Annotated in this window: 100 protein-coding genes, 3 tRNA genes and 2 pseudogenes (1 of these 105 cut by a window edge); 46 read left to right on the top strand and 59 right to left on the bottom strand. The window is 71.8% G+C overall.

Going from position 1 to position 112405, the window contains the following annotated elements:
* On the top strand, positions 1 to 1401 hold the 3' portion of the coding sequence (locus BCL76_RS29455) for an AMP-binding protein (protein WP_109782411.1). It extends 306 nt beyond the left edge of the window; the window shows 1401 of its 1707 coding nt (coding positions 307-1707); its start codon lies beyond the left edge, outside the window; it ends in the stop codon at positions 1399 to 1401.
* A 34-nt stretch (positions 1402 to 1435) separates the two neighbouring features.
* Here BCL76_RS29455 and BCL76_RS29450 read toward each other — a convergent pair whose 3' ends face one another.
* A complete protein-coding gene (locus BCL76_RS29450; protein ID WP_109782410.1) occupies positions 1436 to 2302 on the bottom strand; it encodes an AraC family transcriptional regulator in 867 nt (288 codons plus the stop codon).
* Positions 2303 to 2499: 197 nt separating this feature from the next.
* Between BCL76_RS29450 and BCL76_RS29445 the strand changes: the two genes are divergently transcribed.
* The 3 genes from BCL76_RS29445 (at position 2500) to BCL76_RS29435 (ending at position 4561) form a co-directional block, all read left to right on the top strand.
* Entirely contained in the window at positions 2500 to 3804 is a 1305-nt protein-coding gene (locus BCL76_RS29445; RefSeq protein ID WP_181382783.1) for a sensor histidine kinase, read from the top strand.
* Entirely contained in the window at positions 3768 to 4442 is a 675-nt protein-coding gene (locus BCL76_RS29440; RefSeq protein ID WP_109782409.1) for a response regulator, read from the top strand. Before BCL76_RS29445 ends, BCL76_RS29440 begins: the two co-directional genes overlap by 37 nt.
* 45 nt (positions 4443 to 4487) lie before the next feature.
* Positions 4488 to 4561: transfer RNA gene (locus BCL76_RS29435), tRNA-Lys, on the top strand.
* Positions 4562 to 4662: 101 nt separating this feature from the next.
* On the opposite strand, the gene BCL76_RS29430 is transcribed toward BCL76_RS29435, so the two are convergent.
* Entirely contained in the window at positions 4663 to 5421 is a 759-nt protein-coding gene (locus BCL76_RS29430; protein WP_030012142.1) for an IclR family transcriptional regulator, read from the bottom strand.
* A gap of 250 nt (positions 5422 to 5671) precedes the next feature.
* Between BCL76_RS29430 and BCL76_RS29425 the strand changes: the two genes are divergently transcribed.
* Both BCL76_RS29425 and BCL76_RS29420 read left to right on the top strand, forming a co-directional pair.
* Positions 5672 to 6814 (top strand): LLM class flavin-dependent oxidoreductase, encoded by a 1143-nt coding sequence (locus tag BCL76_RS29425; RefSeq protein WP_109782408.1) that lies wholly within the window; start codon positions 5672 to 5674, stop codon positions 6812 to 6814.
* Positions 6815 to 7069: 255 nt separating this feature from the next.
* On the top strand, positions 7070 to 8767 hold the full coding sequence (locus tag BCL76_RS29420; protein WP_109782407.1) for a glycosyl hydrolase family 18 protein: 1698 nt from the start codon (positions 7070 to 7072) through the stop codon (positions 8765 to 8767).
* 72 nt (positions 8768 to 8839) lie between these two features.
* On the opposite strand, the gene BCL76_RS29415 is transcribed toward BCL76_RS29420, so the two are convergent.
* On the bottom strand, positions 8840 to 9292 hold the full coding sequence (locus BCL76_RS29415; protein WP_109782406.1) for a MarR family winged helix-turn-helix transcriptional regulator: 453 nt from the start codon (positions 9290 to 9292) through the stop codon (positions 8840 to 8842).
* A 73-nt stretch (positions 9293 to 9365) separates the two neighbouring features.
* On the opposite strand from BCL76_RS29415, the gene BCL76_RS29410 reads away from it, so the two are divergent.
* The 4 genes from BCL76_RS29410 (at position 9366) to BCL76_RS29395 (ending at position 11697) form a co-directional block, all read left to right on the top strand.
* Positions 9366 to 9785, top strand: a complete 420-nt coding sequence (locus tag BCL76_RS29410) for a DUF1398 domain-containing protein (RefSeq protein WP_109782405.1) — start codon at positions 9366 to 9368, stop codon at positions 9783 to 9785.
* Positions 9786 to 9876: 91 nt separating this feature from the next.
* Positions 9877 to 10725, top strand: coding sequence for a helix-turn-helix domain-containing protein (locus BCL76_RS29405; protein ID WP_109782404.1), 849 nt, complete (start codon positions 9877 to 9879; stop codon positions 10723 to 10725).
* On the top strand, positions 10685 to 10921 hold the full coding sequence (locus BCL76_RS29400; RefSeq protein WP_109782403.1) for a DUF397 domain-containing protein: 237 nt from the start codon (positions 10685 to 10687) through the stop codon (positions 10919 to 10921). Before BCL76_RS29405 ends, BCL76_RS29400 begins: the two co-directional genes overlap by 41 nt.
* A gap of 5 nt (positions 10922 to 10926) precedes the next feature.
* The gene (locus tag BCL76_RS29395) at positions 10927 to 11697 is read left to right on the top strand and encodes an alpha/beta fold hydrolase (RefSeq protein WP_109782402.1); all 771 of its coding nucleotides are present in this window, start codon (positions 10927 to 10929) and stop codon (positions 11695 to 11697) included.
* Positions 11698 to 11722: 25 nt separating this feature from the next.
* Here the strand turns inward: BCL76_RS29395 and BCL76_RS29390 are convergent, their stop codons facing one another.
* The gene (locus BCL76_RS29390) at positions 11723 to 12709 is read right to left on the bottom strand and encodes a helix-turn-helix domain-containing protein (RefSeq protein ID WP_109782401.1); all 987 of its coding nucleotides are present in this window, start codon (positions 12707 to 12709) and stop codon (positions 11723 to 11725) included.
* A 266-nt stretch (positions 12710 to 12975) separates the two neighbouring features.
* Here BCL76_RS29390 and BCL76_RS38625 point away from each other — a divergent pair, with 266 nt between their 5' ends.
* From BCL76_RS38625 to BCL76_RS29370, 4 genes are all read left to right on the top strand, one after another.
* On the top strand, positions 12976 to 13158 hold the full coding sequence (locus BCL76_RS38625; RefSeq protein ID WP_146228441.1) for a hypothetical protein: 183 nt from the start codon (positions 12976 to 12978) through the stop codon (positions 13156 to 13158).
* Between the two features lie 5 nt (positions 13159 to 13163).
* Entirely contained in the window at positions 13164 to 13439 is a 276-nt protein-coding gene (locus BCL76_RS29380; protein ID WP_109782399.1) for a hypothetical protein, read from the top strand.
* Between the two features lie 20 nt (positions 13440 to 13459).
* A complete protein-coding gene (locus tag BCL76_RS29375) occupies positions 13460 to 14665 on the top strand; it encodes a peptidase S1 and S6 (RefSeq protein WP_109782398.1) in 1206 nt (401 codons plus the stop codon).
* Positions 14666 to 14756: 91 nt separating this feature from the next.
* Entirely contained in the window at positions 14757 to 16070 is a 1314-nt protein-coding gene (locus BCL76_RS29370) for a tachylectin-related carbohydrate-binding protein (RefSeq protein ID WP_109782397.1), read from the top strand.
* 54 nt (positions 16071 to 16124) lie between these two features.
* Here the strand turns inward: BCL76_RS29370 and BCL76_RS29365 are convergent, their stop codons facing one another.
* Together BCL76_RS29365 and BCL76_RS29360 are read right to left on the bottom strand one after the other, a co-directional pair.
* Positions 16125 to 16856 carry an ALF repeat-containing protein gene (locus tag BCL76_RS29365; RefSeq protein ID WP_109782396.1) on the bottom strand — a complete coding sequence of 244 codons (732 nt, stop codon included), beginning with the start codon at positions 16854 to 16856 and terminating at the stop codon, positions 16125 to 16127.
* 129 nt (positions 16857 to 16985) lie between these two features.
* Positions 16986 to 18857, bottom strand: coding sequence for a putative bifunctional diguanylate cyclase/phosphodiesterase (locus tag BCL76_RS29360; protein ID WP_181382782.1), 1872 nt, complete (start codon positions 18855 to 18857; stop codon positions 16986 to 16988).
* Between the two features lie 346 nt (positions 18858 to 19203).
* Here BCL76_RS29360 and BCL76_RS29355 point away from each other — a divergent pair, with 346 nt between their 5' ends.
* On the top strand, positions 19204 to 20439 hold the full coding sequence (locus tag BCL76_RS29355) for a M6 family metalloprotease domain-containing protein (RefSeq protein ID WP_109782395.1): 1236 nt from the start codon (positions 19204 to 19206) through the stop codon (positions 20437 to 20439).
* Positions 20440 to 20500: 61 nt separating this feature from the next.
* Here BCL76_RS29355 and BCL76_RS29350 read toward each other — a convergent pair whose 3' ends face one another.
* From BCL76_RS29350 to BCL76_RS29320, 7 genes and pseudogenes are all read right to left on the bottom strand, one after another.
* Positions 20501 to 20773, bottom strand: coding sequence for a hypothetical protein (locus BCL76_RS29350; RefSeq protein WP_109782394.1), 273 nt, complete (start codon positions 20771 to 20773; stop codon positions 20501 to 20503).
* Entirely contained in the window at positions 20770 to 21399 is a 630-nt protein-coding gene (locus BCL76_RS29345; protein ID WP_109782393.1) for a hypothetical protein, read from the bottom strand. Before BCL76_RS29345 ends, BCL76_RS29350 begins: the two co-directional genes overlap by 4 nt.
* 57 nt (positions 21400 to 21456) lie before the next feature.
* A complete protein-coding gene (locus BCL76_RS29340; protein WP_109782392.1) occupies positions 21457 to 22140 on the bottom strand; it encodes a Crp/Fnr family transcriptional regulator in 684 nt (227 codons plus the stop codon).
* Positions 22141 to 22246: 106 nt separating this feature from the next.
* A tRNA-Lys gene (locus tag BCL76_RS29335) sits at positions 22247 to 22320 on the bottom strand.
* A pseudogene (locus BCL76_RS29330) lies at positions 22311 to 22935 on the bottom strand (bifunctional DNA primase/polymerase). The gene BCL76_RS29335 and the pseudogene BCL76_RS29330 overlap by 10 nt, the downstream one beginning before the upstream one ends.
* Before the next feature lie 352 nt (positions 22936 to 23287).
* On the bottom strand, positions 23288 to 23635 hold the full coding sequence (locus BCL76_RS29325; RefSeq protein WP_109782391.1) for a hypothetical protein: 348 nt from the start codon (positions 23633 to 23635) through the stop codon (positions 23288 to 23290).
* Between the two features lie 361 nt (positions 23636 to 23996).
* On the bottom strand, positions 23997 to 24566 hold the full coding sequence (locus BCL76_RS29320; RefSeq protein ID WP_109782390.1) for an NADPH-dependent FMN reductase: 570 nt from the start codon (positions 24564 to 24566) through the stop codon (positions 23997 to 23999).
* Positions 24567 to 24681: 115 nt separating this feature from the next.
* On the opposite strand from BCL76_RS29320, the gene BCL76_RS29315 reads away from it, so the two are divergent.
* Positions 24682 to 25164, top strand: a complete 483-nt coding sequence (locus BCL76_RS29315) for a MarR family winged helix-turn-helix transcriptional regulator (RefSeq protein WP_109782515.1) — start codon at positions 24682 to 24684, stop codon at positions 25162 to 25164.
* Positions 25165 to 25216: 52 nt separating this feature from the next.
* Here BCL76_RS29315 and BCL76_RS29310 read toward each other — a convergent pair whose 3' ends face one another.
* The 4 genes from BCL76_RS29310 to BCL76_RS29295 form a co-directional block, all read right to left on the bottom strand.
* A complete protein-coding gene (locus BCL76_RS29310) occupies positions 25217 to 25675 on the bottom strand; it encodes a hypothetical protein (protein ID WP_109782389.1) in 459 nt (152 codons plus the stop codon).
* An 83-nt stretch (positions 25676 to 25758) separates the two neighbouring features.
* Entirely contained in the window at positions 25759 to 27099 is a 1341-nt protein-coding gene (locus BCL76_RS29305) for an AAA domain-containing protein (RefSeq protein WP_109782388.1), read from the bottom strand.
* Positions 27096 to 28688, bottom strand: coding sequence for a hypothetical protein (locus BCL76_RS29300; protein WP_109782387.1), 1593 nt, complete (start codon positions 28686 to 28688; stop codon positions 27096 to 27098). The genes BCL76_RS29305 and BCL76_RS29300 overlap by 4 nt, the downstream gene beginning before the upstream one ends.
* On the bottom strand, positions 28676 to 29860 hold the full coding sequence (locus BCL76_RS29295; protein ID WP_109782386.1) for a hypothetical protein: 1185 nt from the start codon (positions 29858 to 29860) through the stop codon (positions 28676 to 28678). Before BCL76_RS29295 ends, BCL76_RS29300 begins: the two co-directional genes overlap by 13 nt.
* Before the next feature lie 142 nt (positions 29861 to 30002).
* Here BCL76_RS29295 and BCL76_RS29290 point away from each other — a divergent pair, with 142 nt between their 5' ends.
* Positions 30003 to 30599 carry a histidine phosphatase family protein gene (locus BCL76_RS29290; RefSeq protein WP_030771207.1) on the top strand — a complete coding sequence of 199 codons (597 nt, stop codon included), beginning with the start codon at positions 30003 to 30005 and terminating at the stop codon, positions 30597 to 30599.
* Positions 30600 to 31122: 523 nt separating this feature from the next.
* Here the strand turns inward: BCL76_RS29290 and BCL76_RS29285 are convergent.
* Positions 31123 to 32439: a transcriptional regulator gene (locus BCL76_RS29285; protein ID WP_109782385.1), complete on the bottom strand. Its 1317-nt coding sequence runs from the start codon at positions 32437 to 32439 to the stop codon at positions 31123 to 31125.
* Positions 32440 to 32681: 242 nt separating this feature from the next.
* On the opposite strand from BCL76_RS29285, the gene BCL76_RS29280 reads away from it, so the two are divergent.
* Both BCL76_RS29280 and BCL76_RS29275 read left to right on the top strand, forming a co-directional pair.
* Positions 32682 to 33083 (top strand): hypothetical protein, encoded by a 402-nt coding sequence (locus tag BCL76_RS29280; protein ID WP_109782514.1) that lies wholly within the window; start codon positions 32682 to 32684, stop codon positions 33081 to 33083.
* Positions 33084 to 33128: 45 nt separating this feature from the next.
* Positions 33129 to 34007 carry a spermidine synthase gene (locus BCL76_RS29275; protein ID WP_109782513.1) on the top strand — a complete coding sequence of 293 codons (879 nt, stop codon included), beginning with the start codon at positions 33129 to 33131 and terminating at the stop codon, positions 34005 to 34007.
* Between the two features lie 21 nt (positions 34008 to 34028).
* On the opposite strand, the gene BCL76_RS29270 is transcribed toward BCL76_RS29275, so the two are convergent.
* Positions 34029 to 34574 (bottom strand): hypothetical protein, encoded by a 546-nt coding sequence (locus BCL76_RS29270; protein ID WP_181382780.1) that lies wholly within the window; start codon positions 34572 to 34574, stop codon positions 34029 to 34031.
* Between the two features lie 79 nt (positions 34575 to 34653).
* Here BCL76_RS29270 and BCL76_RS29265 point away from each other — a divergent pair, with 79 nt between their 5' ends.
* From BCL76_RS29265 to BCL76_RS29250, 5 genes are all read left to right on the top strand, one after another.
* Complete coding sequence (locus BCL76_RS29265; protein WP_030010722.1) at positions 34654 to 35343, top strand: response regulator transcription factor; 690 nt, start codon at positions 34654 to 34656, stop codon at positions 35341 to 35343.
* Positions 35344 to 35350: 7 nt separating this feature from the next.
* Positions 35351 to 36748: a sensor histidine kinase gene (locus tag BCL76_RS29260; RefSeq protein ID WP_030756896.1), complete on the top strand. Its 1398-nt coding sequence runs from the start codon at positions 35351 to 35353 to the stop codon at positions 36746 to 36748.
* A 36-nt stretch (positions 36749 to 36784) separates the two neighbouring features.
* Positions 36785 to 36949: a DUF5993 family protein gene (locus BCL76_RS39175; protein ID WP_167745558.1), complete on the top strand. Its 165-nt coding sequence runs from the start codon at positions 36785 to 36787 to the stop codon at positions 36947 to 36949.
* Between the two features lie 2 nt (positions 36950 to 36951).
* Positions 36952 to 37605, top strand: a complete 654-nt coding sequence (locus BCL76_RS29255; RefSeq protein ID WP_258309960.1) for a disulfide bond formation protein B — start codon at positions 36952 to 36954, stop codon at positions 37603 to 37605.
* An 80-nt stretch (positions 37606 to 37685) separates the two neighbouring features.
* Positions 37686 to 37979 (top strand): DUF3303 family protein, encoded by a 294-nt coding sequence (locus tag BCL76_RS29250; RefSeq protein ID WP_109782383.1) that lies wholly within the window; start codon positions 37686 to 37688, stop codon positions 37977 to 37979.
* Between the two features lie 167 nt (positions 37980 to 38146).
* Here BCL76_RS29250 and BCL76_RS40535 read toward each other — a convergent pair whose 3' ends face one another.
* The 5 genes from BCL76_RS40535 to BCL76_RS29225 form a co-directional block, all read right to left on the bottom strand.
* Positions 38147 to 38281: a hypothetical protein gene (locus BCL76_RS40535; RefSeq protein ID WP_375137977.1), complete on the bottom strand. Its 135-nt coding sequence runs from the start codon at positions 38279 to 38281 to the stop codon at positions 38147 to 38149.
* Positions 38282 to 38700: 419 nt separating this feature from the next.
* On the bottom strand, positions 38701 to 40170 hold the full coding sequence (locus BCL76_RS29240; RefSeq protein ID WP_109782382.1) for a GH1 family beta-glucosidase: 1470 nt from the start codon (positions 40168 to 40170) through the stop codon (positions 38701 to 38703).
* Positions 40167 to 40991: a carbohydrate ABC transporter permease gene (locus tag BCL76_RS29235; protein WP_109782381.1), complete on the bottom strand. Its 825-nt coding sequence runs from the start codon at positions 40989 to 40991 to the stop codon at positions 40167 to 40169. Before BCL76_RS29235 ends, BCL76_RS29240 begins: the two co-directional genes overlap by 4 nt.
* A complete protein-coding gene (locus tag BCL76_RS29230) occupies positions 40988 to 41983 on the bottom strand; it encodes a carbohydrate ABC transporter permease (protein ID WP_109782380.1) in 996 nt (331 codons plus the stop codon). The genes BCL76_RS29235 and BCL76_RS29230 overlap by 4 nt, the downstream gene beginning before the upstream one ends.
* Positions 41984 to 41990: 7 nt before the next feature.
* Positions 41991 to 43346 (bottom strand): ABC transporter substrate-binding protein, encoded by a 1356-nt coding sequence (locus BCL76_RS29225; protein WP_109782379.1) that lies wholly within the window; start codon positions 43344 to 43346, stop codon positions 41991 to 41993.
* Between the two features lie 102 nt (positions 43347 to 43448).
* On the opposite strand from BCL76_RS29225, the gene BCL76_RS29220 reads away from it, so the two are divergent.
* Positions 43449 to 44474, top strand: a complete 1026-nt coding sequence (locus tag BCL76_RS29220) for a LacI family DNA-binding transcriptional regulator (RefSeq protein ID WP_109782378.1) — start codon at positions 43449 to 43451, stop codon at positions 44472 to 44474.
* A 46-nt stretch (positions 44475 to 44520) separates the two neighbouring features.
* On the opposite strand, the gene BCL76_RS29215 is transcribed toward BCL76_RS29220, so the two are convergent.
* The 4 genes from BCL76_RS29215 to BCL76_RS29200 all read right to left on the bottom strand — a co-directional run bounded on the left by BCL76_RS29215 (position 44521) and on the right by BCL76_RS29200 (position 47393).
* Positions 44521 to 44593 (bottom strand) — tRNA-His (locus BCL76_RS29215).
* Positions 44594 to 44689: 96 nt separating this feature from the next.
* Positions 44690 to 45292: an oligoribonuclease gene (gene orn, locus BCL76_RS29210; RefSeq protein ID WP_109782377.1), complete on the bottom strand. Its 603-nt coding sequence runs from the start codon at positions 45290 to 45292 to the stop codon at positions 44690 to 44692.
* Positions 45293 to 45397: 105 nt separating this feature from the next.
* Positions 45398 to 46573, bottom strand: coding sequence for a helix-turn-helix domain-containing protein (locus tag BCL76_RS29205; protein ID WP_109782376.1), 1176 nt, complete (start codon positions 46571 to 46573; stop codon positions 45398 to 45400).
* A gap of 376 nt (positions 46574 to 46949) precedes the next feature.
* Positions 46950 to 47393, bottom strand: coding sequence for a hypothetical protein (locus tag BCL76_RS29200; RefSeq protein ID WP_109782375.1), 444 nt, complete (start codon positions 47391 to 47393; stop codon positions 46950 to 46952).
* Between the two features lie 337 nt (positions 47394 to 47730).
* On the opposite strand from BCL76_RS29200, the gene BCL76_RS29195 reads away from it, so the two are divergent.
* A complete protein-coding gene (locus BCL76_RS29195) occupies positions 47731 to 48264 on the top strand; it encodes a universal stress protein (RefSeq protein ID WP_030716138.1) in 534 nt (177 codons plus the stop codon).
* Between the two features lie 34 nt (positions 48265 to 48298).
* On the opposite strand, the gene BCL76_RS29190 is transcribed toward BCL76_RS29195, so the two are convergent.
* The gene (locus BCL76_RS29190) at positions 48299 to 49531 is read right to left on the bottom strand and encodes an RNA-guided endonuclease InsQ/TnpB family protein (RefSeq protein ID WP_109782374.1); all 1233 of its coding nucleotides are present in this window, start codon (positions 49529 to 49531) and stop codon (positions 48299 to 48301) included.
* Between the two features lie 198 nt (positions 49532 to 49729).
* Between BCL76_RS29190 and BCL76_RS29185 the strand changes: the two genes are divergently transcribed.
* On the top strand, positions 49730 to 50299 hold the full coding sequence (locus BCL76_RS29185; protein WP_030756944.1) for an acetate uptake transporter: 570 nt from the start codon (positions 49730 to 49732) through the stop codon (positions 50297 to 50299).
* Between the two features lie 89 nt (positions 50300 to 50388).
* Here the strand turns inward: BCL76_RS29185 and glmS are convergent, their stop codons facing one another.
* Both glmS and BCL76_RS29175 read right to left on the bottom strand, forming a co-directional pair.
* Positions 50389 to 52206 (bottom strand): glutamine--fructose-6-phosphate transaminase (isomerizing), encoded by a 1818-nt coding sequence (gene glmS, locus BCL76_RS29180; RefSeq protein ID WP_030756947.1) that lies wholly within the window; start codon positions 52204 to 52206, stop codon positions 50389 to 50391.
* Positions 52207 to 52271: 65 nt separating this feature from the next.
* Positions 52272 to 52547, bottom strand: a complete 276-nt coding sequence (locus BCL76_RS29175) for a hypothetical protein (RefSeq protein ID WP_030716129.1) — start codon at positions 52545 to 52547, stop codon at positions 52272 to 52274.
* A 172-nt stretch (positions 52548 to 52719) separates the two neighbouring features.
* On the opposite strand from BCL76_RS29175, the gene BCL76_RS29170 reads away from it, so the two are divergent.
* A complete protein-coding gene (locus BCL76_RS29170; protein ID WP_181382779.1) occupies positions 52720 to 54312 on the top strand; it encodes a beta-N-acetylhexosaminidase in 1593 nt (530 codons plus the stop codon).
* 22 nt (positions 54313 to 54334) lie between these two features.
* Here the strand turns inward: BCL76_RS29170 and BCL76_RS29165 are convergent, their stop codons facing one another.
* From BCL76_RS29165 to BCL76_RS29135, 7 genes are all read right to left on the bottom strand, one after another.
* On the bottom strand, positions 54335 to 54883 hold the full coding sequence (locus tag BCL76_RS29165) for a hypothetical protein (RefSeq protein ID WP_109782372.1): 549 nt from the start codon (positions 54881 to 54883) through the stop codon (positions 54335 to 54337).
* A 167-nt stretch (positions 54884 to 55050) separates the two neighbouring features.
* Positions 55051 to 56832, bottom strand: coding sequence for an IucA/IucC family protein (locus BCL76_RS29160; protein ID WP_109782371.1), 1782 nt, complete (start codon positions 56830 to 56832; stop codon positions 55051 to 55053).
* On the bottom strand, positions 56829 to 57413 hold the full coding sequence (locus tag BCL76_RS29155; RefSeq protein WP_109782370.1) for a GNAT family N-acetyltransferase: 585 nt from the start codon (positions 57411 to 57413) through the stop codon (positions 56829 to 56831). Before BCL76_RS29155 ends, BCL76_RS29160 begins: the two co-directional genes overlap by 4 nt.
* Positions 57413 to 58711, bottom strand: coding sequence for a lysine N(6)-hydroxylase/L-ornithine N(5)-oxygenase family protein (locus BCL76_RS29150; protein ID WP_109782369.1), 1299 nt, complete (start codon positions 58709 to 58711; stop codon positions 57413 to 57415). Before BCL76_RS29150 ends, BCL76_RS29155 begins: the two co-directional genes overlap by 1 nt.
* Positions 58695 to 60188 carry a pyridoxal phosphate-dependent decarboxylase family protein gene (locus BCL76_RS29145; protein ID WP_109782368.1) on the bottom strand — a complete coding sequence of 498 codons (1494 nt, stop codon included), beginning with the start codon at positions 60186 to 60188 and terminating at the stop codon, positions 58695 to 58697. The genes BCL76_RS29150 and BCL76_RS29145 overlap by 17 nt, the downstream gene beginning before the upstream one ends.
* A 149-nt stretch (positions 60189 to 60337) precedes the next feature.
* Positions 60338 to 61237, bottom strand: a complete 900-nt coding sequence (locus tag BCL76_RS29140) for a siderophore-interacting protein (RefSeq protein ID WP_109782367.1) — start codon at positions 61235 to 61237, stop codon at positions 60338 to 60340.
* A gap of 43 nt (positions 61238 to 61280) precedes the next feature.
* Complete coding sequence (locus BCL76_RS29135; RefSeq protein ID WP_109782366.1) at positions 61281 to 62318, bottom strand: ABC transporter substrate-binding protein; 1038 nt, start codon at positions 62316 to 62318, stop codon at positions 61281 to 61283.
* A gap of 312 nt (positions 62319 to 62630) precedes the next feature.
* Here BCL76_RS29135 and BCL76_RS29130 point away from each other — a divergent pair, with 312 nt between their 5' ends.
* The gene (locus BCL76_RS29130; RefSeq protein ID WP_309136871.1) at positions 62631 to 62891 is read left to right on the top strand and encodes a hypothetical protein; all 261 of its coding nucleotides are present in this window, start codon (positions 62631 to 62633) and stop codon (positions 62889 to 62891) included.
* A gap of 96 nt (positions 62892 to 62987) precedes the next feature.
* Here the strand turns inward: BCL76_RS29130 and BCL76_RS29125 are convergent, their stop codons facing one another.
* From BCL76_RS29125 to BCL76_RS29110, 4 genes are read right to left on the bottom strand one after another with little or no spacing between them, the layout of a single operon-like run.
* Positions 62988 to 64148: an acyl-CoA dehydrogenase family protein gene (locus tag BCL76_RS29125; RefSeq protein ID WP_030716104.1), complete on the bottom strand. Its 1161-nt coding sequence runs from the start codon at positions 64146 to 64148 to the stop codon at positions 62988 to 62990.
* 7 nt (positions 64149 to 64155) lie between these two features.
* Positions 64156 to 65073, bottom strand: a complete 918-nt coding sequence (locus tag BCL76_RS29120; protein ID WP_109782511.1) for a hydroxymethylglutaryl-CoA lyase — start codon at positions 65071 to 65073, stop codon at positions 64156 to 64158.
* A gap of 11 nt (positions 65074 to 65084) precedes the next feature.
* Positions 65085 to 67166 carry an ATP-binding protein gene (locus BCL76_RS29115; RefSeq protein ID WP_109782364.1) on the bottom strand — a complete coding sequence of 694 codons (2082 nt, stop codon included), beginning with the start codon at positions 67164 to 67166 and terminating at the stop codon, positions 65085 to 65087.
* 26 nt (positions 67167 to 67192) lie between these two features.
* Positions 67193 to 68809: a carboxyl transferase domain-containing protein gene (locus BCL76_RS29110; RefSeq protein WP_030716095.1), complete on the bottom strand. Its 1617-nt coding sequence runs from the start codon at positions 68807 to 68809 to the stop codon at positions 67193 to 67195.
* A 99-nt stretch (positions 68810 to 68908) separates the two neighbouring features.
* Between BCL76_RS29110 and BCL76_RS29105 the strand changes: the two genes are divergently transcribed.
* The 3 genes from BCL76_RS29105 (at position 68909) to BCL76_RS29095 (ending at position 71310) form a co-directional block, all read left to right on the top strand.
* A complete protein-coding gene (locus BCL76_RS29105; protein ID WP_109782363.1) occupies positions 68909 to 69493 on the top strand; it encodes an SACE_7040 family transcriptional regulator in 585 nt (194 codons plus the stop codon).
* Between the two features lie 56 nt (positions 69494 to 69549).
* Positions 69550 to 70362 (top strand): phosphatase, encoded by an 813-nt coding sequence (locus BCL76_RS29100; protein ID WP_109782362.1) that lies wholly within the window; start codon positions 69550 to 69552, stop codon positions 70360 to 70362.
* Between the two features lie 99 nt (positions 70363 to 70461).
* The gene (locus tag BCL76_RS29095) at positions 70462 to 71310 is read left to right on the top strand and encodes a DUF4253 domain-containing protein (protein WP_109782361.1); all 849 of its coding nucleotides are present in this window, start codon (positions 70462 to 70464) and stop codon (positions 71308 to 71310) included.
* Positions 71311 to 71325: 15 nt separating this feature from the next.
* On the opposite strand, the gene tesB is transcribed toward BCL76_RS29095, so the two are convergent.
* Together tesB and BCL76_RS29085 are read right to left on the bottom strand one after the other, a co-directional pair.
* A complete protein-coding gene (tesB, locus tag BCL76_RS29090; RefSeq protein WP_030757002.1) occupies positions 71326 to 72204 on the bottom strand; it encodes an acyl-CoA thioesterase II in 879 nt (292 codons plus the stop codon).
* 26 nt (positions 72205 to 72230) lie between these two features.
* Positions 72231 to 73388 (bottom strand): acyl-CoA dehydrogenase family protein, encoded by a 1158-nt coding sequence (locus tag BCL76_RS29085; protein ID WP_109782360.1) that lies wholly within the window; start codon positions 73386 to 73388, stop codon positions 72231 to 72233.
* Positions 73389 to 73760: 372 nt separating this feature from the next.
* Between BCL76_RS29085 and BCL76_RS29080 the strand changes: the two genes are divergently transcribed.
* Entirely contained in the window at positions 73761 to 74684 is a 924-nt protein-coding gene (locus BCL76_RS29080) for a hypothetical protein (protein ID WP_109782359.1), read from the top strand.
* On the opposite strand, the gene BCL76_RS29075 is transcribed toward BCL76_RS29080, so the two are convergent.
* Complete coding sequence (locus BCL76_RS29075; RefSeq protein WP_109782358.1) at positions 74672 to 76108, bottom strand: PucR family transcriptional regulator; 1437 nt, start codon at positions 76106 to 76108, stop codon at positions 74672 to 74674. The two genes, BCL76_RS29080 and BCL76_RS29075, sit on opposite strands and share 13 nt — an antisense overlap.
* A 116-nt stretch (positions 76109 to 76224) precedes the next feature.
* Here BCL76_RS29075 and speB point away from each other — a divergent pair, with 116 nt between their 5' ends.
* Together speB and BCL76_RS29065 are read left to right on the top strand one after the other, a co-directional pair.
* Positions 76225 to 77190: an agmatinase gene (gene speB, locus BCL76_RS29070; protein WP_109782357.1), complete on the top strand. Its 966-nt coding sequence runs from the start codon at positions 76225 to 76227 to the stop codon at positions 77188 to 77190.
* Positions 77191 to 77195: 5 nt separating this feature from the next.
* The gene (locus BCL76_RS29065) at positions 77196 to 78863 is read left to right on the top strand and encodes a thiamine pyrophosphate-binding protein (protein WP_109782356.1); all 1668 of its coding nucleotides are present in this window, start codon (positions 77196 to 77198) and stop codon (positions 78861 to 78863) included.
* A gap of 24 nt (positions 78864 to 78887) precedes the next feature.
* On the opposite strand, the gene BCL76_RS29060 is transcribed toward BCL76_RS29065, so the two are convergent.
* Positions 78888 to 79154: a hypothetical protein gene (locus BCL76_RS29060; protein WP_109782355.1), complete on the bottom strand. Its 267-nt coding sequence runs from the start codon at positions 79152 to 79154 to the stop codon at positions 78888 to 78890.
* A 246-nt stretch (positions 79155 to 79400) separates the two neighbouring features.
* On the opposite strand from BCL76_RS29060, the gene BCL76_RS29055 reads away from it, so the two are divergent.
* Positions 79401 to 83264 carry an ABC transporter ATP-binding protein gene (locus BCL76_RS29055; RefSeq protein ID WP_109782354.1) on the top strand — a complete coding sequence of 1288 codons (3864 nt, stop codon included), beginning with the start codon at positions 79401 to 79403 and terminating at the stop codon, positions 83262 to 83264.
* A gap of 40 nt (positions 83265 to 83304) precedes the next feature.
* On the opposite strand, the gene BCL76_RS29050 is transcribed toward BCL76_RS29055, so the two are convergent.
* Complete coding sequence (locus BCL76_RS29050; protein WP_109782353.1) at positions 83305 to 83859, bottom strand: EF-hand domain-containing protein; 555 nt, start codon at positions 83857 to 83859, stop codon at positions 83305 to 83307.
* 242 nt (positions 83860 to 84101) lie between these two features.
* Here BCL76_RS29050 and BCL76_RS29045 point away from each other — a divergent pair, with 242 nt between their 5' ends.
* Both BCL76_RS29045 and BCL76_RS29040 read left to right on the top strand, forming a co-directional pair.
* Complete coding sequence (locus BCL76_RS29045) at positions 84102 to 84503, top strand: hypothetical protein (RefSeq protein ID WP_109782352.1); 402 nt, start codon at positions 84102 to 84104, stop codon at positions 84501 to 84503.
* An 84-nt stretch (positions 84504 to 84587) separates the two neighbouring features.
* A complete protein-coding gene (locus BCL76_RS29040; protein WP_109782351.1) occupies positions 84588 to 86021 on the top strand; it encodes a S28 family serine protease in 1434 nt (477 codons plus the stop codon).
* A gap of 103 nt (positions 86022 to 86124) precedes the next feature.
* Here BCL76_RS29040 and BCL76_RS29035 read toward each other — a convergent pair whose 3' ends face one another.
* Complete coding sequence (locus tag BCL76_RS29035; protein WP_109782510.1) at positions 86125 to 87882, bottom strand: glycoside hydrolase family 3 protein; 1758 nt, start codon at positions 87880 to 87882, stop codon at positions 86125 to 86127.
* A 148-nt stretch (positions 87883 to 88030) separates the two neighbouring features.
* Positions 88031 to 88939 (bottom strand): LysR family transcriptional regulator, encoded by a 909-nt coding sequence (locus BCL76_RS29030; RefSeq protein ID WP_030757051.1) that lies wholly within the window; start codon positions 88937 to 88939, stop codon positions 88031 to 88033.
* Between the two features lie 100 nt (positions 88940 to 89039).
* Between BCL76_RS29030 and BCL76_RS29025 the strand changes: the two genes are divergently transcribed.
* Positions 89040 to 90020: an EamA family transporter gene (locus BCL76_RS29025; protein ID WP_109782350.1), complete on the top strand. Its 981-nt coding sequence runs from the start codon at positions 89040 to 89042 to the stop codon at positions 90018 to 90020.
* On the opposite strand, the pseudogene BCL76_RS29020 reads toward BCL76_RS29025, so the two are convergent.
* Positions 89926 to 90438 (bottom strand): annotated as a pseudogene (locus tag BCL76_RS29020) (GNAT family N-acetyltransferase); the annotation flags it as partial. The gene BCL76_RS29025 and the pseudogene BCL76_RS29020 sit on opposite strands and share 95 nt — an antisense overlap.
* A gap of 57 nt (positions 90439 to 90495) precedes the next feature.
* Positions 90496 to 91026 (bottom strand): DUF937 domain-containing protein, encoded by a 531-nt coding sequence (locus BCL76_RS29015; RefSeq protein ID WP_109782348.1) that lies wholly within the window; start codon positions 91024 to 91026, stop codon positions 90496 to 90498.
* Positions 91027 to 91339: 313 nt separating this feature from the next.
* Here BCL76_RS29015 and recD2 point away from each other — a divergent pair, with 313 nt between their 5' ends.
* Positions 91340 to 93598, top strand: a complete 2259-nt coding sequence (gene recD2 / locus BCL76_RS29010) for an SF1B family DNA helicase RecD2 (RefSeq protein ID WP_109782347.1) — start codon at positions 91340 to 91342, stop codon at positions 93596 to 93598.
* 182 nt (positions 93599 to 93780) lie between these two features.
* Positions 93781 to 95070, top strand: a complete 1290-nt coding sequence (locus tag BCL76_RS29005; protein WP_030716028.1) for a citrate synthase — start codon at positions 93781 to 93783, stop codon at positions 95068 to 95070.
* Positions 95071 to 95461: 391 nt separating this feature from the next.
* On the opposite strand, the gene BCL76_RS29000 is transcribed toward BCL76_RS29005, so the two are convergent.
* The 3 genes from BCL76_RS29000 to BCL76_RS28990 form a co-directional block, all read right to left on the bottom strand.
* A complete protein-coding gene (locus BCL76_RS29000) occupies positions 95462 to 97729 on the bottom strand; it encodes a heavy metal translocating P-type ATPase (RefSeq protein WP_109782346.1) in 2268 nt (755 codons plus the stop codon).
* A gap of 112 nt (positions 97730 to 97841) precedes the next feature.
* A complete protein-coding gene (locus BCL76_RS28995; RefSeq protein ID WP_030716022.1) occupies positions 97842 to 98075 on the bottom strand; it encodes a heavy-metal-associated domain-containing protein in 234 nt (77 codons plus the stop codon).
* 572 nt (positions 98076 to 98647) lie between these two features.
* Positions 98648 to 99379, bottom strand: coding sequence for a TetR/AcrR family transcriptional regulator (locus BCL76_RS28990; RefSeq protein WP_109782345.1), 732 nt, complete (start codon positions 99377 to 99379; stop codon positions 98648 to 98650).
* 146 nt (positions 99380 to 99525) lie between these two features.
* Here BCL76_RS28990 and BCL76_RS28985 point away from each other — a divergent pair, with 146 nt between their 5' ends.
* Positions 99526 to 101763 carry an MMPL family transporter gene (locus tag BCL76_RS28985; protein WP_109782344.1) on the top strand — a complete coding sequence of 746 codons (2238 nt, stop codon included), beginning with the start codon at positions 99526 to 99528 and terminating at the stop codon, positions 101761 to 101763.
* A gap of 91 nt (positions 101764 to 101854) precedes the next feature.
* Here the strand turns inward: BCL76_RS28985 and BCL76_RS28980 are convergent, their stop codons facing one another.
* The 3 genes from BCL76_RS28980 to BCL76_RS28970 form a co-directional block, all read right to left on the bottom strand.
* On the bottom strand, positions 101855 to 102055 hold the full coding sequence (locus BCL76_RS28980) for a helix-turn-helix transcriptional regulator (protein WP_030716013.1): 201 nt from the start codon (positions 102053 to 102055) through the stop codon (positions 101855 to 101857).
* 233 nt (positions 102056 to 102288) lie between these two features.
* The gene (locus BCL76_RS28975) at positions 102289 to 103299 is read right to left on the bottom strand and encodes a Gfo/Idh/MocA family protein (RefSeq protein WP_030757072.1); all 1011 of its coding nucleotides are present in this window, start codon (positions 103297 to 103299) and stop codon (positions 102289 to 102291) included.
* Positions 103300 to 103325: 26 nt separating this feature from the next.
* Entirely contained in the window at positions 103326 to 104240 is a 915-nt protein-coding gene (locus tag BCL76_RS28970; protein WP_109782343.1) for a sugar phosphate isomerase/epimerase family protein, read from the bottom strand.
* Between the two features lie 83 nt (positions 104241 to 104323).
* Here BCL76_RS28970 and iolC point away from each other — a divergent pair, with 83 nt between their 5' ends.
* From iolC to BCL76_RS28950, 4 genes are read left to right on the top strand one after another with little or no spacing between them, the layout of a single operon-like run.
* Positions 104324 to 105247: a 5-dehydro-2-deoxygluconokinase gene (gene iolC / locus BCL76_RS28965; protein ID WP_258309974.1), complete on the top strand. Its 924-nt coding sequence runs from the start codon at positions 104324 to 104326 to the stop codon at positions 105245 to 105247.
* Between the two features lie 7 nt (positions 105248 to 105254).
* Positions 105255 to 106157 (top strand): 5-deoxy-glucuronate isomerase, encoded by a 903-nt coding sequence (iolB, locus tag BCL76_RS28960; protein ID WP_109782341.1) that lies wholly within the window; start codon positions 105255 to 105257, stop codon positions 106155 to 106157.
* Positions 106154 to 108028: a 3D-(3,5/4)-trihydroxycyclohexane-1,2-dione acylhydrolase (decyclizing) gene (iolD, locus tag BCL76_RS28955; protein ID WP_109782340.1), complete on the top strand. Its 1875-nt coding sequence runs from the start codon at positions 106154 to 106156 to the stop codon at positions 108026 to 108028. The genes iolB and iolD overlap by 4 nt, the downstream gene beginning before the upstream one ends.
* Before the next feature lie 11 nt (positions 108029 to 108039).
* Positions 108040 to 109539 (top strand): CoA-acylating methylmalonate-semialdehyde dehydrogenase, encoded by a 1500-nt coding sequence (locus tag BCL76_RS28950; RefSeq protein WP_109782339.1) that lies wholly within the window; start codon positions 108040 to 108042, stop codon positions 109537 to 109539.
* 120 nt (positions 109540 to 109659) lie between these two features.
* Here the strand turns inward: BCL76_RS28950 and BCL76_RS28945 are convergent, their stop codons facing one another.
* Positions 109660 to 110718: a WxL protein peptidoglycan domain-containing protein gene (locus BCL76_RS28945; RefSeq protein ID WP_109782338.1), complete on the bottom strand. Its 1059-nt coding sequence runs from the start codon at positions 110716 to 110718 to the stop codon at positions 109660 to 109662.
* 86 nt (positions 110719 to 110804) lie between these two features.
* Complete coding sequence (locus tag BCL76_RS28940) at positions 110805 to 112100, bottom strand: hypothetical protein (protein WP_258309957.1); 1296 nt, start codon at positions 112098 to 112100, stop codon at positions 110805 to 110807.
* Positions 112101 to 112405 lie beyond the last annotated feature (305 nt).

The raw sequence follows: 112405 nt of genomic DNA, 5'->3' as shown, positions 1-112405 counted from the left end.
GACATCCTGCACACCGACTGCCGGATCCTGATCACCGAGCGCGCCCACCTGCCGCTGCTGCGCGGCCTCGACCTGCCCGGCGTCCGCGTCCTGGTCACCGGCACCGAGGAGTACGAGGCCCTGCTCGCCCCCTACGCCGCCGCCAAGCCCGGCGAAGCCGCCCTACGGCCGCCCGCACCCGACTCCCGCCTCCTGCTCTACTTCACCTCCGGCTCCACCGGCGCCCCCAAGGCCGCCATCTGCACCCAGGGCCGGCTCGCGGCCGCCGGAGCCGCGCTGGCCCGCCAGTTCACCGTCACGCCGGACGACGTCCACTACATCTGCATGCCGCTCTTCCACGGCAACGCCGTCATCGCCGACTGGCTGCCGGCCCTGGTCGGCGGGGCCCCGGTGGCGCTGCGCCGCCGCTTCTCGGCCTCCGCGTTCCTGGACGACGTACGGGCGTACGGGGCCACGTACTTCACCTACGTCGGGCGGGCGATCCAGTACCTGCTGGCCACCGAACCCCGCCCCGACGACCGCGCCCACACCCTGCGGCTCGGCTTCGGCACCGAGGCCGGGGCGGTGGACGCGGCCCGCTTCGCCGAGCGGTTCGGGGTCCGGCTGGTGGAGGGCTACGGCGCCACCGAGGGCGGCGCCTCCGTCCAGCGCACCCCGGACACCCCGCCGGGCGCCCTGGGCCGCGCCGGTGCGGGCGACGAGCTCGCGGTGATCGACCCGGCGACGGGCGCGGAATGCCCGCCCGCGGTCCTCGACCCGGACGGCCGCCTGCTCAACGGCTCGGCGGCGATCGGCGAACTGGTCAACCGCGGCCGCAGCCTCTTCGAGGGCTACTGGCGCAACCCCGACGCGGAGGCCGACCGCACCCGCGACGGCTGGTACTGGACCGGCGACCTCTTCTTCCGCGACGCGGCCGGCTTCCTCTACTTCGCGGGCCGCACCGACGACCGGCTCCGCGTCGACAGCGAGAACCTCGCCGCCGCGGTGATCGAGAACATCCTGGCCCGCTGGACGGACGCGGCGGCGGTCGCCGTCTACGCCGTCCCGGACGAGGTCGCGGGGGACCAGGTCATGGCGGCCCTCGCCCTGCGGGACGGCGCGACCTTCGACCCGGACGCCTTCGCGGCCTTCCTCTCCCGCCAGCCCGACCTCGGCACGAAGATGGCCCCGCGCTACGTCCGCCTCGTCGCCGCCATGCCGACCACGGCGACGAACAAGATCCACCGGGTTTCCCTCCGCCAGGAGGGCTTCCACTGCGCGGACCCCGTCTGGCACCGCTCCCCGGCCGGAGCCGACGGCTACCGCCGCCTGGACGAAGCCGCCCTCACCGCCCTCCTGGCGACCTACGAGGCCCAGGGCCGCTCCGACCTGCTGCGCCGGCCACGGACACCGGGTCCGTGACCGGGCCCTGACCCCGTCGGGGCAGGCCGACGCCCTAGTCGTCGGCCCGCACCACCGGGATCCACAGCTCCGCGTCCGCGTGCGTGCCGTCCGGCGACACCCGCGTCCGCGAGAGCGACGGACCCGGGCGGCTCCGGTACGGGTTGGACGGGAACCACTGCGTGTACACGTCCCGCCAGAGGTGCTGGACCGCCAGCGGGAACTCACCCGAGGACTCGAACACCGCCCACGTACCCGGCTCCACGTCCAGGCTCTCCGAAGCCCCCGGCACGTCCTCGTCGCTCAGCACCCCGTGGAAGTAGTCCAGTTCGGTGCCCTCCGCGTCCTGCGCGGCGTGGTTGCCGACCACGGCCAGCACACCGCCCGGCTCCCCGGACCCGGCCGCCTCCCACCGCCCCAGTGTCTCCTTGCCGATGCCTTTGACGAACTCCACGATGGCCGGGTTCATCCCCTCGTAGACCAGCGGGATCCGCGTCCCCCTGCCCACGAGCCGGAACCCGTCCTTCTCCACCACCCGGTACCGCATGCTGCTTCTCCCTTCGACGATCAACCGGAAGGACATCCGTGGCTGGGAGCGCAGTGCCGCGCCCGTCCGCCGCGCCTCGCCGGGGCCGACCCCGTGCACGGCGCGAAAGGCCCGCGCGAACGCCTCGCCCGAGCCGTACCCGTACCGCACCGCGACGTCGAGCAGCGTCCGCCGCCCGTCGAGCACCTCGGCCCCCGCGAGCGTCAGCCGCCTGCGGCGGACGTACTCCGAGAGCGGGATGCCCGCCAGCGCCGAGAACATCCGGCGGAAGTGGTACTCCGACGTCATGGCGATCCGCGCCAGCTCGGCCGCGTCGACGGGCTCGTCGAGGTGCTCCTCGATGTGGTCCATGGCCTGGTTCAGCCGCTCCAGCACGTGTGGCCGTCCTTCCCTTGTCGATCTCCACGCTAGGGAGGTCCCACTGTGCCGGACCCGACTTCCTGTGCCCGGTCCGGTCGGGTCGGCCCCACGTCCCCGCCGCCGAGCCGGGAGCCGGGGGTAGGGCCAGGGCTACCCCCGGGACGCCCGCAGGAGGTATCCCGCTCCGCCGGGCCCCCGGATAGCTTGCCCGTATGGACGATCAGCCCCGCACCCCCTGGCAGGCCCTGGCCCGCGGCCGGTACCTGCGGTCCGCCTGGCCCTGGCGATCCGCCGGGTACCTCGCCGGGAGCGCCCTCACCGGGATCCCCGTCCTGCTGGCCGTCGTCCTCCTCGCCGGGGCGGGCGCCGCGCTCGGCCTCGTCCTCGTCGGCCTGCCGCTGCTCGCCCTGCTCTGCCTGGTCGGCGTACCGACCGGCGCCGTCGAGCGCCGCCGGCTGCGCCTGATCGACCGCACACCCGCCCGCACCCCCCACCGCACGCCCGCCGAGCCCGGCCTCCTCGCCTGGGCCCGGCTGCGCTACCGCGAGCAGGCCACCTGGCGCGAGCTCGGCTACGCCGTCCTGCACGGCCTCCTGCTCTGGTGGATCGACCTGGCCGCCGTGGCGGCCCTCCTCGGCCTGCCGCTGCTGCTGCTCACCACCCCGCTCCAGCTCGCCCTGGCGCCCGACGGCGAGGTCAAGGTGATCAAGCTCTGGCTGGTCACCTCCTACCCGGCCGCCTTCGCCTTCGCCGCCGCCGGGGCCGTGCTGCTCCCCGCCCTCCTCCATCCGCTCGGCGCGTTCGCCGGGGCCCGCGCCGCCCTCACCCGCGCCCTGCTCGCTCCCCGCGAGCGCGAACTCCAGGGTCGGCTCGCCGAGGTCACCCGCTCCCGGGCCCGGCTGGTCGACGCCTTCGAGGCCGAGCGCCGCCGGATCGAGCGGGACCTCCACGACGGCGCCCAGCAGCGGCTCGTCGCCCTCACCATGACCCTCGGCCTCGCCCGCCTCGACGCGCCCCCGGGACCGCTCGCCGACCGGCTCGCGACCGCCCACGACGAGGCCGGCAAGGTCCTCGCGGAACTGCGCGAGCTGATCCACGGCATCCACCCGCAGGTCCTCTCCGACTACGGCCTCACCGGCGCCCTCGCCGACGTCGCCGAGCGTTCCGCCGTCCCCGTGGACGCCGATCTGAGCGCCGACCTGCCGCGCCTGCCGGAGTCCGTGGAGGCCGCCGCCTACTTCGGGGTCTGCGAGGCGCTCGCCAACGTCGGCCGGCACAGCGGCGCGGCCCGCGCCGCCCTCACCGCCCGGCACACCGGCGACGCCCTGCTCATCGACGTCACCGACGACGGCCGCGGCGGCGCCGATCCGGCCGCCGGCTCCGGGCTGACCGGACTGGCCGACCGGATCGCGGTCCTCGATGGCACACTGACGATCACCAGCCCGCCCGGCGGCCCGACCGTTCTGAGCCTGGAGATCCCGTGCCCGGTGACCAGCCCTCCCGCGACGTGTCCCTGAGGATCGTCCTCGCCGAGGACGGGGTCCTGCTGCGCGAGGGGCTCGTAGGCCTGCTGACGCGTTTCGGCCACCGGGTGGTGGCCGCCGTCGGGGACGCGGACGAGCTCCGCACCGCCGTGGCCGCCCACGACCCGGACATCGTGGTGACCGACGTACGGATGCCCCCGGGCCTGGCCGACGACGGGCTGCGCGCCGCCGTGGAGCTGCGGGCCGCCCGCCCGGCCCTGCCGGTGCTGGTGCTCAGCCAGTACGTGCAGCGCTCGTACGCCGCCGACCTGCTGGACTCCGGGGACGGCAGGGGCGTCGGCTACCTGCTGAAGGACCGGGTCGGGCAGGTGGAGCAGTTCCTCGACGCGGTGGTCACGGTGGCCGGCGGCGGCACGGTGGTCGACCCGGAGGTCGTACGCCAGCTGCTGCGGCGGCGGCGCGATCCGCTGGCCGCGCTGACCCCGCGGGAGCGGGAGGTGCTGGGCCTGGTGGCGGAGGGGAAGTCGAACGGGGCGATAGCCCGGGAGCTGGTGGTGTCCGAGGCGGCCGTCGGCAAACACATCGGGAACATCCTGGGAAAGCTCGACCTGCCGCCCGCCGAGGACACCCACCGCCGGGTCCTGGCGGTCCTCGCGTACCTCCGCGGCTAATGGTTTTGAGCACCCCTGAGGACCAGGTAGTATTTTCTCTGTCAGGCGCCGCTAGCTCAGTTGGTTAGAGCAGCTGACTCTTAATCAGCGGGTCCGGGGTTCGAGTCCCTGGCGGCGCACCTGTACTTCGGGCGGTTTCCGGTATCACCGGGAACCGCCCGAAGTGTTTTCCGGCTTGTCCGGGCCCCTCCGGGCCCGGCCGCAGGCCCCGCCGCTCGCCCTAGAGCGTGAGCGACAGCAGCAGCGGTGCGGCCTTCCGGTTCAGGGTGTCCGCGGCGGCCCGCAGTCGGTGCGCGTGCTCGACCGGCATCGACAGGGCCAGGCAGCCCACCGAGGCCCCAGCCGTGATCGGCACCGCCGCGCAGACCGTACCCACGGCGTATTCCTGCAGGTCCAGCATCGGCACGGTGGCGGGCTGGGCGTCCAGCTTGGAGAACAGGATCCGCTCGTTCACGATCGTCTTCGACGTGAGCCGGGCGATCTTGTGTCGGGACAGGTGGTCGCGTCGTCCGTTCAGGTCCAACTGCGTCAGCAGGCACTTGCCGACCGCGCTGGCGTGTGCGGCGGAGCGGAAGTCGACCCACTCGTGCACCTTCGGGGTGCGGGGACTGTCCGCGAACTGCGTGATCCTGACCTCGCCGTCCACGTACCGGCTGATGTAGACGGCCGCGCCGACCGAGTCGCGCAGCCGGTCCAGGGTCTCCTGGAGCTTGTCGGTGAGCGCCTGCTGCCGGTCGATCCCGGAGCCGAGCAGGACGAGGGAATCCCCTATGGCGTAAGCACCGTCGGACACCTGCAGGACGTATCCCTCCCGGCGCAGCATGAGCAGCATCGGAGCGAGATGGGCTGCGGGCAGGCCGGTCTCACGCGCGATCTGCACGTCCGTCACACCACCGGTGTGACGTGCGATCGTTTCGAGTACGCGTAGTGCGTACTGCACCGAGTGGAACGGCGCGGTCGGCTCGGGCTTCAGCGCCACGGTTTCCCCCTAGCAGGTTGTTACCGCTTGCCCTACCACGATAGCCATCAAGAGGCCCATGTGGAGCGCCTGTTGAGGAGATTGATGGCTCAATCGGATCTATCTGCCTGGATCTACTCCACTGGCATATGCCAAGGTCATGCGCGACATCGCTCAGCGCCGGGAATGCCCTGCGGCCGTCCACGGTTCGAGTTCTTCGTACGGTGTCGCACTGATGTCGTACGGACCGGAGAGCGAAACGGGAGCGACGATGAGTGACGCAGGGGACGACGTACGGGGCGACGCGAGCGGGAGCGGCGAGGCGAACCGGAACGCGGGCAACGGGATCCGCGCCACCGCACAAGGCCGGGCGACCGTACCGCTCTCCGTCCTGGACCTCGTCACGGTCGGCTCGGGCAGCACCGCCCACGCCTCCCTCCGCACCAGCGTCGAGATCGCCCGCCTCGCCGAGTCCCGCGGCTACCACCGCCACTGGGTCGCCGAGCACCACTCCATGCCCGGCGTCGCCAGCTCCTCGCCCGCCGTGATCCTGGCCCACCTCGCCGCGCACACCTCCCGCATCCGGCTCGGTTCCGGCGGGGTCATGCTGCCCAACCACGCCCCGCTCGCCGTCGCCGAGCAGTTCGGCACCCTGGAGGCGCTCGCCCCGGGCCGGATCGACCTCGGACTCGGCCGCGCCCCCGGCACCGACGGCCGCACCGCCGCCGCCCTGCGCGGACCCGGGCGCCTGGACGAGGCCGCCGACGAGTTCCCCCGGAGCCTCGCCGAGCTCACCCGCTTCCTCGACGACGACTTCCCCGACGGGCATCCGTACGCCCGCGTGCACGCCGTACCGGGCCCCGTCCAGGGCCCCGCCGGCCGGCCGCCGATCTGGCTGCTCGGCTCCTCCGGCTTCAGCGCCCGCCTCGCCGGCGAGCTCGGCCTCCCCTTCGCCTACGCCCACCACTTCTCGGCCGCCGGCACCCTGCCCGCGCTCGACCTCTACCGCCAGAGCTTCCGCCCCTCGGTCGTCCTCGACGCCCCCTACGCCGTCATCGGCGTCTCGGCGCTCGCCGCCGACACCGCCGAGGCGGCCGGCGCCCAGGTGCTCACGGGCGCCCTGTCGATGCTGCGCCTGCGCACCGGACGGCCCGGCCTGATCCCGACGCCCGAGGAGGCGGCCGCGTACCCGTACTCCTCGCCGGAGCGGGAGTTCGTCGACAGCTGGCTCGCCAACGTCGTCCACGGCACCCCGGACGAGGTGCGCACCGGGCTGGACGACCTGGCGAAGCGGACCGGCGCGGACGAGCTGATGTTGACCGGCAACGCCCACAGCGGGGCTGCCCGGTTGCGCTCGTACGAGCTCATCGCGGATGCATACGGCATGCCCGTGGAGGCGCCCGCCGCGGATTGACGGCGCACGAACGGCGTTTTGCTGGTTCGTTGCCGAAACCTTGCGCGGAGCTGCCTGAAGGCAGCCTTAAACCGCTCGTCACCCGGGGTGGCGAGCGGTTTCTGATGTGCGCTCAGGTCTCTGACTTGGGGAAATGGCGCGTGAGTGGTCTAGTCCTTCTTTGGTCCGAACCATTGACGTGGGGGTGGCGTGATCGCTATCACTTCTCTCACCCGAACCGCTTGAACTCCCCTCCCACCCCCACGGAGACAGCTCATGCACATCCGTAAACCACTCCTCGCTGCCGCCGCCACGGCCGCGTTGGCCGCCGGAGCGCTGGCCTCCTTCGCGGGACTCGGCACCGCCCAGGCCGCCGACGCCTCGACCGGCGCCGCGGCGGGCGGCGTCCGTATCGCCTACTACGACCAGTGGAGCGTGTACGGCAACGCCTTCTACCCCAAGCACCTCGACACACGTGGCATAGCGGGCAAGTTGGATGTCATCAACTACTCGTTCGGCAACATCCACCCCACCAACCTCACCTGTTTCGAGGCGAACAAGGCGGCGGGCGACGACAACAACCCCAACGCCGGTGACGGCGCGGGCGACTCGTACGCCGACTACCAGAAGTCCTTCAGCGCCGCCGACAGCGTCAGCGGGGTCGCCGACAAGTGGGACCAGCCGATCGTCGGCGTCTTCAACCAGTTCAAGCAGCTGAAGGCCAAGTACCCCCACCTGAAGATCAACATCTCGCTGGGCGGCTGGACCTACTCCAAGTACTTCAGCGACGCGGCGAAGACCGACGCCTCCCGCAAGAAGCTCGTGTCCTCCTGCATCGACCAGTACATCAAGGGCAACCTGCCGGTCGAGGGCGGTTACGGCGGCCAGGGCGTCGCGGCCGGCATCTTCGACGGCATCGACATCGACTGGGAGTACCCGGGCTCGTCCGGCGGCCACCTCGGCAACCACTACGCCCCCGAGGACAAGCAGAACTTCACGCTCCTGCTCAAGGAGTTCCGCGAGCAGCTCGACGCCTACGGCCAGGCCAACGGCGGCAAGAAGTACATGCTGACCTCGGCGCTCCCGGCCGGCCAGGACAAGATCAAGTACATCGAGACGGACAAGATCGGCGCGTACCTCGACTACGCGAACATCATGACGTACGACATGCACGGCGCCTGGGACAGCGACGGCCCGACCTACCACCAGTCCCCGCTGTACTCCCCGGCGGGCGACCCGACCGACCCGATCGCGCCGGGCACCCAGAAGTACAGCATCGACAACGCCATCGACTCCTGGATCGACGGCAACCCGGCCTACGGCATCACCGGCGGCTTCCCCGCCAACAAGCTGACGCTGGGCTACGAGTTCTACTATCGCGGCTGGAAGGGCGTCCCCGCCGGGGCGAACAACGGCCTCGCCCAGTCCGCGACCGGCGCCTCCGGTGCCCGGCCCACCAGCCAGCAGGCCGGTATCGCCAACTACAAGGAGCTCGGCGGCCTCGTCGACAACGCGGCGACCAGCTTCTGGGACGACCAGGCCAAGGCCTCGTACTTCTACAAGGACGGCGAGTTCTTCACCGGCCTCAACCAGAAGTCCATCCAGGCCCGGGTCGACTACGGCAAGCAGCGCGGCCTGGCCGGCGCGATGATGTACTCCCTGCTCGGCCTGGACAACAACACCACCCTGCTGAACCAGATCTCGGACGCCCTCGGCGGCACCACGGTCCCGCCGACCACGCCTCCGACCACTCCGCCCACCACCCCGCCGACCACGCCGCCCACGACGCCTCCGACCACTCCGCCGACCACGGGCTGCGGCTCGACCCCGGCGTACGTCGCTGGCACGATCTACACGGCCGGCAACGAGGTCGCGCACAACGGCCGCAAGTACAAGGCCCAGTGGTGGACGCAGAACGAGACCCCGGGCACCACGGGTGAGTGGGGTGTCTGGAAGGACCTCGGCGCCTGCTGATCTCCCCCCACCCCGCGCCGAGCGACGCATCCGCCCCGCCCCCACTCTCCCGGGGGCGGGGCGGAGGTGTTCCTACCCGGGCGGGGTTCGCCCGTCGGCCTCGTGGCGGTGCACCTGCTCGATGACGCGGTGCAGCAGGGCGCGTGCGCGGGCGATCTCCTCGGCGGGGATGTCGGCGGTCAGCTCGCGGTGCACATCGGCGGCGCGCACCGTGATCCTGTCCAGCACGAGGTGCCCGTGGGGCGTGAGAGCCAGGAGCGGCGAGCCACGGTGGTCGGGGTTGGGGCGGAAGGCGGCCAGGTCCTCACGGACGAGATCGTTGGCGACGCGCTGCACCCCCTGGCGGGCGATCCCCAGGCGGCGGGCGGCCTGGGCCACGGTCAGCGACTCCTCGGAGACCACGCTCAGCAGCTGCCACCGGGCCTGCGTCTGCCCTTCGGTCGCGGCGATCGCCTCGCCGGACCTGCGCAGCAGTCCCGCCGCCTCGAACACGTCCGCGACCAGCAGGGCCATCTCGTCGGGCATGCCGCCCCGCCTCCTTCGATTGACAACATGATGTCAGTGCGTAAACCTGTTGTCAGTATACGAGGGAGAAACCATGAGCACCGCGATCACCACTCTGCAAGCCGCCCTGGAGCGCGCGGCGACCGTCCGCCCCCAGGTCGGCGGCTTCCCCTACCTCGCCGAGGCCCTGCGCCAGGCCGGCGTGACCCACTGCCGGATGGCCGTGCCGTCGAACGCCATGCTGTACCTCACCGACGCCGGCCCGGTCGCCGTCCAGGGCGAGCCCCTGGTCACCGGCATGATCGACGTCGCGCCGTTCGACCGCGAGGCGCTCATCGCCGCGCTGCGGGCCGACCAGGCGGGGGAGACCACGTTCCCCGAGTTCGTGCGGGGCTGCTGGCAGGCCGGCGTCGTCCGGTACGAGGTCGACCTGAGCGCGCGGACCTGCACCTACTACGGCGCCGACGGCGACAGCTACGTCGAGGCCTACCCGGCGGTCGAGATCGGGATCTGACGATTCCGACCCCGGAGCGTAGGGAAGTCGTTACGCTCGGCCGCAGGCCGAATCCGGCCCCGACCCGCGTTTGCATGGGGGTGACCATCCCTTGGTCCAGGCCCGCGACATCGATCCCAGCGCCTCACCGCTGGACTACTACAGCTACGAGCTGCGCCGATTGAGAGAAGAAGCGGGCCTGAAGCAGGCACAGCTGGGCGCGATCATCTTCTGCACGGGCTCCTTGATCGGCATGATCGAGAACGGCAAACGGGTCCCGACGCGGGACTTCTCGGAGCGGGTGGACGCGGCCCTGGGCACGGACGGGCACTTTTCCCGCCTGGTGGGGCTGGTCCTACGGAGCGTCCTACCGACGTGGTTCCAGGCATACGCCGAGATGGAAGCCCGGGCGGCGTACATCTCCGCCTATCAGCCCCAACTGGTGCACGGGCTGCTCCAGACGGAGGCGTACGCGCGAGCTGTGCTGGCCAGCGGGCTGCCGGACAAGCTCGAAGAGCTGGTCGCGGCCCGCATGGAGCGCCACCGCATCCTGCGGCGGGAGAGGCCGCCGATGGTCTGGGTGGTGCTTGACGAGGGGGTGCTCCACAGGGAGATCGGTGGTCGAGAGGCGATGCGCGAGCAGCTCGTCCACCTGCTGAGCTTCCGTGAGAACCGATGGGTGCAGATCCAGGTGCTGCCCAACTCGGCTGGCGAACATGCCGGTCTCATCGGGGCGTTCAACGCGATGCGGTTCGCCAGCGACCCGGACCTTGTCTACACCGAGGACCTCATCTCGGGGCACACGACGGCCAACCCTGACACAGTCAGGGAAGCCGCCCTTCGTTACGCTCACTTGCAGGCCGCCGCGCTCTCCGTCGAGGACTCGGCGGCGTTGATCACGCGGGTCATGGAGGAGCGTTATGCGGAGCAACCAGAACCTGGCGGGCGCTGTGTGGCGTAAGTCCAGCTACAGCGGGAACACCGGCGGCGACTGCGTCGAGTGCTCTCCGCTCGGCACCGCCGCCTGGCGCAAGGCTTCGTACAGCGGAACCACCGGAGGAGACGGCCGGGTGGCGGTCCGGGACTCCAAGAACCCCGGCGGGCCGGTCTTCACGGTCACGGCAACGGCCTTCGGCGCGTTCGTCCGGAGCCTCTGAACCGGATGCGGGGCTTCTTCGCGGTCGGCGGGCGGACGCTGTCGTACCTGGACTTCGGCGGTCCGGGTGCGCCGCTCCTGGCCCTTCACGGGCACTACAACGAGGCCTCGGCATTCGCGCCGTTGGCCGAGGCGCTGGCGCCGCGCTGGAGGGTGATCGCGCTCGATCAGCGAGGGCACGGCGAGTCCGATCGTGCCGAAGGCTACGAGCGGGACGACTACGTCGCGGACGTCGCCGCCTTCCACCGGCACCTGGACATCGGCCCGGTGCCGGTGCTGGGTCACTCGCTGGGCGGGGTGAACGCCTACCAGTACGCCGCCCGGCAGTCGGATCGGGTCAGTGCGCTGATCGTCGAGGACATCGGTGCGGTGGTGGACTGCGACTGGTCGTTCACCTTGGGTCTGCCCCGCCCGGTGCCGTCGCGCCAGGATCTGGTGGCCGCACTGGGTTCGGCCGCCGCCTATCTGGAGTGTTCCTTCCGCCGTACCGACGGCGACTGGGGGTTCTCGTTCGACGTCGACGACACCGTGGCCTCCCAGAAGGCCCTGGGCGGCGACCACTGGCAGGACTGGACGGCGGTGGCGTGCCCCACCCTGCTGATCCGTGGAACGCGCAGCGATGAGCTGACCGCCGCCCACGCCCGGGAGATGATCACCCGTCGTGCCGACGGCCGGGCGCGTCTCGTCGAGCTGCCCGCCGGACATGTCGTGCACCACGATGCCCCGGCCCGGTTCGCCGCCGCCGTCGAGGAGTTCCTGTCCGCTCCGGGCCGCTGACCTGGCGGGGCGCGAGCCGTCCCTCTCAGAGCCAGCCCTGCTGCGCCGCCTTCAGGCCGGCCTCGAAGCGGCTCGTCGCGTGGAGGCGTTCCATCAGGGCCGCCATCTGGCGCCGGACGGTGCGCAACGACACCCCGAGCCGCTTGGCCGCCGCCTCGTCGGTCATCCCCGACGCCAGCAGCTTGAGCAGTTCCAACTCGGTCGCCGTGGGCCGGGAGTCGCTGGGGCGCGGGCGGTCGGCTCCGAGCGGGACGGCCGAGTCCCACGTCTGCTCGAACAGGTTGACCAGCGAGGCCACGATGCCCGGCGCGCTCGTGCACAGGGCGCCCAGGCGCGAGTGGGCGGGGTCGATCGGGACCACCGCCACCGCCCGGTCGAAGATCAGCAGGCGCGGCGGCAGGAGCGGGCTGGTCCGCACCTGGCCGCCCTCCTCCGTCAGCCACCGGGCGTAGGCCAGCGTCGTCGGATCGTTGCGCGCGCTGTCCTGGTACACCGAGCGCATCTCGATGCCGCGAGCCAGTGCCCGTCGGTCCAGCGGCCGGGAGGACTCCAGGCTCGCCTCCGACAGCGCGCCGCCCGGCAGGATCGCCAGGCATTCCCGGGTCAGCCCGTGGGCGAGCTGCTCCAGCCGGCTCTGGATGGCATCCATCCCCACCAGCCGTTCCGCGCCGTCGACCTCGGTGTTCGGGCTGAGGTCGGCGAACTCGGAGACCACCTGCGCCGCTGCCGCCTTGCTGCGGGCCAGCTCCTGCTGCTGCCGGGCCAGTTCCTCCTCCTGGCGGCGCAGCAGGAGTTCCAGACCCAGCTCGGGCCGTACCGCCCGCAGCGCGCCGGGGCAGTCCCGGGACGGTCTGAGCAGGTCGAGATCGACGAGCCGGTCCAGACCGGCGCGGACCTGGGCCTCGGGGATGCCGAGGCGGGCGCTGAGCTCGGCGATCCCTCCCGACGGGTCGGCCAGCATGCCCCGGTACACGGCTTCCACGTCGGCCCCGAGCCCCAGCGTCTGCAGCATCTCCCAGCCCCCCGGCCGTAGTTGGGCCGTGTTCGGTGAGCGCGGCCACCGCGATCGTAGGCGATGTCTGTCACCAAGGTGCCAGGCCTGTTGGTGCCGGCCGGAACCTCTTCTTCGCGGGGTCCGGGGGCAGCAGCATGGTGACCACCGGGACGGCGGGGACGGAAGTCCCCGACTCAGGCCAGAGCCGCAAGGACGATCCGGATCAGCGCGCAGCACACCGCACCGAACGCATCGCCCGACGCCCCGTGACCCTGGGAGAAGCCATGTCCCGCACCGCCCGCCTCGCCGCTGCCGCCGCCGTCCTCGCCGCCCTCTGCGCCGCTACGGTCACCACCGTCCCGGTGGTCTCCTCCGCAGGTAGCCACCACGTCAGCGCCTCCGCGGAGGACAGCATCAACTGGGACACGGCCCCCGTGTCCGTCGAGGACAGCATCAACTGGGACTAGCCGGCGTGCGCGTCATCCGGGCCTCCCTCGCAGGGCCTCGTACCGATCCGGACCAGGAGGGCGTGCTCGCGCTCGTCTCCGATCTGATCTGGGCCCACACGCCCGCGGCGCACGGACTGGAGCACCTGCGGACCAGAGCCGCCGCCGACGGCGTCCACGTCTACCTCTTCCTGCGGGCCGCCTCCGAAGCCGCGGCCCTCGCCCAGGCCCACGCCATCCTCGACGGCGCCCGCGCCCCGCTGCGGGCGCACGGCTACCGCACCGCCGGGCCGCTCCCGTGACCGTTCCTCAGGAGAACGCAGTGACCACCACCCTCCGTCAGGCTGCCCGCACGAGCGCGGTCGCCGCCCTCTCCACCGTCCTCGGCGCCGGACTGCTCACGGCCGCGTCCGTCGCCACCGCCCCGGCCGCACAGGCCGCGACCACCTGCGGTGGGACCGCCTCGATCTACGGCGTCCTTCCCGACGGGCGGCTCACCTTCAGCACGATCACCCCGGCCACCGGCGCGTTGAAGAAGGTGCGGGTCGGAGCGGACCTGGGGTTCGAGCCCAAGGCGATGGCCACCCTCGACTTCAACACCATCCTGGTGACCTCCACGTCCGGGGCGCTCTACCGTCTCGACGTCCTCACCAACAACGAGTCCCTCGTCCTGGAACGCCCGCCCGTCAAGATCTTCGACAGCGGCTGGACCCACGACAAGCTCGCCTACGACGGCCACGGCCACCTGTACGGCACGGCGGGCGGGGTCCTGCTCCAGTACCTGGTCTCCCAGCCCAAGCCGACCGGCTCGGCGCACATCGGGCAGCGCAAGGAGATAGGGACCGGCTTCGTCCTGAAGACCCTCACGGCCGCCGGGGACGACCGCCTGCTCGCCACCACCTCGGCGGGCGCCCTGTACTCCTACAAGATCAACAGTGACGGTTCCTGGGGTCGCGACGACCTCAAGACCTCCGGCTGGTCCGGCTTCGACCAGGTCGTGTCGCCCGGTGGGGGTCTCTACTACGGCCGGATCGAGACCACGGGTGCCATGTACTGGTACAAGGACGCCGATCCGGCCGACGGCACCGGCGCCGACATCGCGTACCACAACGACACGCCCGTCAACACCGGCGGTTGGACGCAGCAGCTCCTTTCCGCCCAGCCGGCGACCTTCAGCTGCACCACCACCGCGGACCCGCTCGACGGCCGGAACATCCCCGCCGTGAAGGCGGCCGGCCGCGACCTGATGAACAAGCACGACGGCGGCGCCTGGAACAGCACCACCCAGTGGAACTGCCTGGAGCAGCTCTGGGACAAGGAGAGCGGCTGGCGCTACTGGGCCGACAACCCGAACTCGACGGCCTACGGCATCCCCCAAGCCCTGCCCGGCTCCAAGATGGACGCCTTCGGCGACGACTGGCGCACCAACCCGGTCACCCAGATCAAGTGGGGCCTGTCCTACATCGACGGCCAGTACGACACGCCCTGCGGCGCCTGGAACCACTTCCTGAGCCACAACTGGTACTGAGCGGCCCCGAGTCACGCCCGCTCGCCTTTTTCCCCTCACCTCCCCGGCCCGACGCGCGTACGTCAGGGCTGCCCAGAATCCGGAGACACCCATGTCCTCGTCGTCCCGCAAGCGCCGCTTCGCCGCCACCCTGGCCGTCGCCGCCACCACCCTCGGCATGGTCACCCTCAGCTCGACGGCCCCGGCCCAGGCCGCCGCCATCTGCGGCGGCAACGTGTCGGTCTACGGAATCCTCCCGGACGGACGCCTCACCTACACGGCGATAGCCCCCAACACCGGTGACCGCGTCAAGACCCTGATCGGCGCGAACCTCGGCTTCACGCCCAAGGCGATGGCCACCCTCAACTTCAACACCGTCCTCGTGACGTCGACGGCCGGCGAGCTGTACCGCGTCGACATCCAGACCAACGACAGCGCCCTGGCCCTGGCCGGGGTCACCAAGATCTGGGACAGCGGCTGGACCTTCGACAAGCTGACCTACGACGGCGCCGGCCACCTCTACGGCACGGTCGCCGGCGAGCTCCACCGCTACAACGTCTCCCAGGCGAAGCCCAGCGGCCCCGCGCACATCGCCAAGCACGCGGTCATCGACACGGGCTTCGTCCTCAAGACGCTCGCCGCGGCCGGCGACGACGTCCTCATCGCGAGCACCGCCGACGGTCGACTGCTCTCGTACCAGATCAACGGCGTCGGCGACTGGGAGAGTTCGCAGCTCAAGAGCTCCGGCTGGGCGGCGGTCGACAACCTCGTCTCGCCCGGCGGCGGCCTCTACTACGGCCGGACGAACGGCGGGATGTACTGGTACCACGACGCCGACCCCACCGACGGCAAGGGCGACGACATCGCCTACCACCCCGCCGACCCGGTCGACGCGAGCGGCTGGACCCAGAGCCTGCTGTCCGCCTTCGCCGACGACTGCACCTACCAGCCGCCGGCGCCGCCCACCCCCACCCCCTCCACCAAGGGCGGGCAGATCGCGCGCAGCGAGATCATGAGCCGGGCCGCGAACTGGCTGAGCCGCGACATCCCGTACAACCAGGGCGCGTACGCCTCCGACCCGGACGGCGACCACACCTACCGCACCGACTGCTCCGGCTTCGTGTCCATGGTCTGGCACGCCGGTACCAGCTACACGACCCAGAGCCTGCCGGGCGTCGCCGCCACCATCTCCAAGTCCGACCTGCAGCCCGGCGACGCGCTGAACACCCTGGACGGGCACGTGGTGCTCTTCGAGAAGTGGATCGACAAGGGCGCGGGCAAGTTCTCGTACATCCACGAGGCCAACACCAACGACGACATGATGCGCGGCCAGGACTACCTGAACGGCGGCACCGACGGCCGCATCGCGGGTCACGCCGCCTCGGGCTACGTCGCCCTGCGCTACGACAAGGTCGTCAGCGGCTAGGGAGTGTCCTGCGGATCGGGCCGGACCGCCGACGGGCGGTCCGGCCTCCGCGCGTCAGAACTGGTACTGGCCCACCGTGATGAAGTACCGGAGCTCCTCCGGAGTGCTGCCGTTCAGGAGCCTCTGGCACTCCGCGTACAGCGCGTCGCTGATGACCGGGCGGGCCAGGATGCGGGCGACGTCGACGCGGTCGTCCTCGGCCTGCGCCAGCCGCAGCCCGGTCTTCAGGAACGCGGTCCGGTCGGCCGGGGTGCCGTCGAGGGCCTTGTTCGCCTCGCGCTTGACGCCCTTTCCGGTGGCCGGGTTGGCGTGCAGGATCCGCAGGATGGCAACCTTGTTGTCCTCGTCCTGAGCCTTGGCGTAGCCGGTGGCCAGGAACGCGACGCGGTCGGCCGGGGTGCCGTCCAGGGCGCGGTTGATCTCGCGGGTGACGCCCTTGCCGGGTTTGGTGTTCAGGATCCGAAGGATGGCGACCTTGTTGTCCTCGTCCTGGGCCTTCGCCAGGCCGGTCTTGAGGAAGGTGCGGACGTCCTCGGTGGTGCCGTCCAGGGCCTTGTTCGCCGCACGGGTGACGCCCTTGCCCGGGTTGGCGGCCAGGATGCGGGCGACCTCGAAGCGGAGCTGGGTGTCCGTCATGGTGTCGTACGGCGACTCCCCGGCGGTCACCGCGGCCACCTTGGCGGGAGCGGCGGCGGCTTGGCCGGCGGCGAGGGCCGGGGTGGCGAGGAGCAGGGCCGGGGCCAGGGCGCCGACGGTCACGGCGAGCGCGGTACGGGTGAGCTTCATGCTGGTTTCCCCCACAGATCAAGGAACTTGGTCAAGAACCTTTGGCCTGAAGATCGTCACAAGGGGATTCCGGGCTGTCCAACGACGAAAGGGCCCCTAGAAGCCCTCCCGGCGGCGAAGCGGAACAGACTATCCGGGCTGGTCCGCCCCCGGCCGGGTGCCGATCATCTCGGCGATCCGCTCCGGGGCCACCGCTCGTGAGTAGAGCCAGCCCTGGCCCGTGTCGCAGCCCACGCGCCGCAGCCGTGCCGCCTGGCCGGCGGTCTCCACGCACTCCGCGGTCACCGTCAGGCCGAGCCGGTGCGCGAGCTGGACCAAGGCCTCGACGATGGTCTCGTCGGCCGGGTTCGGGTGCGTGCCCTCCTCGTAGCGGAATCCACGGACGAAGGAACCGTCCAGTTTCAGAACTGATACAGGAAGCCTGCTGAGGTAGGCGAGGTTCGAGTAGCCGGTGCCGAAGTCGTCGATCGCGATCCGCACGCCCATGTCGCTCAGCGCCTGAAGGGCCTGCAAGGGCCGCCCGGCGGAACCCATCACCGCGGACTCGGTCAGCTCCAACTGCAGCAGCTGCGGGGCCAGGCCCGTCTCGGCCAGGATCTCCGCGACATCGCCCACGAGGTCGGAGTCCCAGACCTGACGGACGGCGACGTTGACGGACACGAAGACGGGGGCGTCGCTGGGCTGTTCGATCTGCCAGCGCCGGGCCTGCCGACAGGCGGTCCGCAGCACCCACTGCCCCAACTGGACGATGGACCCGTCCTCTTCGGCGATCCCGATGAACCGATTCGGCGTGAGTGTGCCGAATTGCGGGTGGTTCCAGCGCACCAGGGCCTCGACCCCGCGCACGGAGCCGCTCTCCAGGTCCACCAGCGGCTGGTACTCCAGCTCGAACTCGCCCCGTTCCACGGCCGGTCGGAGCGTCGAGGAGAGGGCCTGGCGGGTCATGCGGTGGGCGTTGCGTTCCGGGTCGAAGAGCGTCCAGCGGGCCTTGCCGTCCGCCTTGGCCCAGTACAGGGTCGTGTCGGCGGCCTGCATCAGACCGGTCGCCGAGGTGCCGGCCGTCGCCCTCTCCACGACCCCGATCGAGGCCGAGACCGACAGTCGCTGCCCGGCCAGGTCGAAAGGCTCCTGTACGGCGGCCAGCACGCTCCGCGCCAGGTCGGCGAGTTGTTCGGTGCCGGTGGAGTCCTCGACCAGCAGGGCGAACTCGTCGCCACCGAGGCGCGCGACCAGGTGGCCGCCGGTGCGCCCGTAGCCGGACTGGTCGGCGCACTGCGTCAGCCGGGCGGCGACGGCGGTCAGCAGCCGGTCGCCGACCCGGTGGCCGAGGGTGTCGTTGACCGCCTTGAACCCGTCGAGGTCCAGGTAGCACAGCCCGATCCGGCCGGTGCCGCCGCCGTGTTCGTACGAGGAGGCCTCCAGGGCGGCGGAGAGCCGCTCGAAGAACAGCGCGCGGTTGGGCAGGCGCGTGACGGGGTCGTGCATCTGCAGGTGGCGCAGCCGGGCCTGGAGGTCGCGGCGGTCGCTGATGTCGCTCACGGACAACAGGACGTCCCCGGTACCGGGGACGGGTCCGAGCGTGACCTCGGTCCAGAGCGAGTGTCCGTCGGGATGCTTGAGGCGGCGGGTACAGCGCAGTCGGGCCTGCCGGCCGCGGAGCACCTCCTGGTACGCGGCCCAGGTGCGGGCTTCCGCGGCCAGGTCCACCAGGTCGGCGGCGGACCGGTGCACGAGGGTGTGCGGTTCGCTGCCGAGCAGCCCGGCGAAGGCCTGGTTGGCGGCGACCACGTAGCCCTCGCGGTCGACGACGGCCATGGCGAGGTGGGCCGCGTTGAAGGCGGCCCGGTAGTCGCGCAGGTCGGAGTCGGCGCGGTACGACGACGCAGGGCCGGCCGGGGTGGCCGATACCGACGGCGCTGCCGGCACTGCTGTGTGACGCTCCGTAATGGCCGATCGGATGCTGTCGGCCGCCGAACCGGTTCCTTCTGAGGTTCCGCTCACCGTTGGCTCCCGCAGTGTTCGTGAGTGTCCGCGCAGGAAAGTGTGCCGATCATAGAGGCTGCGGGGAGGCCCTATCCAGCGGCGCCACCGGTTGAGACGGTTCAGTTCGGCGTGATGACGGATCGCTGACGCCGGACCGGGCGATCGTTTCTGCGCGGCTGTGAGCATGCGGGGGCTTCTGCTGATCTCAGGTGATCGGTCGTGACGTTCTGTAGGCACAGGCGTGAAGTTCGAGGGTCACCGACTTGCCGTATTACTCACTCGTGTGGGGCAGCGGAACAGGGCATTAGTAAGACAATCGCCTCAAAGTGGATGGACAGGTACGAATCCACCACCGGAGGTCGATGTGGCGCGTCAGCAGACACCCGGGGGAGTGGAACGTTCCCGCCTCCGAAGTACCGCCGCGGCACTCACCTCCCTGACGGCGCTCGCCGCCATGTCGCTCGTCGCCGGTCCCGCGGTGGCCGACTCCGGAGCCGGACCCTGTGCGCTGACCCGCACCTCGGCGCACCACTCCCTCGGCCTGGACACCTGGAACGGTGCCTACCCCAAGCCGGAGCGCACCCTCGATGCGGTGATGGTCTTCCTCTCCTTCCCCGACCACCACAGCGCCCTGAAGACCGAGGAGATCGTCTCCGACTACTTCCCCGCCACCAGCGACTTCTTCGAGCAGGCGTCGTACGGCAGGTTCCGGCTGGCCCCGCACCCGCAGAAGCAGTGGATCCAGATGCCCAAGCCGTCGACCGCGTACGGGATAAAGCGGGACTGGGCCGCCGGGGACCGGGCCTCCTACCTGCGGGACGCCGTCGCCACCGCCGACGCCCAGGTGGACTTCCGCCAGTACGACGTCGTCTACTTCGTCGCCGACCCGGACGCGCCCGGCGTGGACTCCGATGCCACGAAGGTCGTCAACTTCGAGCATCCGATCGTCGCGGACGGCACGGAACTGCGGCGGATCGTCACCGTCTTCGAGCGCCACCCGCCGGACCGCAACGTCCTGGCCCACGAGACCGGGCACGTCTTCGACCTGCCCGACCTCTACCACCGGCCGACGGACGGCAAGGGCGACTGGGACACGTACGTCGGGGACTGGGACGTCATGGGCAGCCAGTTCGGCATGGCCCCGGACCTCTTCGCCTGGCACAAGTGGAAGCTGGGCTGGCTGGACCCCACCCAGGTGGACTGCGTGCAGACGGGCTCCTCGATGCACACCCTGCAGCCGCTGGCCCAGGCCCCGCCGAGCGGCGGTACGGGCGGCACCCGGCTCGCGGTGATCCGTACGGGCCCCGGCAGCGCGATCGCCGTCGAGGCGCGGGGCTCCGCCGGCAACGACGGGGACACCTGCACGGAGGGCGTCCTGGTCTACCGGGTGCGCAACGAGGCCTCGTCGGGCGGCGGCCCCATCGAGGTGCTGGACGCGCACCCGTCGACGGAGGCGTGCTGGGACCGCTCGGTGTACCCGCCGCTGGCGGACGCGCCGCTGGAGGTGGGCGAGACGTACACCGTCCCGGGCGAGCGGATCACCATCGAGGTGGCGGACCGCACCCGGTCCGGCGCGTACACGGTGAAGATCACGACGTGACCACCGGAGAACGGCGGAGGCCCTCACGCGCGTGGGGGCCTCCGCCGTTCCCGCCGACGCGTCAGGCGGGGGCGGCGCGCCGCCAGGAGGCGGCGATGTCTGCCATCACCAGGATGGCGATCACGATCACGAGCGCCCACAGGGTCTCGCCGTGCACATCGCCGAACGGGATGTAGACGGCCAGACCCGCGGGTGCCATGCCGCGGTAGTGCGCGACGGCCTTCGTCGCGTTGCGCGGCAGGGGGACGGGCAGGGAGGCCATCCGCCAGCCGGACTGCGGCTCCGGCTCCTCGCCGCGGTACTGACCTTCGAGCCGGGGCGGGGTGTTGTTCATGACGTCGTCTCCTCATCGCTCGGAACGGGGTGCGGCCGGCCGGCCGGGAGCGGGTCGGGCGCCACGATCGTCACCCAGGCCTGAACGGCTGTTTCTTTGGTGCTGAGCAGGGTGCGACGGAATCGGCCGACGGGCCGACGGCGCAGGTCCGGCCGGATCCCGTCCCATGCCGTCTCGGTCACGGCCAGGACGAGTTCGGCGCGGCTGTCGGTGAGGGCGAGCCGCAGCTCGGGGGCGTCCAGGAGTCGGAAGGCGTGGCTGATGTCCCTGCCGGCATAGCCCCTGGCGTCCTGGACCGTCGTTCCCGTGTGCAGGACGGCGCGCAGTTGGATCCGCGCGTGGCGGTTGGCCGTCGTGTTGTGGTGGCGGAGCGCGGCGACCAGCGAGGGTACGACGGTGTCGAGGACGAGGCCGGGTTCGACGGTGTCGTCGAGGAGGCTCATGATGCCGTCCCCGCGGTCGAGCATCTCGCAGGCCGCGGGTCGGATCCCTGCCCTCCGGAGCCCGGTCGCCAGGGCGTCGTACAGGACCCCTCGCATCGCCAGACAGTCGCGGTCGGTGCGGTCGGGTCGGGTGAAGCCCACGATGTCCAGGCCCAGGAAGGTCTTACGCACGGGCGTGTGCATACGACTACGCTAACACACTGTCAGTTCTACATGGAAGGAGTGTGAAAATTACCAGTTCTACTGGCTGTTGCCGGCCGCCAGCGCGTGCAGGGTCGGAAGGTCGATGACGGCGATGTGGCCTCGGCCGGTCGTGACCACGCCCTGGTCGCGCAGCAGGGTCAGGGCTTTGGCGACGGCCTCGCGGGAAGAGCCGACCATCGCCGCCAGCTCGCCCTGGGTGATGGGCAGGGGCGACGATGCGGGATCCGGGCTCTCCGGCGAGGTGTCGAGCTGCTCGGCGAGGTTGACGAGCTGCGTCGCGATGCGCTGGAGGACGTTCTGGGAGGCCATGTCCAGCCGGGCCTGGTCCGACTGGCGGAGTCGGGCCGTCAGGATCCGGACCAGGGTGCGCAGGACCTCCGGGTGCGTGTCCAGGAAGGCGTTGAGCTGATCGGCGGTGACGATGGTCGCCGTGACCTCGTTCTTCGCGATCACCGAGGCGGACCGCGGTCGGCCGTCCAGCGCCGCCATCTCGCCCACGATGTCGGGGCCTTCGCGCAAGCCCAGGATGACCTCGTGGCCGGTCTCGGCGCTGACCACGACCTTGGCGATGCCCTCTTGGAGCAGGACCGCGTGCGTCGACGGCTCGTGCTCGCGCAGGATCACGTCTCCGGGCCGGTATCGGATCGGGAGGCCGAGCCCCCGAAGGGCGGCCGCGTGCTCGCCGGCCAGGGCTTCCCACAGATCGCTCTTGCCAGTCATGAGTGCTTCCTCGGTCGGTGCGCGCGACCCGTCCAACCTAGTCCACGAACGCCGAAGGCCGCTCTTCCCGAAGGAAGAACGGCCTCGTCAGGCGATTACCTCGCTGTGCGCCGCCAGGGACTCGAACCCCGGACCCGCTGATTAAGAGTCAGCTGCTCTAACCAACTGAGCTAGCGGCGCTTGGTGACGAGAGAGACATTAGCAGGAGGATCCGCGGAACGAAAAATCGATATCCCCAGGTCCGGTCGGTGCGGGGGTACGGGCCGCCCGCACGAAGGCCCAGAGCAGGGCCTCGGGCCCGGGAAGCCAGGGCTCGCGCGCGTCCGGGGCCACGAGCCACCGGGACTGCCCGGGTGTGGCGGCCAGCGGCGGCACGGTGACGGCGTCGCCACGGCCGTGGCACAGCGGCGCCGGGGCGGTACGGGAACCTCCCCACTCCTCCCACGCCAGCAGGGCCGGCAGTCGGTGCGCGGTACCGGGCGCGGCGAACAGCAGGATCCGGCCGCGGTGCACGGCGACCGGCCCGGAGCCGGGACCCTCGGCCCAGAGCAGGTCCAGGATGCGGCGCCCGAGGACGAGCGGGACGTTGACGACGTCGAAGGGATCCCCGCACGGCAGCGTGGCGGGCAGCCCGGGCCGCGCCTCCCACACCGCGAGGGTGCGCCGGGGGTGGGCGGCCGCGGAGGCGAGCCAGGCGGCGCCCTGCGGGGTGACGTGGGTGGCGGGAGCGGTGCGAGTGCGCTCGCCGCGCGCGTGAAGGGCGGTGCAGCCGGGAGCCTTCGTCAGCGTCGTCATATGCCAGGTGTACCCGCCGTAGCGATTTGGATGCCTGGAGTTACCGAAAGCCGGGACGGGGTGGGTGCCGCTGGAGTATTTTGCGCACCGTCGGCCCGCTGTGCTCGGTGGTGCGGGGTGGTCCGTCGGTCCATCGGTCGGGCGTGCGAAGCAATCCGGCCGCCCGGGGACATCGGGCCCGCCCGGCGGGCCGGCCGGTGGGCGTGGCCGCCGGGCCGATCGGCCTCGGCGGCGTCCACGCCCACGGGTCCAGGTCGTCCCTTCCGGATCTTGCCGGTCGGGCGCGCGGCGTCCGTACCGGACGTACCGGGGCCCCGGGGGCGTGAGCCCGGCAGGATGGGGGAGGGGCGGCCTACGTGAGATCGGTGCCGGTGCCCCGCTGGAGGGTCTCGCCGAACTCGATCATCTTGCGGGCGTAGTCCTCGGTCCACTCCGCCTGCTCGGCGATCAGCGCCGGCGAGAGCCGGTCGAACCGGCGGGGATCCGCCAGCTGGGCCGCAGCCAAGGCCTGGAACTCCACCGCGCGCTCCTGCGCGGCCCGGAAGGCCAGTGTCAGTTCGGTCGCACGGGTCAGTAGCTCCCGCGGGTCCTCGATCGACTCCAGGTCGAAGAAGTGCTCCGGGTCCGCCACGGCCTCCGAGGGCTCGAAGAGCAGAGGCGCCGGCCGCAGCCGTCGCTCGGTCCGCTCGGGCTCTGCCATGCGTGTCCTCCTGCTGCGCGTGCGAAGTGATTCCGGGCCACCGTCCATTGTCCAACGCCACGCAAGTCCCCTGCGCGAGGGGAGGGGACACCCGTACGACCGATGAGGCGCAGGAGCAGCCCGACGGGCTCGGTGGCGAGGGAGTCGCACGGGCGATCGGTCGGCGCCGATATCCGCACCGGAATCCTCGGCCGCCTCCCACGCGGGTGGGTGATGTCCGGTCCGCCTCGTGCTGACCGGCTGTCAGTCGCACGCCTCCTCGCCGAGCGCGCCGAGCGGGTGTACGGCCGCCGCGCGGTCGGGGCCGGTGGGTGACCACCGGCCCCAGACCGCTACGCCGCAGTCGATGCCGACACGTCGCTCAGACCGCGACGGCCTCGGCGGCGCGCCGGCCGGCCAGTTCGGCCACGTCGTCCAGGACTCCGGCGAGTTCGCCCGCGAGCGTCTCCGGAGCCTGGAAGCCCTCGGGGCCCAGCAGCTTGGGGATACCCGGGATCGCGACGGAGCGCTCGGCGGGCAGCATGCCGAGCCGCGTCAGGACCGGCAGCAGCATCTCGGCCGCCGGGGCGCCGCCGGTGGGGCCGGCGCTGTAGCTGACGATGCCGACCGGCTTGCCCTTCCACTCGTTGTAGAGGAAGTCGATGGCGTTCTTGAAGGGGGCCGTGAAGCCGCCGTTGTACATCGGCAGGACGAAGAGGAAGGCGTCGGCCGAGTCGACCAGGGCGCTCCAGTCGCGGGTGTGCTGGTGCGCGTAGTTGCCGGTGGAGGCGTATTCGGGCTCGTCGAGGAAGGGCAGGGCGATCTCGGCGAGGTCGACGGAGGTGACGTCGAAGCCACCCCGCTCGCGGGCCTGCTCGCTCACCCAGCGGGCGAGCGGCCGGCCGGAGGAGGTGGGGCGGGTGGCGGCGGAGATGACGTGCAGGCGGGTCATGGTCAGGACTCCCCGTTGGATGCGGTTGTTGATGTGTCACCTGATGAAACCCAAAATCTGGATGACATGTCAATCAGATAGGTGATGTGTCACCGATCTCGCTAGAGTGGCGGACATGACCCCCGCACCGGAGCCGGGCCCCCGCTGGCTCACCGAGTCCGAACAGGACGCCTGGTACGCGTGGCGGCGGATGTTCCCGCTGGTCAACGCCGAGATCGCGCGCGACCTCAACCAGGACAGCGGACTCTCCGAGGCCGACTACGACGTCCTGTCGGTGCTCGGTTCCACGGACGGCCACCGTATGCGCATCAGCGCGCTGGCCGACCTCATGCGCTGGTCCCGCAGCCGACTGTCCCACCAGCTCACGCGCATGGAGCAGCGCGGCGCCGTCCGTCGCGAGGAGGTGGTCGGCGACGGCCGGGGCGCGGAGGTGGTCCTCACCGCGGCCGGCGTCACCCTGATCACGGAGGCGGCCCCGCTCCACGTGGAGTCCGTACGCCGCCACCTCGTCGACGTGCTGACACCGGAACAGCTGCGCACCCTGGCCGAGGTCGGCGAGGTGCTCCGCGAGCGACTGGGAGCCCGGCGGAAGGCGTGAGTCGGCGGATTCCCCCGGGGCCGGTCGGCCGCGTCCCGCGCACCTGCGGCCCTCAGACGGTGAACCCGGAGATCCTTACGTGCGTGACGTCCCCGTCCTCGTGGTCCAGCTCGATGTTCACGCCGTCCGCGAGTCGTTGGCCGTTCTTGTCATTGAAGGGCGTGCGACCCCGCAGCTGCGCCCTCCCGCACGCGTCGGCGCCCGAGCATCCCCAGGAGATCTCCATGTCGGGATAGGAGGCCCGGAGCCACGCCTCCGTCTCCTCCCGTGGCGCGCGGAAGTCCAGCTCGTACGAGATGCTCAACCACTGGCCGGTGGTGCACCGCCGGTCGCGCGTCCCCGCGGGCAGCTCGGCGGCGCGGACGAACCGGGCCGCCTCGTCGCAGGGCACGCCCAAGGTGCCGACCATGGCCGCCGACACCTGGTACGCCCACCAGCCTCCGACGGCCAGTACGGCCGTCGTGCCGGTGATCACGAGCCACGTCGTGAGGCGCTTGCGTCGTACGGTCATCACTGAAGAACCCCCTGGTCACATTCACTTGAACATGTTCAAGGATGCGATCGGGGGCTCCCCGGTTCCCTACAGGCCGATCGTCAAGGCCGCCAGGACACCCGGTGCTCCGCCAGATGGGCCAGGACCGAGTGGTTCGCCTCCCAGCCGTCCGGGAACTTGACCGTCACGCCCAGCTGGACCGGTTCCGTCGAGGGATGGTCGTCCAGCAGCTCCGCTATCCCCGCCCGGGCCACCACCACGCACGCGTGCCGGTGCCGGGAGGCCAGCACGCACAGCCGGCCCGTCTCCAGATGGAACGCCGTCGCGTCCGGGCGGCCCGACAGCGGGTGCAGCACCACCGTGAGGTCGTACTCGCGGCCCTGCAGCCGGTTCGCGGTGTCCACCGTGACCCCCGTGACCCCGAGCGAGGCCAACGCCGCACGGACCGCGGCCGCCTGATCCCGGTGCGCCGTACCCACCGCGATCCGGTCCGCCGTCAGCGGGGACGGCGCCGGGGACTGCTCGTCCGAGGTCACCGCCCCCCGGTCCAAGGCCCGACGGACCACCAGGGCCACCGCCCGCACCGCCTCCGGGTCGGTGCGCGGGGTGTGCCGCGCCGGCAGCTCCAGCAGGCCCCAGCCCGCCTCCGCCGCCTCGTCCAGCACCCGGTCCGGACCCGACCCGTCCGAGGGCACCCCGTACGACAGCCGCCGCTCGCCCGGGCCCGTACCGCTACGGAACTGCGTGTACGGGTAGAAGGCGCGGGAGACCAGCGGCGCCGCCGACGCCGGGAGCCGCCACGACACCGGCAGCCGGTGCTGCGGCAGCTGCGGATTGTGCGCGAGCAGGGTGCTCACCGCCGAGGCCGAGGGGTCGTAGGACAGGCCCGCCCACTGCTCCGCGCCGACCACGCTGAACGGGTCCAACTGCCCCGGATCGCCCACGAACAGCGCCCGCTCGAACAGCCCGGCCACGGCCAGCAGCGCGTCCGAACGCATCTGGTACGCCTCGTCGACGATCGCGTGCTGCCAGGGCTCGACGTCCTTGACGAACGCCCACTTGGCCGCCGTGGAGATGGTGATCGGCAACTCCGCCAGATCCTTCGGCTTGGCCGACAGGGTGACCGAGGGCAGCTCGCGCAGCGCCGGATCGTAGGAGTCCCCCTCACTGCTGTGCAACCGGCCGACCTTCAGCTCCGGATCCTTCTCCGCGAGCCGGAGCACCAGGTCGTCGACCTGCGCGTTGGTCTGCGCCACCACCATCAACCGGCGGCCGGCCGCGGCCAGCTCCCGGGCCGCCCGGACCACCAGCGTGGACTTGCCGGCGCCCGGCGGGGAGTCGACGACCACGCCCCGCTCGGACCCGTGCAGGGTGTCGGCCAGGATCGCGGCGGTCGCCCGGGCGGCCGCCGCACCCGGGTCGAAGGAAGCGGTCGTGGTCACAGCAGGTCCTCGTCGGTCACGGAGTCGGGCAGGGGAAGGGCGCCCGCCGATCCCGGCGGGCCGCCGTGCGTCCACGGGGTCTGCTCGGGGTCCGGAAGCTTCGGGCCGCCGCGCGCGTCGTGCTCGAAGAGCGTCCAGCACAGCCGGTCGCCCTTCTCCGGGACGGACCCCGGCTCGGGATCCCGGCCGCGGCCCATCTTGTCCAGGAGCCGCAGCACCACCTGCCCGCCCTCCTCGAAGCGGACGAACTGCGCGCTCTGCGGACGCCCGTCCAGCGAACGGAACACCTTCCCGCCGCCCGCGCCACGCTCGTCCGCGAGCTGCGGCCGGTCCTCCGTCGACACCGTCACCAACGGACGCGGACTCGGCCGCTTCGACTCCGTCCACTCCATCACCACCTCGGTGACCTCACCGGCGAAGGCCTCGCCCGCGAGCCGCCGGCCCGCCATCACCAAGGGATCGTCCAAGGCCTCCTGCGCGTCGAGCCGCACCTGCTCGGTCTCCCGCGTGGCCAGCTTCTGGGCCGCCGTCACCGCGTCGTCGCGGCGCGGCTGCGGCGGCTCGCCCGCCCGTACCCGGTCCCGGTGCCCGGTGTAGGACCAGCGGTCGCGCGTCCAGCGCTCCTCCGCACGCTCACCCGGCGGCAGCGCGCGCAGCAGGTCGATCGCCTCCCAGGTCTTCCACCACGTGCTCGACAGCTGGGACTCGACCAGCCGGCGCACCTCCTGCTCGGCCGCCCGGACACGGCGGTCGTCGTCCCCGAGCCCGGCCGCCAGCTCCGTACGCGCGGCGTCGTAGCGGGTGATGGCCGGGGCCAGCAGCTTGTTGTCGAAGGCCGGGTCGGTGGCCGGACCGGCGGGCGGACACAGCAGCTGGCCGTCCTTGCCCCGGCCCAGCTCGGCCCGATGGGCCTCCTCGGCACCCGACCGGCCCTCGGGCGGGTCGATCCAACCCAGCAGTGCGCCCAGGTGCTGGTCCTCCAGGTTGCTCTGGCCGGTGGCCCAGTGCCGGGACAACAGGTCCGTGGCCGACAGCAGCATCGAGGAACCGGGCACCCGCGAACGCTCGGCGAGGTGCGTGAACCAGCGCCCGAGCAGCGGCACCTGCGAAGGCGCCGGATACGGATTCTCCGGATCCTCCTCGGCGGTGCGCCGGAAGCGCATCGAGCGCCCCAGCAGCCGTACGTACTCCACGCCCGCCCGGCTCGGCACGATCAGCTGCGGCGCGTCCACGCACAGCTCGGTCTCGACCTTGACCTTCTTGCCCGTCTCCGGGTCGGTCTCGCTGCGCTCGGCCGGCTCCACGGCGTCCGCGTACGCGTCGATGTGGGCCAGCACCTGCACGGCCAGGTCCGCGAGGAAGGCCCAGCGCCGGTCACGGTCGCGCGGCTGCGGTATCACGAACAGCCGCGGATCGTGCCGGTCGGTGCCCACCATCGCGCCGAGCGGGGCACCCGCCTCACCGGCCGTGGTCAGCGGCACGAACACCATCGGGCGCTCGCTCAGGTGGCGGTGCCGGACGGTCGCGAGCGGCTGGGCGCGACCCGCGCGTACGGCCTCCAGCCGGGCCAGAGTGCTCAGCAGGGGCATGCGGGGGTCTCCGGGGAGGGGTGCGGCGGACGGGCGGCGGCCAGGTCCAAGGCCTCGGCGCGCAACCGGGCGGCCCGGTGCAACGCTGCGGCGGTCGGATCCTCGGCGCAGCCGGTCCCGCCGGCCGCCGCGAGGGCGGCCTCGACGGTGGTCAGCGCGCCCAGCTCACCCCGTACCGACCGGCCCAGCGCGGTGACCTGGTCGGCGGAACGGGCCCGGTCACGGCAGTGGAAGGCGAGCTCACACGCGGCCAGGCACTCGGGGGCGTAGGCGGCGTCGACCGCCGACACGGCCCGGTCGAGCTCCTCGGCGGTCCGGGTCGCCGGATCGAAGCTGAGGCCCTCGGGCAGCGCGGCGGCCAGCTCCTCGACCCGAGTCAGCCGGTCCAGCTGGCGGCGGGTCACGGAGCGCTCGCGGCGGATGTCGACGGGGGCGGCGGTGGGCAGGTTGGAGAAGTCCTTCGGGCAGACCAGCAGCACGGTGTGCCCCACCTCGGCGCCGGGCAGCTTGCCGGCGGTCTTCTCCAGCGCCAGCACGTAGACGGCGGCCTGCCGGGCGGCGGCGCCCACCTTCGCGGCGTCGGCGGCGCCGTCGATCATCGGGAACGACTTGATCTCCACCACGGTCCAGCGACCGTCGGGGTGCACGACGACGGCGTCGGGCTCCAGATAGGCCGGGGAACCGGCCACCTCCAGGGCCAGCATCGGGTGGTCCAACAGCGTCCAGGCCCCGGCGTCGAGGCCGGCGGCGGTCGCCTCGCGCAGCGCGAGCGCGGTCCGGGCCGCGCGGCCCTCGGGCCCGGCGGCGGTCAGGTCGGGGACGCGGGCGCCGGGCCCGGGCGGCTCGGTGGTCGGCGCGAGGTGCGCGTGGACCAGCCGCAGCAGCTCGGCGCCGCCGTCACCCTTGACCTTGGCCTCGAAGGAGTTCCCGCGGACTATCGCGAACTGCGACTGCCCGAACGAGGCGGGCGAGCCGAGCGCCGTCGCCAAGGCGGTCTTGTCCACCCCGGCGCCGTCGAGCAGGGCGCGTCTGCCGCAGCCGGGATTGGCGGCGAGGGCCGCCAGTGCCCGGGCGTCGAGCGGACGGGGCGGCACGGCGGGGCCGCGCAGACCGGCGAGCCGCTGCCGCAGAGTCGTCGGCTGCGCGGGGCTGCTGGGCGGGTAGGAGCTCACCCGCGGAAGTGTCCCATCCGCCACTGACAATCGTGGACCTACCGCGGAAACCGGTGGTGAGGGCGGGGGTACGGGCCGGGCGAGCTGCCGGGTGCCCGGCTGTTGGATGATGGAAGGACTCGACTCGACCGGGAGAATTCACATGGCCCCCCGCATCCTGCTGGCCCGCCACGGCCAGACGGCCTGGTCCCAGCTCGGCAAGCACACCGGACGCACGGACGTGCCGATGCTGGAGGAGGGCAAGCTGGGCGCGAAGCTGCTCGGCGAGCGGCTGGCGCGGGACCCCTGGCGGGGCCTGCCGGGCGTGGAGGTCCGCACCAGCCCGCTGGTGCGCGCGAGCGAGAGCTGCGACCTGGCTGGCTTCGGGGCGCGGGCCGAGCCGTGGGACGCGCTGATGGAGTGGGACTACGGCGAGTACGAGGGCATGACCCCGGCCGAGATCCAGGCGGTGCGGCCGGGCTGGCTGATCTGGCGGGACGGGGTCCCGGGCGGTGAGTCCGTGGCGGACGTCGCGGCGCGGGCGGACGAGGTCGTGGCGTGGGCGCGTGCGGCGGAACGCGACGTCCTGGTCTTCGCGCACGGCCACATCCTGCGCACGCTGGCCGCCCGCTGGCTCGGCTTCGAAGCCTCCTTCGGTGCCCGCATCCGCCTGGAGCCGACCTCCCTCTCGGTCCTGGGGTGGGCGTACGGCGCGCCGGCGCTGGAACGCTGGAACGACACCGGTCACTTGGACGTGTAGCCCCCGCGGTGCCCCTGCGGGGTTGCTCGGCGGTGTGCGGTACTGCTCGGGCTGCGCCCGGGCGGCCGCCTCAAGCGCCGGCGGGGCTGGGATGGCGGGTCGGTATGTCAGTGAGGGTCGGGGCGGGGGGCCGGGGTGGGGTGTCTCCTCGGCTCGCGCCTTACTGGTTTGTCTCGGTTGTGGGGCGGGGTTGTGCGCTCGTCCTGCGGGGACACCCCACCCCGTCCCCCCGCCCCTTGGGCCGTCGCTGTCGTAGCCCTGCCGTGGGGCGGGGACACGGAGGAGGGTCCCCGCAGGACGAGGCGCGACCATGGCCGTCTTGCCGTGACGAGGCAGCACGCGCCGAGCCGAGGAGATCCTCCTGCGGGGCCCCGGCCCACACCACCAGCCCCGCCGGCGTTTGAGGCGGCCGGCCGGGCGCAGCCCGAGCAGTACCGCACACCACCGAGCACCCCGCAGGGACACCGCCGAGCACCCCGCAGGGACACCGCCGAGCACCCCGCAGGGACACCACAGGGACCCGTCACACCCCTTGGCGGGTCAGGAACGTCGCTACCCGGGGGGAGCGTTGGTGGGGGATGAGGGTGGCGGCCGTTTCCGCCAGCATCGAGCGGATGCGGGTGGACTGGACCTCGGTCAGGAGGTCCAGTACGCGGCCCCCCGCCCACGCGGCCTCGTCCGGGGCCCCCGCACGGGCCAGGTCGCCGGCCAGTTCGGCGGTGTAGAGGGCCACGTTCCGGGCGAAGTGCGGGTCCTGGAGGTCGGCGGCGCGGCGGGCGTGCCGGGCCGCGCGGGCGTGCTCGCCCAGCGCCGACCAGCAGCGCGCCTCCAGGGACTCCAGTTCGGCCTGTCCGAAGAAGGACATCCACTCGGGGTCGGCGTCCGACTCGCCCCGCGCGAACTCCGTGTGCGCTCGGGCCAGCGCCTCCTCGCAGGCCTTGCGGTCGGCCAGTCCCGCCCAGCCGCCCGCCTCCCGTAGCGCGAGCAGGGACAGCAGTCGTGGGGAGCCGAGGGAGCGGGCGGCGCGGTGGCCCGCCTGGGCGGCGCGTACCGCTTCGCGGGAGCGGCCGCAGTCCCGGGCCAGGAAGGCCATGTTGCTGAAGGCGTGCGCCTCCAGGCCCGCGTCCCGCGCGACCCGGGCCGTGGCCAGGGCCTCGGCGTAGTGCGAGCGGGCGTCGTCGAAGCGGCCCGAGTCGTGGGCCAACCAGCCGACCGAGACGGCCAGTTCACCGGCGCCCGAGTGCAGCCGGTCCTCGGTGGACTGCCGGGTGGCTCCCGCGTCGAGCAGTGCGTAGGCGGTGCGCAGCGGTTCGGCGGCCCGCCGGTAGAGGGCGTCGGCGCCGTGCCGGTCGTCCAGCAGGCGGATCTGGCGTACCGCGTCCTCGACGGCGGCGGCTTCGGACTCGCCGGCGCGGGAGGGAAGCCGGCGGGTGTCGCCGAGCAGGGTGAGGCTGAGCGTCGCGGCCGCCACGGTCGCGGAGCCGCCCGCCATGAACGCGCGACGCAGCACGTCGCTCTCCTTGGCACTGGAAGGGGATCGGTGGAGGGGGAGGGAGAGGGGGGCGCGTCGGCCCGAGCGGCCGCGGACGGTCTCGCGGGGGGAGAAGCCCAGATCGGCCAGGGTGTGGCCGGGGAACATGTGGAGGAAGACCCGCTCGTAGGCGTAGTTGGGGCAGCGGATCTCGCCGGACTCGACCCGGCCGATGTAGCGCGCGTCGCAGGAAACCGTTTCTCCGATTTCCTTCGCGGCCCGGCGGACCAGGGCCGCGAACTCGGCCGGGGAGTGCTGCCCGCGCAGCTTCCGGAACGTGGAGTTGGGTGCGTGGGGGGACGCCGCCATGGACGTGACCTCTCTGGCAAGGAACGCAGCGCCGGTGCTGTGACTGGGGGTCCGGCGCGCATGAACGTACCGCCAGCGAGGGGGTGTTCATGCGATGTTTGGCTACAAAACGGATATCTCACCCGCGATCCGCCATGAACTGCCATCCTTTGCGGCGTCTTGCCACCGCACCCGTTGACGTTCCCGTGCGTTGAACCCATGCGGATACGGATCGAGGAGGGGTTCCCTTGGTGGAGGCCGGCATGGAGAGCACTGGTACGAATACCGCGTCCGAGCCCGGTGCGGCCGCGGACCTGGACCTGGTGACCGTTCCCGCCCGGCAGGGGCTGGAGGCGGTGGACATCATCCGCCGCGCGGCCAGCCAGGCCGGCGGGGTCGGGCCGGTCCTGCACGACGGGTCCGGCGACACCCTCGGCTTCCTCGTCCCGTCCGGCACGGCCGACGCGTGGGACCTGCCGGGCAGTGCGTGTACGCAGACCAACGGGCGCGGCGTGCGCTTCGGCGACGCCGCCTCGCCCACCGCGGGCGCCACCGGCTGGCTGCTGCCGCCGGAGGCCGTCGGGCCGGTCACGGATCCGGACGTGCTGCGTGCGGCGCTGGGGGAGGCGGCCCGGCTGATCGAGGCCGCGGACAACTGCCGCTGACTCCCGCGGGCCGGGTCGTGCGCCGCCGCCCGTCACAATGGGGTGGTGGCAGGCAAGGACAGGAACAAGGGCAAGCAGCGCGGCCGCGGCGGCGCCGAGGCGGTCGTCGGGCAGGTGGACGGCGGTCGGGCGGAGCTGGAGCCGGACCGGGAGCGGTCCGGCGCCTGGACCCTGCTGATCGACGGGGCCCCGCAGTCGCATGTGGACCTCGACGATCCCGGGTACCTGGACTTCGCGTACCAGCGGCGGATCGGCCACCTGATCGACCTCGTCGCGCCCGCCCGGCAGCCCTTGAACGTGGTGCACCTGGGCGGCGGAGCCTTCACCCTGGCCCGCTACACGGCCGCCTCCCGCCCCCGCTCCACCCAGCAGGTGGTGGAGATCGACGCCGCCCTGGTGGCCTTCGTACGGGAACACCTGCCGCTGGATCCGCAGGCGCGGGTCCGGGTCCGGGCGGTGGACGCGCGGGCGGGGCTGGCGAAGATCCCGGACGGCTGGGCGGACCTGGTGATCGCGGACGTGTTCAGCGGGGCGCGCACCCCGGCGCACCTGACGAGCACGGAGTTCCTGGACGACGTACGCCGGGCGCTGGCGCCCACCGGGTGGTACGTGGCCAATCTGGCGGACGGTCCGCCGCTGGCGCATCTGCGGAGCCAGATCGCGACGGCCGCGTCCCGGTTCACGGAGCTGGCGCTGGCCGCGGATCCGGTGGTGTGGCGGGGGAAACGGTTCGGCAACGCCGTCCTGGTGGCGGCGGACCGTGAGCTGCCCGTCGCGGAATTCACCCGCCGGGTCGCGAGCGACCCGCACCCCGGCCGGGTCGAGCACGGCCGGGCCCTCGCGGACTTCGCGGGCGGCGCGACCCCGGTGGCGGACGCCTCCGCGGTCGCCTCGCCGCAGCCGCCGCCCTCGGTCTTCCGCTAGACGGCCTGGCGTGTCCGTCCGTCAGGGGTCGAGGATCTCCACCTGCGGCGGGTGGTCGTGCCAGGTGCAGAAGACCGACACCTCACGGCCGTCCCGGGTGAAGGTGACCCGGATCCAGAAGTCCGTCTTCCACACCTGCATCCGCCACCCGGCCGCAGGCGTGGCCGAGACCAGCTCGGCGGAGGACGCGCCCAGGGAGAAGACGACCCGGCCGCCGGACACGGGATAGGCCTGTACCTTGCCCGCGTCCGCCCCTTGGCCCTCCGCCCGCTGGTACGGGTTCGGGGTGGCCGACGGCTTCGGGGACTTCCCCGGGGAGGCCTCGGCGGACGGCGACGCCTCCGGCGTGGGCGACCCGGAGGGCGACGGGGAGGAGGATTGCGAGGCGGACGGGGACGCCTGCGCGCCGTGTGTCGACGAGGACAGGGGATGCGTGGTCAGGGGCACCGCGAGCGGTGGATCGTAGGCGGTTCCCGACATGACGGTGTGCACGCCCCACCACGACAGCGTCACCGCCGCGCCGGTCGCCAGCATCCAGGCCATGGCATGGAGAAGTCCTCGTCGCATCAAGGCACATACTGCACCACCCGCCACAAGAGTGGCCCGACACCCCGCTGAGTCGCTCGGATGGACTACCGTGCGGGCCATGGCAAGTGTGCTCGTGGTCGAGGACGACCAGTTCGTACGTTCCGCCCTCATCCGGCACCTGACCGAGGCCTCGCACACCGTGCGGAGCGTCGGCACGGCCCTGGAGGCCCTGCGCGAGGTCGCGCACCACCGCTTCGACGTGGTCATCCTCGACCTCGGACTGCCCGACCTGGACGGGTCCGAGGCGCTCAAGATGCTGCGCGGCATCACCGACGTACCCGTGATCATCGCCACCGCGCGCGACGACGAGGCGGAGATCGTCCGGCTGCTCAACGACGGCGCCGACGACTACCTGACCAAACCCTTCTCCGTGGAGCACCTCTCCGCCCGGATGTCCGCCGTCCTGCGCCGCGCCCGGGCCGCCGCCGGGGCCGAGCCGCCCTCGCGCGTCCTGCGCGTCGGCGGCCTCGCCATCGACCCGCTGCGCCGCCAGGCCGAGCTGGACGGGGCCGTACTGGACCTCACCCGCCGGGAGTTCGACCTGCTGGCCTTCCTCGCCGGGCGGCCCGGGGTGGTCGTGGCCCGACGTGAACTGCTCGCCGAGGTCTGGCAGCAGTCGTACGGCGACGACCAGACGATCGACGTCCACCTGTCGTGGCTGCGCCGCAAACTCGGCGAGACCGCCGCCCGGCCGCGCTACCTGCACACGCTGCGGGGGGTCGGGGTCAAGCTGGAGCCGCCCCGGTGAGCGCGCGATGAGATGGGCGCTCGTCAAGGTGTGCCTCGCGGTCACGGCCATGGTGGTCGTGGCCTTCGCCGTCCCCCTCGGCCTCGTCGTCCAGGAGATGGCCAGCGACCGGGCCTTCTCCAACGCCGAGCGGCAGGCCGCCAGCATCGGGCCGACCCTCTCCATCACCACCGACCCCGTGCAGCTGCAGAAGGCCGTGGAGTCCACGCAGATGGGCGCCGCCCGGCGGATGGCCGTCCATGTGCCCGCCATCGGCGACAGCCCGCCGGTGGACATCGGCCGGGGCCGGGCCGGGGAACGCGCCGTCGCGGAGACCCGGCGGATGGGGCGGGCCACGACGGCCAAGGTCTCCGGCGGCGGCTCGGCGCTGCTCCAGCCGACCGCGCTCGGCTCCGGCGACATCGCCGTGGTGGAGATCTTCGTACCGGAGAGCGAGGTCAGCAACGGCGTCGCGACGGCCTGGCTGGTGCTCGCCGGCGTCGGCCTCGCCCTGATCGTGGGCTCGGTCGCGGTCGCCGACCGGCTCGGCGCCCGGCTGGTCCGGCCGGCCGAACGGCTCGCGGACGCCGCCCACCAGCTCGGCGAGGGCAGGCTCGGCGCTCGGGTACCCGAGGACGGGCCGAAGGAACTCCGCTCGGCGGCCGCCGCGTTCAACGCGATGGCGGACCAGGTCGTCGAGCTCCTCGCCAACGAGCGGGAACTGGCCGCCGACCTCTCGCACCGACTGCGGACCCCGCTGACCGTGCTGCGGCTCAACACCGCCTCGCTCGGCGACGGGCCGGCCGCCGAACAGACCCGGGCCGCCGTGGAGCAGCTGGAGCGAGAGGTCGACACCATCATCCGTACCGCGCGGGAACAGCGCCCGGCGACCGGCCCGGGATCCGGGGCGGGCGCGGGCTGCGACGCCTCCGAGGTGATCCGCGACCGGATGGACTTCTGGTCGGCGCTCGCGGAGGACGAGGGCCGCGAGGTGCGCCTCGCCGGCGTGGACCGTACGGTACGGATCCCCGTGGCGCGGCCCGAACTCGCCGCCGCCCTCGACGCCATGCTGGGCAACGTCTTCCGGCACACCCCCGAGGGCACCCCCTTCTCGGTGGACGTCCACGACGCCTCCGACGCGGTCATCGTGCTCGTCTCGGACGCCGGTCCCGGCATCGCCGACCCGGACGCGGCCCTGCGCCGCGGCAACGACGGCGGTCGCGACGGGTCGACGGGCCTCGGCCTGGACATCGTGCGGCGGGTCGCCGAGTCGACCGGCGGCGACGTACGGCTGGGGCGCTCGGTGCTCGGCGGGACCGAGGTCCGGGTCTGGATCGGCCTGGACGGCCGGACCCTCGGCGGCCCCGGCGCGGGGCGCGCCGGGCGCGGCCGACGCGGCAACCGACGTAACCGGGGGCGCGCCTAGCAGGCGTGATGTCGCCGTCTCGGTACGGTCCGCGGCATGGACACCCTCATCTTCGGCGGGCTCCTCGCCACGCTGGTCGCCCTGTACCGGGGCGCGTCCCGAACGGTCGTGCTCGGTGCGTGGTGGGCGGTGCTGATCGCCGTCACCCTGCTGACGGCTCACCACATCACCAGCGGTCTCGCGCTGAAGCTGAGCTACTGATCGTGGCCGCGACGATGCACAGCCTCGTGCCGGACGCCCCGCCGGAGAGCGGCCTGCTGGGCCGCGCCCAGTACTGGTTCGCCTGTTTCTTCGCCTTCGGCTGGACGTGCGTCGTCGTGGGCGGCCTCTACCACCAGTTCGGGCTGGGGCAGATCCCGTGCCCGCTGTGCGTCGCGCAGCGGATGTTCATGCTGCTGGCGGCCTTGGGCGCGGCGTACATCATCCGCGCGGCGCTGATCAGCGGCACGGTGACGGCCCGCGTCTACATGACCGGCTGGGGGATGTCCCTGGTCGCGGCGATCGGTGGCTCCTTCGCCTCCTGGCGGCAGACCACGCTGCACATCCTGCCGGGGGCCAAGGGGTACGGGAGCGAGGTGTTCGGCCTGCACCTGTACGTGTGGGCGTGGATCCTCTTCCAGCTCTCGGTGGTCGGTGTCGGCGTCGCCCTGGCCTTCGCCCATGTGACGGCCGACCGTGCCGTCCCGGCGGTCCGGCCGGGGGCGCTGCGCACGGCGGGCATGTGCGCGCTGTGGTTCCTGGGCATGGTCATCGGGGTGGAGCTGCTGGCGGTCTTCCTGGAGGAGGGCTTCCACTGGTTCCTCCCGGACGCCCCGAACCGGTACCGGTTCTTCTCCGACCTCGGATTCGTGGACTGACCGGACCGTCCGGACGGGGGCGCATATGTTGCCGCGCCCCCGGCCCGCGCGGAGGGTGGCCGTGACGGAAGGAGCCACGCATGAGAGTCATGCTCAGGGCGCACATGGACACGGTCGCGACCAACGACGGCATCAAGACCGGGGCCATGCCCCAGGCGATCAAGAAGCTGATGGAGAGGGTGAAGCCGGAGGCCGCCTACTTCGGCCTGCACGAGGGCGTGCGCTCCTGCTGGATGGTCTTCGACCTGCAGGACAGCGCGCAGATGCCGTCGCTGATGGAGGACCTGTTCCTGCAGTTCAATGCCGAGGTCGAGGTCGCTCCCGTGATGAACGCCGAGGAGCTGGCGAGGGGCCTGGCGGCCATGGGGACCTGACCGGCCTCACTGGACGCTGAAGCCGTGCGGGTGCGACGGGTCCTGGGGGCAGGCGAAGATGTTGAGCTTGCCGTGGTTCCCGACGACGACCCCGGTCGGGCTCATCGGTCCGTCCCCCAGCGGGATCCAGCTCCTCCCGTCCGCCTGCCACTCGGTCGTCGCGACGGTCAGCAGCAGCCGACCGCGCCGAGCGCGTGACCGCCGTCTCCCGGCGGCCGGCGCACATGCCCGACGGGGTCCGCCACCACCAGGGCGACCTGGCCGAGCCGCAGGGCCTCGGCCCCGCGCTCGAAGGGGCCCACGCGCTGTTCCTGCTCGTCGCCCCGCGCGGTTCGAGGACGCCGTCCGGCGCAGCGGCCTGGAATGGACGATCCTGCGCTCCGGCGGCCTCGACTCCAACGCCTACGCCTGGGCCGAGAGCATCCGTACGCAGCGCACGGCCGCCGCGCCCTTCGGCGACGTCGGGCTCCCGACCGTCGACCCGGCGGACGTCGCCGAGGTCGCGGCGGTCGTCCTGCGCGAGCCGGGCCACGCGGGCCGGACCTACGAGCTCACCGGACCCGCCCCGGTCACCCCGAGGGAGCGGCCCGCGACGCCCGGCACCGCACCCGGCCGCGTTGTCGGGGCGCCCGAGTACGTCCGGTACACGGGCGCCCCTCCGCCTTGCCGGGCACGGCACCGGACGCCGCGGGCTCGGCCGCCACGATCCGAAAGAGACGGCCTAGGCCCTCCGCTCCGCTTCGCCCAGGTCCAGGCCGGTCTCGTCCCCGTAGCTGAGGAAGCTCCCCTTCCTGGCCAGGCGGGCGTACCAGTGGGCGCTGGAACGCGGGGTGCGGGCCTGGGTCTCGTAGTCGACCTGCACGATGCCGAAGCGCTTGCTGTACCCGTAGGACCACTCGAAGTTGTCCATCAGCGACCAGAGGAAATAGCCCTCCACCGGGGCGCCGTCCGCCAAGGCGCGGTGGACGGACGCGAGGTGGGCCTCCAGGTAGCCGATGCGCTGCGGGTCGTGCAGGTCCGGGGCGTACGCCGCGCCGTTCTCGGTGACCAGCAGCGGCAGCCCGGGCGCCTCCTTCGTGAAGCGCATCAGCAGGTCGTACAGGCCGGTGGGGTCGATCGACCAGCCCATGTCGGTCTGCTCGCCCGGCGGTTGGTGGAAGGCGACCGACTCCGCCGCGGGCCAGGGGGAGTGCTCCGTCGCCCCGTGCCCGTCGGCGCGCGGTCCGCCCCCGTCGGGGGCGGCCGAGACCACCGCCGGGGTGTAGTAGTTCACCCCCAGGAAGTCCAGCGGCTGGTGGATCAGCGCCTCGTCGCCGTGGCGGACGAAGGACCAGTCCGTCACGGCGGCGGTGTCCGCGAGCAGGTCCTGCGGGTAGGCCCCGTGCAGCAGCGGGCCGGTGAAGACCCGGTTGGCCAGCGCGTCGATCCGGCGGGCCGCGTCCGCGTCGGCCGCCGAGCCGGTCAACGGCCTTACCGCGCTGGGGTTGAGCGCGATACCGGCCCTGGCCCGGGCCGGCAGGGTCGCCGCGGCCAGCCCGTGGGCCAGGTTGAGGTGGTGGGCGGCGCGCAGCGAGTCGGCGGGGGAGGTGCGGCCGGGGGCGTGCACCCCCGAGGCGTAGCCGAGGAAGGCGCTGCACCAGGGCTCGTTGAGGGTGGTCCAGAGCTCCACCCGGTCGCCCAGCACCGCCGCGACCTGCTCGGCGTAGCGGGCGAAGGCGTAGGCCGTCTCCCGCTCGGGCCAGCCGCCCGCGCTCTCCAGCTCCTGCGGCAGGTCCCAGTGGTACAGGGTCACGCAGGGCCGGATCCCGTACGACAGCAGCTCGTCGACCAGCGCGTCGTAGAAGCCGATCCCGCCGGCGAGGACGCGCGGCCAGGACACCGAGAACCGGTACGCGCCGAGCCCGAGCGAGGCCATCAGCCGGACGTCCTCCCGCCACAGCCGGTGGTGGTCGACGGCCACGTCGCCCGTGTCACCGCCGTGCACCTTGCCCGGCGTACGGCAGAAGGTGTCCCAGATGGACGGTCCGCGCAGGCTCGCCGCGCCCTCGATCTGGAAGGCCGCCGTGGCCGTCCCCCACAGGAACCCGTCGGGGAACCGCAGTTCCCGCCCGCCGGCGTCCGCGGTCGGGTCCGTACGCGTGGTTGTATTCGTATTCGTATTCGTATTCGTGCTCGTCGGGAGGTGGGTCATCCCTTCACCGCTCCTTGCATGATGCCGCCGACGATCTGCCGGCCGAAGACGAGGAACACCAGCAGCAGCGGGAGCGTGCCCAGCAGCGCGCCCGCCATGATCACCGACTGGTCGGGGATGTAACCCCGGCCCAGCCCGGTCAGGGCCACCTGCACCGTCGGGCTGCCGTTCTGCGTCAGCGCGACGATCGGCCAGAAGAAGTCGTTCCAGGCCATGACGAAGGTCAGCATCCCCAGCACGGCCATCGCGGGCCGGGCGGCGGGGAACACCACGTGCCACAGGACCCGCAACGAACTGGCCCCGTCCGTACGCGCCGCCTCCACCAGCTCCATCGGCAGCGCGTGCACCAGGTACTGGCGCATGAAGAACACCCCGAACGCACCCACCAGGGTCGGCAGGATCACCGCCTGGAGCCGGTCGGTCCAGGACAGCTTCGCGATCAGCATGTACAGCGGCACCACGCTCAGCTGCGGCGGGATCAGCATCGTCGCGATCACCATCGCCAGCAGCGGCCGGCTGCCGCGGAAGCGGAGCTTGGCGAAGGCGAACCCGGCGAGGGTGGAGAAGAACACGGTGCCCGCGGCGACCGTGCCCGCCACGATCACGGTGTTCAGCAGAGCCGTCCCCATGTTGGCGTCGGTCCACGCGACCTGCAGGTTGCGCCCCAGGTTCCCGCCGAACCAGAACGGCGGCGGGGTCTGCGCGAGGCGCGTGTTGCTGCGGGAGGCCGCGATCGCCGTCCACACGAGGGGGAAGAGCGAACCGGCCGTGAACAGGGCCAGCACCACGTACGTGAGCCGGCCCGCGCGCAGTGACCTCATGAGGAGCCCTTCCGTCCGCGCAGCAGCCGCGCCGCCCCGGCGATCAGCAGCAGGATCAGGAACATCGCCCACGCGATCGCCGAGGCCCGCCCGAGGTGCAGGTTCACCCAGCCCTGCTCGTACAGGTACAGCCCGAGCGTCTGGAACTGGTGGTCCGAGCCGCCCGTCGCGCCCGCCGCGCCGTTGAACAGCAGCGGCTCGCCGAACAGCTGGGTCGCCCCGATCGTCGACACCACACAGGTGAAGAAGATCGTCGGCCGCAGCGAGGGCACGGTGACGTGGAGGAACTGCTGGAAGCGCGAGGCCCCGTCCAGCGCGGCCGACTCGTACAGCTCGGCCGGTACGGCCTGCATGGCCGCCAGGTAGATCAGCGCGTTGTAGCCGGTCCACCGCCAGACCACGATGGTGGAGACCGCGAACTGGGGCGCGAAGGTGCCGTTCTGCCAGTCGACCGCGTCGAAACCGACCGCCGAGAGCGCCCAGTTGACCATCCCGTAGTCCCGCCCGAAGAGCAGGACGAAGACGAGCGTGGCCGCCGCCACCGAGGTCGCGTACGGGGTGAGCACCGCGACCCGGAAGAAGGTGGAGCCCCGCAACCGGTAGTTGAGCAGATGGGCCAGGCCCAGCGCGATCGCGAGCTGCGGCACCGTGGACAGCAGCCCGATGGTCACCGTGTTGCGCAGCGCGTTCCAGAAGAACTCGTCGTCCCACAGCCGGGTGAAGTTGCGCAGCCCCACCCACGTCATGCTGTCGGGATCGGTCAGCTCCACCTGGTGCAGCGCGGCCCAGCCCGTGTACAGCAGCGGGAACAGCCCGAAGGCGGCGAAGAAGAGGAAGAAGGGCGCCACGAAGGCGTACGGGCTCCAGCGCAGGTCCCAGCGGTAGCGGCGCGAACGCCACACCTGGCCCGGCCGGTTCCGGCCGCCCCCTTCCGCCGCCGGCCGCTCCGGGCCGACGGCGGAAGGGGACAGGACAGCGGTCTCGTCCGTCACCGGCGCCTCACTGGTCCAAGGCGTTGTCGATCGCCTTCACCGCGGCCTCCCAGCCCTCCTGCGGGCTGCGCCCCTTCTGGTCGACCTGGAGCATCCCGATGTCCGCCAGGTTCTGCGCGATCACCAGGTCCTTCGGGCCGACCGCGGCCACCGGCACGCCCTCGGCCGCCTTCGCGAAGATCTCGCCGATCGGGGCGCCGCCGAAGTACGCGTGCTGCGCGCCCGACACGGTCGGCAGCTTGTATGCGGCGCTCGCGCTCGGGAAACTGCCCCGCTTCTCGAAGAGCTTCGCCTGCTGCGCCGGAGCCGTCAGCCAGGCCGCCAGCTTCGCGGCCTCCTGGGCCTGCTTGCCCGCCTTCGGCACCACCAGGAAGGACCCGCCCCAGTTGCTGGGCTTCGGCGCCTGCGCCACGTCCCACTTGTCCTTGCCCGCCGGGCCCGCCTTGTCCTGGATGTAGCCGAGCATCCAGGCCGGGCAGGAGAGGGTGGCGAAGTTGCCGTTGGAGAAGCCCTGGTCCCAGGCCGGGGTGAACTGCTGGAGCTTGGCGCTCAGGCCGTCGGTGGCGAAGGATGCCGCCAGGTCGAAGGCCCCGCGCACCGCCGGGTTGGTCTTGTAGACGACCTTGCCCTGGTCGTCGTAGAACCGCTGGGCGCTGCTGCCGGTCACCGCCGCCATCACGCCGGACGCCGAGTCCACGAAGGCCTTGCCCTCGCCGGCCTTGGCCTTGTAGGTCCGGCCCGCCTCCAGGTACTTGTTCCAGTCGCCCGCCCACAGCGCCCCGACCGCCGTCCGGTCGGTGGGCAGCCCGGCCGCCTCGAAGAGGTCCTTGCGGTAGCAGATGCCCTGCGGGCCGATGTCCGTACCGAGGGCGACCGTGGCCCCGCCCTTGGCGGCGGGCGCCGTGCCCTGGGCCCACTTCCACGGCAGGTACGCGGCCTTGTCCACGCCGGGGGCCTTCGCCAGGTCCACCAGCTTGTCGGCCTGGGTGGCGGTGATCTCGGCGATGTTGTTGACCTCGACGGCCTGGATGTCGGCGAGCCCGCTGCCGGTGCCCAGGTGGGTGAGGAGCTGCGGGTAGTAGTTCTCGTTCCGCTCGATGGAGGTCTGCTCGATGCGGATCCCGGGATTCTGCGCCATGTACTCGTCGTAGAGCCCGGCCTCCTTGAGGCCGAAGGCTCCGAAGACGCCGACGGTGAGGGTGGTACGGGCGCCGCCGCCGGACGTGCCGGAGGTCGGGGCGCCCTTGCCGGTGTCCTCCTCGGGGTCCTGGGCGCACCCCGCGAGCAGCAGGGCGGCCGCCCCGAGCGCGGTGACGGTCGTGAGAAGGGTTCTTCGGGCTCGGGCTCGGGTTCGGACGCTCATGGGCTTCCTCCCTGAAGGACGGAACGTGCCAGGTGTCGTGTGACACAGTGTGGGAGCGCTCCCACAGTCGTCAAGAGGTAGATTCACAACCGGGAGGAAGCCATGAACGGGCACGGGCGCAGTGGGGGACGACCGACCCTGGAGGAGGTCGCGGCGCGCGCCGGAGTCGGGCGCGGCACGGTCTCCCGGGTGATCAACGGATCCTCCAAGGTCAGCGAGCACACCAGGGTCGCCGTCGAGGCGGCCGTGGCCGAGCTGGGATACGTACCGAACCGCGCCGCGCGGGCCCTCGCGGCCAACCGGACGGACGCCATCGCCCTGGTGATCCCCGAACCCGAGGCCCGCTTCTTCGCCGAGCCCTACTTCTCCGAAGTGGTCCGCGGGGTCGGCGCCGAGCTCGCCGACACCGAGGTCCAGCTCGTCCTCACCCTGGCGGGCAGCGACCGCGAGCGCCGCCGACTCGCCCAGTACCTGTCCGGGCACCGCGTCGACGGGGTGCTGCTCGTCTCGGTCCACGCCGGGGACCCGCTGCCGGAGCTGCTGGCCGAGCTGGGCATCCCGACGGTGATCAGCGGGCGCCGTTCCGCCGCCGAGACCCTGCCCTGCGTGGACTCCGACAACCTGGCGGGCGCGGCCGAGGCGGTACGCCACCTCCTCGACCGGGGTCGGAGCACGATCGCCACGATCACCGGCCCGCTGGACGTGTACGGGGCCCAGTGCCGCCTCGACGGCTACCGGCAGGCTCTGGCGTCCGCCGGGCGTCCGCTCGACGAGCTGTTGATCGCGGTCGGCGACTTCACCGAGGAGGGCGGCCGGCGGGCCATGCGCGAGCTGCTGGAGCGCCACCCCGGGCTCGACGCGGTCTTCGCCGCCTCGGACGTCATGGCGGCGGGCGCCCGGCGGGAGCTGCGCGCGGCCGGCCGCCGGATTCCGCGGGACGTGGCGCTGGTCGGCTTCGACGACTCGGTGGTGGCCCGCCACATGGACCCGCCGCTGACCAGCGTCCGGCAGCCGATCGAGGAGATGGGCCGGACCATGACGCGGATGCTGCTGGGCAGGATCGCGGGGGAGGCGGGCGAGGCGGCCGCCGTCCTGCCGAACCGTCTGGTGGTCCGGGAGTCGTCCTAGGAATACGGAAGGCCCCGATCGCTTCGCGATCGGGGCCTTCCCGCAGGGTGAGTGACGGGACTTGAACCCGCGGCCACCTGGACCACAACCAGGTGCTCTACCAACTGAGCTACACCCACCATGTCCGGTCGGAAAACCGACCGGCCGAAGAAAAGGGTACAGGGTCCGGGAGGGTGCTCGCTCCCCCCTTTCCCGCGCCCCCTCCCCGGGAGGTGCTACGCGCCCGGCGCGGCGTGCTTGGCGGCGATACCGCGGGCCGTGTCCGAGTCGGGCCCGGGCTGGGGTACGAAGACCGCCTCCCGGTAGTAGCGCAGCTCGGTGATGGAGTCCTTGATGTCCGCCAGCGCCCGGTGGTTGCCGTTCTTCGGCGGGCTGTTGAAGTACGCCCGGGGGTACCAGCGGCGCGCCAGCTCCTTGACCGAGGACACGTCCACGATCCGGTAGTGCAGGTAGCTCTCCAGCGCGGCCATGTCGCGCAGCAGGAAGCCACGGTCGGTGCCGACCGAGTTTCCGCAGAGCGGCGCCTTACGGGGTTCCTTCACGTGCTCCCGCACGTAGGCCAGGACCTGGGCCTCGGCATCCGCGAGGGTGGTCCCGCCGGCCAGCTCGTCGAGCAGGCCGGAGGCGGTGTGCATCTCGCGGACCACGTCGGGCATGGTCTCCAGGGCGGCGTCCGGCGGGCGGATCACGATGTCCACGCCTTCGCCGAGCACGTTGAGCTCCGAGTCGGTGACCAGTGCGGCCACCTCGATAAGTGCGTCGTCCGTCAACGAGAGCCCGGTCATCTCGCAGTCGATCCACACCATGCGATCGTTCATGTGTCCCACCTTATGCGGTCCCCCGGGGCGCGGACCGCATATGCGGAAGGTCCCCCATCGGCGGTGGCCGATGGAGGACCCTCGTGCGTCGTACTCAGCCTGCGGTCAGGCGTGTTCCCGCATGACCCGGCCCGGGGCGTAGAGCTCCGTCACCGTGGGACCCGACGCGGCCAGTGCCGCCGCCGCCCGGTGGGGCTGCGGAGTGCGCTGGTGCGGAACCGGCCCGCTGGAGATCTCCGAGACCTGTGCCACGTCCGCCTGCGGGCGGCGTGCCCGGTAGGCCGAGCGGTAGGCGGCCGGGGAGGACCCCAGCTGGCGCCGGAAGTGACCCCGCAGGGCGACCGGCGAGCGGAACCCGCAGCGTCCGGCGACCTCGTCGACCGAGTAGTCGGAGGTCTCCAGCAGCCGCTGTGCCTGGAGCACCCGCTGGGTGATCAGCCACTGGAGCGGGGCGCTGCCGGTGAGCGAACGGAACCGCCGGTCGAAGGTGCGCCTGCTCATGTAGGCGCGGGCGGCCAGCGTCTCCACGTCGAACTGCTCGTGGAGGTGTTCCAGTGCCCAGGCGACGACCTCGGCCAGCGGGTCGGCGCCGATCTCCTCCGGCAGCGACCGGTCGAGATAGCGTTCCTGGCCGCCGGTCCGGCGCGGCGGCACGACGAGCCTGCGGGCCAGGGCCCCGGCCGCCTCGCTGCCGTGGTCCGTGCGCACGATGTGCAGGCACAGGTCGATTCCGGCCGCCGTGCCGGCGGACGTGAGCACGTCGCCGTCGTCGACGAAGAGTTCGCGCGGATCGACATGGACGGACGGGTACCGCTTGGCCAGCGTCGGCGCGTACATCCAGTGCGTCGTCGCGGGCCGGCCGTCCAGCAGACCGGCGGCGGCGAGCACGAAGGCTCCCGTGCACAGTCCGACGATCCGGGCCCCCTCCTCGTGCGCCAGACGCAGTGCGTCGAGCGCCTCGGGCGGCGGCGGTGAAGTGATGGAGCGCCAGGCGGGAACGACGACCGTTCCTGCCCGGGCGATCGCCTCCAACCCGTACGGCGCGGTCAGTTCGAGTCCGCCGGTGGTCCTGAGCGGACCGTCCTCACCGGCGCACACGAGCAATCGATAGCGTGGAACTCCCGCGTCCTGCCGGTCAATGCCGAACACGGAAAGTGGAATGGAGCTCTCGAAGATCGGTCCGCCGCTGAAGAGCAGCACCGCGACGATCTCCCTGCGGCGACGCCCCGCGAGCTTCCGGCCGGCGTCTGCTGTGACGACGGCGGTGGAATCCTGGCTCATGGCGCTAAGCCCCCCTTGGGTGTCGCGACTCCTTGGTCTGGTCGCACCTGCACGTTTCCCCTCGGCCTTGCACGTGGATCCCCCGCCGTAAATACATGATCGAATCTACTGCGTCCCGTGGTGTCGGCGTGACAAGTTCAGCACGCAGCGCTATGTCGACTTCTCAACTTGGCGAAAAGCATTCGATCAGTAAGCGTTCCACTCCGCTACCCGAACGGGAAGCGTGGTCCCCGGCCATGGCCAGTACCCGTAGGGCCATCGTGGCCCCCGAGGTCTGTCGTCGCTGGTGGTGAGGGGGACGGTGGGACATTCCGGCAAGGAGGGCACCCTGCCGGGAAGTTGGCTGAAAACATGCGTGTGTGGGTGTGCGAATGAGTCAGTCCTGCGGGGAGAGGGGGCCGGAGCCCCGGCAACCGCGGCGGCTGCCGGTTCCGGTGCGCGAGTGCCGGCCGCGGTGGCCGGGCGGAAGGGGCTCCTCCGCCCGCACCCGGGCCATGGCCCGCTCATTCTTCTCCGAGTGGCGCAGCAGGACCCGACACGCGGCCGTGACGGCGAGCAGGCCGAGGGTGGCGACGGCGGCTCCGCCGTAGGAGGTTCCGTAGACGACGAGGACCACGGGGACGAGCAGGCAGCTGAAGGCCGCCCAGCGCACGACGTCACCCGCGGGGTCGTCGTGGGGGTGCCCGGCGGAACGCACGGACGGGTGAAGGGCGGAGCGGGCGGACGGCGTGAAGTGCGAGGCGGGGTCGGCGTTCTGGAGGGACCGGACGGGCTGCGTCGGCTGAGCTGGCTGGACGGGGTGAACCGGATGACCGGGCACGGCGTACTCCCTGCGGGCTCTTACCTGAAGGCTCTTACCTGAAGGTCGGACGCATGTCCCAACGCCCGGCGGCGGGGCTCGGTCACTGCGCCAACGGGTGGCGATGACCGTTCTCGTCACTGGCTGTAGGGGGCAGTGGTCATTGCCAAGGCGCGCTCGCTCCGGCATGCTCCCTGGGACGCTCTCCAAGGGCGGCATGCCCTGTGCAGGACAGGAGTGTCGCCGTACCCTGGTGGGTATGGGCTTGGGAAGATGCTTCCCGGACAGAGCTCCGTCACACTGCGTCGCCGATTTCGCCCCTGTTGCTTCCTCCAAGGACCTCTTCGCCGAGACACCCATGGCCGGTCACGAATTCTCCGAACCCGCGGACCGCAAGCGCAAACGCGTCGTCGACCCCTCGTCGGCCGCCGATCTGCGCGCGGTGGAACAGACACGCGTGCACTGCGATCCGGCCTTCCGGCACGGCGTCGTTGTGGGATTCGACGGATCCACTTCCAGTGAGCGCGCGCTCGCCTATGCGATCGGCATGGCACGTCGCTCGGGATCCGGTCTGATCATCGTCCATGTCGCCAACCGACTGCCCACCACGGTGTGGGCCGGCTGCGAGCCGCCCGTCTTCGTCGACGTGCCGGACCATCGCACCGAGGTGCTCGGGCTGGAGCTCGCCTGCGCGGACTATCTGTCCGAAGTGCCGTGGATCCTGGTCGAGCGCGGTGGTGACATCTGCCATGAGCTGGAGGAGGTCGGCCGGGAGTATTCGGCCGACGCCATCGTGGTCGGCTCCACGCACGGCATCGTGGGCCGGATCTTCGGATCGGTCGCGGGCCGACTGGCCAAGCGCGCACAGCGACCCGTCGTTGTCATTCCTTGACTGCTCTCCTCCCTGACGGAAGGAGATTCCTGGCTCACGCAGCCTCCCGAGGCGGCGCCTCGGGAGGTCTTCCACGATCAGTACCAACCGGGGTCAGACCTGCCCGGACGAGCATCACGCGCGCGGAATTCTTGTCCCGAGGGGAAACAGCTCCGCACGCGGTGCAGGTGTATGTGCGCTCTCCCAGCGGCAGTGTGTGCTTGGCTCTCGCTCCGCACTGCGCGCAGTCCATCGTGGTGTGCGCGGGGTGTACCAAGTGCACGACGCGGCCGTGCTTGCGACTCATTTCGATCAGGGCTTGTTTGGTGGCGCCGATGGCGGCGTCAGCTGCCTTCCTGGCCATGGTGGTCTTCGCGAGGAACTTCGGCCGGAAATTCTCCACCGCAAGGGCGTCGTGGTCGCGCACCACCGACTTTGCCCACTTGCGGGCCGTGTCCTGCCGCTGCCGGACGACCTTCTTGTACAGCTTGGCGCGCTGTCTCTTCACCCTGCGGTGGCCCCTTGACGCGGCCCGCCCCTTCCCGGGTTTCCGGCGGGCCATCATCCGGTCGTACCGGGTCAGCTTCGCGGCGGCCCTTCTGCCGTGCTCGGCGTGCGGCAGATCGTGGGTGTCGCTGGTGGTGGTCGCGGTCTCGCGCACGCCCCAGTCGATACCGATCACCCGCCCGGTAGCAGGCAGTGACTCGGCTTGGACCCGGACGACGAATGAGCAGTACCAGTGTCCGAGGCTGTCCTGATAGACGCGCACGCCGGACGGGTCGGCGGGCAGCTTGCGCGACCACACCACTGTCAGGATGATGCCCCCGGCCAGGTGCAGAGTGCCGTTCTTCAGGCGGAAGCCACGCTTTGTGTAGTTCAGCGACGGGGTGGCCTCACGCTTCTTCTTGTACTTTGGCATCCCGGCCCGACGCGCCATGGGCAGGCGGTCCTGGATGTCTTTCTGCGCCTTGGCCCTGGACCTGCCGAAGTCGCGTATCAGCTGTTGCTGCGGGACCGAGGCGCCTTCTCTCAGCCAGGCGTTCGCCTTCCGGGTCGCGGTCAGCATTCTGTCGAGTTGCGCGGGACCGCAGGTGCGCTTGTCCGTGCCATCGGGCCTGGTCTTGTTCCAGACGTGGACTTGCATGGACTTGGCCACGCACTCGTTCCAGATCCACCGGATCCGGTCCCACTCGCCCAGTAGAGACGCATGGGCAGTGGATGACACACGAAGCCTGAAGGTGTACCGGGCGGCGTGCCCGGCATCTTCGGCCGTTCGTGGTGTCGTCATGGCGCGACCGTAAGGCCGTGTCCGTCGCAGGGCGTCCGGAGTGGGTGACGTTCCCTCGAACGAGTGGCCGATCTCATCGCTCAACGTTGTCGTTCTGTGACCGTTTGTTAAGTCGCTTGTGCGGTTGTGCCCCCGTGTAAAGGGTAGATAAATGCTGCTGGGACGCAGCAAACAACTGCAGATCGAAGGGAGCCCGCCGTGGACAATGGTGTCTCTGCGGGAAGCACGGCCTCGACTTCGACCCTCGGGCACATCGCCCTGGGGCTCACCCTTCTCGCATTCGGTATCGGCCACACCGGTGTCATCGACGGCGTGTCCGCTGCCAGCTCCGTGTCACTCGCGACGTACGTCGGCGGTCTGGCCCTGTTCGTCCTCGGAGTCCTCGAATTCCGCGGCGGCAACGGCTTCAACGGCACGGCGTTCGCGGGCCTCGGAGCCTTCTGGTTCACCTGGGCCGCGGGAGCCGACGGAAAGGTTTCGGCGGACGCCGCCGGAACGTTCCTCGTCCTGTTCGCCCTCCTCGGCGTCACCCTCACGGTGGGCGCGGCGAGCGGACTCTTCGGGCAGGGCGTGTACGGCCTGTTCACCCTCTCCCTGCTGCTCCTGGCGATAGGCGCCTTCGCCGACAACAGCATGCTGGCCAAGGTGGCCGGCTGGGTGGCCGCGGTCGGCGGGCTCCTGGCCTGGTACGGGGCCACCGCCGCCCTCGCCCATTGGCCGCTGGCCTTCGGCAAGTCGTCGAGCCGAGGCGCGGTCGCCACGGGCTGACGGACACGGCACGGCACTGCACGGCACGGCAGGTGCACGCGTACGGCCCCCGGGAGATCCCGGGGGCCGTACGCATGCGCGGGGTGCTTCTACTCGACGGTGACCGACTTCGCCAGGTTGCGCGGCTTGTCGATGTCCCGGCCCATGGCCAGGGCGGTGTGGTACGCCAGCAGCTGGAGCGGGATGCCCATCAGGATCGGGTCCAGCTCGTCCTCGTTCTTCGGGACCACGATGGTGTGGTCCGCCTTCTCCTGCTCGCGGTGGGCGACCGCGAGGATCCGGCCGCTGCGGGCCTTGATCTCCTCCAGCGCCGCGCGGTTCTTCTCCAGCAGGTCGTCGTCGGGGACGATCGCGACCGTCGGCAGCGACGGCTCGATCAGCGCCAGCGGACCGTGCTTGAGCTCGGAGGCCGGGTAGGCCTCGGCGTGGATGTAGGAGATCTCCTTCAGCTTGAGGGAGGCCTCCAGGGCCACCGGGTAGCCGCGCACCCGGCCGATGAACATCATCGACTTGGCCTCGGCGTACTCGGCCGCCAGCTTCTTGATGTCCTCCTCGCCTTCGAGGATCTCCTGGATCTGCGCGGGCAGCTTGCGCAGGCCCTCGATGATCCGCTTGCCGTCGGTGACCGAGAGGTCCCGGATGCGGCCCAGGTGCACGGCGAGCAGCGCGAAGGCCACGACCGTGTTGGTGAAGCACTTGGTGGAGACGACGCAGACCTCGGGGCCGGCGTGCACGTACACGCCGCCGTCGGCCTCGCGGGCGATGGCGGAGCCGACCACGTTGACCACGCCGAGGACGCGGGCGCCCTTGCGCTTGAGCTCCTGCACGGCCGCGAGCACGTCGTAGGTCTCACCGGACTGCGAGACCGCGATGTAGAGGGTGTCGGGGTCCACGACCGGGTTGCGGTAGCGGAACTCGGAGGCCGGCTCGGCGTCCGCGGGGATGCGGGCCATGCCCTCGATGAGGCCGGCGCCGATCATGCCCGCGTGGTACGAGGTGCCGCAGCCCAGGATCTTGACGCGGCGGATGCCGCGCGCCTCGCGCGGGTCCAGGTTCAGGCCGCCCAGGTGCACGGTGGAGAAGCGGTCGTCGATCCGGCCGCGCAGCACGCGGTCGACCGCGTCGGGCTGCTCGGAGATCTCCTTGTGCATGTAGGTGTCGTGGCCGCCCATGTCGTACGAGGCGGCCTCCCACTCCACGGTCTCCGGGGTGGCGTTGGTCGTCGTGCCGGAGGTCGTGTAGGTGCGGAAGTCGTCGGCCTTGATGGTGGCCATCTCGCCGTCGCCGAGGGTGACGACCTGGCGGGTGTGGGCGACCAGCGCGGCGACGTCCGAGGCGACGAACATCTCCTTCTCGCCGATGCCGAGCACCACGGGGGAGCCGTTGCGGGCGACGACGATGCGGTCGGGGAAGTCGGCGTGCATGACGGCGATGCCGTAGGTGCCGTCGATGACCTTGACCGCCTCGCGGACCTTCTCCTCCAGGGAGTCGGCCTCGGAGCGGGCGATCAGGTGGACGATGACCTCGGTGTCGGTCTCCGAGACGAAGACGACGCCCTCGGCCTCCAGCTTGGCGCGCAGCTCGGAGCAGTTGTCGACGATGCCGTTGTGGACGACGGCGACCTTGTTCTCCGGGTCCAGGTGCGGGTGCGAGTTGATGTCGCTGGGGGCGCCGTGCGTGGCCCAGCGGGTGTGGGCGATGCCGGTGGTGCCGGCGAAGCGCTTGGGGACGCGGGACTCCAGCTCGCGGACGCGACCCTTGGCCTTGACGACCTTCAGGGCCGGGGCCTTCGGGGTGTTGACCACGATGCCCGCGGAGTCGTATCCGCGGTACTCCAGCCGCTGCAGGCCTTCCAGCAGCAGCGGTGCCACGTCACGCTTGCCGATGTAACCGACGATTCCACACATACGGTTCTGCCCCTCCTGAAGTTCGGTTCTGTACTCGTCCGGTACCGCGTGCGGCGGCGGCCGGCTCAGCCGTAGACGATGCGGCGCAGTTGCCGGAGCGAGAGCTCCGGCGGCGCCACGGCGCGGTGCGGCAGCTCGGCCGCGATCCGCTCGAAGATCTCCGCGTTCACCGCTCCGCCGGACTGCAGTTCCCGGTGGCGGCGGCGGACGAACTCCTCGGTCGTCTCGTCGAAGTAGGCGAGTACGTCCAGTACCACCCGGACCGCCTCACCGCGCTGCAGCGCGGTGCTGCGCACCAGGTGGTCGACGAGGTCGTCATGCGACGGGCGGCGATCGAGCACTCGTAGATATTGGCGTCTCGCCGCGACGAACGCAAAGATCCTGCCCGATTCCGGGCAGGATCTCGCTGGTCTGGACCAGTGGGGTGCTTGCTGCGACCTCCTTCGGATGATTTCCGCCCGTCCCGGATCCACCCACCGGACGCGGCGGCCCGCTTGGCCTATACCTGTGGGCATGAGAGTCCTGCGACGCACGCTCGGCACCCTCCTCGCCCTCGCCGCGGCCCCGGCCCTGATGACCGCCTGCTCCTCAGCCCGCGGTGAGGACGCCAGACCCGGGGACGACCCGCCGGTGGCCCTCGCCCCCTACGAACGGCTGCTGCCGGCGCCCCTCTCCGCGCGCGCCGAAGGCCCCGGCTACACCTTCGGCGCGGGCACCGTCATCCGTACCGGCCGCGGCACGGGCGAGGAGGTCCGCCGGGTGGGCGAGCTCCTCGCCGAGCAGCTGCGCGGCGCCGGCGGGCTCCCGCTGCCGGTGGTCGACGGGGCGCAGGGTGACGGGATCCGGCTTCGGATCGACGAGGCGGCGCAAGAGGTGGGGGACGAGGGGTACCGGCTGGAGTCCGGCCCGACCGGGGTCACCCTCACCGCGCGGACACCGGCCGGGCTCTTCCACGCGGGACAGACGCTGCGCCAGCTGGTGCCGGTGACGGGCCCCGGCACGGTGCCGGGCGGGACGGTCACCGACCGGCCGCGCTTCGCGTACCGGGGGGCGATGGTCGACATCGCGCGCCACCACTTCTCGGTGGAGCAGGTGAAGAGGTACGTGGACCAGCTCGTCCAGTACAAGGTCAACACCCTGCACCTGCACCTGACCGACGACCAGGGGTGGCGCCTGACGATCGACTCCTGGCCGCGGCTGGCGGAGTACGGGGGCGGCAGCGAGGTCGGCGGCGGGCCCGGCGGCCACTGGACGAAGGACGAGTACCGGGAGCTGGTGGCCTACGCGGGAGCGCGCTACGTGGACGTGGTCCCCGAGATCGACATGCCGGGGCACGTGAACGCGGCGCTCGCCTCCTACGCCGAGCTGAACTGCGACGGGAAGGCCCCGGAGCGGTACACCGGCGTCAAGGTGGGCTTCAGCTCGCTGTGCGTGGCCGAGGAGCGGACGTACGAGTTCATCGACGACGTGCTCGGTGAGCTGGCGGAGCTGACCCCGGGCCGCTATCTGCACATCGGCGGCGACGAGGCGCACGCGACACCGGCGGCGGACTACGCGGCCTTCATGGACCGGGCCCAGGAGGTGGTGGGGCGCTACGGCAAGACGGTCGTGGCCTGGCACCAGCTGGCGACGGCCCGCCCCGCGCCGGGCGCGGTGCTCCAGTACTGGGGCCACGACAAGACCACGGCCGCGGACAAGGCGGCCGTGGTGGCGGCGGCGAAGGCGGGACACCCGGTGATCCTGTCGCCGGCCGACCGGCTGTACCTGGACATGAAGTACGACGCGGCGACGAAGCCGGGCCTGGCCTGGGCGGGGTACGTCCCGGTGCGGCGCGCCTACTCCTGGGACCCGGGGGCGTACCTGGCCGGGGTCCCGGAGTCGGCGGTGCTGGGGGTGGAGGCCCCGCTGTGGACGGAGAACGTCTCGACGCGGGCGGAGTGGGAGCAGATGGCCTTCCCGCGGGTGCTGGGTCTGGCCGAACTGGGCTGGTCGCCGGCGGCCGCGCTGGACTGGACCTCCTACAGCCGTCGGCTGGCCGCGCAGGCGCCCCGGCTGGACGCGCAGGGCATCGGCTTCTTCCGGGCGCCGGACGTCCCCTGGCAGTGACCGGTGGGGGAGTGGGACGGGGTCAGGACCAGCAGGAGGTCGTGGCCCCGTCGGCCTCCGAGCCCACCGTTATCTCGAATCCGGCCCCCGTGGCGAACTCCGCGGCGGCCTCGGGACCGTAGAACTCGGTGACGAAGTGGGCGGGCGGGAAGGCGAGGGTGAGCATCTTGGCCTGCCCGTCCTCGCCCTTCGTGAAGCACGATTCCCTCGTGTCCTGACGGGACGTCGGGTCGGGCACGAACCGCCAGCCGTCGGCCTCGGCGGCCTTGCGGTAGTGGTCGAGGACCTCTTGGCGGGTGCCGGGGTAGACGTAGGTGCGTCCGGCGGACAGCCAGGCGTCGCCGCTGTCGTCCGCGCACTCGGCGTAGTTGCCGTCGAAGGTGCGGGGGGCGCTCGCGCCGGGCGGCGGCGAGGTGAGCAGGGGCAGCGACTCCAGCTCCTTCATCCGCGCCTCGGTCCCCTCACAGGTCTTGAACGGCGTCAAGAGGGAACAGCCGGACAGGCCTCCGGCCACCAGCACGGCCGACAGGAGCAGGGCGGCCGCACGACCAGGGCGGATCCGGAACGGCATACGGGCTCCCCGACGGACTCGGGCCGCGCACCGCGGCCACGGGAGCGGACACACGAAAGCGTGACCGCGAAGAGGGCCATTGTGCTTCGCGATCACGCCGTCGAGATCTCGGGGTGGGGAGAGGGAGGCATCGAGGGACCGTATCGATGCCTCCCCCGCCCCGTGTGTCACCGCCGGGCGAAGGCCGCGACGGGGTTCTGGAGGTTGCCGATCAGCTGGAGGGCCGCCGCCGGGTCGGCGAGGTCGACCATCTGCTTGTTGTTGCGCAGCTGGAGGCGGTTCAGGCAGGACAGCTGGAACTCCTGCGCGAACAGGTCGTACCGCTCGAAGCGCTCCGCGAGCTGCGGCATCGACTCCTGGTAGTCGTGGCCGCAGTCCGCGACCGCCTGCCAGAAGGTGTCCTCCTCGCAGATGCCCTCGTCCGCGAGGATCGCGCCGAGGAAGCGGAAGAAGCAGTCGAAGACATCGGTGAAGATCGACAGGAGCTTCATGTCCTCGGGTATGTCCGCCCGGACCCGCTCGACCGCGGGCGGCAGCACCGCGTCCGCGTCCATGATGACGATCTCCTCGGCGATGTCCTTGAAGATCGCCCGCTTCACCAGACCGCCCTCGATGACGAGGATGGTGTTCTCGCCGTGCGGCATGTACGCGAGGTCGTACTGGTAGAAGCAGTGCAGCAGCGGCACGAGGTAGGCGCGCAGGTAGTGGCGCAGCCACTCGGCCGGCGTCAGGCCCGACTCCGCGATCAGCGCGCCGACGAAGGACTTGCCCTCGGCGTCCACGTGCAGGAGCGAGGCCATCGTGGCGAGGCGCTCGTCGCCCTCGATCCGGTTGACGGGCGACTCGCGCCACAGCGCGGCCAGCATCTTGCGGTACGGGGAGTACCGGTCGGTGGCGCGCTCGTACTGGCGGTGGTGGTAGCCGATCGCCGCGCGCTCGCGGATGATCGAGAAGTCCACCGACTTCAGGGTCTCGTCGCCCTCGATCAGCTGGTGCAGCCAGTCGTTGATGGCCGGGGTGGCCTCCATGTACGCGGCCGACAGGCCTCGCATGAAGCCCATGTTCAGGACCGAGATGGCGGTCTTGACGTAGTGCTTGTGCGGCGCGCTCCGGTTGAAGAACGTGCGGATCGACTGCTGCGCGAGGTACTCGTCCGGGCCCTCGCCCAGCAGCACCAGGCGCTGGTTCGCGATCTCGGCCGCGAACGTGATCGAGGTCTTGTTCCACCACTGCCAGGGGTGCACGGGGAAGAGGTGGAAGTCGGCCAGGTCCAGGCCCAGCGCGGTCATCCGCCCGGCGAAGACGCCGATGGTCTCCTCGCCGAGCTCCTCGCGCATGAAGGAGTCGTGGTCCAGGCCGGCGCCCGCCGTGAAGGTGGAGACGTCCTTGCGGGCGGCGACCCACACCAGGTGGACGGGGCTGGCGGTCTCCGGGGCGTACGAGAGGTACTCGTGCACGCCGAAGCCGAGCCGGCCGTTGTTCGCGACGAAGCAGGGGTGGCCCTCGGTCATGCCCGTCTCGATGTCCTGGAAGGAGGACTTCGCGAGGACCTCGGAGGAGACCTGCGGCTTCGTGTACTTGTAGCCGGTGCCGGCCAGCGTGGAGGAGATCTCCTCCAGGTAGACGGGCAGCACCTCGGGGCTCAGGCCCAGGGCCTCGCGCAGCTCGATGTGGAAGTCGAGGGCGTCCAGTTCCAGCTCGGCGCCGTCCCGGTGACGGGTGATCGAGGCCTCGTCGACCGACCAGTGGTCGAGGGCGTGCAGGACGGCCTTGAAGCGGTACTCCACGGCTCCGTCGTCGCTGCGGACCGAGTACCAGGAGTCACCGAGGGACTCGGGGGCCAGCAGGCGCTCGTGGGAGAACTCGGCGAGCCCCTTGCGGACCAGGGCGCGGTTGGCGCGGGCCCACAGCTCGGGGGTCAGGTGCGCGACGGCGTCGGCGAGGCTCATATGGATACCCCCTGGGCGGCCGTGGCGGCCTCGAACTGCGCGCGGGTGCAGAAGCTCAGCAGGGCTTCCTTCTCCGGCTTGGTGACCTGACGCTCCGCCGTGAAGCCGACCGCCTCGTTGAGGGCGTGCACGGCGGTGTTGGCGACGTCCGGCTCGACGACGACGCGCTCGGTGGCCGGGTCGTCGAAGATCGCGGCCATCACCGTGGTGATGACGGCGCGGGTGAAGCCGTGCAGCGGGGTGTCGCTCGGGGCGACGAGGAAGTGCATGCCGACATCGCCGGGCCGGGCGTCGTAGAGGCCGACCAGCTCCAGCTGGGACGGGTCGTAGGTCTCCATGAGGAAGGCGGGGCGGCCCTCGTGCAGGCCGATGAAGGCCTGGTGGTGCTCGTGGGCGGCGATCCTCATGTACTCGCGCTCGACGTCCGGCAGGGAGGCGTCCTGCATCATCCAGAACGAGGCCTTCGGGTGGGTGACCCAGCCGTGGAGCAGCTCCGCGTCGGCGAAGGGGTCCAGGGGGCGCACGGCGAAGGAACCGAGTTCTTTGTCGGTGCGGGAGAAGAGGAGTTCGGTGGTGCTCATCAGAGGGTGCCTTCCGGGGCGGCGAACTGCTGGAACGCGATGGACTTCTCGACCTTGTAGTGCTCGCGGCCGAGGAGCTCACCGACGATGTACGCGTTCCGGTACGCCGCCATGCCCAGGTCGGGCGAGGTGAGGGAGTGGTTGTGGGTGGTGCCGTTCTGCAGGTAGACCCCGCGGCCCGTGGTGTCGATGCTGTAGTTGCGGGCGGCGTCGAGACGGCCGCGCCCGTCGAAGTTCAGGCGGTCGCGCACCGGGTTCAGGAACTCCGGGAAGGTGTACTTGTAGCCGGTGGCCAGCACCAGGCCCTCGGAGGTGAGGGAGAAGTCCCGCTCCTGCTCCTCCTGGCGCAGCCCCAGCGTGTACGTGCCCGTGGTGGTGTCGTACGCGGTGCTGTTCAGGGAGGTGTTGGTCAGCAGGCTGGTCGGGACCGCGCCCGGCATGCTGATCTTCTTCTGGTAGAGCAGGTCGAAGATGGCGTTGATCAGGTCGCCGTCGATGCCCTTGAAGAGGTTCTTCTGCTGGGTCTCCAGCCGGTACCGGGTGTCCTCGGGGAGCGCGTGGAAGTAGTCCACGTACTCGGGGGAGGTCATCTCCAGGGTCAGCTTCGTGTACTCCAGCGGGAAGAACCGCGGGGAGCGCGTCACCCAGTTGAGCTGGTAGCCGTGGACGTCGATCTCGGCGAGGAGGTCGTAGTAGATCTCGGCCGCGCTCTGGCCGGAGCCGATGAGGGTGATCGACTTCTTCTTCTGCAGTTCCGCCTTGTTCTGCATGTAGGCGGAGTTGTGCACGAAGTCGCCGCCGAGGCCCTCGCAGGACTCGGGGACGTGCGGCGGGGTGCCGGTGCCCAGGACCAGGCGGGGGGCCCGGTGGGTCTCGCCCTTGTCGGTGTGGACCTCGTACAGGCCGGTCTGCTCGTCGTAGGTGACCTCGGTGACGGAGGTGGACCAGCGGACGTTGTCGAGGCGGTCGGCGGCCCAGCGGCAGTAGTCGTTGTACTCGGCCCGCAGCGGGTAGAAGTTCTCCCGGATGTAGAAGGAGTACAGCCGGTCCTTGTCCTTCAGGTAGTTCAGGAAGGAGAAGGGCGAGGTCGGGTCGGCGAGCGTGACCAGGTCCGACATGAAGGGCGTCTGCAGGTGGGCGCCGTCCAGGAACATGCCGGCGTGCCACTCGAAGTGCGGCTTCGACTCGATGAACAGACCGTCGATCTCGTCGAGCGGGGCGGTCAGGCAGGCGAGTCCGAGGTTGAACGGACCGACGCCGATGCCGATGAAGTCGTGGGTCTCAGCGGTGGAGGGCAAGGGATTCTCCCAGGAACTGCTCGGCATGTGCGGCGAGAAGGTCGAGGACGGCAGTGATGTCGGCCGTCGTGGTCTGCGGGTTGAGGAGGGTGAACTTCAGGTACTGCTTCCCGTCCACCTTGGTGCCGGCCACGACGGCCTCGCCGGAGGCGAACAGGGCCTTGCGGGCGTGCAGGTTGGCCTCGTCGACGAGGTCGGCGCGGATGTCGCCGCCCTCGGGGACGTAGCGGAAGACGAGGGTGGAGATCTGCGGCTTGACGACGACCTCGAAGCGCGGGTCGGCGTCGATGATGTCCCAGCCGGCCGCGGCCAGGTCGATGACCTCGTCGAAGAGCGAGCCGATGCCGTCGGCGCCCATGACGCGCAGGGTCACCCAGAGCTTGAGCGCGTCGAACCGGCGCGTGGTCTGGATGGACTTGTCGACCTGGTTGGGGATGCGCTCCTCGGCCATGCGGCGCGGGTTGAGGTAGTCCGCGTGGTACGTGGCGTGCTTGAGGGTGTCGCGGTCGCGGACCAGCATGGCGCTGGAGCTGACCGGCTGGAAGAACGACTTGTGGTAGTCGACGGTGACCGAGTCGGCGCGCTCGATGCCGTCGAGGAGGTGCCGGCGGGTCGGGGAGGCCAGCAGCCCGCAGCCGTAGGCGGCGTCCACGTGCATCCACGCGGAGTGCTCGTCGGCCAGGCGGGCGATCTCGGGGAGCGGGTCGATGGACCCGAAGTCGGTGGTGCCGGCGGTGGCGACGACGGCCATCGGGAAGAGGCCCTCGGAGGCGCATTCCTCCAGCTCCAGGGCGAGCACCGCGGTGTCCATCCGGCGGTTGCGGTCGACCGGGACGCTGATGACGGCCTCGTAGCCCAGTCCGAGCATCGCGGCCGACTTCTGCACGCTGAAGTGGCTGGCCTCGGAGGTGAAGATGCGCAGCTTCGGCAGGAGTTCGGCCTTGGTGAGCTCGCGTCCCTCGTCGAGTGCCTTCTTCATGACGAGGCGGCAGGCCTCGTCACGGGCGAGGAGCAGCGCGTGGAAGTTGGACTGGCTGCCGCCGGAGGTGAAGATGCCGTCCGCGGCCGGGCCGAGTCCGATGCGCTCGGTGGTCCAGTCGATGAGGCGGCGCTCGATGAGCGTGCCGCCGATGGACTGGTCCCAGGTGTCGAGCGAGGAGTTGACGGCCGAGAGGATCGCCTCGCCGAGCACGGCGGGGATGACGACCGGGCAGTTGAGGTGGCCGAGGTAGCGCGGGTGGTGGAAGTACACCGCGTCGCGCAGGTAGACGTCCTCCAGCTCGTCCAGGACGGCGGCCGCGTCGGCGAGCGGCTTGTCCAGGTCGATCCCGTTGATGACCGGGGCGAGTTCGTCGACGGATATACCGGTGTGGGGTCGCTCCGTCGTCGCGAGTTTGGCGGCGACGCGCTCGACGCCCTCGGTGACGGAGCGCCGGTAGAGGTCCGCGGTCGTCTCGTTCAGCAGATGCGAGCGCATCAACTTTCCTCCGGGCAGGGGGTGGAGAAGGGGTGTGTGTGGCGTGCGTTGATTAGGTTAGCCTAACCTTAGTCTTTCGCCAAATGCGGACAGGCCCTGGCTGAAAAGCCAGGGCCTGCGACAAATGCTCTATGGGGTAAGGGAACTGACTACAACTCGGACGTGGGGTCCTCGCTGGGAGCCTTGCCCGCGTACGCCTCGGCGAGGAGCTGTTCCTCGCTCGCGCCGAGCCGCCAGTAGCCGGTGAAACGCACGGCGCGACGGTCGACGGATCGTTCCTGCACGAAGTGCCGGCGCACCGCGCGAATCGTGCCCGCCTCGCCCGCCAGCCAGACGTACGGGGCTTCGGCCGCGCCCGGGTCGGCCGAGCGCAGCGCGCTCAGCACCTGCTCCGTCCGCTCCCGGCCGTGGCTCTCACGCACGATCCAGGTGATGTCCGCGTCGGCGGGCGCCCGGAGGTCGAGCCGGTCCTCCTCGTGCGGGACCTCGAACCAGGCCCGGACCCGGGTCTCGGCGGGCAGCCGGTCCAGGATCGCGGCCGCGGCCGGCAGCGCGGTCTCGTCCGCGTACATCCAGATCGCGTCGGTGTCGGCCGACGGCTGGAAGCGCACGGACTTGTTCTCCGCGACGGCCGGTCCGATCGCCAGGATCCGACGGCCGGTCACCGCCCGCCCCGCCCAACGGGACGCGGGGCTCGTGTCCCCGTGGAGGACGAAGTCGATGTCGACCTCGTCAGCGCCCTCGGGCGTACGGCGCTGCTCGCGCACCGTGTAGGAGCGCATCACCGGCCGCTCCTCGTCCGACATCCCGCGCCAGGCGGCGAACCAGGTGTCCTCGTCCGTGGACGGGAGCACCGTGTGCTCCTGGTCCGCGGCGGGCAGGAACAGCGACAGGCTCTGGTCGAAGCCGCCCGAGCGGAAGCCCGCGAGGGACTCCCCGCCGAACGTGACCCGCAGGAACGAGCGGCCCAGACGGCGCGTGCGGAGCACTTCGAGCTCGAAGAACCGGAAGTGTGCGACGACCGGGGCGTCGGATGCGGTGGCGGTCATGCGGAGAGGTCCCCCCTGGGAGTCGGCCGGAGTGAAAGGCGGGTCAGCCGAGCTTCTTGGCGTTCTGGATGGACTTCGCGAGGTCTTCCAGGATCTTCGCGCACTGGTCGTACGAGAAGATCGGCTCGGTCACGCGGGAGACGACCTGGCCGGCCTTGACGGCGGGCAGCTCGTTCCAGGTGGGCTTGGCCTTCAGCTGCTCCGGCTGCAGGGCGCTGGTGCGGTTGTCGAGGAAGATGACGTCGGCCTTGTACTTGCCGGCGTTCTCCCAGCTGAGGGCCTCGAAGAAGCCGGCCTCGTCCAGCTTGTCGGGGGTGATGAACTCGACGCCGAGCTGCTTGAAGTACTTCAGGTCGGCCGCGGTGTCCGGGGTGGACGCGTAGAACATGGCGTCCGCGCCGGAGCCCACGAGCACCTTGACGCCCGGGTTGGCCTTGGTGGCCTCGCGCAGCTTCGCGGTGGCGGCCTCGAAGCGGGCCTTGGAGTCCACGGTCTTCTTGGAGTTCAGGTCCGCGCCGAGGGACTTGGCCAGGTCCGCGGTGCGCTCCAGCGCCTTGTCGAGGGTGACGTCGCCGCCCACCTTGATCGCGGCGTGCGGGGCGATCGAGAGGATCTTGTCCTTCGAGGCCTCCGGCACGTACCAGTAGGTGCCGTCCCAGCTGTTGGTGACCAGCAGGTCGGGCTGGAGGGCCGCGTACTTCTCGACGTTGAACTGGTCGTAGACGTTGCCGAGGATCTCGACCTTGGAGATGTCCATCGAACCGGCCTGGACGTCGGCCTTGCCGTCGGCGGTCTTGGTCGGACCGAACACGCCCTTGACCGGGATGCCGTAGTCGTAGAGCGCGGCGGCGGTGCCGGTGAAGGCGACGATGTTCTTCGGCTGGGACTTGACGGTCACGTCCTTGCCGAGGTCGTCCTTGAAGGTCCAGGAGCCGGAGGTCGCGGCGCCGTTGTCCTTGCCGCCGTCACCCTTCGCCGAGTCGGTGCCACCGCACGCGGCGAGGACGGCGACGAGACCGAGGGCGCCACCGGCCGCGACGAAGCCGCGACGGGTGAAGGAGGAGGTTCGGGACTTGGGCATGTCGATGTCCGCTTTCGTGCGTGCAGGGATGGCCGCTGGGCCGTTCAGCGAGAAGGTTAGCCTAACCTAAGGACATGTCCAGCGGTGGGGGAAGATCCGATCGTGAGGTGGATCACTCCCCGGGGACCCGGGGCGACCGGCGGGAATCCGCATCGTCCCCGGTGAGTAACCGAGTTGAGGCGATCCCCGACCAGGACCGCAACCCTGCCCGGCTGGCCGTCGGCCCCGAACGTCGGCATGAATACTGGGCGCATGCGAAGGCAATGGTGGATAAGCGCGGGAGTGAACCTGCTGATGGGAGTGCCGGCAGTCGTGCCGGTCTTTCTCGTGTGGTACATCGCCGTCAACGGGCCGCTCGCCGAGCTCGGCTGGACCGTTCGGGAACCCACGGAGAACGACGGCATGATGCTCTGGCTGGTGATCGCGGTGCCGATCGTGGCCGCGTTCGTGCTGCTCTGGTGGCTCGCCAACGCCTTCGCACGGCGATGGAACACGGCGGCGGCCCGGGTCTACTGGCCGGTGTGCGCCGCGGTGACCCTGGTGCCCACGTCCGCGCTCATGATCTTTCTCTGACCGGGCCCCGGAAGCCCCCCCCGGGACATGCGGAAGTCCGGCGCGGGCACGGGGCCCACGCCGGACGTCGTCATCGGGTTCCTCAGCTGGTGAAACTCAGCCGGCGAAGCCCAGTTCGCGGGCGATCAGCATGCGCTGGACCTCGCTCGTGCCCTCGCCGATCTCCAGGATCTTGGAGTCCCGCCACATGCGGGCCACCGGGTACTCGTTCATGAAGCCGTAGCCGCCGTGGATCTGGGTGGCCTCGCGGGCGTTGTCGACGGCGACCGTCGAGGAGTACAGCTTCGCGATCGCCGCCTCCTTCTTGAACGGCTCCCCGGCCACCAGGCGGGAGGCCGCGTCGCGCCAGCCGATGCGGGCCATGTGGGCGCGCATCTCCATGTCGGCCAGCTTGAACTGGATGGCCTGGTTGTCGCCGATCGCCTTGCCGAAGGCGTGCCGCTCCTTGGCGTACTTCACCGACTCGTCCACGCAGCCCTGCGCGAGACCGGTCGCGAGCGCGGAGATGGCGATCCGGCCCTCGTCGAGGATCCGCAGGAACTGCGCGTAGCCGCGGCCCTCCTGGCCCACCAGGTTGGCCAGGGGGACCCGTACGCCGTCGAAGGACAGCTCACGGGTGTCCGAGGAGTTCCAGCCGACCTTGGAGTACGGGGCGGCCACCGTGAAGCCCGGGGTACCGGACGGGACGATGATCGAGGAGATCTCCGGGCGGCCGTCCGCCTTGCGGCCCGTCACGGCCGTGACGGTGACCAGACCGGTGATGTCCGTACCCGAGTTGGTGATGAAGCACTTCGAGCCGTTGATGACCCACTCGTCGCCGTCCTTGACGGCGGTGGTGCGGGTACCGCCCGCGTCGGAGCCCGCACCGGGCTCCGTCAGGCCGAAGGCGCCGAGGATCTCACCGGAGCACATCTTCGGCAGCCACTCGCTCTTCTGCTCCTCGGAACCGAAGAGGTAGATCGGCATGGCGCCGAGGGAGACCCCGGCCTCCAGGGTGATGGCGACCGAGGAGTCGACGCGGGCCAGCTCCTCCAGGGCGATGCCGAGGGCGAGGTAGTCCCCGCCCATGCCGCCGTACTCCTCCGGGAAGGGCAGGCCGAACAGGCCCATGCGGCCCATCTCGGCGACGATCTCGTACGGGAACTCGTGCCGCTCGTACAGGTCGCCGATCTTCGGGGCGACGACGTCGTGCGCGAACGCCTCCACGGTGCGGCGGAGTTCCTCGTGCTCAGGGGTGAGCCGGTGGTCGAGGGACATGGTGTGACTACTCCTTGTGGGAGAGGGCGCGGACGGTACGGGAGGGGCTGGGGCGTCCCAGCTGTTCGGCCATCCACACGCTCGTGGCGGTGAGGGCGGCCAGGTCGACCCCGGTTTCGATGCCGAGGCCGTCGAGCATCCACACCAGGTCCTCGGTCGCGAGGTTGCCGGTGGCGCTCTTCGCGTACGGGCATCCGCCGAGGCCGCCCGCCGAGGCGTCGACGGTGCTCACGCCGTGCTGGAGCGCGGCGAGGGTGTTGGACAGGGCCTGGCCGTAGGTGTCGTGGAAGTGCACGCCGATCCGGTCGGTCGTGACACCGGCCTCGTTCAGCGCGACGAGCAGGGCTTGGACATGTCCCGGGGTGGCCACACCGATCGTGTCGCCGAGGCTCAGCTCGTCACAGCCGAGGTCCAGCAGGGCCTTGGCGACGGAGACGACTTGGTGGACCGGGACCGGGCCCTCCCAGGGGTCGCCGAAGCACATCGAGAGATAGCCCCGGACGTGCGCCCGCCCCTCCTTGGCCCGGGCCACGACGGGCTCGAACATGGCGAGGGACTCGGCGACGGTGCGGTTGAGGTTGCGGGACGCGAAGGTCTCGGTGGCCGAACCGAACACGGCGATGCGCGTGGCCCCGAGGGCGAGCGCACGGTCGAGGCCGCGCTCGTTGGGGACGAGGACCGGCAGGTCCGCGGCGACGTCGGCGAGCTGCGGGAACAGCTCCTCCGCGTCGGCCAGCTGGGGCACCCACTTGGGGTGTACGAAGCTGGTGGCCTCGATGGTCGTCAGCCCGGCGGCGGCGAGGCGGTGGATGAACTCCGCCTTGACGGCCGTGGGGACGGCGCCCTTCTCGTTCTGCAGCCCGTCGCGGGCGCCGACCTCGTGGATCCGGACCCGGGCCGGCAGGCCCGGGGCCGGGACGTTCATGGGCAGCCTGTTCACGCGGCGTCCTCCGGCTCTTCGTCGGCGGTGACGACGGCCAGGACCTGGTCCATGGCGACCGTGCTGCCGGGGGTCACGTCCAGCTCGGTGACGGTGCCGGCGTGCGGGGCGGAGATGACGTGCTCCATCTTCATGGCCTCGACGACGAGCAGGCTCTGCCCGGCCGCGACCTTGTCGCCGACGGCCACCTTGACCACGGTGACGGTGCCGGGCATCGGGGCGGCGAGGGTGTCGGCGCCGCTGCGACCGCCACCGCCGAGGTTCGCGGCGACCGGGTCGTACGCCTGCACGTGCCAGCTGTCGGCGTCGCGGCCGAGCCAGGTCCCCTCCGGGGAGGTGGCGTGGCTGAAGCGGTGGGTGACGCCGTCGAGTTCGATGGTGACGGTGTCCGGGGTGCGGGTGAGGACGCGGGCTCGCGCCGGTGCGCCGGGGCTCTGCCCCGGACCCCGCGCCTCAATCGCCGGCGAGGCTGAACCTGCCCCGCTGAGCCGCGTCTCGATGGTCACCGGGTCCTGGCCGGGCAGGCGGAAGTGGTGCACCGTCCAGGCGGGGGTGCCGCCCAGGCGCCAGCCGTCGGGGGCGTCGAAGGGGTCGACCCACCGATTCAGCCCGTCCGGCGTTTGAGGACCGGGGTCCGGGGCGGAGCCCCAGTTTCGGGAAGGGGCGGGGTGGGGGAGAGACAGCAGCGCAGCCGCCGCGTACACCTCCGGCGGTACGCCGTCAGGGAGGAGACCGGAAAGGTCCCGCTCGACCAGGCCCGTGTCCAGGTCGCCGGACACCACGTCGGGGTGGGCCAGCAGCCTCCGCAGGAAGCCCGCGTTCGTCTGGACGCCCAGGATCACGGTGTCGGCCAGGGCCGCCCGCAGCATGCGCAGCGCCGTGGGGCGGTCCGGGCCGTGGACGATGACCTTCGACAGCATCGGGTCGTAGGTGGAGCCCACCGGGACACCCGCCGTCAGGCCGGAGTCCGTACGTACCGCACCGCCCGAGGGCTCCGACAGGGCCAGCACCGTGCCGCCGGACGGCAGGAACCCGCGCGCCGGGTCCTCCGCGCAGACGCGGGCCTCGATGGCGTGCCCGGTCAGCGTCACCGCGGACTGGTCGAAGCCCAGCCGCGCGCCCGCCGCCACCCGGATCTGCTGCTCCACCAGGTCCAGCCCGGTGATCAGCTCCGTCACCGGGTGCTCGACCTGGAGGCGGGTGTTCATCTCCATGAAGTAGTAGGAGGAGGGGTCGCCGCCCGGGACGATGAACTCCACCGTGCCCGCGCCGACATACCCGCAGGAGCGGGCCGCGTCGACCGCCGCCGCGCCCATCGCCGCCCGGATCTTCTCGTCGAGCAGGACCGACGGGGCCTCCTCGATCACCTTCTGGTGCCGGCGCTGCAGCGAGCACTCGCGCTCGCCCAGGTGCACCACGTTCCCGTGGGCGTCCGCCAGCACCTGGATCTCGATGTGCCGCGGCCGGTCCACCCACCGCTCGACCAGCAGGGTGTCGTCGCCGAAGGAGGACCGCGCCTCACGGCGGGCCGCCGCGATCTCCTCGGCCAGCACCGCCTCGTCACGCACCAGCCGCATGCCCTTGCCGCCGCCGCCCGCCGAGGGCTTGAGCAGCACCGGCATACCGATCTCCATCGAGGCGGAGACCAGTTCGGCGTCGGTCAGGCCGCTGCCCGAGGAGCCCGGTACGACGGGCACGCCCGCCGCCTTCACGGTCTCCTTGGCGCGGATCTTGTCGCCCATCAGGTTGATGGCGCTCGCCGGCGGCCCGATGAAGGCGAGGCCGGCGTCGGTGCAGGCCTGCGCGAAGGCCGCGTTCTCGGCGAGGAAGCCGTAGCCGGGGTGGACGGCCTCGGCGCCGGTACGCCGGGCGGCATCCAGCAGCCGCTCCACCGACAGATAGCTCTCGGCGGCCGCGGCCGGGCCGATACGGACGGCCGTGTCGGCCTCCCGGACATGGCGGGCGTCCGCGTCGGCGTCGCTGAAGACGGCCACGGAGCGGATGCCGAGCTCGCGCAGGGTACGGATGACCCGGACCGCGATCTCGCCGCGGTTCGCGACCAGAACAGTGCTGAACATCAGTGAGGTCCTCACGTCACATCACGTCACATACGGAAGATGCCGAAGCCCGAGTCGCCCAGCGGGGCGTTCGCGCACGCGGTCAGGGCCAGTCCCAGCACCTGCCGGGTTTCCATCGGGTCGATGACCCCGTCGTCCCACAGCCGCGCGGTGGCGTAGTAGGCGTTGCCCTGCTCCTCGTACTGCGCGCGGACCGGGGCCTTGAAGGCCTCCTCGTCCTCGGCGGGCCACTCCTGACCCGCGCCCTCGATCTGGTCGCGCTTGACCGTGGCGAGCACCGAGGCCGCTTGCTCCCCGCCCATCACGGAGATCTTGGCGTTGGGCCACATCCACAGGAAGCGGGGCGAGTACGCCCGACCGCACATCGAGTAGTTGCCGGCGCCGTACGAGCCGCCGACGACCACCGTCAGCTTCGGCACCCGGGTGCAGGCCACCGCCGTCACCATCTTGGCGCCGTGCTTGGCGATGCCGCCGGCCTCGTAGTCCTTGCCGACCATGAAGCCGGAGATGTTCTGGAGGAAGAGGAGCGGGATGCCGCGCTGGTCGCACAGCTCGATGAAGTGCGCACCCTTCTGCGCGGACTCGGCGAACAGGATGCCGTTGTTCGCGATGATCCCGACCGGGTGTCCGTGGATCCGGGCGAAGCCGGTGACCAGCGTCTGGCCGAACTCGGACTTGAACTCCTGGAAGCGGGAGCCGTCCACGATCCGCGCGATGATCTCGCGGGCGTCGTAGGGGGTGCGCGAGTCGACGGGGACCGCGCCGTACAGCCCGTACGGGTCCACCTTGGGCTCTTCCGGCGCCTCGACCGACCAAGGCAGGGCCCCGCGCTCGGGCAGGGTCGCCACGATGTTCCGTACGATCCGCAGCGCGTGCGCGTCGTCCTCCGCGAGGTGGTCGGTCACGCCGGAGATCCGGGAGTGGACCTCGCCGCCGCCGAGCTCCTCGGCCGTGACCACCTCACCGGTGGCGGCCTTCACCAGCGGCGGGCCGCCGAGGAAGATCGTGCCCTGGTTGCGGACGATGACGGCCTCGTCGCTCATGGCCGGCACGTACGCCCCGCCCGCGGTGCAGGAGCCGAGGACGGCGGCGATCTGCGGGATGCCGGCCCCCGACATGCGGGCCTGGTTGTAGAAGATGCGGCCGAAGTGCTCCCGGTCGGGGAAGACCTCGTCCTGCATGGGGAGGAAGGCGCCGCCCGAGTCGACCAGGTAGAGGCAGGGGAGACGGTTCTCCAGCGCCACCTCCTGGGCGCGCAGGTGCTTCTTGACGGTCATCGGGTAGTACGTGCCGCCCTTGACGGTGGCGTCGTTCGCGACGATCACGCACTCGCGGCCGCTGACGCGGCCGATGCCCGCGATGACCCCGGCGGCCGGGGCCGCGCCCCCGTACATGCCCTCGGCGGCCAGCGGGGCCAGCTCCAGGAAGGGGGATCCGGGGTCGAGGAGGGTGTCCACGCGCTCGCGCGGGAGGAGCTTCCCGCGGGCGGTGTGGCGGGCGCGGGCCTTCTCGCCGCCGCCGAGCCGGGCCGCGTCGAGCCGGGCGCGCAGGCCCTCGGTCAGCTCGCGGTGGGCGGCCTCGTTGGTCCGCCAGGCCTCGGACGCCGGGTCCGCGGCGCTCGTCAGCACTGGTGCCTGCTGCATCGGTCGAGCTCCCTTGCTCGTTCCACGCGGTTAATGAGCGTTAACGCTTGTGGGACTCAGGTTAACGACCGCTAACGGCCCTGTCTAGAATGGTTTCCCATGAGCACCAGAGCGGCCGCCCCGACCCGACGCGAGCAGATCCTCAGTGAGGCCGCTCGTCTCTTCGCCGCGCGCGGCTTCCACGGCGTGGGCGTCGACGAGATAGGGGCCGCGGTGGGCATCAGCGGCCCCGGCCTGTACCGGCACTTCGCGGGCAAGGACGCCATGCTCGCCGAACTGCTCGTCGGCATCAGCGAGCGGCTGCTGACCGGCGGCCGGCACCGCGTGGCGGAGGCGGCGGCGGCGGGCGACCCGGCCCGGGTGCTGTCCTCCCTCATCGACGGCCACATCGACTTCGCGCTCGACGACCGGGCGCTGATCACCCTCCACGACCGGGAGCTCGACCGGCTCCGGGACGCCGACCGCAAGCTCGTACGGCAGCTGCAGCGCCAGTACGTGGAGCTGTGGGTGGAGGTCGTACGGGAACTGCACCCGGAGGTCGGCGAGGCGGAGGTACGGGTCGCCGTGCACGCCGTCTTCGGCCTGCTCAACTCCACCCCGCACCTGGCGGCCCTGGGTCGCGAGGCGGTGGAATCGCTGCTCCGGCGCCTCGCGCACGGGGCGTTCGGGGCGCTGTCGGCATGACCCGGGGCGTCCGCCGACCGGAATGGACGCGCCGCCTCCGGCCCGGCGGCGGCAGAATGGCCCGTATGCCGAAGCCGATAGAGACGTCCGTACCCACCCGCGCCGAACTCGTCGACCACCTGGTCCGCACCCGGATCGCGGGGCAGGTCGCCACGCCGCGCGACAACAACCTCAGCCACTACCGCAAGCTCGCCAACGGCGACCGGCACTACTGGCTGGGCCTGGAACTGGGCGACCGCTGGACGGACGAGCAGGACGTGCTCGCGGTGATGGCGGAGCGGTGCGGAGTGGTGGACGACCCGACGTTCCGCTTCGGCCAGGACACCATCGACCCCGAGCTGACCGTGGCGGGCCTGGACCGCTTGGCGGCGCGGCTGCGCAAGGCGGCGGCGGACCGGCAGAGCGTGCTCTTCGCCACCGGCCACCCGGGTGGCCTGCTGGACGTCCACCGGGCGACGGCGGCGGCCCTGCGGGCGGCGGGCTGCGAGATCGTCGTCATCCCGCGGGGCCTGACGGCCGACGAGGGCTCGGTGTGGCAGTTCGCGGACGTCGCGGTGCTGGAGCGGGGCGCGACGCTATGGCACACCCACTCGCCGGAGCCGATGACGGCGATCCTGGACGGCCTCGCGGCGGAGGACCGCCCGCTGCCGGACCTGGTCGTGGCGGACCACGGCTGGGCGGGCTGCGCGGCCCAGCGTGGCCTGGACGCGGTGGGCTACGCGGACTGCAACGACCCGGCCCTGTTCATCGGCGAGGCGGAGGGCACCGTCCAGGTGACGATCCCCTTGGACGACCACGTCCGCGACCCCCGCCACTACGACCCGATGGTGGCGTACATCCTGGACGCGGCGGGGCTGCTGGGGCAGTAGCCGCGGCCGAGGGGGTGAGGTCCCGTGGGGGCCTCGCCCCCTCTTCCGTTTCCCCGGCCCGTGGCACCGGTTGTCGGTGGACGTCGTTACGGTCGGCCCATGGCGAAGTCCTCGAAGGTGCGCAACCCGCTGTCCGTTCTGGACGAGGATCCCCAAGGGGTCTCGCTCGGGCTGGAGTTGCCGCCCGGTGCGCTCATCGACCGGCCCGGTCGGCGGGGGTGGTGGAAGGAGCCCGAGCCGTTGTTGTGGGTGTCCGACGAGCCCGTCGGGGTCGGGGCGCTCGCCGCGTATCGGAGTTCCGCGCTCGCGGCCGCCGGGCTGCAGGCCGTGCTGCTCCAGGGGCGGCCGGGGCTCGAACGGTGGTGGCAGGACCGGGAGTTCGTGCCGCAGCGGATGTCCGACCCCGACGACCATCATGTCGAGCCGGTGCTGCGCGAGTTCTGGAGCAGGGTGGTGCCCGACCCCGAGGAGGGGGAGGACGGGGAGGGGCTCATCGCTCCCTTCGGTCGGGCGTGGCCCGGGCTCGCGGCGCGGGGGCCGGACGGCACCGATCCGGAGGGCGCGGCCTGTGCGCTCGCGGACGAGCTGATCGAGAGCGGGTTCCTGTCGAGCCCGCGGCTCGCGCTGGTCCCCGCGGGTCGGGGGGCCGACGTACCGACCGCCGTGGGCTGGGGCGGGCCGACCAACTTCGAGAACGACACCGCCCTGATCAGCGCGGTGCTCCGCTCCTGGGAGGACCGCTTCGGCGCTCGCGTCGTCGCCCTCGGCTTCGACGAGCTCCACGTGTCCGTGGCGGCCCCGCCGCGTACGACCGCCCACGCGCTCCCCGTCGCCGCGGAGCACTTCGCCTTCTCGCCCGACAACATCCGGCAGGGCTCCGGCAGCATCCGCGCCTACGCGGAGGAGGCGGTCACCGGTAGCAAGCACTGGGGGTTCTGGTGGGACTGAGCGGCCGGGCGGAGGTCACGCACGCGGGACGCGTACGACACCCTCCTGGATGACGGTCACGGCCAGCCGGCCGTCCTGCGTCCAGATGCGGGCCTGGCCGAGGCCCCGGCCCGCGGCCGCCGAGGGCGACTCCTGGTCGTACAGCAGCCACTCGTCCGCGCGGAACGGCCGGTGGAACCACATCGCGTGGTCCAGCGAGGCGCCGACCACGTCGCCCACCGCCCAGCCGCCCCGGCCGTGCGCGAGCAGCACCGAGTCCAGCAGGGTCATGTCGGAGACGTAGGTCGCCAGGCAGGTGTGCAGCAGCGGATCCGCGCTGTCGAGCTTGCCGGCCGTGCGGAACCACACCTGCGAGCGCGGCTCCACGGGCTCGCCGACGCTGCCCCACGGCGGGGTCGTGGCGTAGCGCAGGTCCACCGCCTCCCGCGTCTCGATCAGCCGCTCCACCGTGCCGGGGTCGCGGAAGATCTCCCGGTACGCGGGCAGCGACTCGGCCGCGGTGGGCAGGGACTCCGGGTCCGGGGCGGACGGCATGGCGACCTGGTGGTCGAGGCCGTCCTCGTACGTCTGGAACGACGCGGAGAGGTGGAAGATCGGCTGGCCGTGCTGGACGGCGACGACCCGGCGCGTGGTGAAGGAGCGCCCGTCGCGGATCCGGTCCACCGAGTAGACGATGGGCGCGGAGGTGTCTCCGGTGCGCAGGAAGTAGGAGTGCAGCGAGTGCGCGATGCGGTCCGCGGGGACGGTCCGGCCGGCCGCGACCAGGGCCTGGGCCGCGACCTGGCCGCCGAAGACACGCGGTACCAGCGAAGGCCGGCTGGTACCGCGGAAGATGTTCTCCTCGATCTGCTCCAGGTCGAGCAGATCGAGGAGCGTCGTCAGTGCCTCGTTCATGGGGGAAGGGTAAGTGCCCGAATTCCTTACAGGCCCATGGACTTGGCGATGATGGACTTCATGATCTCGCTGGTGCCGCCGTAGATGCGGTTGACGCGGTTGTCGGCGTACAGGCGGGCGATCGGGTACTCGTTCATGTAGCCGTAGCCGCCGTGCAGCTGGAGGCAGCGGTCGATCACACGGTGCGCGACCTCGGTGCAGAACAGCTTCGCGGAGGCGGCCTCGGCGGGGGTCAACTCGCCGGCGTCCAGGGCCTCCAGGGCGCGGTCCGCGACGGCCTGGGCGGCGTCGACCTCGGCCTGGCAGGCGGCCAGCTCGAACTTGGTGTTCTGGAAGTGGGCGACCGGCTTGCCGAAGACGGTGCGGTCGGTGACGTACTGCTGGGCGAACCGGACGGCCGCGGCGGCCTGGGCGTACGCGCCGAAGGCGATGCCCCAGCGCTCGGAGGCCAGGTTGTGGCCGAGGTAGTAGAAGCCCTTGCCCTCCTCGCCCATCAGGTCCTCGACCGGGACCTTGACGTCGACGAACGCCAGCTCGGCGGTGTCGGAGGTGCGCAGGCCCAGCTTGTCCAGCTTGCGGCCGATCGAGTAGCCCTCGGACTTGGTGTCCACGGCGAAGAGGGAGATGCCGAAGCGGCGGTCGTCCTCGCGCGGGGCGGAGGTGCGGGCGCAGACGATCACGCGGTCGGCGTGGACGCCACCGGTGATGAAGGTCTTGGAGCCGTTGAGGACGTAGTGCGTGCCGTCCTCGGAGAGCTTGGCGGTGGTCTTCATGCCCGCGACGTCGGAGCCGGTGCCCGGCTCGGTCATCGCCAGGGCCCACATCTCCTCGCCGGAGACGAACTTCGGCAGGTAGCGCTTCTTCTGCTCATCGTCGGCCAGCATCTTGATGTAGGGGAGGGCGAGCAGCACGTGCACGCCGGAGCCGCCGAAGTTGACGCCCGCGCGGGAGGTCTCTTCGTAGAGGACGGCCTCGAACTTGTGGGTGTCCAGACCCGCGCCGCCGAACTCCTCCGGCACGTTGATGCCGAAGACGCCCAGCTCGCCGAGCTTGTAGTAGAAGTCGCGCGGCGCCTGACCGGCTGCGAACCACTCGTCGTAGACCGGGACGACCTCGGCCTCGACGAAGGCGCGGATGGTCTCGCGGAATGCCTCGTGGTCCTCGTTGAAAACGGTACGGCGCACAGCCGGCTCCCTTCGGTCGCGGCGGTCCGCCGCCATGCCTAAGCGCTTGCTCAGCCTAAGTTACCGGCCAGTCGAAGTGGCTGTCCAGAGTGCAGACGCCATGGAGAGGGTGGGGTGGCTCACCCCGGCCCGCACGGGGGTGGCGCCTTTCGGGGTCTCGCGGGCGGCCCCGGGGTGACCGCGGCGGAGGGGATTCGTCCGCGCCGCGGTGGCTTGAATGTGCTCAAGAATGCCTTGTTCGTGGGCTCACGTACCGATTCGCCCTCCCCTAATCTGCCCGGCATGCCACTCTTCCGGAGAGCGAAAAAGGCAGGCACGGGCACGGGCGGGGGACAGGGCGGGGGACAGGGCGCGGGGCCGGAGCCCTCGCCGGTGCCACCGTGGTGCGCCTGGTTCAGCCCCGCCGACTGGCACGCCTTCGAAGCCCTCCTCAATGATGTGTTCCTGGACGGGAACACGAGCGGGCCGCCCATGCGCTTCGGGGAGCAGCGCCACCTCTCGCTCGCCGCCGAGGGCGAGACCGGCGCACCGCTGGACCTCGCGGAGATAGCCGAGCTGGTCCGCGCGCTGCCGCGCGGCAACTGGCGGTCGGCCACCGTCTCCTTCCTGAACCAGAAGCAGCGGCTCTCCGAGCGCCGCCGCGAACTGGAACGTGCCGGCTTCGCCGAGGTCCGCAACCTGCTCATGCCGAGGCTGGTGACCGTCGACTCGGTCACCGACCGGCACGCGCTGGCGGTCGCCGTCACCGAGGAGCTCGCGGCCGTCGTGGTCATCCAGGTGGGCGGCTCCCTCTCCGCGCCCGTCCCGCCCGAACAGTTCGACTCCTGGCACATGGACAGCTCCGCGGTCTGGGCCGCGGCCATGGCCAACCTCGACGCCGCGCCGGTCTCGCTGCAGTACAACGACGACGAGAACCCGCTGGTGAACGTCGAGGCCGACGGCGGATGGACCTCCACCCACCTCCTGCACGCGGCCGACCTGATCGACCGCCCGGCGCCGCTCGGCATCCTCGCGATGGTCCCGTACCACGGGCACCTGATGCTGTGGGCCGTGGAAGGGCCGGAACTGCACACCTGCGTCATCGCCTACGGGCCGCTCGTACGGAAGATGTGGGAGGACGCCCCGCAGGAGTACCGCCTGAGCTCGCGGCTGCTGTGGATCGGCGAGGGCGGGATCGAGACGATCCAGGTCCATCCCTCGCCGCCCGGCAGCGAGGAGCCGGGCGTGATCACCGGCTCCGCCCGCTTCCTGGAGATGCTCGCCTCCTTCCGCCCGCCGGACGACTACCCGGGCTGAGTCGGGCCGCGCCGATCCGGGTCGCGGTCGGTGGTCCGCAGCGCGAACCACAGCTCCATCCGCACGTCCGGGTCGTCCAGGTCCCGGTACAGCAGCTCGGCGGCGCGGCCGACCCGCTGGCGGACGGTGTTGCGGTGGACACCCAGGGCCGCGGCCGTGCGGTCCCAGTTGCCGTGGTGGGCCAGCCAGCCGCGCAGGGTCTCCCGCAGGACGGCGGAGAGCGGCCCCAGCAGGGCCTCGGCGTGGGCACGGGCCTCGGCCTCCCCGACCAGGCCCGCGAAGCCGGGGTCGGTGTGGTGGGCCAGCGGGGTGCGGGCCGCCTCCGCCCGCCGCACGGCCCGCTCGGCCTGGGCGTCGGCCGTCGCCAGCCCGGAGGGCGCGGCCGGGGCGCTCACCCCGAGCCGCCAGCCGGGCTGCGCGGCGGGCTCCCGGTCCGTGAGCAGCCGTACGCCGCCCTCGTACGGGTCCAGCAGTACGGTGCCCAGCGCGGCCGCGAGGGCCTGCGGATCCCCGGACCCGCGGGCGTGCACGGCGTACCAGGGCCCGGCCGCCAGTGCTTCGGCCGGATCCCCGTCGAGCAGCAGGCGGGTCAGGGCCGCGGCCTCCGCTCCGGCGGGCCGCTCGGCGGTGAGCAGGGTCAGCAGTACGGCGGCCACCGAGGCCACGGTGTGGTCGCCGGGCGCGCGGGCCGGGGTCGCCGTGCCCAGCGCCGCCCGCCCGGCCAGGGCGTAGGCGGCCAGGTGGTGTCCGCCCGCCCGGTCGGTGGCGGTGGCGGGGCCGCCCTCGCGGCCGACCCGGGCCAGCAGCGCGGACAGGGCCTCCCAGGCCGGAGCCGGCAGTTCCGGACCCGCCGCCCGGCCGGCCGGCCACAGGGCGACCGAGCCGCCCAGGCTCGCCGCGAGCCTGGCCAGCACCGCCGGGACCGGGTCGGGGCGGGCCGCGGCCGCCGCCAAGGCCTGCTGGGCCTCGGTGACCCGGCGCAGCTCCCGGGTCCGGGCCTCCGCCATCAGCCGTCCCACGGCGCGGGCGACCGCCGAGAAGGGGGTCCGCGGCGGGACCTCCAGCAGCGGCAGCCCGTGTCGGGCGCAGGCCTCGGCCAGCGCGGCCGGGACCTCCTCGTGCACCGGGGCCACGCCGAAGCCGAGCGCGGCCGCACCCGCCCCGGCCAGCCGGGCCACGTACCCGTCGGGGTCGTCGGCGGGACCCGCGCCGGCGGTCAGCAGCAGCTCACCGCCGAGCAGGTACGGGGAGGGGTCGGGCATCTCGGAGGCATGCACCCCGTGCACCCCGGCCGTGGCCGGTCCGGCGAGGTGGCGCAGACCGAGCTCGCGGTCACCGAGCAGCGCGGCGAGGAGCACCGGCGGGGTGAGCGGCTCCCCGGCGGGGTCGTTGACGGACTCCGGATCACGGGGAGCGGCGGTCATGGATACTCCATACATTTCAGCACTGCCAGATGGATGAAACGTACACTCCCCACCCCCCGGTGACCCGCTTACGCTCGAAGTACCGCACACGTCAGGCCAGAGAAAGAGGCACAGCCATGAGCACGCAGCCGCGCGGCCCCGTCGACTCCTCCCGCATCCCGCGCTACGCGGGCCCGGCGACCTTCGCCCGTCTGCCCCGCCTCGACGAGGTCGGCGGCAAGGCCGACGTCGCCGTCGTCGGCGTGCCCTTCGACTCCGGCGTGTCCTACCGCCCCGGCGCCCGCTTCGGCGGCAACGCCATCCGCGAGGCCTCCCGCCTGCTGCGCCCGTACAACCCGGCCCAGGACGCCTCCCCGTTCGCGCTCGCGCAGGTCGCCGACGCCGGTGACATCGCCGCGAACCCGTTCAACATCAACGAGGCCGTCGAGACGATCGAGGGCGCGGCCGACGAGCTGATCGGCAACGGCTCCCGCCTGATGACCCTGGGTGGCGACCACACCATCGCCCTCCCGCTGCTGCGCTCGGTCGCGAAGAAGCACGGCCCGGTCGCGCTGCTCCACTTCGACGCGCACCTGGACACCTGGGACACCTACTTCGGCGCCGAGTACACCCACGGCACCCCGTTCCGTCGCGCCGTCGAGGAGGGCATCCTCGACACCGAGGCGCTCTCGCACGTCGGTACGCGCGGCCCGCTGTACGGCAAGCAGGACCTGGACGACGACGCCAAGATGGGCTTCGGCATCGTCACCTCGGCCGACGTCTACCGCCGTGGCGCCGACGAGGTGGCCGACCAGCTGCGCCAGCGCATCGGTGACCGCCCGCTGTACATCTCCATCGACATCGACGTGCTCGACCCGGCGCACGCGCCCGGCACCGGCACCCCGGAGGCGGGCGGCATGACCTCCCGCGAGCTGCTGGAGATCATCCGCGGTCTGTCCTCCTGCAACCTCGTTTCCGCCGACGTCGTCGAGGTCGCCCCGGCGTACGATCACGCCGAGATCACCTCGGTCGCGGCCTCGCACACCGCGTACGAGCTGACGACGATCATGTCGCGACAGATCGCGCAGGCGAAGGGCAAGTAAGCGAAGTGACGCACGACCACGACCTGGTACTCCGTCCCACCGAAGCCCAGAGGGCGGCCGCGCTCGCGCCGCCGCCGGGGCGGACGGGCGGGGACCTGGTCGTGGAAACGCTGCGCGGCCTCGGCGCGACCACCGTCTTCGGTCTGCCGGGGCAGCACGCGCTCGCCCTCTTCGACGCGGTCGGCCGCTCCGACCTGCGCCTCGTGGGGCTGCGTACGGAGAACAACGCGGGCTTCGCGGCCGACGCGTACGGCCGGATCACCGGCGAGGCGGTGCCGCTGCTGCTCTCCACCGGCCCGGGCGCGCTGATGGCGCTGCCCGCCCTGGCGGAGGCGGCGGCCGCCTCGGCCCCGGTCCTCGCGATCTCCTCGCAGGTCCCGGTGGCGGGCCTGGGCGGCGGGCGGCGCGGGCACCTGCACGAGCTGCGGGACCAGTCGGCGTCGTTCCGGGACGTGGTGAAGTCCGTCCACACGGTCCGTACGCCCTCCCAGATCCCCTCCGTGATCGCCGAGGCGTGGGAGTCGGCGCTGAGCGCCCCGCACGGCCCGGTGTTCGTGGAGATCCCGGAGGACGTGCTGCGGGCCGAGACGATCGTCCCGCAGGTCACGGGCGTGGACGCGACTCCGCACGAGCTCGCTCCGCGGCCGGAGCTCACGGCGCTCGCCGCCCACTGGCTGGAGAACGCCACCCGCCCGGTGATCATCGCGGGCGGCGGTGTGGTCCGCTCGGACGCGGCGGGCAAGCTCAAGCAGCTCGCGGAGCGGCTGAACGCGCCCGTCGTCACCACCTTCGGCGGCAAGGGCGCCTTCCCGTGGACCCACCCGCTCTCCCTCCGGTCCTGGCTGGAGGACCGCCACATGACCGACTTCCTGGAGGACGCGGACGTCCTGCTGGTGGTCGGCTCGGGCCTCGGTGAACTCTCCTCGAACTACCACACGTTCTTCCCGACGGGCCGGGTGATCCAGATCGAGGCGGACCTCGGCAAGCTGGAGTCCAACCACGCCGGCCTCGGCATCCACGCGGACGCCCGCCTGGCGCTCCAGGCCCTGCTGGAGACGGTGGCCGAGCGCGCGGACGCCTCGGCCCCGGAGCGCGTGCGCCTGGTCCTCGCGGACATCGCGGCCCGCCTCGCCACCCAGGACGTGGCTCTGGAACAGGAACTGCTCGGCTCGATCCGGGCCGCCCTCCCGGCCCGATCCCCGTCCTTCTGGGACATGACGATCCTGTCCTACTGGGCCTGGTCCGCCTTCGACCCGAAGCACCCCAACACCATGCACTCGGCCCAGGGCGCGGGCGGCCTCGGCTACGCCTTCCCGGCGGCCCTCGGCGCGTGCGTCGCGGAACCGGACACCCCGGTGCTGGCGGTGTCCGGCGACGGCGGCGCGATGTACTCGATCGCGGACCTGGCCACGGCCGAGCAGCACGACCTCGACGTCACCTGGCTGATCGTGGACGACGGCGGCTACGGCATCCTGCGCGAGTACGGCTGCGAGGCCGGCACCCGACTGCCCGGCCCCGACTTCGTGGCCCTGGCACAGTCCTTCGGCGTCCCGGCGGCCACCACCACCCCCGAGTCCCTGACCGCCGACCTGAAGAAGGCCCTGGCGACCCCGGGCCCCTCGGTCCTGATCATTCCGGCCACCCTGCGGATGTTCGCCCCGACGCACCTCTAGCGGTGTCCGCTGCGGATCCGGCCGTCAGTCACCCCGCCGCCGGCCCCGGTCCTTGCGCTCGGCCTCGGCCTTGTTCCCGTCCTCGTCCTCGTAGGTGTGCAGGAGGAGGCTGACCACGGCCACGCCCAGCGCCGTCCCCAGGCGGGCCCACGGGTTCTCGGTCAGCAGGCCGACGATCTTCGCCGCGAGCAGCGCGATGAGGAACGCCGTCACGTAGGGGGCGACGGTGCGGACGGTCCTCTGCATGAGACTGCTGCCGGTGCCGGTCGGGTGTTCGTGGTGAGTGGACATGGTCCTCGTTCCCTTCGCTGCGCCACCGCGATCGGTGGGCGGCCGACTTCCAGCATCGGCAGCGCGCCCCGGCCCTCACAGATCCGGATAGTCGTGGCTTGACAGGGGCCGGCCCTGCCTCCCCGCCCGGTCGGACGCGGCCCGCGCGCCCCCGCCGTACGACAGTGCGATTGTTGCGGCGGGATGAAATCCGCCGGTCGGAGCGTTGGCGCTTCCGGCAGGACAGGACGAACGGGGAGGCCTCACGTGGCGGCGGCAGAGACAGCGGCTGGGGAGAAACAGGGCTGGGGCAAGCGGCTGGCCGCCTACACCTGGCGGTACAGGACCAATGTGCTGCTCGCGCTCGGCTCCTCGCTGGCCGGTATGGCCGTCATGGCGGTCGTGCCGCTGGTCACCAAGGTGATCATCGATGACGTCATCGGGGACCGGACCAAGCCCATGGCCCCCTGGGCCGGGCTGCTCATAGCCGCGGCCCTGGTCGTGTACGTCATGACCTACATACGCAGGTACTACGGCGGGCGACTCGCCCTCGACGTGCAGCACGACCTGCGCACCGACATGTACGCCACCATCGCCCGCCTCGACGGGCGGCGGCAGGACGAGCTGAACACCGGCCAGGTCGTCGGCCGTGCCACCAGCGACCTCCAGCTGATCCAGGGCCTGCTCTTCATGCTGCCCATGACCATCGGGAACTTCCTGCTCTTCGGGATGTCCCTGGGGATCATGCTCTGGCTCTCGCCGCTGCTGACCCTCGTCGCCCTGCTCATGGCCCCCGCCCTGTGGTTCATAGCCAAGCGCAGTCGCAAGAAGCTCTTCCCCGCCACCTGGTGGGCCCAGGGCCAGGCCGCCGCCGTCGCGACCGTCGTCGACGGGGCCGTGACCGGCGTCCGCGTCGTCAAGGGCTTCGGCCAGGAGGCGCAGGAGACCGGCAAGCTGCGTGAAGCCGGCCGCCGACTGTTCGCCGGCCGGATGCGGACCATCCGGCTCAACTCGCGCTACACCCCCGCCCTCCAGGCCGTCCCCGCGCTCGCCCAGGTCGCCATGCTGGCCCTCGGCGGCTGGATGGCCACCAACGGCCAGGTCACCCTCGGTACCTTCGTCGCCTTCTCCACCTACCTCGCCCAGCTCGTCGGACCCGTCCGCATGCTCGCGATGGTCCTCACCGTCGGACAGCAGGCCCGGGCCGGCGTGGAGCGCCTCTTCGAGCTCATCGACACCGAGCCCGAGATCCACGAGGGCACCCACGAGCTGCCCGCCGACGCGCCCGCCACCGTCGAGTTCGACGACGTCCGCTTCGGCTACGACCCCGACCGGCCGGTCCTCGACGGGTTCTCGCTGTCCGTGGCCCAGGGCGAGACCGTCGCCGTCGTCGGCTCCTCGGGCAGCGGCAAGTCCACCGTCGCGCTCCTGCTGCCCCGGTTCTACGACGCCGACGGCGGCGCCGTCCGCGTCGGCGGCCACGACGTCCGCGAGCTGACCTACGACTCCCTGCGCGGCGCGATCGGCCTGGTTCCCGAGGACTCCTTCCTCTTCTCCGACACCATCCGCGCCAACATCGCCTACGGGCACCCCGAAGCCACCGAGGAGCAGATCGAGGCCGCCGCCCGCGCCGCCCAGGCCGAGGGGTTCATCCAGGCCCTGCCCGCCGGGTACGACACCAAGGTCGGCGAGCAGGGGCTCACGCTGTCCGGCGGTCAGCGCCAGCGCATCGCCCTCGCCCGCGCCATCCTCACCGACCCCCGGCTGCTGCTCCTCGACGACGCCACCTCCGCCGTCGACGCCCGCGTCGAGCACGAGATCCACGAGGCCCTGCGCTCCGTCATGGCGGGCCGGACCACCCTGCTGATCGCCCACCGCCGCTCCACGCTCGCGCTGGCCGACCGGATCGCCGTACTCGACCGCGGGCGGCTCGCCGACATCGGGACGCACGAGCAGCTGGAGAGCCGGTCCGCGCTCTACCGCAGGCTGCTCACCGACCCGGACGCACTCGGCGCCGCCTCGCCGCGGACCCCGGACGCCCGGGTGATGACCGAGTTCGAGCGCGAGCTCGACCGGGACCTCGAACGCGGCATCGAGCTGGAAGCCGAGATCGACTCGGAGCCGGTCAACGCCAAGCGGCGGGTCGCCGGCGGGGTCACCCCCGAGCTGTGGCGCCGCCAGGAGGACGCCGAGGGCGCCGCCGGCACCGCCGTCCCCGGAGCGGCCCCCGCCGCGGGTGGCGCGCCCGGAGCCGGGCACTCCATGGCCGGGTCCGTCGCCGGGATGCCCGCCACCCCCGAACTGCTCGCACAGGTGGCCGCGCTGCCGCCCGCCGACGACCTGCCCGAGGTGGACGAGACCCGCGCCGAGGCCGCCGAGGAGAGCTACGGCCTACGTCGCCTGCTCCATGGGTTCTGGGCGCCGCTCGCCATCAGCCTCGGCCTCGTCGCCGCGGACGCGGGGGCCGGACTGCTGCTGCCGATCCTGATCCGGCACGGCATCGACCAAGGCGTGGAGCAGGCCGTGCTCGGCGCCGTCTGGGTGGCCGCCGGGCTCGCCCTCGCCGTCGTCGTCGCGCAGTGGGCCGCGCAGTTCGCCGAGACCCGGATGACGGGCCGTACCGGCGAGCGCGTGCTGTACGCCCTGCGCGTCAAGATCTTCGCCCAGCTCCAGCGTCTCGGCCTCGACTACTACGAGCGCGAGCTGACCGGCAAGATCATGACCCGGATGACCACCGACGTGGACTCGCTGAGCTCCTTCCTGCAGACCGGGCTCGTCACCGCCGTGGTCTCCGTGTTCACCTTCTTCGGCATCCTGATCGCGCTGCTCGTCCTGGACGTCGAGCTCGCACTGATCGTCTTCGCGACCCTGCCCGTCCTGGTGGTCGGCACGATCGTGTTCCGCCGCAGGTCCGTCGCCGCCTACGAGCTCGCCCGCGACCGGGTCAGCCTGGTCAACGCCGACCTTCAGGAGTCCGTCTCGGGCCTGCGCATCGTCCAGGCCTTCCGCCGCGAGGGCTCGGGCGCCAAGCGCTTCGCCGAGCGCAGCCACTCGTACCGCGAGGCCCGGGTCCGCGGCCAGTGGCTGATATCCGTCTACTTCCCCTTCGTGCAGCTGCTGTCCTCGGGGGCCGCGGCCGCCGTGCTGATCGTGGGCGCGGGCCGGGTGGAGGCCGGCACGCTCACCACCGGCGCGCTGGTCGCGTACCTGCTCTACATCGACCTGTTCTTCGCGCCCGTCCAGCAGCTCTCCCAGGTCTTCGACGGCTACCAGCAGGCCACGGTCGCCCTCGGCCGCATCCAGGGGCTGCTGCGCGAGCCCACCACCACCCCGCTGCCCGAGCGGCCGCGCGCGCTGGAATCGCTCGGCGGGGAGATCGCCTTCGAGAACGTCCGCTTCCAGTACGGGACGGCCGAGGAGCGGGGCGAGAAGGGCGAGGCCCTGGCCGGGATCGACCTGCGGATACCCGCGGGGCAGACCGTCGCCTTCGTGGGCGAGACCGGAGCGGGGAAGTCCACGCTGGTCAAGATGGTGGCCCGGTTCTACGATCCGACCTCGGGCCGGGTCACCGCCGACGGCGCGGACATACGGGAGCTGGACCTGACGGCGTACCGCCACCGGCTGGGCGTCGTCCCCCAGGAGGCCTACCTCTTCCCGGGAACCGTCCGTGACGCCATCGCCTACGGGCGCCCGGGGGCGAGCGATGCCGAGGTGGAGGCCGCCGCCCACGCGGTCGGTGCCCACGACATGATCGCCACCCTCGACGGCGGCTACCTGCACACCGTCGCCGAGCGCGGCCGCAACCTCTCCGCGGGCCAGCGGCAGCTGATCGCTCTGGCCCGGGCCGAGCTCGTCGACCCGGACGTGCTGCTGCTCGACGAGGCCACCGCCGCCCTCGACCTGGCCACCGAGGCCCAGGTCAACCAGGCGACCGACCGCCTCGCCGGCAAGCGCACCACCTTGGTGGTCGCGCACCGCCTGACCACCGCGGCGCGCGCCGACCGGGTCGTGGTCATGGACCGCGGCCGGGTGATCGAGGACGGCACCCATACCGAACTCCTGGCGCGCGGCGGCCGGTACGCCGATCTGTGGCGCACCTTCGTCGGCGAGGACGAGCGCGCCGCGGCCTGAACCGCCCGAGCCGCCGGACCTGGCTGAAGTCGCCCCGGGGTCAGAACTCGCCGAACAGCAGGTTCCCCGGGGCGTCCGCGTCGGTGCCGGTGTAGTACTCGCGTACCGCGTCGAGCAGTTCGTCGACGGTGAGGCAGCCGTCCCCGTTCGCGTCGATGCGGTGGAACAGCGCCTCCGTGTCGGCCGGGCTCAGCCGCGTGTCGAAGGCCTCCTGCGCCCGGTGGAACTCCTGCGGGCTGATGAATCCGTCGCCGTCGGTGTCGACGATCGTCAGGATCGCCCGCATCATCGGCCGGAACGAGCGGTCGTAGGCGGGCCCGCCCTGCGCGTACAGGCGGGTCATGCCCTGCTTGTACTCCTCCGGCGTGACCTTGCCGTCCCGGTCGATGTCCAGCTCGGTGAACAGGTCCTGCCAGAAGTCGGCCAGACCGCCCATCACCAGCTCCGCCTTGGGCGAGCCGGCCGGCTCCGCGAGGGCCGTCAGCAGCCGGGAGCCGAGCGCGATGATGTCGTCGGCGTCGATCACGCCGCTCCGGTCGGCGTCCAGGTGCGTGAAGGCGCGCGCCAGCTTGCGGTCGAGCAGGTCGTTGGTCATCTCAGGGGCCTTTCACGGCCGCAGCACGGCTGCGGTGACGGCGAGCGGGGTATGGGTCACCTAGCGTAATCGCCCTCCCGGGTGCGAACTTCCGCTCGCCCGCCGGGAGGTGACGGATGCACCCGTACGAGGGAGGGCGGCCGCCGTCGGTGCGCCGGGCCCTTGCGCGCGGCAACCATCCGAGGGGTTCCGACGTCGTACGTGCGTGCGCGCACTGTACGTATGACCGATCGGGGGACAGGGTGTTGCAGGGACGGAGGAGGCGTGGCCGCCGGGTCGCGTCCCTGGGGGTTTTCACGGCGGCGCTGTGGCTGTGCGCGGGCGGGCTGTTCACGCCGCCGGTGGCCCAGGCCTCGACCGAGGGGTGCGGGGGCCGGCTGGCCCGGACGGTGACGTTCGGGACGGGTGAGGTGCGGGTCTACAAGAGCCGCAACCAGGCCTGCGCGATGACCGTGGCGCGGGTCTCCGGTGAGCGGCGCCGGATGACGGTGAGCATCCAGCCGCGTGGTGGAGCCCCGGTGCGCGAGGCCGGCCGATTCACCCGATATGCCGGGCCTGTCACCGTGGGCGCGATCAACCGCTGCGTGTATGTAAAGGGGAGCGTGGGGGCCGGATCCGGGGGTTCCGGCTGGATCCTGTGCTGACGGACAGGCCCAACTAGGTCTGTTCAGCCGTGCGTTGCCCCAGCTAGGTTCACGGCGACCGAAGTGAACTCAAGGGGAGGGTGAATGCGCAAGACGCTCGGATGGCTGCTGTCGCTCGTGGTGCTCATCGGCACCATGGGCGCGGCCGGTACCACGGCGCAAGCGGCCACAGCCGCGCAGCCCGCGGCCGCCACGGACATCAAGGACCAGATCCTCGGCATTCCCGGGATGAGCCTGATCGAGGAGAAGCCGTACCCCGGCTACCGCTTCTTCGTATTGAACTACGAGCAGCCGGTGGACCATCGGCAGCCGTGGAAGGGCACCTTCAAGCAGCGCCTGACCCTGTTGCACAAGGACGTCTCGCGGCCGTCGGTGTTCTTCACCTCCGGCTACAACGTCAGCACCAGCCCGCGCCGGAGTGAGCCGACGACCATCGTCGACGGCAACCAGGTGTCTCTGGAGTATCGATTCTTCACTCCGTCCCGGCCCGACCCGGCCAACTGGTCGAACCTGGACATCTGGCAGGCCGCGAGTGACCAGCACCGCCTCTTCACCGCGCTGAAGAAGATCTACAAGAAGAACTGGCTGGCCACGGGCGCCAGCAAGGGCGGCATGACGGCGACGTACTACGAGCGGTTCTACCCGCGCGACATGGACGGTGTCGTCGCGTACGTCGCGCCGAACGACGTCGTCAACAACGAGGACTCGGCCTACGACCGGTTCTTCGCCAAGGTCGGCACCAAGGAGTGCCGCGACAAGCTGAACGCGGTCCAGCGCGAGGCGCTCGTGCGCCGTGAGCCGCTGGAGGCCAAGTACGCGGTCGCCGCCGCCGAGAACGGCTGGACCTTCACCACCGTCGGCGACCTCGACAAGGCCTACGAGGCCGTCGTGCTCGACTACGTGTGGGCCTTCTGGCAGTACAGCCTGCTCGCCGACTGCGCCTCGATCCCGGCCGCCGCCACCGCGAGCGACCAGGCGATCTGGGACTCGATCGACGCGATCTCCGGCTTCTCGGCCTACGCCGACCAGGGACTGGAGACGTACACGCCGTACTACTACCAGGCGGGTACGCAGCTCGGTTCCCCGGACATCAAGCTGCCGCACCTGAAGGGCCTGAGCCGCTACGGCTACCAGCCGCCGCGCAACTTCGTGCCCCGCGACATCCCCATGACCTTCCAGCCGGGGGTGATGGCGGACGTGGACAAGTGGGTGCACGACAACGCCCACCAGATGCTCTTCGTGTACGGGCAGAACGACCCGTGGGGCGCCGAGCCGTTCCGCCTCGGCTACGGGGTGCGCGACAGCTACGTGATGATCGCGCCGGGCGCCAACCACGGGGCGAACGTCGCCAAGCTGATGGACGGCGAGAAGGCCCTCGCCACCGCGAAGATCCTGCAGTGGGCCGGGGTGGCCCCGGCCGCCGCGCTCGCCGACGCGGGCAAGGCGGCGCCGCTGGCGGCGCCGGACGCCCAGCTCGACCAGCGTGACCTGGAGCGCGAGCCGCAGCTGCGGCCGTAACCGGGACACGGCAGCGGTCCCGACACGCGCCGTGGGCCGCGCGCGCCGCGGACCGTGGGTCGCTGACCTTGCGCCGCTGGGCCGCGGGCAGGCGCCTGAGCGATCAGCGCGTCAGCCCGTGGCCCAGCGGGTAGCGGCCCGGGACCGGGACGGGGAGCCGGCCGACGGGCCGCAGCGCCCCGGTGAGCACCCGGGCCGCCGCCCGCATCTCCACGTCCGTCCAGGAGTACGTCGCCAGCTCCGCCGCGCAGACCGGCAGCCGGGCCGGGTCGTACGGGTTGCGGACGGCCAGGCTGACGACCGGGACGCCGGTCGCGATCAGCTCCGCCACCAACGTCCGCTGCGGACTCTCGCCCTCCGGGACGTTGTACGTGCACACCAGCACGGCCGCGTGACCGGCCGCGGCGGCCACGGCGCGGGCCGGCGGCACCGCCGTGGCCCGGCAGCCCAGGGCGGTCAGCTCCCGGGCCAGTACGACCGTAGGGGGCCCGGTGGTACCCGTGGGGGAGACCGGATCCGTCCCCGTGACCAGCAGACGTGGCCCTGCCTTCGCGTCGAACGGCACCAGAGCGCGCGGGTCGGCCAGCAGGGTCGTCGTGGCGGCCGCGATCGCGTCGGCGGCCTCGAGGTGCTCCCGCGCGCCCACGACGGCGTCCACCTCCCGGCCCGTGGTGTACGCCTCGTCGAACAGGCCACGGCGGGCCTTCAGTTCCAGGATCCGCAGCACCGACTCCTCGACGCGCGCCTCCGTCAGCTCGCCCGACTCGACGGCCGCCCGCACGCTGCGCTGCGCGAGCGCCAGGTCCGGCGCGTTCAGCAGCTGGTCGCAGCCGGCCAGCAGGGCCAGGACCGGCACGCGGTCGTTCCCGTACTTCTGGCGGACCCCGGCCATGTCCAGGGCGTCGGTGACCACCACCCCCTCGAAGCCGAGGCGTTCGCGCAGCAGACCGGTGACGATCGGCCGGGAGAGGGTCGCCGGGTCCCCCGAAGGATCGAGCGCGGGGAAGACGATGTGCGCCGTCATGATGGCGTCCACGCCCGCCTCCACCGCGGCCCGGAAGGGCGGCTCGTCCAACTCCTCCCAGGCGGCCCGCGTGTGCCGCATCACCGGCAGTCCGACATGGCTGTCGGTCTCGGTGTCCCCGTGGCCCGGGAAGTGCTTGGCGGTGGCGGCGACCCCGGCCCCCTGGTAGCCCCGGACCTGGGCGGCGACCAGCGCCGCCACGGCGTGCGGGTCGGAGCCGAAGGACCGTACGCCGATCACCGGATTGGCCGGATTGACGTTCACGTCGGCGACCGGGGCGTAGTCCTGCCGGATGCCCATGGCGGCCAGCTCGGAGCCCGCGATGTGTGCGGCCCGCCGGGCGTGGGCGGTGGAGCCGGCCGCGCCGAGCGCCATCGCCCCCGGCAGCAGGGTCGCGGGCTTGCCGATCCGGGCGACGGCGCCGTGCTCCTGGTCGGTGGAGAGCAGCAGGGGGATCCGGGGGCCCGCGGTGAGGGCGGCCTGCTGGAGGCCGACCGAGAGCGCGGCGATCTGCCGCGGATCGCGAGTGTTGTGGGCCCAGGCGAAGTAGATGACCCCGCCGAGGTGGTAGCGGGAGACCAGCTCGGCGGCGGTGCGCACGCCGAAGGCGGCCATGTTCTGCTCGGCGTCCGCCGGATCGGGATCCGTCGCCGAATGCCCGTAGGCCCGTGAGACGAAGAGCTGCCCGATCTTCTCGTCGAGGCTCATCCGGTCCACGAGGGCGCGCAGCCGGGCCCGTCCGGGGCGGCTGCCCGGGGGTCGGGAGTCGTCGGGGGTGTGGTGGGGGCGGGGACCCACCGCGGCGGAAGCCGCCCCGGTGGCCGTGACGGCGACCATGGCGGCCGCGGCGAGCAGATTCCGGCGCGAGGCGTGGTACGGCACGCGCCGGACCCTACTGCCGGGGTACGCCCGGGGGGTGACGGACACTCGGAAGGTCCCCCGGAAGGGGCCCCGAGGTCGACGAGGCCTAGGCGAAAGAGACGGCCTAGGCCTCCTGACGGTTCGCCCAGTGCTCCTGAAGGCTGCGTACGGCCTCGGTGATCGCGGGGCGCCGAGCCGCCCCCGTCCGCCACAGGGCGTACAACCGGCGTACGGGGCCCGGCTCCAGCGGTACCGTCACGGCCCCCGGCGGCAGCGCGCCGGTACCCAGCCGGGGTACGACGGCCACCCCGAGCCCGGCCGCGACCAGCGCGACGATGGTGTGGTTCTCCTCCGCGACGTGCGCGATGTCGGGCTCGAACCCGGCGGTGCGCAGGGTCCGTACCAGCCAGTCGTGGCAGACCCGGCCGGGCGGCTGGCAGACCCAACGCTCGCCGCCGAGGTCGGAGCGCCGGATGACCCGGCGCGTGGTGAAGGGATGCCCGGCCGGCACCACCAGGTCGCAGAGGTCGTCCCCGATCACCGCCTGCTCGATCCCCTCGGGCGCGGGCAGCGGGGCGATGTCCCAGTCGTGGGCCACCGCCAGATCGGTGACCCCCCGGGCCACCAGTTCCACGGACAGGTGCGGGTCCACCTCCGTGAGCCGGACGTCCAGCGCCGGATGCCGGCGGGCCAGATCGGCCAACACCTGCGGCAGCAACCCGCGCGCCGCCGAGGCGAACGCGGCCACCGTCAGCAGCCCGCCGGGCTGTCCGCGCCGCTCCTCCAAGGTGGTCTCGGTGCGCTCCACGATCGCCAGCAACTCCTGTGCGGCATCTGCCAGATGGCGGGCCTCCTCGGTGAGCGCGACCCCGCGCCCGCGCCGCTCCAGCAGGGTGGTGCGGGTCTCCCGTTCCAGCTTGGAGATCTGCTGGGAGACCGCCGAGGGCGTGTAGCCGAGGGCGGCCGCCGCGCCGGCCACCGAGCCGTGGACGGAGACGGCGTGCAGGGCGCGGAGCCGGGCGAGATCGAGCATGCCTCCATCGTGGCACCCTGGCTATCCGTAAGCAACGCTTCATCCATCACTGAAGACATCCGTGCTGGTGCTACATGGTCCGGCGGTCGATGCTCGAAGCATGCGTCCCGTACACACCGCCCTCGCCGTGCTCGTCGCGGCGGTCTGGGGCTTCAACTTCGTGGTGATCCAGATCGGCCTCGACCACTTCCCGCCCCTGCTGCTGTCCGCCCTGCGCTTCCTCGTCGCCGCGCTGCCCGCCGTCTTCTTCGTCGGCCGGCCCAAGGCCGCCTGGAAGTGGATCGTCGGCGTCGGGATCGCCCTCGGCGTGGCCAAGTTCGGCCTGCTCTTCACCGGCATGGCCGCGGGCATGCCCGCCGGGCTGTCCTCGCTCGTGCTGCAGATCCAGTCCGTCTTCACCGCCGTCCTCGCCGCGATCCTGCTGCGCGAGCGGCCGGGTCGGGTCCGGGTGCTCGGGATGGCCGTCGCGCTCGCCGGGATCGCGGTCGCCGCGGTGGACGGCGGGACCTCCGGGCCGGTGCTCGGCTTCACGCTGGTCGTGGCGGCCGCCGCCTGTTGGGGCGTGTCCAACGTCCTGACCCGCAAGGCCGCCCCGCCCGACGCCCTGAACTTCATGGTGTGGGTGTGCACGGTCCCGGTCCTGCCGCTGTTCGCGCTCTCGCTGCTGCTGGAGGGGCCCGAGCGGGACCTGGCCGCGCTGCGCGCCCTGGACTGGTCCGGGGTGGCCGTCATCGGCTACGTCGCCTGGGTGTCCACCGTCTTCGGTTTCGCCGCCTGGAGCTACCTGCTGCGCCGCTACCCGGCCTCGTCGGTGGCCCCGTTCTCGCTGCTGGTCCCGGTCTTCGGGATGTCCTCCGCGGCCCTGGTCCTCGGGGAGTCCGTCTCGGGGCTGCGCTGGCTGGCGGCCGTACTGCTGGTGGGCGGGGTGGCGCTGACCTCGCTGACCCCCGCGCGCGCATCGAACCGTACGGGGGTCGGTTCGGGCGTCAGCGCGGGGAGCCCTCCTGCAGCGGCAGCCGCCAGTCCTGTCCCGTCAGGCTCACGCCGTACGAGCGGTGCGGCCGCTCCGCGATCAGGGTGAACCCGGCCTTCAGGTAGAGCTCGCGGGCGTCGGTCAGCACGTCGTTGGTCCACAGCACCAGCTCGCGATAGCCGACCGAGCGGGCGAAGGCCACGACGGTGCCGACCAGCAGGGTGCCGACGCCGCGGCCGCGGCCCTGCGGGTCGACCAGGAGCAGCCGCAGCCGGGCGGTACCGGGCGCGCCCTCCTCCCGTACGCACATCACCGAGCCGACGGGCCGGCCGTCCAGCTCCGCGATCCACACCCGTTCGAGGTAGGGGTCGTGGTCCTGGGCGAAGTCCGCGACGATCCGGGCGACCAGCCCCTCGAAGTCGCTGTTCCAGCCGTACTCGGCCGCGTACAGCGCGCCGTGGCGCTGCACGATCCACCCCAGGTCTCCCGGTTCCGGGTCCCGGAGCCGCACGGTCTCAGCCATGGGGCAACTCTAGGTGGAGGGTGCGGCGGTGGGGCCCCCGGAGTGGCTATTTCCTGCCGGCTACTTCTTGCCACCGCCGAGGATCTCGCCGGGGTCGGGGCTCGTGGCGCCGGCCGCTCCGCCGCCCGCCCCGTCGGCCGTTCCGGCCGCTCCGGTGCCCGCCGTCCTGCCGGCGGCGCGCTTGGCGAGGACCGCCAGGACGACCGGGATCAGCGTCTCGATGACCCGGCTGATGGTGGCCGCGGGGATACCGGTCCGCTTCGAGACGACGGCGGCCACGGGCTTGCCCACCTTGGCCAGCACACCGGCCATCACGCCGCCGCTGAGCAGGCCGCCGAGGCCGCCGAAGGTGGCCACGCCCTGCAGCGGCGGTTCGGCCTCGGACACCTCGGCGAAGGCCTGGCGTACCTCCGCGCCGTCGGCGTCCTGCGCGTCGAACTTCTGGGTGAGGTCGTCGGCCATGACACCGAGCGTCTGCGTGACGGTCTCCCGGGCGCCGGAGGTGTCCGTGCCGAGCAGTCCCGCGATCTCGGTCATCCTGTCGTCGCCGAGCTCGCCCAGCACGTCGTCCTGGAATGAAGAGTGGCTCATGCCTGAAACGCTACTTCTGTGCCGATTCACCGGCACCTTGAGTAGGCAATGGGTAACGGAAACGTAAAGCTGTGGCTCCGGATGCAACCCTGCGGGCGTATCGCGGGTCGTATGTTGCGTCGGTGCTTCCGGGGAGGGATCTGGGGGGATCGGGAAGTCCGACACGGGAGGGGTAACCGTGAGGGGGTCCGGCCGCGAGGCGGGACCCCCTTTGCGTTGCCCCCGTTTCGCGTGGCCCCTGTTTCGCGTGGCCCGCTCTCCGCGTTGTCCACAGGCTCGGCGGGCTGTCGGCGCCACCCGGTAGTTTCGGGTCATGGCAGCAGTGGAGGGGGCGCCGCGTGCGGTGCAACTGGCGGTGGTCGACGGCGTGCTCGAACGCATCACCTACGCCAACGAGGAGAGCGGGTACACGGTCGCCCGCGTGGACACCGGCCGCGGCGGCGGCGACCTGCTCACGGTGGTCGGCTCCCTGCTCGGCGCCCAGCCCGGCGAGTCCCTGCGCATGGAGGGCCGCTGGGGCTCGCACCCGCAGTACGGCAAGCAGTTCACCGTGGAGAACTACCGGACCGTGCTGCCGGCGACCATCCAGGGCATCCGTCGCTACCTCGGCTCCGGCCTGATCAAGGGCATCGGCCCGAAGATCGCCGATCGGATCGTGGAGCACTTCGGCACCGACACGCTCGACGTCATCGAGGCGGAGCCGAAGCGGCTGATCGAGGTACCCGGGCTCGGCCCCAAGCGGACGAAGCTGATCGGCGCCGCCTGGGAGGAGCAGAAGGCCATCAAGGAGGTCATGGTCTTCCTCCAGGGAGTCGGCGTCTCCACCTCCATCGCCGTGCGCATCTACAAGAAGTACGCCGACGCCTCCATCTCCGTGGTGAAGAACCAGCCGTACCGGTTGGCCGCCGACGTGTGGGGCATCGGCTTCCTCACCGCCGACCGCATCGCCCAGGCCGTCGGCATCCCGCACGACAGCCCCGAGCGGGTCAAGGCCGGCCTCCAGTACGCCCTGTCCCAGTCCACCGACCAGGGGCACTGCTTCCTCCCCGAGGAACGGCTCATCTCCGACGGGGTCAAGCTGCTCCAGGTGGACACCGGGCTGGTGATCGACTGCCTGGCCGAGCTCGCCGCCGACCCGGAGGGGGTCGTCCGGGAGGCCGTACCGGATCCGCAGGGCGGCCCGGACCCGCTGACCGCCGTGTACCTGGTGCCCTTCCACCGGGCCGAACTGTCCCTGGTGGGGCAGGTGCGCAGGCTGCTGCACGCCGAGGACGACCGGATGCCGGGCTTCCAGGACGTGGACTGGGAGAAGGCCCTGGGCTGGCTCGCCGGGCGGACGGGGGCCACGCTCGCCCCCGAGCAGCGGGACGCGGTCAAGCTGGCGCTGACCCGTCGGGTCGCCGTCCTGACGGGCGGTCCGGGCTGCGGCAAGTCCTTCACCGTGCGCTCCATCGTGGAGTTGGCCCGGGCGAAGAAGGCCAAGGTGGTGCTGGCCGCGCCCACCGGCCGGGCGGCGAAGCGGCTGGCCGAGCTCACCGGGACCGAGGCCTCCACGGTGCACCGGCTGCTGGAGCTCAAGCCGGGCGGGGACGCGGCGTACGACCGGGAGCGGCCGCTGGACGCGGACCTGGTCGTGGTGGACGAGGCCTCGATGCTGGACCTGCTGCTGGCCAACAAGCTGGTCAAGGCGGTGGCGCCGGGGGCGCACCTGCTGCTGGTCGGCGATGTGGACCAGCTGCCGTCGGTCGGCGCCGGGGAGGTGCTGCGGGACCTGCTGGCCGAGAACGGGCCGGTGCCCGCGGTGCGCCTGACCCGGATCTTCCGGCAGGCCCAGCAGTCGGGCGTGGTCACCAACGCCCACCGGATCAACACCGGGGTGCCGCCGATCACCGACGGACTGCCGGACTTCTTCCTCTTCCCGGAGGAGGACACCGAGGCGGCCGGGGTGCTGGCCGTGGACGTGGCGGCCCGAAGGATTCCGGCCAGATTCGGGCTCGACCCGCGGCGGGACGTCCAGGTGCTCGCCCCGATGCACCGCGGCCCGGCCGGCGCCGGGAACCTCAACGGGCTGCTCCAGCAGGCGATGACTCCGGCCCGGCCCGACCTGCCGGAGAAGAGGTTCGGCGGCCGGGTCTTCCGGGTGGGCGACAAGGTGACCCAGATCCGCAACAACTACGAGAAGGGCGCCAACGGTGTCTTCAACGGCACGGTCGGCGTGGTCACCGGCCTGGAGGTGGACGAACAGCGCCTGACGGTGCGGACGGAGGAGGATGAGGAGATCGTGTACGAATTCGGTGAGCTCGACGAGCTGGCCCACGCCTACGCCGTCACCATTCACCGTTCACAGGGGAGTGAATATCCGGCGGTGGTGATCCCCGTCACCACCGGCGCCTGGATGATGCTCCAGCGCAACTTGCTCTACACGGCGGTGACCAGGGCGAAGAAACTGGTCGTCCTCGTCGGGTCCCGCAAGGCCCTCGGGCAGGCGGTGCGTACCGTTTCCGCAGGCAGGAGGTACACGGCGGTCGCTGCCAGGCTGTCCGGCCGGATACCGGTGGGAAACATCACCTAGATGATCGATCATTTGGGGTTCCGGCGCCGGTGCGGAGGGGGCAGGATGAGTAGCTTGACGGCACTGAGTGCCGTCGAAAGCACCAAAGGCCGACCCCGAGTGCACTCTCCTGCGCCAAATGGGGGAAGGTAGAGGCAGTCAGGGCACCTCGAAGAAGAGGCACTACGTCGGTGAGGGATGACGTGAGCGACAACTCTGTAGTACTCCGGTACGCGGACGGTGAATACACCTACCCGGTGGTCGAAAGCACCGTCGGTGACCAGGGCTTCGACATCTCGAAGCTGCGGGCCCAGACCGGGCTCGTCACCTTGGACAGTGGGTACGGCAACACCGCGGCCTACAAGTCCGCGATCACCTACCTCGACGGTGAGCAGGGCATCCTGCGCTACCGCGGCTACCCGATCGAGCAGCTCGCCGAGCGCTCGACCTTCATCGAGGTCGCGTACCTGCTGATCAACGGCGAGCTGCCGACCGTCGACCAGCTCGCGTCGTTCCGCAACGACATCACCCAGCACACGCTGCTGCACGAGGACGTGAAGCGCTTCTACGACGGCTTCCCGCGTGACGCGCACCCGATGGCGATGCTGTCCTCCGTGGTCAGCGCGCTGTCGACGTTCTACCAGGACAGCCACAACCCGTTCGACGAGACGCAGCGCAACCTCTCGACGATCCGGCTGCTCGCCAAGCTCCCGACGATCGCGGCCTACGCGTACAAGAAGTCGGTCGGCCACCCGGTGGTCTACCCGCGCAACGACCTCGGCTACGTCGAGAACTTCCTGCGCATGACCTTCTCCGTGCCGGCCCAGGAGTACGACCTGGACCCGGTCGTGGTCTCCGCGCTCGACAAGCTGCTGATCCTGCACGCGGACCACGAGCAGAACTGCTCCACCTCCACCGTGCGTCTGGTCGGCTCCTCGCAGGCGAACATGTTCGCCTCGATCTCCGCCGGCATCTCGGCCCTGTGGGGTCCGCTGCACGGTGGCGCCAACCAGTCCGTCCTCGAGATGCTGGAAGGCATCAAGAACGACGGCGGCGACGTCGACGCCTTCATCCGCAAGGTGAAGAACAAGGAGGACGGCGTCCGCCTCATGGGCTTCGGACACCGTGTCTACAAGAGCTTCGACCCCCGGGCGAAGATCATCAAGGCGGCGGCCCACGACGTCCTCTCGGCGCTCGGCAAGAGCGACGAGCTGCTCGACATCGCGCTCAAGCTGGAAGAGCACGCGCTGGCCGACGACTACTTCGTCGAGCGCAACCTCTACCCGAACGTGGACTTCTACACCGGTCTGATCTACCGGGCGATGGGCTTCCCCACCGAGATGTTCACCGTGCTCTTCGCGCTCGGCCGCCTTCCCGGCTGGATCGCCCAGTGGCACGAGATGATCAAGGAGCCGGGTTCCCGCATCGGTCGCCCGCGCCAGATCTACACCGGCGAGGTCCTGCGCGACTTCGTTCCCGTGGAAGCCCGCTGACCCGAGGCTTTTCTCCGCGCGGCGTGCGGCCGCGCGGAGCGCACCACAGGTGCCTCTGAGCATGCGAGAAGCGCCCCGCCGTCGATCCCCCCACGGGTCGACGGTCGGGGCGCTTCCCTTTTCCCCGAAACGGATTCCCCCCACGGGACCCGAGTCGGGGCGTCTTTGTGCCGGGACCCGTTCGTCCGGGAGGGCCGCTCAAAGCCTCCCGCGGGTACGTGTCCCGGCCGGCTGATACCCACGGAAAACCCCCAGGTCCCCGTGAAACGTCCCCCAAGACGTTCTTGGTATCGCCCCATTAGACCTGCGACGACCCCGGATGGTTACGTTGCGGTCACTGTGATCTGCGTCTCCTGTGAAGGAAGTGTGCTGACGGTGGGGAGGGGGGTCACTAGCGGAAGGACCGCAACCGGAGGCTGTTGGTCACCACGAAGACCGAGGAGAGGGCCATCGCGGCCCCCGCGATCATCGGGTTGAGCAGACCGGCGGCCGCCAGCGGCAGGGCGGCCACGTTGTAGCCGAAGGCCCAGAACAGGTTGCCCTTGATCGTGGCCAGGGTCCGGCGCGAGAGCCGGATCGCGTCCGCCGCGACCCGCAGGTCGCCCCGTACGAGGGTCAGGTCGCCCGCCTCGATGGCGGCGTCCGTGCCGGTGCCCATGGCCAGCCCGAGGTCCGCCTGGGCCAGCGCGGCCGCGTCGTTGACCCCGTCGCCGACCATGGCGACCGTACGGCCCTCGGCCTGCAGCCGGCGTACGACGTCCACCTTGTCCTGCGGGAGGACCTCGGCGATCACCTCGTCGATGCCCACCTCGCGGGCCACCGTCGCGGCGACGGCCTGGTTGTCGCCCGTCAGCAGGACCGGGGTGAGGCCGAGCGCCCGCAGCCGCGAGACCGCTTCGGCACTGGTCTCCTTGACCGCGTCGGCCACGGTCAGGACCCCACGCGCCGCGCCGTCCCAGGCCACCAGGACGGCGGTGCTGCCGGCGGCCTCGGCGGCCGCCTTGGCCTCGGCGAGGGCGGCCGGCAGTTCGATCGACCAATCGGCCAGCAGCCGCTCGCGGCCCACCAGGACGGCGTGCCCGTCGACCACGCCCTGGACGCCGAGCCCGGCGACGTTCTCGAAGGACTCCGGAACCGGCAGCGAGCCGGCCCGCTCCGCCGCCCCCGTGGCGACGGCCCGGGCGATGGGGTGCTCCGAGGCGTGCTCCAGGGATCCGGCGAGGCGCAGGAGTTCGCGCTCGTCGACGCCCGCGGCGGTGAAGACGCCGGCGAGGGTCATCCGGCCGGTGGTGACGGTGCCCGTCTTGTCCAGGACGACGGTGTCCACGCGGCGGGTGGATTCCAGGACCTCGGGGCCCTTGATCAGGATGCCGAGCTGCGCGCCCCGCCCGGTGCCGACCATCAGCGCGGTCGGGGTGGCCAGGCCCAGGGCGCACGGGCAGGCGATGATCAGGACGGCCACGGCGGCGGTGAAGGCGGCGGTGGGGTCGTCGGTGATCAGCAGCCAGGTGATCCAGGTGCCGAGGGCGAGCACCAGGACGACGGGTACGAAGATCCCGGAGATCTGGTCGGCGAGGCGCTGCACCTCGGCCTTGCCGTTCTGCGCGTCCTCCACCATCTTCGCCATGCGGGCGAGCTGGGTGTCGGCGCCGATCCGGGTGGCCTCGACGACCAGGCGTCCGGAGGTGTTGACGGTGGCTCCGGTGACGACGTCGCCGACGACGACGTCGACCGGGACGGATTCGCCGGTCAGCATGGAGGCGTCCACGGCGGAGGCGCCCTCGACGACGGTGCCGTCGGTGGCGATCTTCTCGCCGGGGCGGACGACGAACCGGTCGCCGACCGCGAGCGCGCTCACCGGGATCCGCACCTCCTGGCCCGCGCGCAGGACGACGACGTCCTTGGCGCCCAGCTCCAGCAGGGCCTTGAGGGCGGCACCCGCCTTCCGCTTGGAGCGGGCCTCCAGGTAGCGGCCCAGCAGGATGAAGGAGACGACGCCGGCCGCCACCTCCAGGTAGATGGCGGAGGAGCCGTCGGTACGGGAGACGCTGAGGTCGAAGCCGTGCCGCATACCGGGCATGCCCGCGTGCCCGAAGAACAGGGCCCACAGGGACCAGGTGAAGGCGGCCAGCGTGCCGACCGAGACCAGGGTGTCCATGGTGGCGGCGCCGTGCCGGGCGTTGGTCCAGGCGGCCTTGTGGAAGGGGTATCCGCCCCAGACGACGACGGGAGCCGCGAGGGTCAGGGAGAGCCACTGCCAGTTGTCGAACTGGAGGGCCGGGATCATCGCGAGCAGGATCACGGGCAGGGCGAGCGCGACGGAGACCAGCAGGCGCTGTCGCAGTGCGGCGAGTACCGGGTCGGGGGTTTCGGCCGCCGCCTCACCGCCTACCTCCTCGGCGGCTTCCGGGGCGGGCGGCGGCGGAGGCTCCTCGGCGGTGTAGCCGGTCTTGACGACGGTCGCGATCAGGTCGGCGACCTGCACGTCACCGGTGTAGGAGACGCGGGCCTTCTCGGTGGCGTAGTTCACCGAGGCCTCGACGCCGTCCATCCGGTTGAGCTTCTTCTCGATGCGGGCGGCGCAGGAGGCGCAGGTCATCCCGCCGATCGAGAGTTCGACCGCCGTTATCGGTCCGTCGTGCACAGTGCTGCTGCTCATGTTCCGGCTCCAGGGGGATGGCCGGGCCGTACGGGACCAGTATGAGCTGGCCGGCACGGCCCGGCGGGGTCCGCGGGGCTGCCGCGGGTGCCGTGCGGGTGGTGCGGGCCGCTCAGACCTGTCCGACGAACTCGTAGCCGGCCTCGTCCACGGCGGCGCGGACGTCCTCGTCCGCGAGCGGGGCGGCGGAGACCACGGTGACCTCACCGGTCGCGGCGACGGCCTTGACCGTGCTGACACCCGGCAGGGCGGAGATCTCGGTGGTCACCGCGCCCTCGCAGTGTCCGCAGGTCATGCCGGTCACCCGGTAGACGGTGGTGGTCTGGGTGTCCGTCTCGGCGGTCATGTCGTTCTCCTCTTCAGGGGCGTGTGCCGGTCACCGGGAGGGGCGGCCGATGGCTCCACCGTCCTCCCGACTCTTCGAGACTATACCCCTGGGGGGTATGAAAGCGAGTATCGGCTCCCGGTCTTTCGATCCTCGCGGGAAAACCGGCCGGTATGGGTGGACTGTAGGCAAATGGCTGATATGGATCACTCGGGAAGCCCTCCCGGGCGACCGGGTGAGGGGGGCGTCCCCAGGCGCTCGATGGGGCCCGGCGGATCGTGCTCGTCCTGGACTCGGACGCGGGACGCGCGCCTGGACGCCTGATTGTCCGAACGCATGGACGCCCGGACGCCCGGTCCCTGCTCGCCGAGGGCGGCGGCTTCGGGCGGGGCGTGTACGGGGGCGCTGCGCTCACCGGTACGGCGCCGGGCGCCATCCAGCGCACCCTGAGGGGCGGCGTGGCGCGGCCGTTCGGGCCGGCTCGGCGGCGCTGCCGGCCCGCGCGCGGGGCCGGAGGGCGTCGAGGCGGTGCGGGCCGGTCGGGTCGGGCGGGTCAGTGGGGGGCAGTGGGGGTCAGTGGGGGTCAGTGGGGGTCAGTGGGGGTGGGTCGTGGTGATCATCGGCTCCAGATAGCGCAGCAGGACGGTCTTGAGCTCGGCGGTGTAGGCGGCGCGCTCGTCCCCCTCGTGGGCCAGGATCAGGTCGAGGGACGACTTGAAGATCCCGAGGATCATGTTCGAGGTGTGGGCGAGCTCGTGGGGCGTGATCCCGGGGCAGCGGTCGCGCAGCACGGCCTCGATCCGCGACAGCAGGCTCTCGTGCAGCTTCTCGTGCTCATGGGCGATGCCGGGGACGCCGGTGCCGTGCATGAGGGCCCAGAAGGCCGGGTTCTCGCAGTTGAAGGCGATGACCGGGTCGAGGACGGCGTCGAGCAGCTCGGGCAGCGGGCGATGGATGTTCTCGGGGCGGAAGGCCCGGCCGTGCGCCTCGTTGGCCTGCTGGAGCAGCTGACCGCCGAGCTCGATCGCGATGGCCTCCTTGTTGGGGAAGTACTGGTAGAGGGTGCCCGGCGACACGCCTGCCTCGCGGGCGATGGCGTTGGTGCTGGCCGAGGCGTAGCCGGTACGGCAGAACACCCCGGCGGCGGCGGCCAGCAGCTGGGAGATCCGGCGTTCGCCGCGGGCCTGGCGGCGGCGCGGGGTGGCGGCGGTGGTGGCCGTGGTCGGTCGGGTGGTGCCGCTGTCGGCGTCGGTCGCTTCGGCGGTGGCGGCGTTCTCGCTGTCGACGGCGGAGCCCTTGGTCCCCTTTTCTGTGTTTTTGCCCATGCGTGTCCCTGGCATGTCCAATCCCCTGCTTCCCGTGGGCGATTGACAAACACGAGTGATCGCTCGCATTCTTGGAAAACGCGAGCGACTGCTCGTGTTTGCCAGTCTAAGTGGCCTGGCAATCACGGTGAAGGGGACACCGAGTCATGTCCGAAGTCAAGAAACCGCCGTCCTCCGGGGCGGACGCGGGGTGGACCCGGTTCGTCACGGTCCGGCCGCGGCTCACGCTGCTGCTCGCCCTGCTGGTCACGGCCTTGGCCGTGGTCGCCGGCGGCGGCGTCGCCGACCGGCTGGGAAGCGGCGGCTGGGAGGACCCGGGCGCCCAGTCCACCTACGCCACACGGGCCCTGGAGCGGGAGTTCCCGCAGTCCGAGCCCAATCTGCTCCTGCTCGTCGACGCCGCGGCGGGCACCGGCGGGGTCGACGATCCTGCCGTCGCCGCCGAGGCCGAACGGCTCACCACCGCACTCGCCGCCGAACGCGGGGTCGTCGGCGTCGGCTCGTACTGGCGCGCCCAGCTGCCCACCCTGCGCTCGCAGGACGGCCGGCAGGCGCTCGTCGTCGCCCGCGTCCAGGGCGACGAGAAGGCGACCACCGCGATCTTGGACCGCATCGCCCCGCGCTACGAGGGCGAACACGGTCCGGTCCAGGTGTCCCTCGGCGGCCCCGCGGCGGTCCAGCGCGAGGTCACCCGGACCATCCAGGAAGACCTGCTGCGCGCCGAGCTGATCGCCCTGCCGGTCACCCTCGTCCTGCTCGTCCTCGTCTTCGGCAGCGCGGTCGCCGCCCTGCTCCCCCTCGGGGTGGGCATCGTGGCGATCCTCGGCACCAATGCCGTCCTGCGCGGCCTCACCGAGGTCACCGACGTCTCCGTCTTCGCCCAGAACCTGACCACCGCGCTCGGCCTCGGTCTCGCCGTCGACTACGCCCTGTTCATCGTCCGCCGGTTCCGCGAGGAACTCGCCGCCGGGCACGATCCGGTCGCCGCGGTCGGGGTGACCCTGCGCACCGCCGGGCGCACCGTGCTCTTCTCGGCGCTCACCGTCGCCGTCTCGCTCTCGGCGATGCTCTTCTTCCCCATGTACTTCCTGCGCTCCTTCGCCTACGCCGGAGTCGCGGTGGTCCTGCTCGCGGCCGCGGCCGCGCTGATCCTGCTGCCGGCCGCCCTGGTGCTCCTCGGTCACCGGGTCAACGCCCTCGACCTGCGCAGACTGTGGCGGCGGGGCCGGCCCGAGGCGACCGAGACCGGGCCCGCGGAAACGGGCAAGGGCTGGCGCTGGACGGCCGCCCTCGTGATGCGGCGCGCCCCGGTGTTCGCCGTGGCCACCACCGTGGGCCTGCTGCTCCTCGGACTGCCCTTCATCGGCGTCAAGTTCGGTACGGTCGACGACCGGCAGCTCCCCAGTGACGCCCCCTCCCACGTGGTGCAGGAGCAGATCCGCGACGGCTTCCCGAACAGCCCCGGCGGCGGTCTCACCGTGCTCGCCGAAGGAGCGCCCGGCCCCGGGAGCCTCATGGCCTATCGGGACCGGCTGGCCGCCCTGCCCGGGGTGATCCGGGTCGACGGGCCGATCAGCTCCGCGACGGAAAGCCGATACACCTCCTTCTCGGTGTCCGTCGAGGGCGAGGCCGCGGGAGAGACGGCCCGGGGCCTGGTCGACGACGTCCGCGCCGTGGAAGCCGACTTCAAGACCTCGGTGACCGGACAGGCGGCCGTCCTCGTCGACGCGCAACATGCCATCGCCGGCGCGCTGCCCGCGGCCGCGGCCCTGGTGGTACTCGCCACGCTGCTGCTGGTGTTCCTGCTCACCGGCAGCCTGCTGATACCGCTTCAGGCGGTGCTGCTCAATGCCCTCAGCCTGACCGCGATGTTCGGGGCCGTGGTGTGGGTGTTCCAGGAGGGCAACCTCTCCGGGCTCCTCTCCTTCACCGCCACCGGCGACATAGAGACCACCCTGCCGGTGCTGATGTTCTGCATCGCCTTCGGACTCTCCATGGACTACGGGGTGTTCCTCATATCCCGCATCAAGGAGGAGTACGACCGGACCGGGGACCACGAGAGCGCCGTCCGCACAGGGCTGGCCCGCACCGGCGGGCTGATCACCGCGGCAGCCGTGATCCTGGCGGTGGTGATGGTGGCCATCGGCACCTCCCGGGTGACCAACACCAAGATGCTGGGGCTCGGGATCGCGCTGGCGGTCCTGATGGACGCCATGGTCGTGCGCAGCCTCCTGGTCCCGGCGGTGATGAAGCTGACCGGCCGAGCCACCTGGTGGGCCCCGGCCCCGCTGCGCCGCCTGCACGAGAGGTTCGGCCTCAGCGAGGGCGAGTCCGCGCCCCGAACCCAGGAGCCGGACCGGATACCCGTGGGAGCCGGCACCTAGCGAGTGGATGACAAGGCGGGGCGGGTCGGGGGCGGGTGAGGGGGAGGAGGGTGAGGGGATCCGGGGGTCCCCTCACCCGGCACCGCGGAGCTCAGTCCTCGCGGCGGCCCCGGTTCCCGGGCCGGCGGGCCACCCAGGCGCGCACGGTATCGGCGTACCAGTAGGGCTTGCCCCCCTCCACATGGTCGGGTGTGGGCAGCAGCCCGTGCTTGCGATAGGAGCGCACGGTGTCCGGCTGGACCCGGATGTGAGCAGCGATCTCCTTGTACGACCACAGCTGACGGTCGCTCATGCTGGACACCTCCTTGTCCACGCCGCGGGGCCGGCCGGGAGGCCGTCGGGGGAGCCGGCGCGTGGACACTGACGATCACTCGGGTTGTGCCCGGGGAACGACGCGGAGTGACGGCAGGGGAGGGGCTGTCGACCTCCTGTGACGGAAGACCCGCGTAATGCGGACATGCGTGACAGAAGGGGGATCCCTGTGACAAGAGCGCCACAGGGGGCCGGTGAGGAGTCGGCGGGGCGTCAGCGGTACAGAGCCGGGCGTTCCGTCAGCTCCACCACCGACCGGGCTCCGCTGCGTGCCGCCGCGATGCCCGCCTCGGAGACGGCGGCCGCCGCGTAGCCGTCCCACGCGTCGGGCCCCGCCACCCGGCCACGCCCGGCTGCGGCCACCCAGCTCCGCAGTTGGCGGTCGTAGGCGTCGGCGAAGCGCACCGTGAAGTCCTGGTCGATCGCGCCGCCCCAGCGGCCCGCCGCCTGCACCACCATCGCGTGTCCGTCGCCGATCCGGGCACTGCCCGCTTCGCCGACCGCCTCGCACTGCACCTGGTAGCCGAAACCGCAGTTGACGAAGATCTCCACGTCGACGACGGCCCCGCCGGAGGTCTCCAGCAGCACCAGCCGGGGATCGCTCAACCCCTCGGGAGCGGCCGCCGTGGGCCGCGGCGAGAGCACGGTCACGGCGGTGATCTCCTGCCCCAGCAGCCAGCGGGCCGCGTCCACCTCGTGCACCACCGAGTCACTGATCAGCATGTCGCTGGTGAAGAACGACGGCGACGAGGCGTTGCGGTGCCGACAGTGCAGGAAGAGCGGGCGCCCGATCCCGCCGGCGTCCAGCAGCTCCTTCAGCCGCGCGTACTCGGTGTCGTACCGCCGCATGAACCCCACCTGCACCAGGCGCCGCCCCAGCCGTTGTTCGGCCTCCATGACCCGCAGCGCGCCCGCCGGGTCCGGGGTCAGCGGCTTCTCGCACAGCACCGGTAGCTCCCGCTCCAGCGCGTGCAGGATCGCCTCCTCATGGGCGGGCCCGGGAGAGGCGATCAGCACCGCCTGCACCCCGGGTGCGGCTATCGCCGCCGCCGGATCGGTGTGCGCCGTCGCCCCGTCCAGGGTGCCCGCGACCTCCTTGACCCGGTCCCCGTCCGGGTCGGCCACGGCCACCACACGGGCCCCGCCCACCGTCCGCCCGATCCGGCGGACGTGATCGGCGCCCATCTTCCCGGTGCCGATGACGGCGATACCGAGCGTGCTCATCTCGTACTCCTCTTCCTTCCGAAGGGTCAGCGGGCGCCGCAGGAACGGAGGTAGGCGCGGGTGCGCCGGGCGATCGGCAGCGGCCGGTCCGGCGAACACGGGTACATGTCCTGCTCCACGATGGCGAAGAGGTCCACGCCCAGCCGCTGGGCCGCCGCGAGCACCGGTTCCAGCGCGGGCACCCCCGAGGGCGGTTCGCACATCACCCCACGGCCCACGGCCGGCCCGAAGGGCAGCTCCTCGGCGACGACTTCGGCGAGGATCCGCGGATCCACCTGCTTGAGGTGGAGGTAGCCGATCCGCTCGCCGAAGGTCTCCACGGCCTGCACGCTGTCCCCGCCGCAGTACGCGTAGTGCCCCGTGTCCAGACAGAGGGAGACGAGCGAGGGATCGGTCGCGTCCAGGAAGCGGGCCACGTTCTCGGGGGTGTCGATATGGGTGTCGGCGTGCGGGTGGACCACGATCCCCAGCCCGTAACGGTCCTGGACCTCCCGGCCGAGGCGCTCGGTCTGCGAGGTCAGTTCACGCCACTGGGCGGGGGTCAGGGTGCGGTCCTCCAGCACCTCCCCGGTCTTGTCGTCCCGCCAGAAGGAGGGGATGACGACGAGATGGGCCGCGCCCATGGCCTGGGTGAGCGCCGCGATCCGCGACACGTGCTCCCAGGTGTCCTCCCACACGGCGGGCCCGTGATGGAGTCCGGTGAAGACGGTGCCGGCCGAGACGCGCAGCCCGCGCTTGACCGTTTCGTCGGCGAGGCGGGCGGGATCGGTGGGCAGATAGCCGTAGGGGCCGAGTTCGATCCACTCGTACCCGGCGTCGGCGACCTCGTCGAGGAAGCGTTCCCACGGGGTCTGCCGGGGATCGTCCGGGAACCAGACACCCCAGGAGTCCGGAGCCGAACCGATGCGGATACGGGTCAACGCGGGCGGGGAGGACGTCATGACGGCCACCTTAGGGTGGAGGACCGATGGGAGGACCGACTGTGACCGATACCGGCGATCCGTTCTCGTTCGACCTGATCACGATGGGCCGGATCGGGGTGGATCTCTACCCGTTGACGACGGGCATACCACTGGCCGAGGCCGAGACGTTCGGCAAGTTCCTGGGCGGCTCCCCGACCAACGTGGCCGTCGCGGCAGCCCGGCTGGGGCGCCGGGTCGCGGTCATCACCCGTACCGGCGCGGACCCCTTCGGCGGCTATCTGCGCTCCGAACTGCGGGGGTTCGGGGTGGACGACCGGTGGGTGGCCGAGGTCGCCGGTCTGCCGACCCCGATCACCTTCTGCGAGATCTTCCCGCCCGACCACTTCCCGTTGTACTTCTACCGGCTGCCGAAGGCCCCGGATCTGGAGATCACCACGGACGAGGTGGACCTGGCGGCCGTACGGGCGGCCCGCGTGTTCTGGATGACGGGTACGGGCCTGAGCGAGGAGCCCTCGCGGGCGGCGACGCTGGCGGCCCTGGAGGCCCGCGCCCGGACCGGTACGACGGTCTTCGACCTGGACTGGCGGCCGATGCTGTGGCGGGAGAAGCCCGAGCCGTACTACGAGCGGGCGCTGCGGTCGGCGACGGTGGCCGTGGGGAACGCGCAGGAGTGCGAGATCGCCACCGGCGAGGCGGATCCGCACGCGGCGGCACGGGAGCTGCTCGCGGCGGGCGTGGAACTGGCGGTCGTCAAACGCGGACCGGAGGGCGTACTGGCGGTCCACCGCGACGGCACGGTGGTGGAGGTCGCGCCGGTGCCGGTGGAGGTGGTCAACGGGCTGGGCGCGGGAGACGCGTTCGGCGGTGCGCTGTGCCACGGGCTGCTGGCGGGGTGGGAACTGGGGAAGGTACTGAGGTACGCGAACGCGGCCGGGGCGATCGTCGCCTCACGGCTGGCGTGCGCCACGGCGATGCCGTTCCCTCACGAGGTGGAGGAGGTGCTGGGACGTGCCGGTGGTGTCTGAGTGGGGGATGGAGTGGACGAGGCTGATGGTCCTCGACCTGGCCCCGGGCGAGGTGTACGCACACGAGTCCGGGGAGTGCGAGTGGATCGTGCTCCCACTGTCGGGCGGATGCCAGGTCCGCGAAACAGCCTCGCCGGCGTTTGAGGCGCGGGGTCCGGGGCAGAGCCCCGGGGACGGGCCGGAGGTCTTCCAACTGCGCGGACGGGCTGGGGTGTTCGACGGGACCACCGACTTCGCGTACCTGCCCCGGGACGGCCACGCCGAGATCGAAGCGGCCGCCGGCGGGCGCTTCGCCCTCGCCGGAGCCCGCTGCGAGCGCCGCCTCCCCGCCCGGTACGGGCCCGCCGACGCCGTCCCCGTGGAGCTCCGCGGCGCAGCGCACTGCTCCCGCCAGGTCAACAACTTCGCCGCCGCCGACACCTTCCCCGCCGACCGCCTCATCGCCGTCGAGGTGCTCACCCCCGGCGGGAACTGGTCCTCGTACCCGCCCCACAAGCACGACGAGCACCACCCCGGCGAGGAGTCCCGCCTGGAGGAGATCTACTACTTCGAGATCGCCCCGCACGGGGACACCCCCGGGCTCGGCTACCAGCGCGTCTCCCCCTCCCCGGCCGGGAAGACCGACGTCCTCACCGAGGTGCGGACCGGGGACGCGGTGCTGATCCCCGACGGCTGGCACGGGCCGTCCATCGCCGCCCCCGGGCACGACATGTACTACCTGAACGTCATGGCCGGGCCGGGCGAGAGCCGGGAGTGGCTGATCCGGGACCACCCCGACCACGGGTGGATCCGCGGCAGCTGGGACGGCCAGGACGTCGACCCCCGGCTGCCCTTCCCCGGCCCGGCCCCTTCGCCGTCCCCGGATCCGGCCCCGGCCCAGGCCCCCGCCCGAACGGAGGACCACCGATGAGGCTCACCGTCGCGCAGGCGCTCGTCCGCTTCCTGTCCCGCCAGTACACCGAGCGCGACGGGCACCGGCACCGGCTGATCGCCGCCACCTGGGGGATCTTCGGGCACGGGAACGTCGCGGGCATCGGCCAGGCCCTCCTGGAGACCGGGCCCGAGGTCATGCCCTTCCTCCAGGGCCGCAACGAGCAGGCCATGGTGCACGCCGCCGTCGGGTACGCCCGCCAGAGCGGCCGGCTCTCCGCCCACGCCGTCACCACCTCCATCGGGCCCGGCGCCACCAACCTCGTCACCGGCGCCGCCCTCGCCACGATCAACCGGATCCCGGTCCTCCTGCTGCCCGGCGACACCTTCGCCACCCGTCCCGCCGATCCCGTGCTCCAGCAGCTGGAGGTGCCCTACGCCGGGGACGTCTCCGTCAACGACACCCTGCGGCCCGTCTCCCGCCACTTCGACCGGATCACCCGCCCCGAGGCCCTGATCCCGGCCGCGCTGCAGGCCGTACGGGTGCTCACCGACCCCGTGCAGACCGGCGCCGTCACCCTCGCGCTGCCGCAGGACGTGCAGGCGCAGGCGTACGACTGGCCCGAGGAGTTCTTCGCCGAGCGCGTGTGGGGCGTGCGCCGGCCCCGGCCCGACCGGCACGAGCTGGCCCGCGCCGCCGAGGCCGTACGGGGCTCCGCGCGCCCCCTGATCGTCGCCGGCGGCGGGATCCGGCACAGCGAGGCGGGTGCGGCCCTGGCCGCCTTCGCCGAGGCCACCGGGATCCCGGTGGCCGTCACCCAGGCGGGCAAGGGCGCCTTGGCCTACGGGCACCCCGCCGACGTGGGCGGGATCGGCCACACCGGGACCTCCACCGCCGCCGCGCTCGCCCGGGAGGCCGACCTCGTCATCGCCGCCGGGACCCGGCTGACCGACTTCACCACCGCCTCCGCGACCCTGTTCCAGAACCCGGCCGTCCGGTTCGTCGGCCTCAACCTGGACCCGTACGACGCCCACAAACTCGCCGCCCTCCCCCTGGTCGCCGACGCCCGCGAGGGGCTCGACGAGCTCCGGGTCGCGGTCGCGGGCCACCGCACGGACCCGGCGTACGGAGCGCTGTACGCGGCGGAGCGAGGGCGCTGGGAGAGCCGGGTGGAGCGGGCCTACGCCGTCCCGGACGCGGCGGAGGACACGGCGCCCACGCAGGCCCAGGTGCTCGGACTGCTCGACGCCCTGGTCGACGGGACCGACATCCTGATCAACGCGGCCGGATCGCTCCCCGGCGACCTGCACAAACTGTGGCGGGCCCGGTCGCAGGACCAGTACCACGTGGAGTACGGGTACTCCTGCATGGGCTACGAGATCCCCGCGGCCATCGGGGTGGCACTGGCCGCGCCCGGCCGCCCGGTGTGGGCGCTGGTCGGCGACGGTACGTACCTGATGAATCCGACCGAGATCGTCACGGCCGTCCAGGAGGGGATCCCGATCAAGGTGGTGATCCTCGACAACCACGGCTACGCCTCCATCGGCGGCCTGTCGGGGGCGGTGGGCGGTGAGGGCTTCGGCACCGCCTACCGCTTCCGGGCAGCTGACTCCGGGTATACGGGGGACCCCCTTCCGGTGGACCTCGCGGCCAACGCGGGCTCCCTCGGGATGGCCGTGATCCGCGCCCGCACCACACGTGACCTGCGCGAAGCCCTCGCCGAGGCCCGCATCGCGACCCGGCCCACATGTGTCTACGTACAGACCCGAACGCCCGACACTGTGTCGGGCCCACCCCCGGCACAGGCGTGGTGGGATGTTCCTGTGGCCGAGACCGCGACCCGCAAGGCCGCTGCCACGGCCCGTGAAGAGTACGACCGGCAAGCCGCGCAGCGACGTCGCCATCTGTGAAGGAGCAAGGCATGAAGACCGTCAACCACTGGATCGGTGGCAAGACCGTCGAGGGCGCGTCGGGCAACTACGGCCCGGTCACCGACCCGGCCACCGGCGAGGTCACCACCCAGGTCGCGCTCGCCTCGGCCGACGAGGTCGACGCGGCCGTACAGGTCGCCCAGGAGGCCTACCTCACCTGGGGCCAGTCCTCGCTGGCCGCCCGTACCAAGGTGCTGTTCGCCTACCGCGCCCTGCTGGACGCCCACCGCGACGAGATCGCCGCCCTGATCACCGCCGAGCACGGCAAGGTCCACTCGGACGCGCTGGGCGAGGTCGCCCGCGGCCTGGAGATCGTGGAGCTGGCCTGCGGCATCACCACGCAGCTCAAGGGCGAGCTGTCCACCTCCGTCTCCAACCGGGTGGACGTCTCCTCGATCCGCCAGCCGCTGGGCGTCGTCGCGGGCATCACCCCCTTCAACTTCCCGGCGATGGTCCCGATGTGGATGTTCCCGCTGGCCGTGGCCTGCGGAAACACCTTCATCCTCAAGCCGAGCGAGAAGGACCCGTCGGCCGCCAACAAGCTCGCCGAGCTGGCCACCGAGGCCGGACTGCCGGCGGGCGTGCTGAACGTGCTCCACGGCGACAAGGTGGCCGTGGACGCGCTGCTCGCCCACCCCGGCATCGCGGCCGTCTCCTTCGTCGGCTCGACCCCGATCGCCCGCCACATCCACACCACCGCCTCGGCCAACGGCAAGCGCGTCCAGGCCCTGGGCGGCGCCAAGAACCACATGCTGGTGCTGCCGGACGCGGACCTGGACGCCGCCGCAGACGCGGCCGTGTCCGCGGCCTACGGTTCGGCCGGCGAGCGCTGCATGGCGATCTCCGCCGTGGTGGCCGTCGGCGCGATCGGCGACGAGCTCGTCGAGAAGATCCGCGAGCGCGCCGAGAAGATCAAGATCGGCCCCGGCAACGACCCGACCTCCGAGATGGGCCCGCTGATCACCGCCGCCCACCGCGACAAGGTCGCCTCGTACGTCAAGGGCGCGGCCGACCAGGGCGCGGACGTCGTCCTCGACGGCACCGGCTTCACGGTCGAGGGCAACGAGAACGGCCACTGGATCGGCCTGTCCCTGCTGGACCGTGTGAAGACCGACTCCGACGCCTACCGCGACGAGATCTTCGGCCCGGTCCTGTGCGTGCTGCGCGCCGAGACCTACGAGGAGGGCGTGGCCCTCATCAACGCCTCGCCGTTCGGCAACGGCACCGCGATCTTCACCCGCGACGGCGGCGCCGCCCGCCGCTTCCAGCTGGAGATCGAGGCCGGCATGGTCGGCGTCAACGTGCCGATCCCGGTGCCGGTGGGCTACCACTCCTTCGGTGGTTGGAAGGACTCGCTCTTCGGCGACCACCACATCTACGGCAACGACGGCATCCACTTCTACACCCGCGGCAAGGTCGTCACGACCCGCTGGCCGGACCCCTCCGAGGGCCACCTCGGCGTGGACCTGGGCTTCCCCCGCAACCACTGACCCACCCCGCCCCCAGCAGCACCCGTAGCCCAGCAGCCCCCGGCCACCCTCACCCGGCCGGGGGCCGCTGCGGTGGTGGCCGTGACGGCCGGGCGCCGTCGCCCCGGGCGTCCGCGTCGGTCAGTGGGTTCGGGCCAGGGGCGGTACGGGTTCGGGCTGTTCGGCCGCCGCGCGGCGCCGGCGGCGCAGGATCCATGCCGCGGCGCCCGCGCCCGCGAGGAGCAGGAGCAGTCCCACGGCCGGCCAGGGCACGGCGACGAAGTCGGTCTCGGACTCCGACACCAGGTCGGGGTGGGCGGCCGCGCCCGCGGTGACCTTCACGGTCACCCAGTCCGACTGGGGGGCGTCCGGCCACGGTTCGGTCAGCTCGATCCGTTGGCCCGGCAGCAGGGTCAGCTTCAGCTCGCGGGCGGGTCGGTTCAGCACGTCCCGCCCGAACAGTCCCTCGGCCGACACCGCCACCTTGGGCTCGATCACCATGTTGCCCCGGTTGACCAGCGCGTACGTGATCGTCGCGCGGGCGTTCTTGACCCACGGCAGCAGCGGCGCCGCGCGGCTGACCCGTACGTCCTCCACGCTCAGCCCCGGCGTGACCGGCCCCGGCACCCGGAAGTAGAGCCGGGCGCCCACCGAGCGCTTCACCCCGACCTGGACCTTGCCCTCCTGCTGCACGCCCTCCACGGCGGTGCCCAGGGCGACGATCCCGCCGACGTGGTCACCGGGCGTCGCGTCCGCCGGGACCTTCACGGTGAAGGGGATGTCCTTGCGGCCCTCGGCGGGCACGGTGACGGTGTTCGCGGCCTGTGGCCCGAGCGTGATCCACGCCCCGACGTCCTTCGGTCGCGTCTCCACCGGCAGCAGCGCGAAGGCGCCGCCCGCGGGGGTGTTCACGGCGTCGGTGGCGAAGACCTGGAACGTCAGCTCCTTGTCGGAGGAGTTCACGATCGTCACGCTGTCGCTCAGCGTGCTCCCGGCCGTGCCCTGGTGGAAGAAGTACGCGCGGTCGGTCATCGCCGCGCCGGCCGCCGGCGTCGGGAACACCCCCCACGTGCCGTTGTCCGCGGCGCGCGCCGCGGTGGCCGGCAGCAGGCCCGCGCCGCCGAGCAGCAGGCCGAGGAGCAGGCCGTACAGGAGGGTGCGGGTGCGGCGACGGGTCCGGCTACGGCTACGGGTGCGCATGGGCGGTCTCCAGTGGGCGCGGAACGGAGGAAGGGGTGGTGCGGCGCCGGAGCGCCGCACCACCCTGGGTCGAGCGGCCGTACGGGTCAGGCGATCGAGAAGGTCACGACCGTCTGGTAGGTGTCCGCGAACATGAAGGGCGGGAGCTGGATCATTCCGGCGCCGCCGACGGCGAACTCACCACCGGTCAGCTCGTCCCCGCCGGCGGCCTGGGAGGCCACCTTCATCGGGACGTCGGAGATCGCACCGGGCGTGCCCGCGGTGCAGGTGCTCGGGCTGTCCGGGTTGGTCACGGTGCAGGACGGCTGGATGCCGATCTGCGCCTTCGCCATCGAGTGGCCGGTGGTCTGGTTCAGGAACGGCGTGCGCGTCGCCGTCACGTCCCAGCCGAGCGAACCGCCGCGGAAGTCCTGGACGGTCGCGGCGTTGAAGACGCCGACCACCGACTGGGCCTTGCCGTTGATGGTGACCGCTCCGAAGCTGACGGCCGGCTGGCCGTCCTTCGGGCCGAGCCCCAGCGGTCCGGGCAGGACCTCGACGTCGACCGGGTTCTTCACCCCGGCCTGCTCCTCCAGGAACACGAAGGACTTGTACGGGGTGATCGAACCGTCGATCCGGATCGCGTCGGCCTTCTTGGTGACCGTGACGTTGCAGGTGGCGGCGCCGGACGCGTCCGCCGTGCCCGTACCGGTGTCACCGGTCGCGGTGCCCGCGAGCAGGGCGGAGCAGGCGACGGGGCCGGCCGGGAAGTTGGCGCCGGTCACGGTGACGGCGGTGCCCGCCGGGCCGCTGTTGGGCGTCAGCTTCGTGGTGACCGGGTCCTTGGGCAGCGCCTCGACGGCGACCGAGCCGAGCGAGGCGCTCGGGCGCGGCGCCGGCGTACAGGTGGTGGTGAACACCGAACCGGACAGGTCCGCGTCGGTCACCGCCAGGTCGAGGGCGACCTGGACCGTGGTGCCCTCGGTGCCGTCCGGGATCTTGATGGTTCCGGAGAACGCCTTGGGGTCGAGCGGCTGCCCGGCCACGACGGAGACCGTCTCCGGCGGGCTGGTGACCACCTGGGTGGTGGTACCGACCTTGAGGGTGATCTTGGAGGTGTTCACCGTGGTGACGGAGAACGAGGGGATCAGGGGGCTCGCACCCGGGTCGATCGTGATCGGGACGACGTCTCCGGCCTTGGCACCGTCGGGCAGGGTGACCGTGAAGTTCTGGTTGCCGGAGCCGTCCGGCTGCGGCGCCGGGGCGTCGCAGTTCTCGAAGACTGCCGTGGTCTTGGTCGCGGCCTGCGCGGAACCCGTCAGGGCCACCACGCCGCCCGTCAGGGCCAGGGACAGGGCTCCCGCCCCGGCCAGTACTCTTCGTCGGTACGTTCTCGTACTCACTGGGTCGCGACTCCTTCGTCATGACGAACCCCTCCCCCCACCCGCTGTGTGGGGGAGGTCGAGCCGGTGCGGTGGCCGATATTGACGCGTCGCCGTGATGAGAAGTCAATGACTTGCTTTCGCCCGAAGCACACAGAAATTGATGGGCCATCAGGGAGAGTCTGATGGCCCATCGGAGACCGACCGGTCGGGGTGTGGAAGCAGAGGTGGCCCTAAAGGGTGTTGCAGAAGGTCGGGCCTGGGCGGGTCGAAGTGGCGTCTGGCCTGCTGTTTCACCGTGTCATGGCGAGGTTGTGCATGGTGGC

Source organism: Streptomyces sp. CG 926 (assembly GCF_003148825.1).
In the GTDB taxonomy this organism is placed as follows: Bacteria; Actinomycetota; Actinomycetes; order Streptomycetales; family Streptomycetaceae; genus Streptomyces.
This window is presented reverse-complemented; position numbering and strand designations above follow the sequence as displayed.

Bases quoted from the DNA above. Each gene is read 5' to 3' on its own strand.
- BCL76_RS29250 (WP_109782383.1), top strand. From the start codon at position 37,686: ATGAGAGTCATGCTCAGGGCGCACATGGACACGGTCGCGACCAACGAC.
- BCL76_RS29260 (WP_030756896.1), top strand. From the start codon at position 35,351: ATGAGATGGGCGCTCGTCAAGGTGTGCCTCGCGGTCACGGCCATGGTG.
- BCL76_RS29050 (WP_109782353.1), bottom strand. From the start codon at position 83,859: ATGACCAACGACCTGCTCGACCGCAAGCTGGCGCGCGCCTTCACGCAC.
- BCL76_RS29300 (WP_109782387.1), bottom strand. From the start codon at position 28,688: ATGCCCCTGCTGAGCACTCTGGCCCGGCTGGAGGCCGTACGCGCGGGT.
- BCL76_RS29320 (WP_109782390.1), bottom strand. From the start codon at position 24,566: ATGACCCGCCTGCACGTCATCTCCGCCGCCACCCGCCCCACCTCCTCC.
- BCL76_RS29075 (WP_109782358.1), bottom strand. From the start codon at position 76,108: ATGACCGCCGCTCCCCGTGATCCGGAGTCCGTCAACGACCCCGCCGGG.
- BCL76_RS29035 (WP_109782510.1), bottom strand. From the start codon at position 87,882: ATGGTCGCCGTCACGGCCACCGGGGCGGCTTCCGCCGCGGTGGGTCCC.
- BCL76_RS29410 (WP_109782405.1), top strand. From the start codon at position 9,366: ATGAGCACCGCGATCACCACTCTGCAAGCCGCCCTGGAGCGCGCGGCG.
- BCL76_RS29365 (WP_109782396.1), bottom strand. From the start codon at position 16,856: ATGAAGCTCACCCGTACCGCGCTCGCCGTGACCGTCGGCGCCCTGGCC.
- tesB (WP_030757002.1), bottom strand. From the start codon at position 72,204: ATGAACGAGGCACTGACGACGCTCCTCGATCTGCTCGACCTGGAGCAG.
- BCL76_RS28995 (WP_030716022.1), bottom strand. From the start codon at position 98,075: ATGACCGCCGAGACGGACACCCAGACCACCACCGTCTACCGGGTGACC.
- BCL76_RS29195 (WP_030716138.1), top strand. From the start codon at position 47,731: ATGGCCGGTCACGAATTCTCCGAACCCGCGGACCGCAAGCGCAAACGC.
- BCL76_RS29225 (WP_109782379.1), bottom strand. From the start codon at position 43,346: ATGAGCGTCCGAACCCGAGCCCGAGCCCGAAGAACCCTTCTCACGACC.
- BCL76_RS29350 (WP_109782394.1), bottom strand. From the start codon at position 20,773: ATGAACAACACCCCGCCCCGGCTCGAAGGTCAGTACCGCGGCGAGGAG.
- BCL76_RS29315 (WP_109782515.1), top strand. From the start codon at position 24,682: ATGACCCCCGCACCGGAGCCGGGCCCCCGCTGGCTCACCGAGTCCGAA.
- BCL76_RS29160 (WP_109782371.1), bottom strand. From the start codon at position 56,832: ATGAGCCTCGCCGACGCCGTCGCGCACCTGACCCCCGAGCTGTGGGCC.
- BCL76_RS38625 (WP_146228441.1), top strand. From the start codon at position 12,976: ATGTCCCGCACCGCCCGCCTCGCCGCTGCCGCCGCCGTCCTCGCCGCC.
- BCL76_RS29265 (WP_030010722.1), top strand. From the start codon at position 34,654: ATGGCAAGTGTGCTCGTGGTCGAGGACGACCAGTTCGTACGTTCCGCC.
- BCL76_RS28970 (WP_109782343.1), bottom strand. From the start codon at position 104,240: ATGACGTCCTCCCCGCCCGCGTTGACCCGTATCCGCATCGGTTCGGCT.
- BCL76_RS28945 (WP_109782338.1), bottom strand. From the start codon at position 110,718: ATGCGCACCCGTAGCCGTAGCCGGACCCGTCGCCGCACCCGCACCCTC.
- BCL76_RS29400 (WP_109782403.1), top strand. From the start codon at position 10,685: ATGCGGAGCAACCAGAACCTGGCGGGCGCTGTGTGGCGTAAGTCCAGC.
- BCL76_RS29285 (WP_109782385.1), bottom strand. From the start codon at position 32,439: ATGGCGGCGTCCCCCCACGCACCCAACTCCACGTTCCGGAAGCTGCGC.
- BCL76_RS29105 (WP_109782363.1), top strand. From the start codon at position 68,909: ATGAGCACCAGAGCGGCCGCCCCGACCCGACGCGAGCAGATCCTCAGT.
- BCL76_RS29165 (WP_109782372.1), bottom strand. From the start codon at position 54,883: ATGCCGTTCCGGATCCGCCCTGGTCGTGCGGCCGCCCTGCTCCTGTCG.
- BCL76_RS29110 (WP_030716095.1), bottom strand. From the start codon at position 68,809: ATGCAGCAGGCACCAGTGCTGACGAGCGCCGCGGACCCGGCGTCCGAG.
- BCL76_RS28985 (WP_109782344.1), top strand. From the start codon at position 99,526: ATGTCCGAAGTCAAGAAACCGCCGTCCTCCGGGGCGGACGCGGGGTGG.
- BCL76_RS28980 (WP_030716013.1), bottom strand. From the start codon at position 102,055: ATGAGCGACCGTCAGCTGTGGTCGTACAAGGAGATCGCTGCTCACATC.
- BCL76_RS29125 (WP_030716104.1), bottom strand. From the start codon at position 64,148: ATGTCCCTCGACCACCGGCTCACCCCTGAGCACGAGGAACTCCGCCGC.
- BCL76_RS29015 (WP_109782348.1), bottom strand. From the start codon at position 91,026: ATGAGCCACTCTTCATTCCAGGACGACGTGCTGGGCGAGCTCGGCGAC.
- BCL76_RS29190 (WP_109782374.1), bottom strand. From the start codon at position 49,531: ATGACGACACCACGAACGGCCGAAGATGCCGGGCACGCCGCCCGGTAC.
- BCL76_RS29370 (WP_109782397.1), top strand. From the start codon at position 14,757: ATGTCCTCGTCGTCCCGCAAGCGCCGCTTCGCCGCCACCCTGGCCGTC.
- BCL76_RS29310 (WP_109782389.1), bottom strand. From the start codon at position 25,675: ATGACCGTACGACGCAAGCGCCTCACGACGTGGCTCGTGATCACCGGC.
- BCL76_RS29415 (WP_109782406.1), bottom strand. From the start codon at position 9,292: ATGCCCGACGAGATGGCCCTGCTGGTCGCGGACGTGTTCGAGGCGGCG.
- BCL76_RS29290 (WP_030771207.1), top strand. From the start codon at position 30,003: ATGGCCCCCCGCATCCTGCTGGCCCGCCACGGCCAGACGGCCTGGTCC.
- BCL76_RS29100 (WP_109782362.1), top strand. From the start codon at position 69,550: ATGGCCCGTATGCCGAAGCCGATAGAGACGTCCGTACCCACCCGCGCC.
- BCL76_RS29280 (WP_109782514.1), top strand. From the start codon at position 32,682: ATGGAGAGCACTGGTACGAATACCGCGTCCGAGCCCGGTGCGGCCGCG.
- BCL76_RS29155 (WP_109782370.1), bottom strand. From the start codon at position 57,413: ATGAGCACCACCGAACTCCTCTTCTCCCGCACCGACAAAGAACTCGGT.
- BCL76_RS29040 (WP_109782351.1), top strand. From the start codon at position 84,588: ATGCGCAAGACGCTCGGATGGCTGCTGTCGCTCGTGGTGCTCATCGGC.
- BCL76_RS29205 (WP_109782376.1), bottom strand. From the start codon at position 46,573: ATGAGCCAGGATTCCACCGCCGTCGTCACAGCAGACGCCGGCCGGAAG.
- BCL76_RS29240 (WP_109782382.1), bottom strand. From the start codon at position 40,170: ATGACCCACCTCCCGACGAGCACGAATACGAATACGAATACGAATACA.
- BCL76_RS29445 (WP_181382783.1), top strand. From the start codon at position 2,500: ATGGACGATCAGCCCCGCACCCCCTGGCAGGCCCTGGCCCGCGGCCGG.
- BCL76_RS28950 (WP_109782339.1), top strand. From the start codon at position 108,040: ATGAAGACCGTCAACCACTGGATCGGTGGCAAGACCGTCGAGGGCGCG.
- iolC (WP_258309974.1), top strand. From the start codon at position 104,324: ATGGGCCGGATCGGGGTGGATCTCTACCCGTTGACGACGGGCATACCA.
- BCL76_RS29030 (WP_030757051.1), bottom strand. From the start codon at position 88,939: ATGCTCGATCTCGCCCGGCTCCGCGCCCTGCACGCCGTCTCCGTCCAC.
- BCL76_RS29270 (WP_181382780.1), bottom strand. From the start codon at position 34,574: ATGCGACGAGGACTTCTCCATGCCATGGCCTGGATGCTGGCGACCGGC.
- recD2 (WP_109782347.1), top strand. From the start codon at position 91,340: ATGGCAGCAGTGGAGGGGGCGCCGCGTGCGGTGCAACTGGCGGTGGTC.
- BCL76_RS29115 (WP_109782364.1), bottom strand. From the start codon at position 67,166: ATGTTCAGCACTGTTCTGGTCGCGAACCGCGGCGAGATCGCGGTCCGG.
- orn (WP_109782377.1), bottom strand. From the start codon at position 45,292: ATGAACGATCGCATGGTGTGGATCGACTGCGAGATGACCGGGCTCTCG.
- BCL76_RS29340 (WP_109782392.1), bottom strand. From the start codon at position 22,140: ATGACTGGCAAGAGCGATCTGTGGGAAGCCCTGGCCGGCGAGCACGCG.
- speB (WP_109782357.1), top strand. From the start codon at position 76,225: ATGAGCACGCAGCCGCGCGGCCCCGTCGACTCCTCCCGCATCCCGCGC.
- glmS (WP_030756947.1), bottom strand. From the start codon at position 52,206: ATGTGTGGAATCGTCGGTTACATCGGCAAGCGTGACGTGGCACCGCTG.
- BCL76_RS29095 (WP_109782361.1), top strand. From the start codon at position 70,462: ATGGCGAAGTCCTCGAAGGTGCGCAACCCGCTGTCCGTTCTGGACGAG.
- BCL76_RS29060 (WP_109782355.1), bottom strand. From the start codon at position 79,154: ATGTCCACTCACCACGAACACCCGACCGGCACCGGCAGCAGTCTCATG.
- BCL76_RS29235 (WP_109782381.1), bottom strand. From the start codon at position 40,991: ATGAGGTCACTGCGCGCGGGCCGGCTCACGTACGTGGTGCTGGCCCTG.
- BCL76_RS28990 (WP_109782345.1), bottom strand. From the start codon at position 99,379: ATGGGCAAAAACACAGAAAAGGGGACCAAGGGCTCCGCCGTCGACAGC.
- BCL76_RS29395 (WP_109782402.1), top strand. From the start codon at position 10,927: ATGCGGGGCTTCTTCGCGGTCGGCGGGCGGACGCTGTCGTACCTGGAC.
- BCL76_RS39175 (WP_167745558.1), top strand. From the start codon at position 36,785: ATGGACACCCTCATCTTCGGCGGGCTCCTCGCCACGCTGGTCGCCCTG.
- BCL76_RS29325 (WP_109782391.1), bottom strand. From the start codon at position 23,635: ATGGCAGAGCCCGAGCGGACCGAGCGACGGCTGCGGCCGGCGCCTCTG.
- iolB (WP_109782341.1), top strand. From the start codon at position 105,255: ATGGAGTGGACGAGGCTGATGGTCCTCGACCTGGCCCCGGGCGAGGTG.
- BCL76_RS29345 (WP_109782393.1), bottom strand. From the start codon at position 21,399: ATGCACACGCCCGTGCGTAAGACCTTCCTGGGCCTGGACATCGTGGGC.
- BCL76_RS29025 (WP_109782350.1), top strand. From the start codon at position 89,040: ATGCGTCCCGTACACACCGCCCTCGCCGTGCTCGTCGCGGCGGTCTGG.
- BCL76_RS29120 (WP_109782511.1), bottom strand. From the start codon at position 65,073: ATGAACGTCCCGGCCCCGGGCCTGCCGGCCCGGGTCCGGATCCACGAG.
- BCL76_RS29390 (WP_109782401.1), bottom strand. From the start codon at position 12,709: ATGCTGCAGACGCTGGGGCTCGGGGCCGACGTGGAAGCCGTGTACCGG.
- BCL76_RS29140 (WP_109782367.1), bottom strand. From the start codon at position 61,237: ATGACCGCCACCGCATCCGACGCCCCGGTCGTCGCACACTTCCGGTTC.
- BCL76_RS29220 (WP_109782378.1), top strand. From the start codon at position 43,449: ATGAACGGGCACGGGCGCAGTGGGGGACGACCGACCCTGGAGGAGGTC.
- BCL76_RS29135 (WP_109782366.1), bottom strand. From the start codon at position 62,318: ATGCCCAAGTCCCGAACCTCCTCCTTCACCCGTCGCGGCTTCGTCGCG.
- iolD (WP_109782340.1), top strand. From the start codon at position 106,154: ATGAGGCTCACCGTCGCGCAGGCGCTCGTCCGCTTCCTGTCCCGCCAG.
- BCL76_RS29000 (WP_109782346.1), bottom strand. From the start codon at position 97,729: ATGAGCAGCAGCACTGTGCACGACGGACCGATAACGGCGGTCGAACTC.
- BCL76_RS29145 (WP_109782368.1), bottom strand. From the start codon at position 60,188: ATGCGCTCGCATCTGCTGAACGAGACGACCGCGGACCTCTACCGGCGC.
- BCL76_RS28975 (WP_030757072.1), bottom strand. From the start codon at position 103,299: ATGAGCACGCTCGGTATCGCCGTCATCGGCACCGGGAAGATGGGCGCC.
- BCL76_RS29420 (WP_109782407.1), top strand. From the start codon at position 7,070: ATGCACATCCGTAAACCACTCCTCGCTGCCGCCGCCACGGCCGCGTTG.
- BCL76_RS29425 (WP_109782408.1), top strand. From the start codon at position 5,672: ATGAGTGACGCAGGGGACGACGTACGGGGCGACGCGAGCGGGAGCGGC.
- BCL76_RS29170 (WP_181382779.1), top strand. From the start codon at position 52,720: ATGAGAGTCCTGCGACGCACGCTCGGCACCCTCCTCGCCCTCGCCGCG.